Annotated in this window: 110 protein-coding genes (1 of these 110 running past the window's edge); 32 read left to right on the top strand and 78 right to left on the bottom strand. The window is 69.4% G+C overall.

Translation table 11 applies throughout. The features are described from left to right. Positions 1-370: 370 nt before the first annotated feature. The 11 genes from QRN19_RS14940 to QRN19_RS14990 form a co-directional block, all read right to left on the bottom strand. Positions 371-1,837 carry a hypothetical protein gene (locus tag QRN19_RS14940; RefSeq protein ID WP_285027886.1) on the bottom strand — a complete coding sequence of 489 codons (1,467 nt, stop codon included), beginning with the start codon at positions 1,835-1,837 and terminating at the stop codon, positions 371-373. Beyond that, positions 1,827-2,645 (bottom strand): TIGR03943 family putative permease subunit, encoded by an 819-nt coding sequence (locus tag QRN19_RS14945; RefSeq protein ID WP_285027887.1) that lies wholly within the window; start codon positions 2,643-2,645, stop codon positions 1,827-1,829. Before QRN19_RS14945 ends, QRN19_RS14940 begins: the two co-directional genes overlap by 11 nt. Further along, positions 2,638-3,726, bottom strand: a complete 1,089-nt coding sequence (locus QRN19_RS14950; RefSeq protein WP_502928268.1) for a permease — start codon at positions 3,724-3,726, stop codon at positions 2,638-2,640. Before QRN19_RS14950 ends, QRN19_RS14945 begins: the two co-directional genes overlap by 8 nt. A gap of 7 nt (positions 3,727-3,733) precedes the next feature. Next, entirely contained in the window at positions 3,734-4,135 is a 402-nt protein-coding gene (locus QRN19_RS14955; RefSeq protein WP_079704165.1) for a Fur family transcriptional regulator, read from the bottom strand. Positions 4,136-4,227: 92 nt separating this feature from the next. After that, on the bottom strand, positions 4,228-5,127 hold the full coding sequence (locus tag QRN19_RS14960; RefSeq protein WP_085511689.1) for a metal ABC transporter permease: 900 nt from the start codon (positions 5,125-5,127) through the stop codon (positions 4,228-4,230). After that, positions 5,124-5,978, bottom strand: coding sequence for a metal ABC transporter ATP-binding protein (locus QRN19_RS14965; RefSeq protein WP_285027892.1), 855 nt, complete (start codon positions 5,976-5,978; stop codon positions 5,124-5,126). The genes QRN19_RS14960 and QRN19_RS14965 overlap by 4 nt, the downstream gene beginning before the upstream one ends. Beyond that, complete coding sequence (locus QRN19_RS14970) at positions 5,975-6,964, bottom strand: metal ABC transporter solute-binding protein, Zn/Mn family (protein WP_285027894.1); 990 nt, start codon at positions 6,962-6,964, stop codon at positions 5,975-5,977. The genes QRN19_RS14965 and QRN19_RS14970 overlap by 4 nt, the downstream gene beginning before the upstream one ends. 136 nt (positions 6,965-7,100) lie before the next feature. After that, positions 7,101-8,474: a dihydrolipoamide acetyltransferase family protein gene (locus tag QRN19_RS14975; protein WP_285027896.1), complete on the bottom strand. Its 1,374-nt coding sequence runs from the start codon at positions 8,472-8,474 to the stop codon at positions 7,101-7,103. A 26-nt stretch (positions 8,475-8,500) separates the two neighbouring features. Beyond that, positions 8,501-9,481: an alpha-ketoacid dehydrogenase subunit beta gene (locus tag QRN19_RS14980; protein WP_285027898.1), complete on the bottom strand. Its 981-nt coding sequence runs from the start codon at positions 9,479-9,481 to the stop codon at positions 8,501-8,503. Next, positions 9,478-10,617, bottom strand: a complete 1,140-nt coding sequence (locus QRN19_RS14985; protein ID WP_086472326.1) for a thiamine pyrophosphate-dependent dehydrogenase E1 component subunit alpha — start codon at positions 10,615-10,617, stop codon at positions 9,478-9,480. Before QRN19_RS14985 ends, QRN19_RS14980 begins: the two co-directional genes overlap by 4 nt. Further along, positions 10,614-11,765, bottom strand: a complete 1,152-nt coding sequence (locus QRN19_RS14990) for a histidinol-phosphate transaminase (protein WP_285027901.1) — start codon at positions 11,763-11,765, stop codon at positions 10,614-10,616. Before QRN19_RS14990 ends, QRN19_RS14985 begins: the two co-directional genes overlap by 4 nt. A gap of 100 nt (positions 11,766-11,865) precedes the next feature. Here QRN19_RS14990 and QRN19_RS14995 point away from each other — a divergent pair, with 100 nt between their 5' ends. Next, positions 11,866-12,258 carry a phage holin family protein gene (locus QRN19_RS14995; protein WP_191939856.1) on the top strand — a complete coding sequence of 131 codons (393 nt, stop codon included), beginning with the start codon at positions 11,866-11,868 and terminating at the stop codon, positions 12,256-12,258. A 29-nt stretch (positions 12,259-12,287) separates the two neighbouring features. Here QRN19_RS14995 and QRN19_RS15000 read toward each other — a convergent pair whose 3' ends face one another. Continuing rightward, on the bottom strand, positions 12,288-13,742 hold the full coding sequence (locus QRN19_RS15000; protein ID WP_285027905.1) for a hypothetical protein: 1,455 nt from the start codon (positions 13,740-13,742) through the stop codon (positions 12,288-12,290). After that, positions 13,739-14,047, bottom strand: coding sequence for a hypothetical protein (locus tag QRN19_RS15005; RefSeq protein ID WP_285027906.1), 309 nt, complete (start codon positions 14,045-14,047; stop codon positions 13,739-13,741). The genes QRN19_RS15000 and QRN19_RS15005 overlap by 4 nt, the downstream gene beginning before the upstream one ends. Positions 14,048-14,223: 176 nt before the next feature. Between QRN19_RS15005 and QRN19_RS15010 the strand changes: the two genes are divergently transcribed. Both QRN19_RS15010 and purB read left to right on the top strand, forming a co-directional pair. Next, complete coding sequence (locus QRN19_RS15010) at positions 14,224-14,751, top strand: low molecular weight protein-tyrosine-phosphatase (protein ID WP_285027908.1); 528 nt, start codon at positions 14,224-14,226, stop codon at positions 14,749-14,751. Beyond that, positions 14,748-16,130, top strand: a complete 1,383-nt coding sequence (purB, locus tag QRN19_RS15015; protein WP_285027910.1) for an adenylosuccinate lyase — start codon at positions 14,748-14,750, stop codon at positions 16,128-16,130. Before QRN19_RS15010 ends, purB begins: the two co-directional genes overlap by 4 nt. A gap of 76 nt (positions 16,131-16,206) precedes the next feature. Here the strand turns inward: purB and QRN19_RS15020 are convergent, their stop codons facing one another. The 3 genes from QRN19_RS15020 to QRN19_RS15030 all read right to left on the bottom strand — a co-directional run bounded on the left by QRN19_RS15020 (position 16,207) and on the right by QRN19_RS15030 (position 18,255). Beyond that, positions 16,207-16,473, bottom strand: a complete 267-nt coding sequence (locus tag QRN19_RS15020) for a hypothetical protein (protein WP_056010480.1) — start codon at positions 16,471-16,473, stop codon at positions 16,207-16,209. Further along, on the bottom strand, positions 16,470-17,129 hold the full coding sequence (locus QRN19_RS15025; protein WP_285027912.1) for a hypothetical protein: 660 nt from the start codon (positions 17,127-17,129) through the stop codon (positions 16,470-16,472). The genes QRN19_RS15020 and QRN19_RS15025 overlap by 4 nt, the downstream gene beginning before the upstream one ends. Before the next feature lie 70 nt (positions 17,130-17,199). After that, positions 17,200-18,255, bottom strand: coding sequence for an NAD(P)H-dependent flavin oxidoreductase (locus QRN19_RS15030; protein WP_285027914.1), 1,056 nt, complete (start codon positions 18,253-18,255; stop codon positions 17,200-17,202). 124 nt (positions 18,256-18,379) lie between these two features. On the opposite strand from QRN19_RS15030, the gene QRN19_RS15035 reads away from it, so the two are divergent. The 5 genes from QRN19_RS15035 to QRN19_RS15055 all read left to right on the top strand — a co-directional run bounded on the left by QRN19_RS15035 (position 18,380) and on the right by QRN19_RS15055 (position 24,291). Then, on the top strand, positions 18,380-19,159 hold the full coding sequence (locus QRN19_RS15035) for a carbon-nitrogen hydrolase family protein (RefSeq protein ID WP_285027916.1): 780 nt from the start codon (positions 18,380-18,382) through the stop codon (positions 19,157-19,159). Between the two features lie 61 nt (positions 19,160-19,220). Then, a complete protein-coding gene (locus QRN19_RS15040) occupies positions 19,221-20,687 on the top strand; it encodes an APC family permease (protein ID WP_285027919.1) in 1,467 nt (488 codons plus the stop codon). A 41-nt stretch (positions 20,688-20,728) separates the two neighbouring features. Continuing rightward, entirely contained in the window at positions 20,729-21,469 is a 741-nt protein-coding gene (locus tag QRN19_RS15045; RefSeq protein ID WP_285027921.1) for a FadR/GntR family transcriptional regulator, read from the top strand. A gap of 88 nt (positions 21,470-21,557) precedes the next feature. Next, positions 21,558-22,502, top strand: coding sequence for a putative endonuclease domain-containing protein (locus QRN19_RS15050; RefSeq protein ID WP_285027924.1), 945 nt, complete (start codon positions 21,558-21,560; stop codon positions 22,500-22,502). A gap of 124 nt (positions 22,503-22,626) precedes the next feature. Next, positions 22,627-24,291, top strand: coding sequence for a MinD/ParA family ATP-binding protein (locus QRN19_RS15055; RefSeq protein WP_285027926.1), 1,665 nt, complete (start codon positions 22,627-22,629; stop codon positions 24,289-24,291). A 203-nt stretch (positions 24,292-24,494) separates the two neighbouring features. Here QRN19_RS15055 and QRN19_RS15060 read toward each other — a convergent pair whose 3' ends face one another. From QRN19_RS15060 to QRN19_RS15075, 4 genes are all read right to left on the bottom strand, one after another. Beyond that, entirely contained in the window at positions 24,495-25,634 is a 1,140-nt protein-coding gene (locus tag QRN19_RS15060; protein ID WP_285027928.1) for an FAD binding domain-containing protein, read from the bottom strand. A gap of 119 nt (positions 25,635-25,753) precedes the next feature. Continuing rightward, on the bottom strand, positions 25,754-26,080 hold the full coding sequence (locus tag QRN19_RS15065) for a transcriptional regulator (RefSeq protein WP_285027929.1): 327 nt from the start codon (positions 26,078-26,080) through the stop codon (positions 25,754-25,756). Then, the gene (locus tag QRN19_RS15070) at positions 26,073-26,516 is read right to left on the bottom strand and encodes a hypothetical protein (protein WP_285027932.1); all 444 of its coding nucleotides are present in this window, start codon (positions 26,514-26,516) and stop codon (positions 26,073-26,075) included. Before QRN19_RS15070 ends, QRN19_RS15065 begins: the two co-directional genes overlap by 8 nt. A 98-nt stretch (positions 26,517-26,614) precedes the next feature. Further along, the gene (locus QRN19_RS15075) at positions 26,615-26,929 is read right to left on the bottom strand and encodes an ArsR/SmtB family transcription factor (protein ID WP_285027934.1); all 315 of its coding nucleotides are present in this window, start codon (positions 26,927-26,929) and stop codon (positions 26,615-26,617) included. Positions 26,930-27,014: 85 nt separating this feature from the next. On the opposite strand from QRN19_RS15075, the gene QRN19_RS15080 reads away from it, so the two are divergent. After that, on the top strand, positions 27,015-28,064 hold the full coding sequence (locus QRN19_RS15080) for an SDR family oxidoreductase (protein WP_285027935.1): 1,050 nt from the start codon (positions 27,015-27,017) through the stop codon (positions 28,062-28,064). Between the two features lie 13 nt (positions 28,065-28,077). Here QRN19_RS15080 and bla read toward each other — a convergent pair whose 3' ends face one another. Both bla and QRN19_RS15090 read right to left on the bottom strand, forming a co-directional pair. After that, the gene (gene bla, locus QRN19_RS15085) at positions 28,078-29,016 is read right to left on the bottom strand and encodes a class A beta-lactamase (protein ID WP_285027938.1); all 939 of its coding nucleotides are present in this window, start codon (positions 29,014-29,016) and stop codon (positions 28,078-28,080) included. Further along, positions 29,013-29,417 carry an SRPBCC family protein gene (locus QRN19_RS15090; RefSeq protein WP_285027940.1) on the bottom strand — a complete coding sequence of 135 codons (405 nt, stop codon included), beginning with the start codon at positions 29,415-29,417 and terminating at the stop codon, positions 29,013-29,015. Before QRN19_RS15090 ends, bla begins: the two co-directional genes overlap by 4 nt. Before the next feature lie 124 nt (positions 29,418-29,541). Between QRN19_RS15090 and QRN19_RS15095 the strand changes: the two genes are divergently transcribed. After that, positions 29,542-30,612 carry a S41 family peptidase gene (locus QRN19_RS15095; RefSeq protein ID WP_285027941.1) on the top strand — a complete coding sequence of 357 codons (1,071 nt, stop codon included), beginning with the start codon at positions 29,542-29,544 and terminating at the stop codon, positions 30,610-30,612. Positions 30,613-30,693: 81 nt separating this feature from the next. Here QRN19_RS15095 and QRN19_RS15100 read toward each other — a convergent pair whose 3' ends face one another. The 7 genes from QRN19_RS15100 to QRN19_RS15130 all read right to left on the bottom strand — a co-directional run bounded on the left by QRN19_RS15100 (position 30,694) and on the right by QRN19_RS15130 (position 34,931). Further along, complete coding sequence (locus tag QRN19_RS15100) at positions 30,694-31,458, bottom strand: YidC/Oxa1 family membrane protein insertase (RefSeq protein WP_285027942.1); 765 nt, start codon at positions 31,456-31,458, stop codon at positions 30,694-30,696. 62 nt (positions 31,459-31,520) lie between these two features. Beyond that, on the bottom strand, positions 31,521-31,835 hold the full coding sequence (locus tag QRN19_RS15105) for a DUF6412 domain-containing protein (RefSeq protein WP_138945628.1): 315 nt from the start codon (positions 31,833-31,835) through the stop codon (positions 31,521-31,523). An 86-nt stretch (positions 31,836-31,921) separates the two neighbouring features. Further along, positions 31,922-32,380 (bottom strand): NUDIX hydrolase, encoded by a 459-nt coding sequence (locus QRN19_RS15110; RefSeq protein WP_285027945.1) that lies wholly within the window; start codon positions 32,378-32,380, stop codon positions 31,922-31,924. Positions 32,381-32,448: 68 nt separating this feature from the next. Next, positions 32,449-33,036 (bottom strand): NUDIX hydrolase, encoded by a 588-nt coding sequence (locus QRN19_RS15115; RefSeq protein ID WP_285027946.1) that lies wholly within the window; start codon positions 33,034-33,036, stop codon positions 32,449-32,451. A 41-nt stretch (positions 33,037-33,077) separates the two neighbouring features. Beyond that, positions 33,078-33,461 (bottom strand): cupin domain-containing protein, encoded by a 384-nt coding sequence (locus tag QRN19_RS15120; RefSeq protein ID WP_071262105.1) that lies wholly within the window; start codon positions 33,459-33,461, stop codon positions 33,078-33,080. A 73-nt stretch (positions 33,462-33,534) separates the two neighbouring features. Continuing rightward, positions 33,535-33,906: a GntR family transcriptional regulator gene (locus QRN19_RS15125; protein WP_285027950.1), complete on the bottom strand. Its 372-nt coding sequence runs from the start codon at positions 33,904-33,906 to the stop codon at positions 33,535-33,537. Beyond that, positions 33,903-34,931: a hypothetical protein gene (locus tag QRN19_RS15130; RefSeq protein ID WP_285027951.1), complete on the bottom strand. Its 1,029-nt coding sequence runs from the start codon at positions 34,929-34,931 to the stop codon at positions 33,903-33,905. The genes QRN19_RS15125 and QRN19_RS15130 overlap by 4 nt, the downstream gene beginning before the upstream one ends. Positions 34,932-35,280: 349 nt before the next feature. On the opposite strand from QRN19_RS15130, the gene QRN19_RS15135 reads away from it, so the two are divergent. Both QRN19_RS15135 and QRN19_RS15140 read left to right on the top strand, forming a co-directional pair. Next, entirely contained in the window at positions 35,281-35,754 is a 474-nt protein-coding gene (locus tag QRN19_RS15135) for a GNAT family N-acetyltransferase (RefSeq protein WP_285027952.1), read from the top strand. Positions 35,755-35,897: 143 nt separating this feature from the next. After that, a complete protein-coding gene (locus QRN19_RS15140; protein ID WP_285027954.1) occupies positions 35,898-36,407 on the top strand; it encodes a hypothetical protein in 510 nt (169 codons plus the stop codon). Here QRN19_RS15140 and QRN19_RS15145 read toward each other — a convergent pair. Beyond that, positions 36,362-36,766: a VOC family protein gene (locus QRN19_RS15145; RefSeq protein ID WP_285027956.1), complete on the bottom strand. Its 405-nt coding sequence runs from the start codon at positions 36,764-36,766 to the stop codon at positions 36,362-36,364. The genes QRN19_RS15140 and QRN19_RS15145 overlap by 46 nt on opposite strands. 53 nt (positions 36,767-36,819) lie before the next feature. Beyond that, positions 36,820-37,308 carry a MarR family winged helix-turn-helix transcriptional regulator gene (locus QRN19_RS15150; RefSeq protein ID WP_285027958.1) on the bottom strand — a complete coding sequence of 163 codons (489 nt, stop codon included), beginning with the start codon at positions 37,306-37,308 and terminating at the stop codon, positions 36,820-36,822. Between the two features lie 96 nt (positions 37,309-37,404). Here QRN19_RS15150 and QRN19_RS15155 point away from each other — a divergent pair, with 96 nt between their 5' ends. Then, positions 37,405-38,196: an SDR family NAD(P)-dependent oxidoreductase gene (locus QRN19_RS15155; RefSeq protein WP_285027961.1), complete on the top strand. Its 792-nt coding sequence runs from the start codon at positions 37,405-37,407 to the stop codon at positions 38,194-38,196. A gap of 30 nt (positions 38,197-38,226) precedes the next feature. On the opposite strand, the gene QRN19_RS15160 is transcribed toward QRN19_RS15155, so the two are convergent. Both QRN19_RS15160 and QRN19_RS15165 read right to left on the bottom strand, forming a co-directional pair. Beyond that, the gene (locus tag QRN19_RS15160; RefSeq protein ID WP_285027963.1) at positions 38,227-38,853 is read right to left on the bottom strand and encodes a hypothetical protein; all 627 of its coding nucleotides are present in this window, start codon (positions 38,851-38,853) and stop codon (positions 38,227-38,229) included. A 44-nt stretch (positions 38,854-38,897) separates the two neighbouring features. Continuing rightward, a complete protein-coding gene (locus QRN19_RS15165) occupies positions 38,898-39,554 on the bottom strand; it encodes a hypothetical protein (RefSeq protein WP_285027966.1) in 657 nt (218 codons plus the stop codon). 127 nt (positions 39,555-39,681) lie between these two features. Here QRN19_RS15165 and QRN19_RS15170 point away from each other — a divergent pair, with 127 nt between their 5' ends. Next, positions 39,682-40,287: a TetR/AcrR family transcriptional regulator gene (locus QRN19_RS15170; RefSeq protein WP_285027968.1), complete on the top strand. Its 606-nt coding sequence runs from the start codon at positions 39,682-39,684 to the stop codon at positions 40,285-40,287. A 69-nt stretch (positions 40,288-40,356) separates the two neighbouring features. Here QRN19_RS15170 and QRN19_RS15175 read toward each other — a convergent pair whose 3' ends face one another. Next, positions 40,357-41,247, bottom strand: coding sequence for a MurR/RpiR family transcriptional regulator (locus QRN19_RS15175; RefSeq protein WP_285027969.1), 891 nt, complete (start codon positions 41,245-41,247; stop codon positions 40,357-40,359). Between the two features lie 202 nt (positions 41,248-41,449). Between QRN19_RS15175 and QRN19_RS15180 the strand changes: the two genes are divergently transcribed. From QRN19_RS15180 to QRN19_RS15200, 5 genes are all read left to right on the top strand, one after another. Further along, complete coding sequence (locus QRN19_RS15180) at positions 41,450-42,772, top strand: MFS transporter (RefSeq protein WP_285027972.1); 1,323 nt, start codon at positions 41,450-41,452, stop codon at positions 42,770-42,772. Continuing rightward, the gene (locus QRN19_RS15185; protein WP_285027975.1) at positions 42,769-43,932 is read left to right on the top strand and encodes an anhydro-N-acetylmuramic acid kinase; all 1,164 of its coding nucleotides are present in this window, start codon (positions 42,769-42,771) and stop codon (positions 43,930-43,932) included. Before QRN19_RS15180 ends, QRN19_RS15185 begins: the two co-directional genes overlap by 4 nt. A 66-nt stretch (positions 43,933-43,998) precedes the next feature. Next, the gene (gene murQ / locus QRN19_RS15190) at positions 43,999-44,916 is read left to right on the top strand and encodes an N-acetylmuramic acid 6-phosphate etherase (RefSeq protein ID WP_285027977.1); all 918 of its coding nucleotides are present in this window, start codon (positions 43,999-44,001) and stop codon (positions 44,914-44,916) included. A 19-nt stretch (positions 44,917-44,935) separates the two neighbouring features. Further along, complete coding sequence (gene nagB / locus QRN19_RS15195) at positions 44,936-45,721, top strand: glucosamine-6-phosphate deaminase (protein ID WP_285027978.1); 786 nt, start codon at positions 44,936-44,938, stop codon at positions 45,719-45,721. A 118-nt stretch (positions 45,722-45,839) separates the two neighbouring features. Continuing rightward, complete coding sequence (locus QRN19_RS15200; protein WP_285027980.1) at positions 45,840-48,689, top strand: FAD-binding and (Fe-S)-binding domain-containing protein; 2,850 nt, start codon at positions 45,840-45,842, stop codon at positions 48,687-48,689. Positions 48,690-48,945: 256 nt separating this feature from the next. On the opposite strand, the gene QRN19_RS15205 is transcribed toward QRN19_RS15200, so the two are convergent. Further along, entirely contained in the window at positions 48,946-49,818 is an 873-nt protein-coding gene (locus tag QRN19_RS15205) for an oxidoreductase (RefSeq protein ID WP_285027981.1), read from the bottom strand. A 109-nt stretch (positions 49,819-49,927) separates the two neighbouring features. On the opposite strand from QRN19_RS15205, the gene QRN19_RS15210 reads away from it, so the two are divergent. Beyond that, complete coding sequence (locus QRN19_RS15210; RefSeq protein ID WP_285027982.1) at positions 49,928-50,350, top strand: winged helix-turn-helix transcriptional regulator; 423 nt, start codon at positions 49,928-49,930, stop codon at positions 50,348-50,350. Between the two features lie 11 nt (positions 50,351-50,361). Here QRN19_RS15210 and QRN19_RS15215 read toward each other — a convergent pair whose 3' ends face one another. The 7 genes from QRN19_RS15215 to QRN19_RS15245 all read right to left on the bottom strand — a co-directional run bounded on the left by QRN19_RS15215 (position 50,362) and on the right by QRN19_RS15245 (position 58,196). Further along, a complete protein-coding gene (locus QRN19_RS15215; protein WP_285027984.1) occupies positions 50,362-51,423 on the bottom strand; it encodes an SIS domain-containing protein in 1,062 nt (353 codons plus the stop codon). Then, entirely contained in the window at positions 51,420-52,433 is a 1,014-nt protein-coding gene (locus tag QRN19_RS15220) for an N-acetylglucosamine kinase (protein WP_285027987.1), read from the bottom strand. The genes QRN19_RS15215 and QRN19_RS15220 overlap by 4 nt, the downstream gene beginning before the upstream one ends. After that, on the bottom strand, positions 52,421-53,680 hold the full coding sequence (locus QRN19_RS15225) for a 6-phospho-beta-glucosidase (protein WP_285027989.1): 1,260 nt from the start codon (positions 53,678-53,680) through the stop codon (positions 52,421-52,423). Before QRN19_RS15225 ends, QRN19_RS15220 begins: the two co-directional genes overlap by 13 nt. Continuing rightward, positions 53,677-54,579: a carbohydrate ABC transporter permease gene (locus QRN19_RS15230; protein WP_285027990.1), complete on the bottom strand. Its 903-nt coding sequence runs from the start codon at positions 54,577-54,579 to the stop codon at positions 53,677-53,679. The genes QRN19_RS15225 and QRN19_RS15230 overlap by 4 nt, the downstream gene beginning before the upstream one ends. A gap of 3 nt (positions 54,580-54,582) precedes the next feature. Beyond that, positions 54,583-55,602 (bottom strand): carbohydrate ABC transporter permease, encoded by a 1,020-nt coding sequence (locus QRN19_RS15235; protein WP_285027991.1) that lies wholly within the window; start codon positions 55,600-55,602, stop codon positions 54,583-54,585. Next, the gene (locus QRN19_RS15240; protein ID WP_285027993.1) at positions 55,599-56,924 is read right to left on the bottom strand and encodes an ABC transporter substrate-binding protein; all 1,326 of its coding nucleotides are present in this window, start codon (positions 56,922-56,924) and stop codon (positions 55,599-55,601) included. Before QRN19_RS15240 ends, QRN19_RS15235 begins: the two co-directional genes overlap by 4 nt. A gap of 96 nt (positions 56,925-57,020) precedes the next feature. Beyond that, positions 57,021-58,196 carry an ROK family transcriptional regulator gene (locus QRN19_RS15245; protein WP_285027995.1) on the bottom strand — a complete coding sequence of 392 codons (1,176 nt, stop codon included), beginning with the start codon at positions 58,194-58,196 and terminating at the stop codon, positions 57,021-57,023. On the opposite strand from QRN19_RS15245, the gene QRN19_RS15250 reads away from it, so the two are divergent. Next, positions 58,195-58,965: a GNAT family N-acetyltransferase gene (locus QRN19_RS15250; RefSeq protein WP_285027998.1), complete on the top strand. Its 771-nt coding sequence runs from the start codon at positions 58,195-58,197 to the stop codon at positions 58,963-58,965. The two genes, QRN19_RS15245 and QRN19_RS15250, sit on opposite strands and share 2 nt — an antisense overlap. A gap of 284 nt (positions 58,966-59,249) precedes the next feature. Continuing rightward, entirely contained in the window at positions 59,250-60,119 is an 870-nt protein-coding gene (locus QRN19_RS15255) for a hypothetical protein (RefSeq protein ID WP_285028000.1), read from the top strand. Positions 60,120-60,646: 527 nt separating this feature from the next. Here QRN19_RS15255 and QRN19_RS15260 read toward each other — a convergent pair. The 10 genes from QRN19_RS15260 to dnaK all read right to left on the bottom strand — a co-directional run bounded on the left by QRN19_RS15260 (position 60,647) and on the right by dnaK (position 70,604). Beyond that, positions 60,647-60,865, bottom strand: coding sequence for an alpha/beta fold hydrolase (locus QRN19_RS15260; RefSeq protein ID WP_285028001.1), 219 nt, complete (start codon positions 60,863-60,865; stop codon positions 60,647-60,649). A gap of 437 nt (positions 60,866-61,302) precedes the next feature. Then, on the bottom strand, positions 61,303-61,878 hold the full coding sequence (locus tag QRN19_RS15265) for an NADPH-dependent F420 reductase (protein ID WP_285028004.1): 576 nt from the start codon (positions 61,876-61,878) through the stop codon (positions 61,303-61,305). A gap of 58 nt (positions 61,879-61,936) precedes the next feature. Then, complete coding sequence (locus QRN19_RS15270) at positions 61,937-63,472, bottom strand: FAD-dependent oxidoreductase (RefSeq protein ID WP_285028005.1); 1,536 nt, start codon at positions 63,470-63,472, stop codon at positions 61,937-61,939. Between the two features lie 110 nt (positions 63,473-63,582). Further along, a complete protein-coding gene (locus QRN19_RS15275) occupies positions 63,583-63,846 on the bottom strand; it encodes a UBP-type zinc finger domain-containing protein (protein WP_285028008.1) in 264 nt (87 codons plus the stop codon). Beyond that, complete coding sequence (locus QRN19_RS15280) at positions 63,843-64,301, bottom strand: thioredoxin family protein (RefSeq protein ID WP_285028010.1); 459 nt, start codon at positions 64,299-64,301, stop codon at positions 63,843-63,845. The genes QRN19_RS15275 and QRN19_RS15280 overlap by 4 nt, the downstream gene beginning before the upstream one ends. Then, positions 64,298-66,940, bottom strand: coding sequence for an ATP-dependent chaperone ClpB (gene clpB / locus QRN19_RS15285; RefSeq protein ID WP_285028012.1), 2,643 nt, complete (start codon positions 66,938-66,940; stop codon positions 64,298-64,300). The genes QRN19_RS15280 and clpB overlap by 4 nt, the downstream gene beginning before the upstream one ends. Then, positions 66,931-67,248, bottom strand: coding sequence for a chaperone modulator CbpM (locus QRN19_RS15290; RefSeq protein WP_285028014.1), 318 nt, complete (start codon positions 67,246-67,248; stop codon positions 66,931-66,933). The genes clpB and QRN19_RS15290 overlap by 10 nt, the downstream gene beginning before the upstream one ends. Then, positions 67,245-68,192 carry a DnaJ C-terminal domain-containing protein gene (locus QRN19_RS15295; RefSeq protein WP_285028016.1) on the bottom strand — a complete coding sequence of 316 codons (948 nt, stop codon included), beginning with the start codon at positions 68,190-68,192 and terminating at the stop codon, positions 67,245-67,247. Before QRN19_RS15295 ends, QRN19_RS15290 begins: the two co-directional genes overlap by 4 nt. 4 nt (positions 68,193-68,196) lie before the next feature. Beyond that, on the bottom strand, positions 68,197-68,718 hold the full coding sequence (locus QRN19_RS15300) for a nucleotide exchange factor GrpE (protein WP_285028018.1): 522 nt from the start codon (positions 68,716-68,718) through the stop codon (positions 68,197-68,199). Positions 68,719-68,729: 11 nt separating this feature from the next. Beyond that, entirely contained in the window at positions 68,730-70,604 is a 1,875-nt protein-coding gene (dnaK, locus tag QRN19_RS15305) for a molecular chaperone DnaK (protein WP_285028020.1), read from the bottom strand. A gap of 190 nt (positions 70,605-70,794) precedes the next feature. Between dnaK and QRN19_RS15310 the strand changes: the two genes are divergently transcribed. Both QRN19_RS15310 and QRN19_RS15315 read left to right on the top strand, forming a co-directional pair. Further along, positions 70,795-72,474 carry a PucR family transcriptional regulator gene (locus tag QRN19_RS15310; protein ID WP_285028021.1) on the top strand — a complete coding sequence of 560 codons (1,680 nt, stop codon included), beginning with the start codon at positions 70,795-70,797 and terminating at the stop codon, positions 72,472-72,474. 38 nt (positions 72,475-72,512) lie between these two features. Next, positions 72,513-74,951, top strand: a complete 2,439-nt coding sequence (locus QRN19_RS15315) for a tetratricopeptide repeat-containing protein (protein ID WP_285028022.1) — start codon at positions 72,513-72,515, stop codon at positions 74,949-74,951. A 673-nt stretch (positions 74,952-75,624) separates the two neighbouring features. Here QRN19_RS15315 and dnaB read toward each other — a convergent pair. The 5 genes from dnaB to rpsF form a co-directional block, all read right to left on the bottom strand. Further along, positions 75,625-76,998: a replicative DNA helicase gene (gene dnaB / locus QRN19_RS15320; protein WP_369808454.1), complete on the bottom strand. Its 1,374-nt coding sequence runs from the start codon at positions 76,996-76,998 to the stop codon at positions 75,625-75,627. Positions 76,999-77,573: 575 nt separating this feature from the next. Then, positions 77,574-78,026: a 50S ribosomal protein L9 gene (rplI, locus tag QRN19_RS15325; RefSeq protein ID WP_056010352.1), complete on the bottom strand. Its 453-nt coding sequence runs from the start codon at positions 78,024-78,026 to the stop codon at positions 77,574-77,576. 12 nt (positions 78,027-78,038) lie between these two features. Next, positions 78,039-78,302, bottom strand: a complete 264-nt coding sequence (gene rpsR, locus QRN19_RS15330) for a 30S ribosomal protein S18 (RefSeq protein WP_056010351.1) — start codon at positions 78,300-78,302, stop codon at positions 78,039-78,041. A gap of 65 nt (positions 78,303-78,367) precedes the next feature. Beyond that, positions 78,368-78,889 (bottom strand): single-stranded DNA-binding protein, encoded by a 522-nt coding sequence (locus tag QRN19_RS15335; RefSeq protein WP_064295656.1) that lies wholly within the window; start codon positions 78,887-78,889, stop codon positions 78,368-78,370. Between the two features lie 5 nt (positions 78,890-78,894). After that, positions 78,895-79,302: a 30S ribosomal protein S6 gene (gene rpsF / locus QRN19_RS15340; protein WP_228506624.1), complete on the bottom strand. Its 408-nt coding sequence runs from the start codon at positions 79,300-79,302 to the stop codon at positions 78,895-78,897. A 204-nt stretch (positions 79,303-79,506) separates the two neighbouring features. Between rpsF and QRN19_RS15345 the strand changes: the two genes are divergently transcribed. Further along, positions 79,507-80,814: a heparan-alpha-glucosaminide N-acetyltransferase domain-containing protein gene (locus tag QRN19_RS15345; RefSeq protein WP_285028025.1), complete on the top strand. Its 1,308-nt coding sequence runs from the start codon at positions 79,507-79,509 to the stop codon at positions 80,812-80,814. After that, entirely contained in the window at positions 80,811-81,914 is a 1,104-nt protein-coding gene (locus tag QRN19_RS15350) for a hypothetical protein (protein WP_285028026.1), read from the top strand. Before QRN19_RS15345 ends, QRN19_RS15350 begins: the two co-directional genes overlap by 4 nt. A 79-nt stretch (positions 81,915-81,993) precedes the next feature. Here the strand turns inward: QRN19_RS15350 and QRN19_RS15355 are convergent, their stop codons facing one another. Further along, positions 81,994-83,712 carry a bifunctional 3'-5' exonuclease/DNA polymerase gene (locus QRN19_RS15355; protein WP_502928273.1) on the bottom strand — a complete coding sequence of 573 codons (1,719 nt, stop codon included), beginning with the start codon at positions 83,710-83,712 and terminating at the stop codon, positions 81,994-81,996. Positions 83,713-83,828: 116 nt separating this feature from the next. Further along, entirely contained in the window at positions 83,829-84,059 is a 231-nt protein-coding gene (locus QRN19_RS15360) for a hypothetical protein (RefSeq protein ID WP_285028027.1), read from the bottom strand. A 263-nt stretch (positions 84,060-84,322) separates the two neighbouring features. Here QRN19_RS15360 and QRN19_RS15365 point away from each other — a divergent pair, with 263 nt between their 5' ends. Next, the gene (locus QRN19_RS15365) at positions 84,323-84,637 is read left to right on the top strand and encodes a YbjQ family protein (RefSeq protein WP_064294105.1); all 315 of its coding nucleotides are present in this window, start codon (positions 84,323-84,325) and stop codon (positions 84,635-84,637) included. A 75-nt stretch (positions 84,638-84,712) separates the two neighbouring features. Here the strand turns inward: QRN19_RS15365 and QRN19_RS15370 are convergent, their stop codons facing one another. The 4 genes from QRN19_RS15370 to QRN19_RS15385 all read right to left on the bottom strand — a co-directional run bounded on the left by QRN19_RS15370 (position 84,713) and on the right by QRN19_RS15385 (position 90,387). Beyond that, positions 84,713-86,434, bottom strand: coding sequence for a dipeptide ABC transporter ATP-binding protein (locus QRN19_RS15370; RefSeq protein ID WP_079704269.1), 1,722 nt, complete (start codon positions 86,432-86,434; stop codon positions 84,713-84,715). After that, complete coding sequence (locus QRN19_RS15375; RefSeq protein WP_285028028.1) at positions 86,431-87,555, bottom strand: ABC transporter permease; 1,125 nt, start codon at positions 87,553-87,555, stop codon at positions 86,431-86,433. The genes QRN19_RS15370 and QRN19_RS15375 overlap by 4 nt, the downstream gene beginning before the upstream one ends. Before the next feature lie 2 nt (positions 87,556-87,557). Then, positions 87,558-88,631, bottom strand: a complete 1,074-nt coding sequence (locus tag QRN19_RS15380) for an ABC transporter permease (RefSeq protein ID WP_175116577.1) — start codon at positions 88,629-88,631, stop codon at positions 87,558-87,560. 124 nt (positions 88,632-88,755) lie between these two features. Continuing rightward, positions 88,756-90,387 carry an ABC transporter substrate-binding protein gene (locus QRN19_RS15385; protein ID WP_285028029.1) on the bottom strand — a complete coding sequence of 544 codons (1,632 nt, stop codon included), beginning with the start codon at positions 90,385-90,387 and terminating at the stop codon, positions 88,756-88,758. 305 nt (positions 90,388-90,692) lie between these two features. On the opposite strand from QRN19_RS15385, the gene QRN19_RS15390 reads away from it, so the two are divergent. From QRN19_RS15390 to QRN19_RS15400, 3 genes are read left to right on the top strand one after another with little or no spacing between them, the layout of a single operon-like run. Next, positions 90,693-91,982 (top strand): pyridoxal phosphate-dependent aminotransferase, encoded by a 1,290-nt coding sequence (locus QRN19_RS15390; RefSeq protein ID WP_285028030.1) that lies wholly within the window; start codon positions 90,693-90,695, stop codon positions 91,980-91,982. Then, positions 91,979-92,431 carry a RidA family protein gene (locus tag QRN19_RS15395; protein ID WP_285028031.1) on the top strand — a complete coding sequence of 151 codons (453 nt, stop codon included), beginning with the start codon at positions 91,979-91,981 and terminating at the stop codon, positions 92,429-92,431. Before QRN19_RS15390 ends, QRN19_RS15395 begins: the two co-directional genes overlap by 4 nt. A gap of 40 nt (positions 92,432-92,471) precedes the next feature. Continuing rightward, positions 92,472-92,777 (top strand): hypothetical protein, encoded by a 306-nt coding sequence (locus tag QRN19_RS15400; RefSeq protein ID WP_285028032.1) that lies wholly within the window; start codon positions 92,472-92,474, stop codon positions 92,775-92,777. Positions 92,778-92,791: 14 nt separating this feature from the next. Here QRN19_RS15400 and QRN19_RS15405 read toward each other — a convergent pair whose 3' ends face one another. The 11 genes from QRN19_RS15405 to QRN19_RS15455 form a co-directional block, all read right to left on the bottom strand. Continuing rightward, positions 92,792-93,811 carry a D-2-hydroxyacid dehydrogenase gene (locus QRN19_RS15405; RefSeq protein ID WP_285028033.1) on the bottom strand — a complete coding sequence of 340 codons (1,020 nt, stop codon included), beginning with the start codon at positions 93,809-93,811 and terminating at the stop codon, positions 92,792-92,794. A gap of 72 nt (positions 93,812-93,883) precedes the next feature. Then, positions 93,884-94,768, bottom strand: coding sequence for a DUF4438 family protein (locus QRN19_RS15410; RefSeq protein ID WP_285028035.1), 885 nt, complete (start codon positions 94,766-94,768; stop codon positions 93,884-93,886). Next, complete coding sequence (locus tag QRN19_RS15415) at positions 94,765-95,679, bottom strand: DUF4438 family protein (protein ID WP_285028037.1); 915 nt, start codon at positions 95,677-95,679, stop codon at positions 94,765-94,767. Before QRN19_RS15415 ends, QRN19_RS15410 begins: the two co-directional genes overlap by 4 nt. Next, positions 95,676-97,115 carry a metallopeptidase TldD-related protein gene (locus QRN19_RS15420; protein ID WP_285028039.1) on the bottom strand — a complete coding sequence of 480 codons (1,440 nt, stop codon included), beginning with the start codon at positions 97,113-97,115 and terminating at the stop codon, positions 95,676-95,678. Before QRN19_RS15420 ends, QRN19_RS15415 begins: the two co-directional genes overlap by 4 nt. Next, positions 97,112-98,638, bottom strand: a complete 1,527-nt coding sequence (locus QRN19_RS15425; RefSeq protein WP_285028041.1) for a TldD/PmbA family protein — start codon at positions 98,636-98,638, stop codon at positions 97,112-97,114. Before QRN19_RS15425 ends, QRN19_RS15420 begins: the two co-directional genes overlap by 4 nt. Continuing rightward, positions 98,635-99,795: a Gfo/Idh/MocA family protein gene (locus QRN19_RS15430; RefSeq protein WP_285028043.1), complete on the bottom strand. Its 1,161-nt coding sequence runs from the start codon at positions 99,793-99,795 to the stop codon at positions 98,635-98,637. The genes QRN19_RS15425 and QRN19_RS15430 overlap by 4 nt, the downstream gene beginning before the upstream one ends. A 72-nt stretch (positions 99,796-99,867) precedes the next feature. Beyond that, positions 99,868-100,803, bottom strand: coding sequence for an ABC transporter permease (locus QRN19_RS15435; protein ID WP_285028045.1), 936 nt, complete (start codon positions 100,801-100,803; stop codon positions 99,868-99,870). Positions 100,804-100,806: 3 nt separating this feature from the next. Next, the gene (locus QRN19_RS15440; protein ID WP_285028048.1) at positions 100,807-101,739 is read right to left on the bottom strand and encodes an ABC transporter permease; all 933 of its coding nucleotides are present in this window, start codon (positions 101,737-101,739) and stop codon (positions 100,807-100,809) included. After that, positions 101,736-102,803, bottom strand: a complete 1,068-nt coding sequence (locus tag QRN19_RS15445; protein ID WP_285028050.1) for an ABC transporter ATP-binding protein — start codon at positions 102,801-102,803, stop codon at positions 101,736-101,738. Before QRN19_RS15445 ends, QRN19_RS15440 begins: the two co-directional genes overlap by 4 nt. After that, positions 102,800-103,813 (bottom strand): ABC transporter ATP-binding protein, encoded by a 1,014-nt coding sequence (locus tag QRN19_RS15450; protein ID WP_285028054.1) that lies wholly within the window; start codon positions 103,811-103,813, stop codon positions 102,800-102,802. Before QRN19_RS15450 ends, QRN19_RS15445 begins: the two co-directional genes overlap by 4 nt. A gap of 131 nt (positions 103,814-103,944) precedes the next feature. Beyond that, complete coding sequence (locus QRN19_RS15455) at positions 103,945-105,570, bottom strand: ABC transporter substrate-binding protein (RefSeq protein WP_285028057.1); 1,626 nt, start codon at positions 105,568-105,570, stop codon at positions 103,945-103,947. A gap of 143 nt (positions 105,571-105,713) precedes the next feature. Between QRN19_RS15455 and QRN19_RS15460 the strand changes: the two genes are divergently transcribed. Beyond that, entirely contained in the window at positions 105,714-106,412 is a 699-nt protein-coding gene (locus QRN19_RS15460; RefSeq protein ID WP_285028060.1) for a GntR family transcriptional regulator, read from the top strand. A gap of 41 nt (positions 106,413-106,453) precedes the next feature. On the opposite strand, the gene QRN19_RS15465 is transcribed toward QRN19_RS15460, so the two are convergent. Then, positions 106,454-107,770, bottom strand: coding sequence for an ABC transporter substrate-binding protein (locus QRN19_RS15465; RefSeq protein WP_285028064.1), 1,317 nt, complete (start codon positions 107,768-107,770; stop codon positions 106,454-106,456). Between the two features lie 129 nt (positions 107,771-107,899). After that, on the bottom strand, positions 107,900-109,351 hold the full coding sequence (locus tag QRN19_RS15470; RefSeq protein ID WP_285028065.1) for a CCA tRNA nucleotidyltransferase: 1,452 nt from the start codon (positions 109,349-109,351) through the stop codon (positions 107,900-107,902). 188 nt (positions 109,352-109,539) lie between these two features. On the opposite strand from QRN19_RS15470, the gene QRN19_RS15475 reads away from it, so the two are divergent. Continuing rightward, the gene (locus tag QRN19_RS15475) at positions 109,540-111,180 is read left to right on the top strand and encodes a stealth family protein (protein ID WP_285028066.1); all 1,641 of its coding nucleotides are present in this window, start codon (positions 109,540-109,542) and stop codon (positions 111,178-111,180) included. 164 nt (positions 111,181-111,344) lie between these two features. On the opposite strand, the gene QRN19_RS15480 is transcribed toward QRN19_RS15475, so the two are convergent. Together QRN19_RS15480 and QRN19_RS15485 are read right to left on the bottom strand one after the other, a co-directional pair. Further along, on the bottom strand, positions 111,345-112,424 hold the full coding sequence (locus tag QRN19_RS15480; protein WP_285028067.1) for an SDR family oxidoreductase: 1,080 nt from the start codon (positions 112,422-112,424) through the stop codon (positions 111,345-111,347). 167 nt (positions 112,425-112,591) lie between these two features. Next, on the bottom strand, positions 112,592-112,874 hold the 3' end of the coding sequence (locus QRN19_RS15485; protein ID WP_285028069.1) for a phosphodiesterase. It continues 656 nt past the right edge of the window; only the last 283 of its 939 coding nucleotides appear in the window; its start codon lies beyond the right edge, outside the window; the stop codon is at positions 112,592-112,594.

The raw sequence follows: 112,874 nt of genomic DNA on the forward strand, positions 1-112,874 counted from the left end.
GATCGGATGCTCCTGCCTTTGGCCATCACGACCGCCCTGCAGGGCAACTTCTCTATCTTACATCTTCCCGGCTTGTTGTCAACTCGGCGTTTCAGCTGCTCTGCGAACAGAGTCATGCTGAGCACGAGTGACACCAGGAGGAGGTCATCCAACCGAGACTTGAAACGGTAACATCGAAATGTTCTCGCTTTTGGCTGGGGATTGTCCCCGCTTGAGGCCGAGAAGCTCTTCCGCTTCCCGCACCTTTGGGGTGACGAGTGATTACTCTACGTGTGTCTCGGGATCGTGGCAAATTCCGCTTGCATCCCGGGCGTGTCGCCCGGAATCGCGCGGTTTTCGCCGAGGCGGTCCCGAACGGGCCGGCTCTGGGTCACTGCGCGACACCCGTGCCGGCGCACCAGGACAGGTCGAAACCGGCCTGCGTCCCGACCACCTTGCCGGTGCGGGCGTCGACGACCTCGATCTCGGGACCGTTGGGCATCGGCGCGTTGGCGTATCCGTCGAAGCCGGCCTTCGCGAAGTCGGGGACCACGACGACCGCGACGTACTCCGCGTTCGGGCTCGCGCACAGTGACCAGATGACGGCACCTGCGTCAGGTCGATAGAGCTCGGCGGTCGCGCCGTCCTTGATCGCCAGTACCCGCTGCTCCGTGGTGCCGGCGGCGCGGTCGTAGTCGGCGTAGATCCTGGCCGACAGGGACTCGGACAGTGCGACGAGTTGTCCGGGGATCTCGGTGGGTGCCACCGAGGGCAGGACGAACGGTTCACTCTTCCCCGTCGCGAGGTCGAGCACGACCACACCGTCGACCTGCTCGATGACGACCTTGGTGGTCCCCGGGATGTAGCTGGAGATGAGGGACGCTCGGCCGAGCAGCACCGGATCGGTCGTCGCAGCGGGATCGAGCAGCTCGAGTGAGTTGTCCACCGTGCGGACGAGCATCGAGGAGGTCCGGGGCACGAACGACCACTCCGCCGCCTGGACCGCAGCCCCGTCGATCCCACCGACCCGCGCGGCCGCCGTGGGTTTCCCCTCCCGCAGTTCGAACGAGTACAGCGTGAGGTTGTCGCCGCCATCGCGGCCGAACGACTGTTCCGTGAACAGGAACCCCACCCGGCTCTGCGCGGGAGCGGTCTGCAAGGAGGTGATCATGCCGCCCATCGGGAGGGCCACCTCCTGGGTACTCCCGTCGGTCGTGTCCACCACCACGATGCGACCGAGCCCGCTCGTCTCCTGCTCCACGACGATCAGGGAGTCACCGATCGTCGCGAACTCCTGGATCTTCGCCGCTTCGTACGCGGTCTCGGATTCGCCACCGCCGATCGACAGGCGCACGATCCGGTCGTCCGGCTTCGTCGCAGCCGAGCCGCCGTCCTTGACCGGACTCCTCACGAGAGAGAACCCCTCGACGGGCGGCGTCGAGAACGACGTCGTGAGCGTGGCCGCCGGCCCGCCACCCGGTGCGGTGACCCCGTCGACCGTGATCCGGTAGTCCGTCGCGTAGGCGAGCGGCTCGGGGAACACCAGCGTGATGCCGCCGGCCCCGGTACTGACGTCGAAGTCGGCTGCCGGCTCGATCCGCACCCGGTCCGACCCGAGATCCGCGATCGGTTGGTTCACCGCCAGGACGACCCGCTGGCCCCAGGACTCCACGAGTCCGGTCGGATCGACCACCGTGCGGACGAGCTTCGGGCCCTGGGTCAGCCCCACGACCGCCGCGCCGCCCCCGATGACGACGAGCGCGATCAGCACGATCGCGACCAGGCGGCCGAACCCGCTCCGCTCGGCGGCGGCCGCCGTCACCCGGCCTCGTGCAGCATCCCGGCGATCAGTAGTCATACGGGTCCGCCGGCTCCTCGACCGTGTCGACCTTCGCCGTCCCGACCACCAACGGCAGATGCGAGGCGTCGCCCGCGGTGAGCGCGCCCGAGACCTCGACCCAGTCGCCGGGCTTGAGCCGTTGCTCCCAACCGTCGAGCTGGACGGGCACGCCGACCGGTTGTGCGTCAACGGCGCAGCAGTTCACGACGAACCGCGAGACGTAGAAGACGTCGGCCGCATCCGGATCGGCGATCACGAAGCCGACCCCGGTGAAGGCACGCCCCTCGAGGTCGGCGGGACGCGTCGTCTGACGCAACAGCGTCGCCCAGTCCTTGATGCCGAAGGTGCTGAAGTCCGGGTTCGAGGTGAGCACTGTCTGGGCGTCCTGTCCCTGGACCTCACCCGCGAGCGTGCCGGAGTTCACCGCGCGCTGGTCGGCCGTCGCGACCGAGAGGGTCGACGGCGGGAGCACCACCATCGCGCCGACCACCGCGAGACTGCCCACCACGGAGGCGAGCTGCAGCGCCGTTCGCCCACGACGCTTCGGCACCTCCTCGACGTCCACATGGACGAGGACGCTGACGATGCCGAGCGCGACCGCGATGAGCGCCATGATGACGGTGAACACGAAGTAGCGCGGGTGGATGTAGAGCCCGAGGCGATCGGTCAGCGCGAGCCAGAGGATGCACACCGCGGCGGTGACGAGCAACAGCACGCCCCACCATCGCTGCCGGAGACGCTCGAGCAGCGGGATGCGACGACCGTCGACCGTCGACGTCGCGGCGTGCCGGTGGTCGTGTTCGTGGGTGGCGTTCTGATCAGGCAAGGGCGTTCACTCCGAATCCGAGGGCCGCCGAGAACAGCACGGCGACCGCGGTGATGATCACGAGGGTCCTGGTCGTGTAGGTGGTGCGCATGAGCGCGAGCATCTTGACGTCGACGACGGGGCCGAGGACGAGGAAGGCGACGATCGAGCCGGGCATGAACGTCGAGCCGAAGGACAGCACGAAGAAGGCGTCGACGTTCGAGCAGATCGAGACGATCACGGCGAGCGTCATCATCGCGAGCACCGACCAGACGGGGTTCGCGCCGAGGGTGACGAGCACCTCGCGTGGCACGAGCACCTGCACGGCACCGGCCACGGCCGACCCGATGAGCAGCGCCGGCATGATCGCGCGCGCCTCCGCGACGAACTGCTGGAGGCTGCGCTCAACCTTCGTGTGCTCGTGTCCGTGCTGCTCGGTCACCTCGCAGCTGGCCTGGAACGTCGGTGTGAGCAGCGAGCCGGGATCGGGGTGCTTGCTGAAGAGCCACCCGATGAGGTTCGCGAGCAGGAATCCGCCGACGAGCCGGGCGACGAGGATCCCGCCGTCCCAGCCGAAGGCCTGATGCGTCGTGACGATGACGATCGGGTTGAGGATCGGCGCCGCGAGCAGGAAGGTGATCGACTCCGGCACCGTGAACCCGCGCACGATGAGCCCGCGGGCGAGCGGGACGTTCCCGCACTCGCAGACCGGCAGGAACATGCCGAGCAGTGAGATGCACGCTCGACGGAGGATCGGCTGCGTCGGCAGCCCCCGCTCGAGCCAGCCGTCGGGAAGCCAGATCTGCACGAGGATCGACAGCACGATGCCGAGCACGACGAACGGCAGCGACTCCACCACCACGCTGAGCGTCAGCGTCACGAAGTCGCGGACCGCGGTGGGCGGGGTGAGCGCCTCACCGAGCGGCATGAGCGCCCGGAGCACGAAGAGCCCGACCACCACGAGCAGTGCGACACCGATCAGGAGCGGCGTCCGCAGGTTCCGTGGATCACGCCCTTCGGTGCGACCCCAGTGCTCCGCGCCGTCGTCGTCGGGCGCGGTCCAGTCGTCATCGACCCCGAGGGTGCCGGTCGTCCTGCTCACTCCGGCCTCACGCGCGCTGGGCCGCCGCCGAGCAGTTCTCGCAGAGCCCGAAGACGTCGACGACGTGCTTCGCCTCGGTGAACCCGTGCTGCGACGCGACCGAGCGCGCCCAGGCTTCGACCTCGTCGGCCTCGATCTCGATGGTGAGACCACAGTTGCGGCAGATGAGGTGGTGATGGTGGGTGCCCGGCGTGCAGGCGCGGTAGAGGTTCTCGCCCTCAGGCGACTGCAGGGAGTCCGCTTCGCCCTCGACCGCGAGGTCGGAGAGGGCGCGGTACACGGTCGCGAGCCCGATCGGTGAACCGGTGTCGCGGAGTTCGGCGTGCAGGCCCTGGGCGCTGATGAATCCGTCGTTGCCGCCGAGGGCCTCGCGGACAGCTTCTCGCTGCCAGGTGTTGCGCTTCGCCACGGGTGCTCCTGCCTGTCGCTTCAAGGGTACCCGGGAACCGCTCGGAGGAGGCTCCGAAGCAGCTCCACGCGGACGCGGTGCACGGTCCAGGATCATCGTGCGACCTGGGCGTGCCGCGTCTCGCCGACGGGTGCCCGACGACCACGTCTCCCGGACGCGGTGCGCGGCCCGACGATGCGGCAGACGAGGTAGATGAGGAAGGAGATCGTCGTGATGTACGGGCTGATCGGGAGTGATCCACCGATGGCGAGCAGGATGCCGCCGACCGCCGAGACGAAGCCGAAGAGCATGCTTAGCACCGGGACGAGTACGGGCGACGACGACACCCGGAGCGCCGCGGCCGCGGGCGTCACGAGCAGTGCGAGGACGAGTAGCGCACCGATGATCTGCACCGACACCGCGACCGTGAGCCCGAGCAGCACCATGAAGGCGAGCGAGACGAACCGACTCGGCACACCGCGCGCTGCGGCGACGTCCGGGTCGAGGCTGTCGAAGCTGAGCGGCCGCCAGAGGAGCAGGAGCGCGACCAGCACGACGATGCTGATGACGATGAGCAGGCCGAGCTGCGGGTCGTCGACCGAGACGATCTGCCCGGTGAGGAGCCCGAACTTGTTGGCACTCCGTCCCGGATAGAGCGCGAGGAAGAGGATGCCGAGGCCGAGGCCGAACGGCATGAGCACCCCGATGATCGAGTTGCGGTCGCGCGCCTTCGAGCCGAGCAGGCCGATGAGGATCGCGGCGACGAGGGACCCCGCGAGGGACCCGACGACGACGTTGGCCCCGAACAGCAGCGCACCGGCGGCGCCGGCGAAGGACAGCTCGCTGATCCCGTGCACCGCGAACGCCATGTCCCGCTGCATGACGAACACGCCGATGAGGCCGCCGACGATGCCCAGGACCGCGCCGGCGATGATCGAGTTCTGCACGAGTTCGAGCAGGGCGCCGTAGTCCTGGAAGTTGAACAGGCGTCCCCAGAGGTCGTCGGTGTTCATGCGCCGACCCCCACCGCACCGGTGTGCGGATCGTCGTGGTGATGGTGGTGGGTCTCGCTGTCGGGGATGCCGACCACGACGACCCGGCCGTGGCTGCGGAGCACGTCGACGGGCGTGCCGTAGAGCTCGGACAGCACCTCGCTGCGGAGCACCTCGTCGGGGGTGCCCTCCCGGAACCGGCCGCCCGCGAGATACAGGATGCGGTCGACCATGGGGAGCACCGGGTTCACGTCGTGGGTGACGAAGACCACCGCCGTGTCGTGCTCACGTCGGCGACGGTCGATGAGTTCGCTGACCCCACGCTGATGCTGGAGGTCGAGGCTGAGCAGCGGCTCGTCGCAGAGCAGGAGGATCGGGTCGTCCGCGAGCGCCTGGGCGACGCGGAGTCGCTGCTGTTCACCGCCGGACAGGGTGCCGACTGCGCCGTCGGCGTAGGCGGTCGCGCCGACGGAGGCGATCAGCTCGTCGACCCGACGCTTTGTCGCCGCAGTGCGGATGGGAAGTCCGAACCGGTGGCCGTCGACGCCGAGGGCGACGAGATCGCGACCGCGCATCGGCGTGCCGGCCGGGATGAGCTTCTGCTGCGGGATGTAGCCGATGCGGCGGTCGCCTCGGTGCACCGGTCCCCCGGCGACCTTGATGGTCCCGCGGTCGAGCTGCTGCTGCCCGAGGATGGTGCGCAGCAGGCTCGTCTTGCCGGAGCCGTTCGGGCCGAGCACGGCGAGGAACTCCCCCGGTCGCACCGAGAGGTCGAGGCCGTCCCAAAGCGTTCGTCCGCCGAAACCGAGCTCGGCCCCGGCGAGCGCGAGGACGTCGACGGGGCCTGAGCCATTGGTCGGACCGCTGGTCATCGATCCAGGGCGTCCGCCACGGCGTCGACGTTCTCGGTCATCCACGAGAGGTAGTCCTTGCCGTCCGGGAGGGTCTCGGTGAATGACAGCACCGGCACGCCTGCGTTCTCCGCGGCGGTCTTGACCTGCTCGGTCTCGCCGCCACTCGTCTGCTCATTGTAGGCAAGCAGCGCGACCGATCCGCCGCCGAAGAGGTCGAGCGTCTCCTTGAGGACGGTCGGTGACACGTCGGTGCCCTCCTCGATCGCCTCGCTGAACGCCTCTGGGGTGCGGTTCACGAGTCCGGCGCCCTCGAGCAGGTAGAGCGGGACGGGCTCGGTGATGGCGACACCCTCGCCGTCGTGTGCGGTCTTGATCGCGGCCTGGGCCGTCTCGATCGTGCCGAGGGACTCGGTGAACGCCTTCGCGTTCGCGGTGTACGTGGCTGCGTTCGCGCTGTCGAGTTCGCCGAGCTCCTTGGCCAGCTCGTCGGCGAGCTTCGCCATCGTCGGGAGGCTGTACCAGACGTGCTCGTTGAAGCCCTCGATGTGGTCGTGGCCGTCGTCCTCGGCGTGCGCGTCTCCGGTGTGCGCCTCCTCCGTGTGCTCCTCGTCGGCGTGGTCGTCGTCCGGGGCGAGCCCCGACAGGTCGACGACGTTGACGACCTCGACGGACTCGTTCTTGGCGGCATCGAGGAGCGTGTCGACGAACGGGTCGTAGCCGCCACCGTTCTCGATGACGAGGTCGGCGTTCTTGATGGAGAGCTGGTCCTGCGTGCTCGCCTCGTAGGAATGCGGGTCCTGGGCGGCGGACGAGATGAGCGAGGTCACCTCGACGTCCTTGCCGCCGATCTTCGAGGCGATGTCGCCGTACACGTTCGTGGAGGCGACGATGTTGATCTTGCCGTCGTCGGCCGCGCTCGACGCGGTGCCGCCGGAGCAGCCCGCGAGGACGAGGGCGGCTGCCGGGACGATGGCCAAGGTCGGAAGCAGGGTGCGAGCGCGCATTGATGAACCTTCTCGATCGGGGTGAGAGCACCAACGGTACGCCTATTGATACTGATTCTCAAAATCGCCCTTCGACAGGCTCAGGGGCCGAAGGGGAGGCCCAGGGACCGAAGCGAAGGTTCAGCGGCCCCAGTACTCAGTCGAGCAGCAGCGCCGGCTCCTCGATGATCGACGCGACGTCCGCCAGGAAGCGGCTCGCGACGTCGCCGTCCACCACGCGGTGGTCGAACGAGGCGCCGAGCGTCGTCACGAAGCGGCTACGCACCTCGCCGTCGACGACCCACGGCTTCTGCTTGATCGTGCCGAGCGCGACGATGCCGACCTCGCCCGGGTTGAGGATCGGGGTGCCGGTGTCCATGCCGAAGACACCGATGTTCGTCACCGTGATCGTGCCGTTCTGCTGGTCGGCCGGCGGCGTCTTGCCATCGCGGGCCGTGAGCGTGAGGGTCTCGAGGGCGCGCGCCAGCTCGAGCAGGCTCATCGCCTGTGCCTCCTTGACGTTCGGGACGATGAGTCCGCGCGGGGTCGCGGCGGCCACACCGAGGTTCACGTAGTGGCGGACGATGATCTCCTGGTCCGTCCACTCGCTGTTGACCGTGGGGTTCCGGCGGACCGCCCAGATCATCGCCTTGGCCATGATGAGCAGCGGCGAGACCTTGACGCCGGCGAAGTCCGTCGAGTTCTTCAGTCGCTTGACGAACTCCATCGTGCGCGTCGCGTCGACGTCGACGAAGAGCGAGACGTGCGGCGCGGTGAACGCACTGCGGGTCATGGCCGTCGCGATGGCCTTGCGGACGCCCTTGACCGGGATGCGCTCCTCCCGCTCGTCGGCCCACTCCGGTGTCTCGATGTTGCGGAACACGCTCGCCTGGCTGGCTTCGCGGATGACGTCGTCGCGGGTGATCTCCCCCGCGAGCCCGGTGCCCTCGATGGCCGTGAGGTCGACCTCGAGGTCTTTCGCGAGCTTCCGGATCGGCGGCTTGGCGATGACCGGCAGCGCGGATGCGGCGGGGATGCTCGACGGCGGCTGGCGGCGCACGGGCGGCTGCGGGGTGACGGCCGGGCTCGCCGGCTCGACGACCGGCGTCGCGCCACGGCCGCGGCGACGACTCGAGGTGCTGCCGGCGCTGCCGTAGCCGACGAGCACGGCGCCTGGGCGCGGCTCTTCGGCGGGAGAGACGCTCGCCGCGGTGTCGGCGGCCAGCGTGGCCTCCTCCGACTCGACAACCGACGGTGCGGGCGTGGGCGGCTCGGCGGTCGCTGCTCCACCACCGGTGCTCACGCTGATGATGGGCGTCCCGACGTCGACGGTCTGGCCCTCCTCGACGAGCAGGGCGCCGACGGTCCCGGCGAACGGCGACGGGAGTTCGACGAGCGATTTCGCGGTCTCGATCTCGACCAGCACCTGGTTGACCGAGACGGCGTCGCCCGGCGCGACCTTCCATGCGACGATCTCGGCCTCGGTCAGGCCTTCGCCGACGTCCGGCAGTTCGAACTGGAGATCACTCATCGTGGTTCCTCGTCTTCCTTCGGTGTTCAGTACGCCAGCGAGCGATCGACGGCCTCGAGGATGCGGTCGGCATCCGGGAGGTAGACGCCTTCGAGCTTCGCCGGCGGGAACGGGGTGTCGAACCCGGACACCCGCAGAACGGGGGCCTCGAGTGAGTAGAAGGCTCGCTCGGTGACGGTCGCCGCGATCTCCGAGCCGACGCTCGTGAAGCCGGGCGCCTCCTGCACGTAGACGAGGCGGCCGGTCCGGCGGACGGATTCGACGAGCGGGGCGTAGTCGATGGGCGACAACGAGCGCATGTCGACGACCTCGACGCTCGTGCCCTCGGTGGCGGCCAGTTCAGCCGCCTGCAGCATGACGCTGACGATCGCGCCGTGTCCGGCGAGGGTGACCTCCGTGCCGGTGCGGACGACGCGGCTGCCGTGCAGCGGTGCGGCCGAGCCGTCGAGGTCGACCTCGCCCTTCGGCCAGTAGCGGCTCTTCGGCTCGAGGAAGACGACCGGGTCGTTCGAGGCGATGGCCTCCTGGATCATCCAGTAGGCGTCGTTCGGGGTCGACGGACTGACCACGCGGAGGCCGGCCGTGTGGGCGAAGTACGCCTCGGGGCTCTCCTGGTGGTGCTCGACCGCGCCGATGTGTCCGCCGTAGGGGATCCGGATGACGACGGGCATCTGCAGCTTGCCCTCATGCCGGTTGGTGAGCTTCGCGAGCTGCGTCGTGATCTGGTTGAACGCCGGGAACACGAAGCCGTCGAACTGGATCTCGCACACCGGACGGTAGCCGCGCATGGCGAGACCGATCGCGGTGCCGACGATGCCGGACTCCGCGAGCGGGGTGTCGAGGACGCGGTCACCACCGAACTCGGCGTGCAGGCCCTCGGTGACGCGGAAGACGCCGCCGAGCGGGCCGATGTCCTCGCCCATCAGCAGGACCTTGTCGTCTTCGGTCATCGCCTTGCGCAGGCCGGCGTTCAGCGCCTTGGCCATCGGCATGGTGGTCGTCGTCATGCGTTGCCTCCTTCGAGCGAGGCCTCGTAGCGTTCGAGCCAGGCCTGCTGCTCCACCATGAGCGGGTGCGGTTCGGAGTAGACGCCCTCGAACATGAGCTCGGGGCCCGGGGCCTCGAGTGCGAGCGTGCGCACGCGGGTGTCCTCGGCGAGCGCCGCAGCCTCCTCGTCGACCTCGGCGAAGAACGCGTCCGAGGCGCCGAGCCCCTGGAGGTACGTCTTGAACCGGACGATCGGATCGCGGGCGATCCAGGACTGGAGTTCGTCGTCGGTGCGGTACTTGGTCGGGTCGTCGCTCGTGGTGTGCGCGCCGACGCGATAGGTCATCGCCTCGATGAGGCTCGGGCCGTGGCCGGCGCGGGCGTCGTCGAGGTGCTTCGCCGCCGTCGCGTAGCTCGCGAGCACGTCGTTGCCGTCGATGCGGACGCTGTCGAGGCCGAAGCCGGCGGCGCGCTGGTAGAGCGGCTCGCGGGCCTGGCGGGAGACGGGGACGGAGATGGCCCACTGGTTGTTCTGCAGGAAGAACACCTGCGGCGTCTGGTAGCTGGCGGCGTAGATGTACGCCTCGTTCGCGTCACCCTCGGAGCTCGAGCCGTCGCCGAAGTAGACGAGCACGGCCGTGTCGCGGTCGGGGTCGCCGGTGCCGACGGCCTTGTCGAAGTTCAGGCCCATCGCGTAGCCGGTCGCGTGCAGGGTCTGAGCGGCGAGCACGAGGGTGTACAGGTGCATGTTGCCGTTCGACGGATCTGCCGGGTCCCAGCCGCCGTGCGTGTTACCGCGCATGAGGCGGACGATGTCGATGGGGTCGACGCCGCGGATCATCGCGACGACGTGTTCGCGGTAGGAGGGGAAGATGTGGTCCTGGGCTCGCGCCGCACGGGCCGAACCGACCTGCGCCGCCTCCTGCCCGTGACTCGGCGGCCACAGCGCCATCTGGCCCTGACGCTGCAGGTTCGTCGCCTCGATGTCGAAGGCGCGGACGTTCGCCATGTCGCGGTAGAACTGCTGCAGGTCGGTCTCGGTCAGGCGATCGAGGAACGGCTGATAGCGCTCCGCGTGTTCGTTCGGCGCGAAGGTGCCGGCCGCGTCGATGAACTGGACGCTGGGCACGGTGGGGTCGTCTCCGGAACGGCTCATCGTGAGCGCACTCCCTCTCGTGTCGGGTGGTCGGCCGGCAGTCCGGCGAGGATCTCTGCTGCGGCGGCGAGGAGCGGTTCGATCGACTCGGCTTCACCGATCGAGATGCGGACGCCGTCGCCGGGGAAGGCGCGGCCGACGATGCCGTGCGCGAGGAAGGTCTCGTTCGCCGCGGCCGTCTGCTCGCCGAGGCCGAACCAGACGAAGTTGCCCTGAGCGGCGGGGATGAACCAGCCCTGTTCACGGAGTGCGGCGGCGAGGTCGTCGCGTCGTGCGGTGATGACCGCGACGCGCGCTCGGATGTCCTCGGCGTTCGCGAGTCCGGCGATGGCCGCCTGCTGGGCGGGCGCGGTGCTGGAGAGCGGGATGGCCGCGTTGCGGGCACCGTCGAGGACGAGCTCGTGGCCGATGGCCCAGCCGACGCGGAGGCCGGCGAGACCGTAGGCCTTCGAGAAGGTGCGGAGCACGACGAGGTTCGGGTACTCGTCGAGGAGCGGGATGCCGTTGACGGCGTCATCGTCCGTGACGAACTCACGGTAGGCCTCGTCGAGGAGGACGAGCACGTCGGACGGCACGGAGCGGAGGAAGGCGAGGAAGGCGTCGCGCTCGACGACCGGACCCGTGGGGTTGTTCGGCGTGCAGACGATGACGACGCGGGTGCGGTCGGTGACGGCCGCGGACATCGCCCCGAGGTCGTGGGAGCCGTCGGGCCGGTTGGGCACGCGCACGGACGTCGCCCCGGCGACGGTCACGAGACCCGGGTAGGCCTCGAAGGAGCGCCAGGCGAAGACGACCTCGTCTCCCGGACCGGCGGTCGCGGTGATGAACTGGCTGAGGAGCGCGACCGAGCCCGCCCCGATGTGGATGCGTTCCGGCGTGACCCCGTTGGCTTCGGCGAGCGCCGTGCGCAACGCGAGTGCGGCGCCGTCGGGGTAGCGGTGGGAGTTCGCGGCCGTGTCGGTGATGGCCGAGAGGACGGCGTCGAGCGGCGGGAACGGGACCTCGTTGCTGGAGAGCTTGAAGGCGTCGGGTGCGGCCGGCTTACCCTGGCGGTAGGGCGGCAGATCTGCGATCTCCGGACGGAGACGGACCGGGCTCCGGCCCGGCTGAGCGGCCGGCTGGGCGGTGGTTGGCAGGTTGTCACTCACTCGACGAGTCTAGGCCGCGAAGGATACCTGCGTCGGAATGCAGTGCGCCGGTCCGAATCGGCCCTTTGCCCGTCGTGGCAGGGGTGGGAGGATTACCGTCATGGGACGTTTTCTGCTGAACCTGATCGTCAACGGCTTCGCCATCTGGGTCACGACCCTCATCGTCGCGGGAGTGAACGTGACGCCGTACGCGCCCGGCGGCACGCTGGAGACGATCCTGACCTTCGCGCTCGTCGCGCTCATCTTCGCGGTCGTGAACACCATCATCGGCTCGGTCATCAAGGTGCTCGCGTTCCCCCTCTACATCCTCACGCTCGGGCTCATCGGGCTCCTCATCAACGGGCTCCTCCTCCTCATCACCGCAGGCATCAGCGGTTGGTTCGGCTTCGGCCTGACCGTCGACGGCTTCTGGTGGGGCGTCCTCGGGGCGATCGTCATCTCGATCGTGAACTGGCTGCTCGGCATCGTCATCCGCCCGAAGACCAAGGACTGACCGGCGCGAAGAACTCCTCCGATTGCGGTTCACTCCACTCGATCCGCTCGGTACTGCGACGTCTCGCCGTCACCGGCGAGCTCGGAGAGCGGCTTGACGACTTCCTGGAGGCGCGGATCCGACGACGCGTCGGCGAGCCGCGCCGTGTCCCAGTAGTTCTCGAGCCGGTGGGCCGGCAGCGGGTCGTCGCCGCTCGGCGGAGGCGCACCGTCGAACAGCGACCGGCTGACGACCGTTCCTCCATCAGGCTGGCCCTGACGGCGCCCTGACAGCGCTGGGATGACGTCCTCCGTGTGCTCGAAGTGCGCTCGCGGCACGTCTTCGTCGAAGACGATCGTGTTGACCGGCGCCCCGAAGGTGACGAGCGATGAGTCGTAGTCACCGCTGGCTGCGATGGCTGCCGCGACGATCCCACCCTGCGAGTACCCGACGTGCAGCACCGATGCTCCTTTCGGGACACCTGCGAGTTCCATGGCGTCGAGGGTCGCCCTCGTGCTGTCGGCGGCGAGACCCGGGAGGGCTGAAGCGGCCACGGCGTCCAGATTGCTCTGGTTGTCCCACGGCTCCGATCCGGTGTTCGGAAGACCCGTGTCGATCGTGCCGCCCGACCACACGATCCACTGCTCCGACCCGGTGGCGTCGACATGCCGCTCGACCCGGATCTGGGGGCTCCCCTCCCCTCCGTGCGGCATCCGTCGGGCCAGCTCCTCGTACGTTGTCGGCGGGGAGACGCGGTCGTCCTCGCCGTCCGCCCGAGGGACGGGAGAGGTCCGCACCCCGGAGGTCGTCAGGACGCCGGTCGCATCGGCAGTGCGCGCCACGACCAAGGCGGCGAGCGCGACACCCGGCACCCCGTCGGCCGTTGCCATCATGGAGAGGATGCCGGCGGGGAGCCCCCCGGCCCCGACCAACCACTCATCCGCCGACGAGACGATGCGACGCACCGCATCCGCGAAGAGCGGTGTGGCCATGAGGTCACGCAAGCCCCGTTCGGCGGCGGCGTCGAACTGCTCGCCTGCCCCTTCCGACACCGCGCCGACGACCGCGCGGACGACGGATCCGAGCAGCAGCACGGCTCCGATGCCGACGGCGCCGGGCGCCCAGGACACAGGAGACGCGCCCAGCGCCCAGGCGTTGGCGCCATCGGTCAGCTCGAAGAGGGACGCGACCGTGCGCTCGATGTCGCCGTACGCCTCAGCCGACAGGAGGAGTCGTTCTCCGAGGTGAGTCGCCTCGCCCCCGGCTTGCCTGAGCAGGGCTGCTGCCCGCGCGGCGGCCTCCCGGCCCGCCTCTCCGTCGAGCTGTGGGACCAGGAGCGGTCCGGTCGGCGCATGGGAGGCGTCCATGCGACCCACGGCGTCAAGCCGCCCTGCCCATTCCTCGCATGAGGCGCCGAGCGAAACCAGGGTGCGCGCGAGGTTCAGATGGCCGTCCGTCGCGATAGCGACCACCCCTCCACCACGGAGCACGAGGTCGTCGCTCACCGGAGGCTCCCAGCCGATATGGTCCCAGCGGCTCCGAGCGATCTCCGAAGCGCCTCGTCGAGCGCCGACGCTGCTTCACGCAACCGCCCGACGAGGTCGTCCGCCGCCCAGGAGAACTCCATCGCCGCCGGCCCTGCCCAGTCCAATCCGGATCGCCCGTGCATGAAGTCCGTGATGCCGGTGCTCAGCGCGCTCAGGACGGCGTCGACGCACTGCGCCCGCGACTGAAGTGCCGCGAGGGCCTCCTCCGCAGTCCATTCCGACGGGGAATCCATCGCAAACGGGTCGTAGTACTCCAACGTCATGTCCCCTCGCCCTCCGCCCGCCCACCGCCGGCATCACGCTCGACTCTGCCCAACGGGCGGAGCGGTCACGCCAGCACACCGTGCTGATGTGGAGGAAGCCGACCGGAGTGGAGCTGTGGAGTGGAGTCAGCTGGGAACGGTTCGACGGCTCGGGTGCGGTCGGCCAGAATAGATGCATGAACACCCTCGGGGAGGCCGACCCCGGCACGACCCCGTTCCGCGTGTGCTTCGTCTGCGCGGGCAACATCTGTCGATCCCCGATGGCCGAGAGCGTCTTCACCGACCTCGTCGCGGCCGCCGGACTGGAACGGGTCGTGGAGGTCTCCTCCGCCGGCACCGGTGACTGGCACGTCGGCGAGCACGCCGACCACCGCACGGTCACCGCGCTGCGAGCGCACGGCCACGACGCCACCGCCCACCGGGCCAAGCAGTTCGACCCCGATCGCTTCGACAGGTACGACCTCGTCGTCGCCCTCGACCGCAGTCACGAACGCATCCTGCGAGCCTGGGCAGGCAACGACGCCGACCGTTCCAAGGTGCACCTGCTCCTGAGCTTCGACAGCACCTCCGGGACCCGCGACGTCCCCGACCCCTATTACTCGGACGCCCAGATGTTCGAGACCGTCCTCGGCATGATCGACCATGCCTGCAGATCCCTCTTCCACCAGCTCGAACCAGCACTGACCCAGGGAGCCACCCCATGACCGAATTCCCCGCCCAGCCGCTCAGCCCGCTCGACGGTCGCTACCGCCCCGCCGTGACGGCGCTCGGAGAGTACCTCTCGGAGGCCGGCCTGAACCGCGCCCGTGTGCAGGTCGAGGTCGAGTGGCTCGTCTACCTCACCGAGCACTCGATGTTCGGCTCCTCCCCGCTCACCCCGGCGGAGATCGAGCAGCTCCGCGCGCTCTACCTCGACTTCGGCCAGGCCGACATCGACTGGCTGGCCGAGAAGGAGGCCGTCACGCGTCACGATGTGAAGGCCGTCGAGTACCTCGTGCGCCACCGCCTGTCCGAGCTCGGGCTCGACCGTATCGCCGAACTCACCCACATCGCCTGCACGAGCGAGGACATCAACAACCTCTCCTACGCGCTCACCGTGTCGCAGGCGGTCCGCGCCATCTGGCTGCCGAAGCTGCGCCTCGTCCTCGACTCCCTGCGCACCAAGGCCGTCGACTTCCGGGCCGTCCCGATGCTCGCCCGCACGCACGGCCAGCCGGCGACGCCCACCACGATGGGCCGCGAGCTCGCCGTTACGGTCTACCGACTCGAGCGCATCGCCCTCCAGATCGAGGCGAACGAGTACCTCGGCAAGTTCTCCGGCGCGACCGGCACCTTCGCCGCCCATGTCGTCGCCGACCCCGACGCGGACTGGCCCGCCATCTCGCGTGAGTTCGTCGAGGGACTCGGGCTCGACTGGAACCCGCTGACGACGCAGATCGAGTCGCACGACTGGCAGGCCGAGCTCTACGGCAAGATCTCCCACGCCAACCGCGTGCTGCACAACCTCGCCACGGACATGTGGACGTACATCTCCATCGGCTACTTCCGACAGATCCCGGTCGCGGGCGCCACCGGCTCGTCGACCATGCCCCACAAGGTCAACCCGATCCGCTTCGAGAACGCCGAGGCCAACCTGGAGCTGTCGAGCGCGATCCTCGACTCCCTCGCCGCCACCCTCGTCACCTCACGACTCCAGCGCGACCTCACCGACTCGAGCGCCCAGCGCAACATCGGTGTCGGGTTCGGCCACTCGCTGCTCGCCCTCGACAACATCCTCGGCGGCCTCGGAAAGATCGACCTCGCGGAGGACGTGCTTGCCGCGGACCTCGACCACAACTGGGAGGTGCTCGCGGAGGCGATCCAGACGGTCATCCGCGCCGAGGTGACCGCGGGCCGCTCGAGCATCGAGGACCCCTACGCGCTGCTCAAGGAGCTCACGCGCGGCAAGCGTCTCGGCCAGGCGGAGCTCGTCGAGTTCGTCTCCCGACTCGACATCGGCGACGCCGCGAAGCAGCGCCTGCTCGAGCTCACCCCGGCGACGTACCTCGGGCTCTCCGACGACCTGGTGGACTACCTGCCGTAGCCGGACGGTGCTCGTTCGCCCAGGAATGGGCGAACGAGTACCGGGTCGCCCAAGAATGGGCGAATGAAGCCGAAGGTCAGTGGCCGGAGGGGCGCGGCGGACGCTTGTCGTCGCCGTCCTGCTCGTCGAGGTCGAGCTTCTCCTGGAAGTCGGGCTTCACGGCGAGCGCCAGCATCGCGAGGACGACGAGCGAGGCGATGAACGCGATGCCCAGGCCGATGAGCGACAGGACGATCTCGCGGGTCGACATCAGGACGACGACGCCGGTGAAGACCCCCATGACGCCCGAGAGCACGAGGAGTTCTATCGGGCGCAGGACGTCGTCGCGGTTGGGCTTGCTCATGATGCGGCTCCCGCCGTGCCGGTGGTGTCGTCGGTGACTGCGCCGGCGACCGGGCGTTTGCCCGCCCACCGCAGCGACAGTCCGCCGATGACGAGGTAGACGCCGACGATCGCGGCGTATGCCCCGACGAGGCCGACGACGACGATGTCCGCACGGAGGACACCTTCGACACCTCCCGGGGCGGCGAATCGCTGCTCGAGTCCGGGCGGGACGAGGAGCGTCGCGATGGCGAGCAGCACCGTGAAGGCACCGACCGCGGTCCAGTCCTTCGCCGCGGCGAGGCGTCCGCGCCAGCGGATCCCGCTGTACAGTTCGAGGAATCCGGTGAGGGCCGCCCACAGGGTGACGACGTAGAGGAAGATGCTCAGCCCGCCGCCGCTCACGAGCAGGGAGAAGACGCCGGTCACGACGCCGATGATGCCCTGACCGAGGAAGAAGGCGCGCGTCACGGTGTCGGAGAAGTTCGGGAAGGCGAAGGCGCCGACGATCGCGCCGGACAGCAGCGTGAAGACCCCGAAGACCACGAGGCCGAACTGCGAGGAGTGGCCCTGCGTGAAGGTGACGACCCCCGCCGTGGCGAGCGCGATCACCGCACGCAGGATCGGGACCATCCAGTACCGATCGTGCTTGGCGCCGTCGAACGGAATGCTGGGCACGGTGAACGTCTCATCTCTTGCAGGAAGTCCCCTCCAGCTTACGCGGTCCGGCGGGCGACGCGGACCGGGGTCAGGGTGCCCTGGGTGGGACCGACAGGCCCGCGGCGAGTTCCGCGAAGACGGACTCGGCATCGGCCCGATCCCGGGTCAGCAGTGACGCCTGCCCAGTCCAGAAGCCCTGGAGGTCCGCGACGCCCCGCTCGGAGGCGACGGTGCGGAACCGCCCGGTCAGCCAGTTCTGGACCGGGAACGGGGCGACGATCCCCGACGCCTCGATCTGGCGCAACACCCGGTTCGGGACACCCCGGCCGAGCCTGCCGCTCATCGCGCGCGTGAGGACGGTGCCGTCGGCGGGCGTCGAGACGATGGCCGCCCGATGCTCGGCCGTCGCAGCGGAGACGCTCGTGCGGAGGAAGGCGGTCCCGACCTGCACACCGGCGGCGCCGAGCGCCCGTGCGGCGGCGACACCACGTCGGTCGGCGATACCGCCGGCGGCGATCACCGGGACCTCCAAGGCGTCGACGAGCTGCGGGATCAGGGCGACCAGGCCGACGAGGGAGTCCTCGGCTGCTCGCAGGAACGAGACGCGGTGACCGCCGGCTTCCATGCCCGTGCCGACGACGACGTCGACGCCGCCCTCCTGCAGGGCGAGTCCCTCGGCAACCGTGGTCGCCGTCCCGACCACGACGATGCCCCGCTCGTGCGCTGCGTCGACCACCGGCCGCGGCGGAACCCCGAAGACGAAGCTGACCACGGCGGGCCGCGCCTCCAGGACGGCCTCGATCTGCTCGTCGAAGGGCGGCACGTACCGGGCAGGGCGATCGGGCAGCTCGAGCGACAACTCGTCGAACACGGGTCGGAGCGCCTCGACCGCGGCTGCGAAGGACGCCTCGGAGTCGTCGGGCGACAGCTCGTCTCCACGCGGCAGCCACAGGTTCAGGGCAAAGGGCGCCGCGGTCCGCTCGCGGAGCGCGGTGACCGTCCGCTCGATGCGCTCGGCGTCGTAGCCGTACAGACCGAAGGAGCCGAGGCCGCCCAGCTCACTCACCGTCGCGGTGAGCTCGACGGAGGACAGACCTCCGAAGGGGCCGAGCACGATCGGGACGTCGACAGGAAGGGCACGCACGCCACCAGTATGTCCCTCGCCTCTTGCGGGCGAAACCGGATCGAAACATGATGGACATCAAACAACTCACTTTGAGCTGTTTACTGAGTGCATCGACGCACGCCCACAGAGGAGCTCCACCGCCATGACCCTGACCATCGCCGGACTGCAGCACCACGGCGTCCCCGGAGACGTCGAGGCGAACCTCGCGCTCGTCACCGACGCCGCCAGACAGGCATCGGATCGCGGCGCGGATCTGCTCGTCACCCCTGAGATGTTCGTCACCGGGTACAACCTCGGCGACCGCCTCGCCCCGCTCGCCACCCCGGAGCTGGTCGACCGGGTCGCCGCCATCGCCGGCGAGACCGGGATCGCGATCCTCGCGGGCCTCCCCGAACCGCTCCCGGGCGGCGCCGTCGCGAACGCCCTCGTCCTCATCGGTCCTGACGGGACCGAGCTGCTCCGGTACCACAAGACGCACCTGTTCGGCGAGCTCGACCGACAGCTGTTCGTGGCGGGCGACACCCTCGCGCCGACCGTCGACCTGGGCGGTGTCCGCATCGCCGTCCTCATCTGTTACGACGTCGAGTTCCCCGAGACCGTCCGCGCAGCGGCCCTCGACGGCGCCGACGTCGTGATCGTCCCCACCGCCCAGATGGAGCCGTACGCGCACATCGCCGAGCGGCTCATCCCGGTTCGCGCCTGGGAGAACCAGGTCCACCTCGTCTACGTCAACCGCGTCGGTTCCGAAGGGGACCTCACCTACGTCGGCCGCAGCAGCATCGTCGGCCCGGACGGCGTGCTCCTCGACGCACTCGACGCGGACGCCGTCGGTCTCATGATCGCCACGATCGATCCCGAGGCCACCAAGCGCGCCAGGCAGGAGAACCCCTACCTCGCCGACCGTCGCGCCGAGCTGTATTGAACGACTCCGTCCTTCCTCCCCTCCCCCTCCGAGTCCCCCGACTCCCCTGGAAAGTGACCTCATGACCGTGAACCCCATCGCCGAGCCGCGTCAGCGCCTCGACGGCCAGCTCGGTACCGGCTCCATCGTCTTCATGGTGATCGCCGCCGCCGCACCACTCACCGTGATCGGCGGCAACGTCCCCATCGCGATCGGCACCGGCAACGGCGCCGGAGCTCCGATCGGCTTCGCCCTCGCCGCCGTGATCCTCCTCGTCTTCTCCGTCGGTTTCGTCACCATGACGCCGTTCGTGCGCGAGGCCGGCGCGTTCTTCTCCTACGTGACGGCCGGACTCGGCTCGCGCCTCGGTCTCGGTTCCGCGTTCACCGCCCTCGTGGCCTACACGGCGATCCAGGTGGGCGTCTACGGCTACATGGGGTGGGCGCTCGACGACCTCGTCACCTACTTCGGCGGCCCGAGCCTGCCCTGGTGGCTGTACTCCTTCGCGACGATGGCGATCGTCGCGGTGCTCGGCTACCGGCACATCGACCTGAGCGCGAAGGTGCTGGGCATCGCGCTGACGCTCGAGATCCTCGTGGTCGTCGTGCTCGACGTCGTCATCTTCGCGACGGGCGGCGCGGACGGCATCGCGGTCGAGACCTTCGATCCCGCCAACATCTTCACCGGCGGGATCGGCGTCGCCGTGCTCTTCGCCCTCACCGGCTTCATCGGATTCGAGGCGACCGCGGTCTTCCGGGACGAGGCGCGCAACCCGGAACGCACCATCCCGCGAGCCACGTACCTGGCCGTCGTCATCATCGGCGTGTTCTACGCCATCTCCTGCTGGGCGCTCGTGACGGGCGTCGGCGCCGGGAACGCCGTCGCCGTCGCCCAGCAGACGCTCGCCGGCGAGGGCAACCTCCTGCTCGACACGACGACGACCTACCTCGGCCCGATCATGCGCGACGTCGTCCAAGTGCTGCTCATCACGAGCCTGTTCGCCTGCGTGCTGTCGTTCCACAACGTCATCGCGCGCTACCAGTTCACGCTGGCGCAGAAGTCGGTGCTGCCCGCCCGCCTCGGCCGACGCCACCCCGCACACCACTCCCCGTCGACCTCCTCGATCGTGCAGACGGTGACGGCGGCCATCGTCCTCGCCGCGCTCGCCCTCGGCGGCCTCGACCCGCTCGTCGGGGTCTTCGGATCCATGGCCGGTGTGGCGACCGTCGGGATGGTGCTGCTCATGCTGACGACCTCGATCGCCGTCCTCGTGTTCTTCGCGCGCCGGCCCGAGCTGGTCGCCGGTCGCACGTGGGGTGCGCGGGTGTTCCCGATCCTCGCGGTGGTCGGACTCGCGTTCGCACTGTGGCTCGTGCTGTCGAACTTCACGCTCGTCACGGGCGGGAGCGTCGCCGTGAGTGTCGTGCTCGCCCTCATCCCCGTGGTCGCCATGCTGATCGGTATCGTGTTAGGGAAGCGGTTCCCCCTGGACACCGAGCCGGACGGCGCGGTGAGCGAGGCGACCGCCGACCAGCCGACGGCCGGCTGAACCAGGGTCGCGAAGTCGATCAGCGACGAGACGAGGGTGCCATGGATCTGGGTTCGCCCTCACTCGGAGCGATCCGCCGGACGACCGCCGTCGACACCGTCCGCGCACGCATCTCGCTGGCGTTGGAGCTCGGGATGCTGGTGCCCGGCCAACGGCTCCCGGCACCCGAGGAAGCGGCTCGAGCGTTCGGGGTCAGCGAGATGTCGGTGCGGCGCGCCTATCGGGCGCTGAGCGACGAGGGCGTCGTCGTCCGGCGACAGGGCAACACGGGTGGCACGTTCATCGCGGACGCCCCTGCGGTGGGCACCGTGCCCGAGATCGCCGCCTACCGCGAGGACGCCGTCCACGTGCACGCGCTCATCGACCAGCGCGCGACGCTCGAAGCCGGGCTCGCAGCACTGGCTGCCGCTGCACCGGAGGCATCCTCCCTGCGTCGACTCGACGACCTCGTGACGACCATGCGGACCGAGCCGGACTGGAGCCGATTCCGCGAGGCCGATGCGGCGTTCCACGCCGAGCTGGCGGTGTCGGCATGCGTGTCGGGCGCGGCCGACCTCCACGACCGCGTGTCCCGCGAGCTGTACTCCTACTTCATCCCCTACCGGATCGAGTACCTGCGCGCGTCGAACGAAGAGCATGCTCTGCTCGTCGCCGCGCTCCGTGACGGCGATGCGGCAGCAGCGAGTCGCCTCGCCTTCGACCACGTCGCGGAGCTCCACCGCTCGATGTACGTCGGCCTCGCGGGCGCTGGATCCACCGAGAGTGCGCAATCCGCTCCCTGAACAGCGTTGAGCCGACCGAATGCGCGCTCTCGATGGGGGCTGTGGATGACGGGAGCGAGCGTCGGCGCGCGATCGGGAGGATGGAGCGGTGCCTCGCCATCGTCCGCTCCCACCACGGATTGTTGGCACGGCGTTCGCGGTCGGCGACCGCGCGCTGCACGGTGAGACGAACGGAAGACTGCGCGGCAGTGATCTCGACGCACCGTTCTGGGGAGTGCGTTCGGTCGACGTCGACCTGACGAACGTCTTCGGCCGCTGTGCTGCGTTCGCCCCTCGACTCCGACCGGGGTGGGTCTTCAGCCATCTCACTGCGGCGGAACTCCTGGATGCCCCGCTTCCGAACTCCTGCGCGCACGACACGGACCTCCACATCGGCGCGCTCCACGGAGTGCAGCCGGCGCGTGGCCGAGGCATCGTCGGTCACCGGCTTGCCGAGGCGACCCGCACGACACAGGTCCGAGGCTTCACCCTCACCGCCCCGGCCGACACGTTCGCGCTCCTGGCGACGATGCTCGAGCTGCCTGACCTCGTCGCTGTCGGTGACTTCCTCGTATCCGGATCGCGAGTTCGCGGCGGATCTCGTCGCAACATCCACGCGACGATCGACGAGCTCGCTGCCGCCGTGACCGCCTACGGCTCCCGTCGGTCGGCTCGGCTCCTCCGCAATGCCCTTCCACTCGTGCGTGTGGGCGTCGATTCGCGTCCTGAGACGCACCTGCGCCTCGCGCTCATCGAGGCGGGCCTTCCGGAGCCGAGCGTCAACCCACCCGTGCGGGTGGACGGAGGCACTGCGGTACTCCATCCGGATCTCGCCGAACCGTGCCTCCGCATCGCCTATGAATACGAAGGCGATCTGCACCGCACCGACCAACAACGGTTCAGGAACGACATCGTTCGCCGCGAGCGGTTCGAGGCGGCCGGATGGCGGGTCGTCCGCGTCACAGCGCACGACCTCTTCGTCGACCGCGCGTCATTCATCACTCGAGTCCGGCGCCTACGAAGGCTCGTCGAGAGTGCCCATTCCGCTCGCTGATGCCGCCTGGTAGCGCAGAATGCGCACTCTCGGCGAGCCGTCAAGGCTGGGGGCGGAAATCCGACATGCGCCGTACTAAGGCATAGTGGGGACGGGTTCACCCCCGCCGCGAAGGAGTGAGAGCATGATCGACAAGGCCTCGATACAGGACTTCCCGCCGATGACGGCATCGCTGCTGGCGGACAATTCCGGCGTGTTCCGCGTCGGCACCGCCGAGCAGTACCTGACCGCCACCGACGAGGGAACGGCCCGCCGCCAGCTCGTCGAACTGATGCAGGCGGAGGCCCGGAAGTCGGGTCGACCGATCCGCGTGACGGTGACCGACCCCACGAGCGTCACCGTGCTCCTCGTCGGTGTCGACGGCGAACTGCAGGAGGAACCGCAATCCGCAGCGCCCGCGCGCACCGCGCAACGGACCACGCCACCGCCCGCAGCCGCGCAACGGGTGCCGCTCATCCAGGCGCCGCCGTCCACGCCCTCGCAGCCGGCACCCGCGCGTCCGGCTCCGGCTCAGCCGCAGACACCGCCCCGTGCCGCGCCCGTCCAGCCGTCGACACCTGCGCCGGTCCCGGCACAGCCCACGCCGCCAGCCTCCGCGAACCCGCAGGCGACCGCGACGCCGCAGCCCGTCCCCGCGCAACGCCCGACCGTGCAGCAGCCCACCTTCGGCACACCGCCGTTCCAGCCGGTCTCGAACCAGCCGAACGCTCAGCAGGCAGTGTCGGCGCAGCAGCCACCGGTGTCGGCGCAGCAGGCGCCGGCCCAGCGGGCGGTCCCGGCCCAGCCATCGGTGCAGGCACCGCCGACCGCACCCGCGCAGCAGCAACCCCCGGTCCCACAGCAGCAGGTTCCGGGCCAGCCGACCGCACCGGCTCGTCGTGATCTGCGCGATGCGCCCTCGTTCCTCGCGCCGCCCACGATCGGACCCGCGCAGCACGGGCTCGCCGGCCTGCTCAACAAACTCGGCTTCTCGGTGCCGCCGTCCGCGAGCGAGCGCGCCGAACGGGACGACGTCCACGCCGTGTCACGCCACTTCCCGAGGCGTCGCACCATCTCGGTCGCGAATCAGAAGGGCGGCGCCAACAAGACGCCGACCGTCGTCAACCTGTCGTCCGTCTTCGCCCGGTACGGCGGCGGCGGTGTCGCGGCGTGGGACAACAACGAGACCATGGGCACGCTCGGCTGGCGGACCGAGCAGGGCGGGCACGACTCGACCGTCCTCGACCTCCTCGCCGCGGCGGGCGACCTCCTCTCCCCCGGCGCCGAGCGAGCCGACCTGTCGCGGTTCGTCCACCACCAGCCCGGCGACAAGTACGAGGTGCTGCGATCCGCGGCGGACGGCGAGCACGTGGTGACCGCCGACGAGGTCGACCTCGTCCATCGCGTCCTCGCGAAGTACTACCGCCTGATCGTCATGGACTCGGGCAACTCGGCCGGCGCCCCCAACTGGCGGCGCATGGTGGAGCTGACCGACCAGCTCGTCATCCCGACCACGACGGTCGAGGACAAGAAGGAGGGCGCGCGACTCACCCTCACCGCCGTCAGCCGCGTGAGCGAGCGCGGTGCTGAACTCGCGCGCAACGCCGTCGTCATCGTCTCCGAGGCCGAGGCGAAGGACACGTCGATCGCAAACGCGTACGCCGAGGACTTCCGGCCGTACGTGCGCGACGTGGTCGTCGTCCCCTTCGATCCCGCGTTGAAGAACGGCGTCATCCGTCACGATGCCCTGCGGTCGGGCACGCAGCGGGCGTGGCTCGCAGCGGCTGCCGCGGTGTCCCGCGGACTCTGACCGGGCCATGACGCAGGGAGGATCGGAGACCGAGATCATGCGGGCGGCCGCGCTCGGCGACTACCTCAGGGCTCGTCGAGGACTGGTCCGACCGGAGGACGTGGGGTTCGTCCCGGAGGACGGGCGGGTCCGGACGGCGGGACGTCCGGCTGGATGTACTGCTCGACGTCGTCCATGGTGTTCTCCTCCTGATGAGTGTGCGGTCAGAGCTGCAGGGAACGAGCGATGCGACGGCCGTAGTCGCTGATCGCTCGCGCGATCGGGAGCCGCTCGGCCTCGTACTGCGAGAGTGCCGCGTCGACACCGAGCCCCAGGTCCAGGGCCGCGGCGAGCGCGAGTGCATCGCCGGCCGCTTTGGCGGCTCCCCTGGCGGTGTGCGGGCGGACCACGGCTGCAGCGTCTCCGAGAAGCGCGATGCGACCGCTCGTCATGCGCGGCGGCACGTAGTCGTAGATCGCCTGCATGAATGGGCGCGGCTCGGCTGCCACCGCTGCGGCGAACGGCGGTGGGAGGAGTCGCTCCGCCTCGGCGAGGAGTCGTTCGCGGAGCTCGCTCGGCAGGTCGCCGGGCGCGGTCGAGGAGCTCCCGGCCGGGCGGTGCGTCAGCCGCATGAGGTCGGCGACTTCGTGCTCGGACATGCTGCGGTACCAGACCCAGCTGTAGCGGCGTGCGCCGGGCTCGGTCTCCCCGTCCGCGCCGGGGACGAGGTACCCGAGCATGTGCACCCCGGGACCGGAGTAGAAGGCGAAACGTCCGAGCAAGGTGCGTGCGGCGGCGGCTGGGAGCTCGGCTTCGGGGATGAGGCCGCGCCAGGTGATGTACCCGGCGTACCGGTTGCGGTCGTCTTCGGGGGCGACGGCATGCCTGATGACGGAACGGAGTCCGTCGGCGCCGACGACGAGGTCGAACTCGTGCAGCTCCCCCGTCGCCGTCTCGACGGTGGCACCCTCGTCGCGGTCGTGCACGGTGGCGACTGCCTGTCCGAGCCGGTACCCCTCGGGCGGTACGAGGCTGCGGAAGACCGAGTAGGTGTGGTCCCAGGAGACTTGGATCTGCGGTGTGGGGTCGGTCGTCAGGACCCGGCCGTCTCGAGCGAGCGTGATGCGATCGGTGGCGACCACGCCGACGCGGGCCTCGGCGTCACGGCCAACCGCGTGCAGCAGGTCGTTGAGCTCCTGCTGGGCGACGAGCCCCGCGCCGCGGCGTTCGAGCCCGGTCCTGGACCGCTCGAAGACCGTCACGCGATGTCCGCGACGCGTGAGGAGGGAAGCCGCGAACAGGCCACCGAGGGAGCCGCCCACGATCCCGATCGACAGACGCTCTCCAGCAGGTGTCGCTCGCATCGCGCCCCCTTCCGACGGTCTGCTTCCACCGTAGGTCGGGCGGGTCACGCCTCGTTGCGACGTCCGTCGGAAGTCCGGTGCCGAGCCATGAGCGCCGCTCGCCACTGGAAGACCCCGCGTCACCGACGCGCCCGCTGCACGATGGCGTCGAGGGCGTCGAGGTAGGACTCGAAGGCGACCCGGCCCTCCGTCGTGAGGGCGATACGGCGTCCGCGTCGGTCCGTGTCGCTCTTCCCGATCTCGATCACCCCGGCGTCGGCGAGCGCCGAGAGGTGCTTGGACAGCGCCGACTTGCTCACACCGGTGATGCGCAGGAGCGAGGCGAAGTCGGTGTACTCGGCGGGCGCGAGTGCGGACAGCAGGGCGAGTCGGGCAGGCTCATGGAAGAGCGGGTTCAGCGCCTGGCGGCTGACCGCGGCATCCTCGGCTCCGTGGTCGTCAGGCATCGCGCGACCCCGACCATCCGCCGAGCGGCGTGGAGCCGTTCGCGAGGCGCACCAGCGCGGGAAGGCAGGCGGCGAACACGACGACAGCTGCGACGACCGCGGACACCGTGTTCGGTGCGGAGACACCTGCGGAGCGGGCGATCCACTGGGTCACGACGTAGACCACGGCGACCGCCACACCGCTCGCGGTGAGCAGCAGTACACCGGTCTGGTCCGACCAGTCGAGGCGGAGCTTCACCGGGCGCGCGAGGGACAGGGCGACGAACCCGATGGCGACGAGTCCGAGCAGCCAGACCATGTCGAGGTCGACGACGACCCCGAGCGCGATGATGAGTACCGCGGTGAGGATGGCGGTGGTGAGCGCTCCCTGGCGGGCGGAGCGGCGCGAGGCGTCTCGTGCCTGATTCAAGCGGTCCTGTGCGTCTTCATGATCCATGATCGACCTCCAGTCGTTGCGTCTGAAGGAACTATCACAGTGTTTTTCCAAAGGAAACAACCATCGGGCGCGACGCTTGCCATCGCGCCCGGCCGTTCTTAGACGACGAGCGTCACGTGCCGACCGAGCGCTTCGATCGCGGCCTCGTCGCGCTGGTAGTGCGACCACTGGCCGATCCGCGTGCACGTCACGAGGCCGGCGCGCTGGAGCGTGGCCATGAACTGCGAGGCGGTCGATTGTGACACCTCGGCCCTCGCCTGGATGTGCTTGAGGCACACCCCGACCTCGGCCGCCGGCTGATCCTGCGGCGGGAACGACTCGGGATCCTTGAGCCAGCCCAGGATCGCCAGACGGGTCGGGTGGCCGAGCGCCTTGAAGACGGCCACCAGGTCCAAGTCGTCAGCATTCGTCATGGGTTGATGATATCGCAATATCGCGATTCCACGATGTTGTGCCATGCTGTTCATCGGTAAATCACGATCTAACGATGGAGAAGTCATGACGAATAAGACGGCACTGGTGGTCGGAGCCCGCGGGGTGATCGGCGGGAACCTCATCACCCACCTCGAAGGGCTCGGGTGGGACGTGATCGGGCTGTCGCGCCGCGGCGGTACCGATCGGGGATCCGTCAGGCACCTCGCGGTGGACCTCCTCGACCGCGACGCGACCAGCCACCAGCTGAAGGGCCTGTCGGAGGTGACGCACCTGTTCTACGCCGCCTACCAGGACCGCCCCAGCTGGGCAGAGCTCGTCGCACCGAACCTCGCGATGCTCACGAACGTCGTCGACGCCGTCGAACCCATCGCGCCGGGCCTCGAACACATCAGTCTGATGCAGGGCTACAAGGTCTACGGTGCACACCTGGGGCCCTTCGCGACACCCGCGAAGGAATCCGACCCGCCGCACATGCCGCCGGAGTTCAACGTCGACCAGCAGCAGTTCCTCGAACGCCGGCAGCGCGGCGCCACCTGGTCGTGGTCGGCGTTGCGACCGTCGGTCGTCGCCGGGATCGGCCTGGGCAACCCGATGAACCTGGCGATGGTCATCGCCGTCTACGCGTCCATGAGCAAGGAACTCGGCATCCCGCTGCGCTTCCCCGGCAAGCCCGGCGCGTACACGAGCCTGATCGAGATGACGGACGCCGACCTCCTCGCGAAGGCCACCGTGTGGGCGGCGACCACCGAGCATGCCCGCAACGAGGCGTTCAACATCACGAACGGCGACGTGTTCCGGTGGTCGTCGATGTGGCCGAAGATCGCCGCCTTCTTCGACCTCGACGTCGCGCCGCCACTCGAGATGAGCCTCGTCGAGGTGATGGCCGACAAGGAGGCCCTATGGAAGGCGATGGTCGAGCGGCACGGCCTCGCGCCCACCAGCTACGCAGAGGTGTCGTCGTGGGCGTTCGGCGACTTCGTCTTCGCATGGGACTACGACGTCATCGCCGACACCTCGAAGTCCCGCCGAGCCGGGTTCCACGAGTACGTCGAGACCGAGGCGATGTTCCTCCGGATCTTCCAGGACCTGCGGGAGCAGCGACTGATCCCGTAACGGCAGGCCCCGGCTACTGTTCGAAGGCGGCGAGCGCGACGCTCGCCGCCTCCGCGACCAACGCGTCGTCGTACTCGGCGTCCGGGTCGAGTGTGTTCGTGAGGATGGTCAGGACGATCGGGTCACCGCCCGGCCGGTCGATGATCGCGACGTCGTTCCGGATCCCACCTGCACCCCCGGACTTGTCGGCCACCTGCCATCCCGCTGGAGCGCCGGCCCGGATCAGGGTGTCGCCCGTCGCGTTGCCGCTCATCCAGGCGAGGAGCGTCGCCCGGTCGGCCGGCTCCAGGTAGGAGCCGTCGACGAGGCGGGTCAGGTCGTCGGTGAACGCGGCAGGGGTGGTGGTGTCATCGGTGCTGCCCGGTTCGATCACGTTCAACAGCGGCTCGGCGTTGACGACCTCGGTCACCTCATCGCCGAGCGTGACGAGGGCGGCGTCCAGCGCGGCCGGCCCACCGATCCGCGCGAGGACGAGGTTGAGGGCCGTGTTATCGCTCCGCCGGACGGCGGCCTCGGCGAGCTGCGACAGGGTCAGGCCGGTCTCGACCTGTTCACTCGTCACCGGCGAATAGCCGGCCGCCTCGACCTCCTCGGCCGACCACGTGACGATGTCGTCACGCGCCGAGCCGCGCACCTCATGGAGGAAGACGGCTGCGGCGAGCGCCTTGATCGTCGAGGCGTACCCGAAGCGCTCGTCCGCGCGGTAGGACAACCGGGCACCGGTCCCGGTGTCGACGGCGCTGATGCCGACTCGCGCGCTGAACTCAGCCTCCAAGGCTTGGAACTCGACGGACCGGTCGGGCATCGACGTGGACGGGGCCGACGGTGGGGCCGAGACCGGGGAACTCGGTGACATCGACGGGGACGGATTAGCGGAGGCGCACCCCACGAGCCCGAGCACCAGCCCACCGGCCAGGGCGACGGCGACGACGCCACCGGTGCTCCGCGTCATCGAACGCCGGCCCGCCCAGCCACCTGGTGATCAAGGCGCTCGAGGTCCGCCGCGACCATCGCGACGTCACGCGCGAACTGGTCGTCGTCCAGCTCGATCTGTCGCACGGTGAACACCACCTCGGCACCCTCCGGGTGGGCCAGCACGCGGACCGGGTTGGTCACGACCGTCCCGGACGGCAAGGTGACGTCGTGGTCGAGCACGCCGAACCGGTTCCGCTCGACGAACCGGACCTCCACCCGACCCATCGGCGACTCGACGAACAGCGCGTCACCCTCGCGGACCACCGCGGCCTGCGCGAGACCGGCCGCCCACCGTGGGAGGTTGTCGACGTCCGATGCGTACTCGTAGACGGCATCCGGCGAGGCGCTGATGACCCGGCTGACGTGGTGACTTCTCATGGACGGCATCCTGCCACCTCGGAGCGGGAGCCATCTGGTGCGTCCCGCCCGCGGATGATGCTCCGCGAGCGGGATCCTCCTGCGGGCTGACGATTCGAGTGTCGACGGTTCGTAGCCTGGAGGCATGCCCGGCATCACCCGCAGTCGACCGCCCTTGCCATCACCGGCCCCCATGGAGCAGCGACGTCGTCGGCGTCGGCGCGCCCGCATCGCGGCCGTCGTCACGGCATCATTCATCGCGCTGGTGGTCGGCGGCGCCGTCGTCGCCGCGCCGCTCCTGCGGTCGTACGGGATCTACCTCGTCCCGCCGTCGCCGCAGACGTACGCGGAGGTCGCGCTCGACGCCATGCGGCAGGGTGTCGAGGCGACACCGGACCGCTACGGCGAGGTGCGGGCACGGGCCATGGCCTCCGTCGCGGACGCCTCCGACTACGCCGACACCTACGGGCCGCTCGCGGAGGCGGCGACCGAGTTGGGCGGTCCGCACACCACCTTCAACGATCCTGCGGCCGCGGCGGAGCTGTTCGGCCCGTCGTCGGGGTCCGAGGCCGGGAACGAACCGCCCACCGTCACGACCGCCGACGGTGTGACGACCATCCGGCTCCCGACGCTCATCGGTGGCGGCTCCGGAAGCGACTCTTTCGGCCAGCGATACATCGACACGGTCGTCGACGCGATCGCCGCCGCCGCGCCCCACACGTCGGCGTGGGTGGTCGATCTGCGGGACAACCATGGCGGCAACGTGTGGCCGATGTTGGCCGCCGTGGCACCCCTGCTCGACGACGGGACCGTCGAGACCTTCGAGTCCGTCGACGGGTCGACGGTCGTCTCGGTGTCGGGCGGCGCCGTCTCGTCCGACGGCAACCGACAGAGCGCGGCGACGAAGCCGCAGCCGAAGGTGGACGGGCCGATCGCCGTGGTCATCGACGGGATGACCGGCAGCTCCGCTGAGGCGGTCGCGATCGCCTTCATCGGGCAGTCGGACGTGCACGTGTTCGGGCAACCGAGCTACGGCTTCAGCACGGCCAACCAGCCGGTCCGCCTCTACGACGGTGCGGTCGTCAATCTGACCGTGGCCGTCGACGCCGATCGCACGGGCAAGCGTTACGGCGTCCCGATCGAGCCCGACACCGCCGTCGAGGACTTCACGCAGCTCCCCGCGGCCATCAACATGTGGCTCGCCGACCGCGACTGAACGATCCGCCCACCGAGAGTGCCCGTTCTGCTCGCCGAACTGCTCCGAAAGCGCAGAACGAGCACTCTCGGCCGAGCGCACTCAGACCGCGGGCGCGTACGGGTCGCGGAGCACGCGTCGGAGCACCGCCCGCTCCGCGACCGTCCACAGTGCGCTCGTCGCGAGGTAGACGGCGGCTGCGAACGGGACGATCGCCGCGAAGCCGACCGACAGGAACGGGAGCCAGCGCATGACGGGACCGATCGCGGCGGCGGGAACGGGCGTCCGCGCCTCCGCAGATTCCTGAGGGAGCGCCGTCCATCGCGCACTCGCCCGTCGCGTCAGCTCGATCGCCAGCCCGAGCAGCGCCAAGACGACGAGGAACGGCCAGACGGCGGTGACCGTGGCGCCGATCAGCTGGAACAGGTTCGAGCCGAGCGGGACACCCCCGACCACTGCGGAGAGCAGCGCGTTGGCATGACCGGCGATGTCCTGATGGACGAACAGCGCGTACACCGCCGAGACGACCGGTGCCTGCGCGAGCAGCGGCAGGCAACCCGCGACCGGCGAGGTGCCGTGGCGCTGGTAGAGCTCGATGATCGCGCGGTTCAGTTCCTCGGGGCGGCCGGCGTAGCGCTTCCGGAGGGCCGCGAGCTCAGGGGCGAGACGGCGCCTCGTGCGTTCGGCGCGCACCTGCGAGACGCCGACCGGGAGCAGGAGCAGGCGCACGAAAACGGTGAGGACGACGATGGCGAGCAGCGGTGCGCACGAGCCGGCAAGCGGTTCGAGGGCGGTGCCGGTCGCTGCGACGAAGCCGGCGAGGCCGTCGAGGATGGCGGAGACGATTGGGATGGTGGAGAAGTCCATGGGTGGGTCCTTCGATCGAGAACGGGAGAGGATCGTTCGACCGCCACGGACCACCGGGGGCGCTACTGCACGCTGAACCCGGCCGTTCTGACGGTCACGATCGCGCTTCCGGGCGCCCGAGACCGGACGTGCCCCGGTGCGTCGGGGTTGTTGTGCGTGACCAGCACGCGCAGGTTCTCGACCTCGCGCAGCTCGACCGGGCCGGTACGTGGCCGGAGCGTCACGCGCACCTGCAGGATGACGGCGATGAGGACAGCCGCCGCGGAAACGGCCCCGATGAACCCGAACACCATGAGGGCCGGGATCACGACGTTCCCGCTGCCCCCTGCTCCCAGCAGCGCGAACGTCCGCGCCACGAGTTCGAGCAGACCGACCATGCTCCGACGCTAGCAGCACCCTCGACGTGACAGCCGCGTCCGGGCTGGTCGACTGCGGCTTTGCGACGAGGCGTTGAACGGTCGACTCAGTCCACCAACGGGTACCAGTGTCGGTCGCGCAGCTGATGCTCGTCATCGTCGAGACGCACCCACGTGCCGTCAGTGATCGGGGCCACGTCCGAAGCCCACACGCCGAAGTGGGCGACCGGTGCCGGCCAGTCGTATCCGTCGGCCGGTGCCTCCACGACGTTGCGCACGGCGCCGATGAACCGAAGGCCAATGGCCTCGCCGGTGATGCGCTGCGCCAGTGCGCATACGGTCACTGTGCCGTCGACGTCATCGGATGCAGCCTCGAGCATTGGCAGATCGAGCCGCCCTGTGCCCTGCCTCGGCACACAGAACACCTGATCGGAGTCGCGGAGGAGCAAACGTACGACCGCCATCGGCCGGGGTGGCGTCGTCCGGCGGATCACCTCGGCCCTGCTTCCCGGGGGAAGCCACGGCGCACCATGCGTCACATGGGCGAGCGTCTCGTCTTCATTCACGCCGCGAGCGTACCCGAATCGTGCACGTGTGACCGGTGCCGCCTGCTCGAGCTCTCGGTCAGATGCGCTCAGCGAGATCGTTCCTCGCTGGCCACTCCGAGCGGCGGGAGGATGCCCTGGGCCGCCGCCACGGCTCGGGCGACGATGAGGGGCGGGTCGACGATCGTTCCGCCCGCGATCATGGCGTCGAGCTCGGACAACGGGATGCGCACGAGCCGCACCTGCTCCGCGGGATCCGACAGGTCGGCCAAGCCGGCACGGACACCTCCAGTCGAGATGAACAGGTGTGTCGGCCAGGACGCTCGCCCCGGATTCATGAAGAAGGTGTGCAGCGGTCGGAGGTCGTCCGGAACGATACCGAGCTCCTCGTCGAGCTCACGCCGGGCGGCCTCGACCGGGGCCTCGTCCGTTCGACCGGCACCGCCCGGCAGGTCGTGGATCCAGCGGTCGAGCGGGTATCGGTACTGCCAGGCGAGGAGCACGTCGTCGCCGTCGATGATCAGCGAGGCGACGGAGAAGGGGACGCTCTCGTCGACGAGATACCTCGATCGCGACCCGTCCGGCAATCGGACCTCGTGATCGACCAAGGCGACCCGACCTCGATGGACCGTCGTCCTCCCGAGCGTGGTCCAACGTGATTCATCCGGAACAGGCATCCGCCCACCCTACGGTCGCGTGCTGTCCGGCGATCATGTCGTCAGCGGAAGTCGCCCAGCTGACGCTCGACAGGCACCGTGCCCTCGACGATCACGTCACCGGTGTGGGCAGTCGTGACGGTCTCGATCAAGACGATCTCGACCTCCTCGTCGGCGATGGGATTGTGCTGCACGCCCCGCGGCACCACGAAGAACTGGCCCGGCGTGAGCACGACTTCCTCATCGTCGGGGAGCTGGATACGGAGCGTGCCCGAGACGACGAGGAACATCTCGTCTTCGTTCGCGTGGTCGTGCCAGACCAACTGGCCGAGGAGCTTCGCGACCTTCACGTATTGATCGTTGACCCGCCCGACCACTCGAGGAGTCCAATGGGCCTCGACCTGTCGGAGTTCGGCGGCGATATCGATTCCGGAGAGAGCGGTCATGCGTCCATCCTCTCCCGGCCGTCGCGCGTCGTGGCGCGGTATCACCCCTCGGTCTCGGTGCGCGCCGGCTCGGTCAGCCGTCCGGCCGGTCCGCCGTCGACGGCTCCTCCGCGCTACGGTTCGCGATCGCACGGACGATCGCCAGGACGTCCTCGACGGCCACCCCGGCCGCATCGCTCGCCTCAATGAGCGCACGCGCCCGTTCGATGACTGCTTGCGGCGCGCGCGAGGCTCCGGGGGCGACGCGGGTGCCGGCCGCGGTCCGGGTCACGACGAGACCCTCCTGTTCGAGCGCCCGATAGGCCTTCGCCGCCGTGGCTTGGGCGACCGCGAAGTCCCGAGCGGTCTGCCGCACCGTCGGGAGGCGTTCGCCGTCTCCCAGCAGCCCTGACCGGATCGCGCCGCGGAAGAGTTCGGTGATCTCGTCGGCCGACAGGTGGTTCATCGAGCCGACCCGGCGAACTCGACGTCCGCGTCGGAGCGCTTTCGTGTGGCGAGCGCCGCTCTGACGGTGTCCACCGCGATTCGGAGCGCCAGAGCGACACCGGCTCCTTGAAGGGCGTAGCCGGCGAGGTTCATCGGGCGGGCGATCGCGCTGTATCCGCCGTCGATGGACAGGCGCGTCCTCGAGACGTTCTCCGACACCCAGTACTCGTCGATCCCGACGAGCGACGTCCCCGCCGACCCCACATGCATCCAGACGGCGCCAAGTGTGGCGGTGAGGCCGGCGAGCATGAGGAGGGTGAACACCCGGGCGGTCGACTCGCGGTCCGGGCGGACACTCGGAGCGGTGGACCGGGCGAGGATCGGCCGGTTGGCGTCGGTGCGGAGCACGAGGACGAGCGTCAGTGCCGCGAGCGCGATGGCGATGACCGTGGCGAGGTGGTTCGGCCACCCCGACCCGGACACGTACCCGAACCCGTTGTTGAAGTTCGTGTAGATCGGCAGGGGCGAATAGTCGGGGACATGTCCGAAGAACTGGCCGTTCTCGGGCGCCGTCGTCGCACTGGCGATCTGCCAGGTGGCGGTCAGGAGGGCGAGCGACGCCGCGATGCCCGCGATCCACAGCGACACCCGCGGTGCGAAGGTGTTCCACGCCCGCAGCGGCGTGATCGCTCGCTCACCCGGCGCGGGCACGGGGACACGACGCAAGGCGAGCGCCGCGATCGCGATCACGAGGGTCGCCACGACGAGCGGTGCCGGTCGCCGCCACCAACCGTCGTATCCGGACGCGTCGTACACGCCGACGTTCAGAGCACTCGCGAGGGTCGCGGTGGCCACGATCGCGACGGCTCCCGCCGTCCCTGCCCAGCGGAGCACGGCGTGACGGAAGCCTCGCTCGGGCAACGAGACGATGCGACGCGGGCGCACCCAGGACAGCGCGAAGATCCCCAGGCCGAAGGTCAGCGCGTTCTCGAGGGGCAGGATCTGCTTGACCTCGAACAGCAGCGTGAGGAGTGTCGTGAGCATCGGTACCTCTCAGAACGTCGGACGGAGCGCAGCGCGCTTGTGCTGACAAGGTAGCACAAACTTGTACTGCGAATGCAGCTCAAGAGTGCACCGCGATCCCGAAAGCGCGCGTTCTGCTCGCTGGAAGGGTCTGATGCAGCAGAACGTGCACTCTGGGCGCACACCTCAGACCAGCCGGTACCGCATGGCGACCGCGCCTGAGCGGAACTCCCCCGGTCGACGAGGTCGAGCTCAATGCGCTCCCTCACGGATCGACGGCCTCCCGACGCGGGGCCCTACCTGCCAGCGAACCACGTCGACGCCCGAATGTCGCTCACGTGTGTCGGGCCACACTGCCAGACTGGCGTCGATGATCATCCGCACCGAACGAACCACCCTCGAACCGATCTCACCGGCGCTCGCGCGACGCATCGTCGAACGCGACGAGCGCGACGGTGACGACTGGCACCCGGAGTATCCCTTCGCCGATGAGCTCAGCCCGCTCCGCCATCTAGCGGAATCGACCGTCGGCGACCCGATCTTCACGATGTACCTGATCCGTGATGCCGACGGTTCGGCCGTCGGTGGACTCGGCTTCTTCGGGCCGCCCGACAGCGATGGCCGCGTCGAGTTCGGCTACGGTCTCGTTCCCGCCGCTCGCGGGGTCGGACTCGCGACGGAAGCGGTCGTCGGCGCACTGTCGTTCGCCGCAGCGCACGGCGCCGAACGGGCGGCCGCTGAGACCGACATCACGAACGTCGCATCCCAGCGGGTCCTCCTGAAGGCGGGACTCGCAGAGACCGGACGCACGGCCACGACGGTGTCGTTCGCGCGCGAGCTCTGACAGCAGATGCAAGCCATGGTCGAGGCCTGATGGCTCCGCTCGCCCGAGCGGAACGTGAGGAGACCGTCGGGGTTCCGGGGATCGACGTATGGATCCCGTGAGGACCGCGGCTCGCGCGGGTGGTGAGGCGTAGACCGGAGGTCATGACCCTCACGACGATCCTGCCCTCGCTCCGCCGCAGCATCCCGGACCCGTTCGCCCCCGACCGCTGGCCGGCACACACCCACCTCAGCACCACGGACGTGATCGTCGACGACGTTCCGATGCTGCGCCTGGTCGAGGAGTGCGGAACCCCGTGCGTCCACTCGGCGGCAGCGGTGATCCCCGGCACGGGCGGATGCCCCTCGCCCGTCGAGCAGACCTCCGTGGTCGTCATGCGCGTCGTCGCTGCGATGTTCGGCGAGGACGGCCATCACCTCACCCTCGACGCCTGCCTCTCAGACGTCGAACCGTGCTGGTCGGAACTCAGGCTGATCGGGCGAGCGTCGACGACGCACACGGTGTCGTTCCACCTCGACAGCGCGGCAGGAACCGAGCAGCGCTTGCTGCTCCCCCGCGACCTCGCGCCCGGCGACCTGCTCGCCGTGCCGTGTCGCGGTGAGGTCACTCAGGCGGTCGGCTCGGCGTCCGGCTTCATCCAGAACGGCGAATAGTGGTACCCGTCGGGGTCGTCGAACTGGCGCTGGTACATGAAGGGATAGTCGTCGATGTCGCCGATCCGTCCACCCGCGGCACCCGCGCGCTCAAGGAGCTCGTCGACCGCCTCGCGGCTCCCGAGGTCGAAGGAGACCGTGACCTTCGAGGGCGTGTCTGGTCCCCCGATCAGCTCCTCGGTTCCGCCGACGCTCGCGTACATCTCACGACTGCCGAGCATGACGTACTGCTCGGGCGCGATCTCGAAACACGACACCTGGTCGGAGGACATCGCGGCATTGCGGGTCCAGCCGAGGGCGTCGTAGAAGGCCGTCGCGCGTTCGACGCTCTCGACCGGACACGTGATGAAGAGGCTCATGCGGTCAAGCTACGCCCGGCGTGAGCACGCCCACAAGAACGTCTTTCCGAGGTTCACTCGTGCGGCGCCCATGGCACGGATGGATCGATCGTCGTCGCGATCCGCGTGCTGATCTCGGCCAGTTGCCGCACCTGCGCCTCCGTGAGCGAGCCGAAGACGAGCTCCTCGACCAGGGCGTGGTGCGCAGGCGTGGACCGAGCGACGTGCGCGTGGCCGTCGTCCGTGAGCACCGCGAGCGTGAACCGTCCATCGGTGGGATCAACCTCGCGTCGCACCCAGCCCTGCCTCTCGAGTCGCGAGATCGCGCGGGAGAGCCGGGAGAGCGTGCTGCTCGCGTACCCGGCGAGCGTACTCATCCGGAGCGTGCGGTCCGGGGCGGTGTCGAGCGCGAAGAGCAGCCCGTGCTCGTAGTGGCTCAGTCCGCTGTCGCGCTGCAGCTGGGCGTCGAGTGCCGCGGGAAGCCGCTCCACCAAAGTGGCGACGGAGGCCCAGGCCGCGAGCCGGTCGCCGCTGAGGCCGGGGCGTTCGGCGGATTCGGTCATGGGGCAAGCCTATTCGACTTGCTTGAGCAAGTGAACCGGCCTAGGGTGACTTGCCTGAGCAAGTGAATCGGCGCATCGCCGACAGAGGGAGACGACATGGACCTACAACTCCGAGGCAAGACGGCCTTCATCAGCGGATCGACCGGTGGCATCGGCGCAGCCATCGCCCGGACGCTCGCCGCGGAGGGTGCACGGGTCATCGTGAACGGGCGCTCCGAGCAGGCGGTGCAGGCTGCGGTCGCCGCGCTTCGGCGCACGCACCCCGATGCCGGCCACGACGGGATCGTCGCGGATTTCGCCGATCCCGCGTCCGTCGAGCGACTGCTCGGTGACCTCGGCGCCGTGGACATCCTCGTGAACAACGTGGGCCAGTTCGGTCTCGCGGCGTTCGAGTCGATCTCGGACGACGAGTGGTCCCACGCCCTCGAGGTCAACCTGATGAGCGGCGTCCGGCTGTCCCGGCACGCCCTGCCAGGCATGTTGGACCGCGGCTGGGGGCGCATCCTCTTCGTCGGCAGCGAGTCCGGCGTGAACATCCCCGCCGACATGATCCACTACGGCGTCACGAAGGCGGCGATGATCGCCCTCGGCAACGGACTCGCGAAGCGGACCCGCGGCACCGCCGTGACGGTCAACACGATCCTCGGCGGCCCGACCTACTCCGACGGCGTCGCAGCGACGATCGAGTCGATCGCCGCCGACCAGGCCGCACCGGTCGACGCCGTGAAGGCCTCGATCATCGGTCGCAACACCACCACCCTGCTCGAACGGTTCATCGAGCCCGGGGAGATCGCCTCGCTGGCGGCCTACCTCGCGAGCCCACTGGCGTCGGCGACGAACGGCGCGGCCCTGCGGGCGGACGGCGGAGTGCTGACCGGGATGCTCTAGCGACAGGGTGTGCCGGGCGCTCTGCGACGATCACGCCAACCACTGGCCGAGCGGGTGGACCAGGTACCGCAACGAGTAAGCCTCCCAGACCGCCCCGATGACCAGGAGGGCCAGCGCCGGCGGGGCGAGCACACCGATCCGCCGCAGCCCCTGCAGATACCCCTGGCGGTGGCGCACCACTCCGGCGGCCGCCGGCCGGACCCAGAACACGCCGTGCAGGTACACGCCGAGGAGCAGAAGGATGTACGCCTGGAGCTCGATGACGAGCGTGAGCGAGTGCGGGATGAGCGCGACCCATCCGTCGGCGGTCAGGGGCACGAGCGTTATCCCGGTCTGGACCGCCCAGAACCCGAAGGCTACGAGCCCCGCGAACGGGACGACGACGGACGGCAGGACGATGGTGAGCAGGCTCAGTCGGAGGACGTTGACCGCGAGGATCATCAGCGCGAACAGCGGCGGCGTGTCCACGAGCTGCGTGACGAGCGCGGCGGTGCCATCCTCGACCATGGCCGACTCCCGGGCACGCGTGAGGTCGGGGAAGGCGAGACCGATGAGGAAACCGACGAGCGTCAGCCCATACGCAAGGGCGTTCAGGACGAGGTAGGCACGTCGGTTCCCGCTGATGACCAGGAACGGTCGGCGTGCTGGTGCGCGCATGCTGCTCCTCGGTCGGTTCGATCGGCCGGACGGGCTCGGCGACATCAGGTCCCCGCTCCGCTGTCGAGCAGCCAGTGGTAACGGAGGCGGGAGGCTCGCTCGATCGCGCCGAGCGCTGCCCCCACCCCGAGGGCGATGTTCAGCCACGGGTCGAGGTGCAGCGGTGATTCGAAGGCGCCGAGGGTGTCGGCGATCGGCGGGATCTGCGAGATCGGCTCCGCGATCTGCAGTGCGTTCAAGCCGACGCCGACAAGCAGGAGGACGATCGACAGCGCGCCGAGGACGGAGCTCGCGACGGGGTGTCGCCGAGCGAGTTGTAGGCGTCGCCCTTCCGCTGAGCGCGGATCCGGCGCCAGCTGCCGCTCGGAGCCGTCGTCGGCGAGGAAGTGGCAACGGCGCAGACCGGATTCGCTCACCCTGACCTCGATGTGTCCGCCGCGCACGGCGAATCGCGCCGGCACCCGGGAGACCAGGTGGAGGGCGCCATCCCGGTAGAGCTTCGCCCTGACGACTCCGTCCGACGCATCACCTCCGTGACGGACATCGACCGTGTGCGCGACGGCTCGGCCGTCGGGTTCGCGGAGGGTGATGGACATCACCGACCGGGTGGTCATCTGCCACCAGCGGAACGGCTTCAACGCACTGCCATCACCGGCCTTCGCTCGGCGCGTCCCCCGACGCTCCCGCCAGCTCTGTTCCATCCGTCACGCTCCTCTCCACACCGTCCGGCGCCCGTCGGGCCACCTCGACACAGCCATCTCTAGTACAGTGTGACAATCGAGGGACACGCTAGCACGCTGTACTAGAACTGAGAAGGGCGCCCTGCACATGACCGAACCGGCAGGCTCCGATACGCGATCCAAGATCCTGATCGCCGCGGCGACGATGCTCGCCGAAGACCCGACCGCGCGGCTGAGCGTCCGTACCGTAGCGGCCAAGGCAGGCGTCAGTACCGGGTCCCTCAGGCACTTCTTCCCGACGCAGCAGGTCCTGCTCGACACCGTCATCGAAGGGCTCCAGACGCTCGACATCCCCGACGACCCCATGGCGGACGCGACGAAGGGGCCAGCCGAACGCCTGCAGGCATGCCTCCAACTCCTCCTCTCCGCCGTCGGCACCGGTGCCGGCGCGCGACAGAACTGGACCGCGCTCCACGACGCATACGTCGCATCACCCACACCCGAGGAGTCCGCCCAGACCTTCCTCGCGATGGAGCGGCTCGCCGTCAGCCGCGTAGACCGGTGGCTCGCCCGACTCCACGAGGAGGGCGCCCTCGTCGACGGCGATCGAGAGCAGCAGTCGCGTTTCCTGCTCTCGGTCGTGAACGGCCTATCACTCGAGCGCGCCTTCCCTGGCGCGCGCGCACGACTCGGGTTCGAGAGCTCGTCCCTCCGACTCGCGGTCACCGCCGTCCTGCGCGCGGACCCCTCGTAGCGACAGGCCGCCTCGTCGACGACAACGGCCGAGCTGGTCCACGAACACCGACCAGGGTCGGCGCGGACGTCACTCGGCGGAGCGACGCTCCCGCACCGCGTCGAAGGTCCGCTGCAGCGCACCGATGGACGCCTCGGAGTCGACCTGGGCGACACCGATGAAGAGGCAGTCCACGACCATCAGCTGTGCGATCCGACTACCGAGCGCTCCTGACCGGAACGCCGTCTCCCGCGCGGAGGTCTGCAGCACGATGTCCGCGCTGCTCGCCAGAGTCGACTCAGCGTGGTTGGTGATCGCGATGGTCGTCGCCCCGGAGCGGGCCGCGAGCCGGAGGTAGTCGACGGTGTCCGCGGTCGCGCCGGAGTGCGAGATCGCGACGGCGACCGCCTGCTCGTCGAGGATCGCCGCAGCGGTCCAGGCGGCATGCGGGTCGGGCCATTCGAGCGCCACCCGCCCGATCCGCGACAGCTTCCGCTGCAGGTCGACGGCGACGATGGAGCTCGCCCCGACGCCGAAGATGTCGACCCGGCGAGCGCCGGCGACCGCGGCGACCGCCCGCGTGAGAGCTGCTGTGTCGAGCGCCTGTGCGGTGTCGGCGATCGAGAGGGATTCGTTCGCGGCGACCTTCGCGACGATGTCGTCGAGGCTGTCTCCGGCCACGATGTCGGGCGATTGCACGTTCGTCCCGGCGAGCGCGAGCCGTTCGCGGAGGTTCTCCTCGGTCAGGTCGTGGCGGAAGTCCTTGAAGCGGTCGTAGCCGATCTTGCGCGTGAAGCGCACGACCGTCGTCGTCGAGGTCGAGGCCTCCTCCGCGATCTCGGCGACCGACCGCGTCGCGAAGGCGCCCGGGTCGGCGAGCAGCGATTCGGCGATCCGCCGCTCGGAGGGACGGAGTTCGTCGAGGCGGGCGCGCACCTCGGTGGACACCGCCCGTGATGTCCGGTGGACGTCGGCTCCCATCGGTGCTCCTCTCGACCGTGAACACTGTACCGTCGGCACCCACCGGCGGGATGTATGGAAATTACCATCCATCGTCAGACTGTGTATGTTTGTTGCAACGACTCGCGACCGGTGCCGTCCTCAGGTGCGGACTGACCGACACGTATAGCGGAGTACCGCGGGTACTGCCGGCATGCACGATCCAGGAACCAAGGGAGGTCCCGTGACCAGCTCCACACCACGCAGCGACGTGATCAGCAGCACCGCCCGACGCCGGGCCATCGTCGCCGGCAGCGTCGGCAACTTCATCGAGTGGTACGAGTTCGGGATCTACGGGTTCCTCGCCACGATCCTGGCCGCACAGTTCTTCAGCGACGGCCAACAGACCGGCATCGAGTCGCTCATCGCGACCTACGCGTCCTTCGCGATCGCCTTCTTCTTCCGCCCGGTCGGGGCGGCGCTCTTCGGCCGGATCGGCGACCGGATCGGCCGGAAGCCGACGCTCATCCTCGTCCTGGTCATGATGTCCGGGGCGACCGCACTCATCGGCATCCTCCCGACGTACGCGTCCATCGGCATCGCGGCGCCCATCCTGCTCACGATCGTGCGCATCCTGCAGGGCCTCTCCGCCGGCGGTGAGTTCGGTGGCGCCGTCTCGGTCATGACCGAGTTCGCCCCGGCCGGGAAGCGCGGCTTCTACGGATCGTGGCAGTCGTTCACGGTCGCGCTCGGACTCCTCGGCGGCGCCGGTACCGTCGCGCTGCTGGCGTCCCTGCTGTCCGAAGCCGACCTGGCGGCGTGGGGCTGGCGGATCGCCTTCCTGCTCGCCATCCCCCTCGGCGCGGTCGCCCTGTTCCTCCGCCTGAAGCTCGAGGAGACCCCGGAGTTCCAGAAGGTCGCCGCCGCCGACACCTCCAAGGTCGCCGAGCCGGTCGTGCGTGCGGGCGCCGCCGAGACCGCCAAGGCGATCCTCCTGGGGATCGGCCGCCTGATGGGCTGGTCCGCCGCCGGGTACACCTTCCTCGTCGTGATGCCCTCCTACCTCCAGAGCAGCCTCAACGCGTCCTTCCAGGAGGCGCTGATCTCCACGGTCCTCGCGAACGCCGGGTTCGCCGCGACGATCCTCCCGGCCGGCTGGCTGTCTGACAAGATCGGTCGGCGTTGGGTGATGCTCGCCGGCACCGGGCTCATCGTGATCCTGGCGCTGCCGCTCCTCAACGTGCTGCAGAACCCGGACCTCGGCGTCGGTGTCCACGGCCTCGCCGTGTTCGTCGCCGGAGCCGTCGTCGGCCTGATCGCAGGCCCCGGCCCCGCCATGCTCGCCGAGATGTTCCCCACCTCCGTGCGGTACACCGGCCTCGGACTGTCCTACTCGATCTCGAACGCCGTCTTCTCCGGCAGCGCCGGCCTCATCATCACCTCGCTGATCGCCTCGACCGGCAACGTCGACGTCCCGGCGTACTACGTGATGGCGACCTGCGTCGTGAGTGCGATCGCGATCGGCACCCTCCGCGGGAACGCGCACCGGGCGGAGCTGCGCAAGTGAGCCGCCCGATGCGCGTCATCGGCCTCATGTCCGGCACCTCGCACGATGCGATCGACGCCGCCGCAGCCGAGATCAGCGTCGACGGTGACACCATCGTCGTCCGCCCGCTCGGGATGATCACCGCCGGGTACGACCCGGAGCTGCGAGCTGCGATCACCGCGGCCCTGCCACCGGCGAAGACCAGTGTCGACGACGTCTGCCGGTTGGACACCCGGATCGGGCAGGCCTTCGCCGATGTCGCCGTCCGGGCCGTCGCCGAACTCCTCCAGGGGGACGCCGATCTGATCGTCTCCCACGGGCAGACGATGTTCCACTGGGTCGAGGACGGCCGGGTCGAAGGCACGCTGCAGCTCGGCCAGCCGGCATGGATCGCCGAGCGCACCGGCTGCACCGTCGTCGCCGACCTGCGTTCGCGCGACGTCGCGGCCGGCGGGCAGGGTGCACCGCTCGTCAGCATGATCGACGCGCTCTGGCTGGGCGGCGAGACCGCTGCGGCCGTCAACCTCGGCGGCATCGCCAACGCCACCATCGTGCGGCCCGGCCAGGACCCGATCGCGTTCGACAGCGGACCGGCGAACGCCCTCATCGACGCCGTCGTCGCCGAGCACACCGGCGGCGCCCGGCAGTTCGACGCCGACGGCGAGCTCGCCGCGCGTGGCACCGTCGACGAGGAGACGCTCGACCTCCTCCTGCGCGAGCCGTACTACCGGCGCCCCGCCCCGAAGTCGACGGGCAAGGAACTGTTCCACCTCGACTACCTCCGCGAGCAGCTCGACGGCCGCCCGACGCTCCCGATCGAGGACCTCGTCGCGACCCTGACCGAGCTGACCGCACGGACCGTCGCCGACGCCGTCCGCGGAGTGGAGCGCGTCATCCTCGCCGGCGGAGGGGTGCGCAATCCTCAGCTCGTCGCGCGCATCCGGGCCGCACTCCCCGAGGCCGACGTCGTCAGCAGCGACGACGCGGGCCTCCCGTCCGACGCGAAGGAGGCGCTCGCCTTCGCCATCCTCGGCTTCCTGACGGTGAACGGCCAGGCGGGATCCCTCCCCTCGGCCACCGGCGCCTCGCACGGCAGCGTCCTCGGCGCGATCGTCCCGGGACACTCACTCCCCGCGCGGACGCTCGACGGACCGCCTGGCTCGCTGCGGTTCGAAGCATGACCGTCGACAGCCCCACGGACCACCACGACGGCATCAGCCCGTCCGACCCAGAACGGAGGGCCGTTCGTGCCTGAAGCATCGAGTACTTTGGCAGCGCTCTCCACCGAGGGACGCAACCCGCGCACGGTCGACCTCGACACGCTGGACACGCTCCGGCTGCTCGAGGTGATCAACGACGAGGACCGACTCGTCGCCGACGCGGTCCGAGCGGAACTGCCGAGCATCGCGCGCGCCGTGGAACGCATCACGGAGGCTCGCCGGCAGGGTGGGCGACTCGTCTACCTCGGTGCAGGGACGAGCGGCCGGATCGGACTGCTCGACGCGGTCGAGTGCCCGCCGACCTTCGGCACCGACCCTTCCGAGGTCCTGGGGCTCATCGCCGGGGGCGAGCACGCCTTCGTCGTCGCCGTCGAGGGTGCCGAGGACGACATCGAGCTCGGCGCCTCGGAACTCATCGCGGCCGACCTCCGCCCCACGGACGTCGTCGTCGGTCTCGCGGCCAGCGGTCGCACCCCGTACGTCATCGGTGGCCTGCGCTACGCACGCCACCTGGGCGCGGGGACGATCGCCGTGTCCTGCAACCGGAACGCCCGGATCAGCGCCGAGGCGGACATCGCCATCGAGGTGATGACCGGCCCTGAGGCGCTCACCGGCTCCACCCGCCTGAAGGCCGGGACCGCGCAGAAGCTCGTGTGCAACATGCTGTCCACCGCGTCCATGGTGCGTTCGGGCAAGGTCTTCTCCAACCTCATGGTCGACGTGAAGCCGACCAACGAGAAGCTCGTCGACCGTGCGCAGCGGATCGTCGCCGACGCCACCGGTGTCGAACGGTCGATCGCCGACGCGGCCCTGGAGCAGGCCGGTGCGCACGCCAAGACCGCCGTCGTCATGCTCCTCGCCGACGTGGACGCAGCGACGGCCGCCCGGCTGCTCGAATCGCACGACGGCGACGTCCGCTCAGCCGTGGCCGCGGCGAGCGCCTGAGCAGGAACGAGAGGACACCGTGGAGATCATCATCCTTCCCGACGCCGCCGAGGTCGGTCGCGTCGCCGGCGCGAAGATCGCGTCGATCGTCGCCGGACGACCCCAGGCCGTCATCGGGCTCGCGACCGGGTCCAGCCCGCAGGGCATCTACGCGGAACTGGCGCGTCGTGTGCAGGCGGGCTCGCTGTCGTTCGCCGAGGCGCGCGGCTTCGCATTGGACGAATACGTGGGCATCCCGGCCGACCACCCCGAGTCGTACGCCAGCGTGATCGCGCGCGAGGTCGTCGCTCCGCTCGGCTTCGACCCGTCGCGCGTCCGCGTCCCGGACGGCCGCGCCGCAGACCTCGCGGCCGCTGCGAACGAGTACGACCGGGCCATCGCCGAGGCCGGCGGCATCGACGTGCAGATCCTCGGCATCGGGTCGAACGGACACATCGGGTTCAACGAGCCCACGTCGTCGTTCGCGTCGCGCACGCGCATCAAGACCCTCGCGCCGAAGACCCGTCAGGACAACGCCCGCTTCTTCGACTCGCCCGACCAGGTGCCGACCCACTGCATGACGCAGGGACTCGGGACCATCCTCGAGGCGCGGGAGCTCGTGCTGGTCGCCCAGGGCGCTGGCAAGGCCGACGCCGTCGCGGCCGCCGTCGAGGGACCGCTCAGCGCGTTCCTTCCCGGGTCGGCGCTCCAGCTGCACGAGCACGCGACCGTCGTCGTCGACGAGGCGGCGGCATCAGGGCTGCGGTTGTCGGACTACTATCGCTACACCTACGACAACCGGCCGGACTGGCAACGCTTCGAATGAATCGGCCGGGCGATGGCCGACGACGCCCCATCCTCTGAGGCGTCCGGCCACCGCAGCCGCACCCGAGCACCCCGCACCCCTGCACCCCGCTGACGCCCGCATTCGAGAAGGAAGCCTCGTGGCACACCCGACCACCGCCCCATCCCGCATCACCGAAGCCATCGGCGGAGCCGTGGGCGACCCCTCCCGGATCCGCACCCGGGCGATCGACCTGGCCGCGTACGCCGGGGATGCATCGCACTACCTGCTGACGCCCGAGGCGGTCGTCATCGCGGAGAGCGCTGCCGAGGTCGCCGCGATCCTCCGAGCGGCGACGCGGTCCGCCGCGCCCGTCACGTTCCGGTCGGGTGGCACCAGCCTGTCGGGTCAGGCCTCCGGTTCCGGCATCATCGTCGACACGAGGCAGCGGTTCAAGTCCATCGAGGTCCTCGACGACGGCAAGCGCGTCCGGGTGCAGCCGGGAGCGACAGTGGCGCAGGTCAACGCGCGACTCACGCGACTCGGCTACCGGCTCGGCCCCGACCCGGCGAGCGAGGTCGCGTGCACGATCGGCGGTGTGATCGCGAACAACTCCAGCGGTATGGCCTGCGGGATCGACGAGAACACCTATCGGACGCTGGAGTCGATGGTGTTCGTCCTCCCGTCGGGCACCATGATCGACACGGCCGATCCGACGGCCGACCGGCAGCTCCACGAAGCGGAACCGGAGCTCGCCGAGGGCATCGAGCGCCTGCAGCGCCGCGTGCGATCGAATCCGGCGTCGGTCGCATCCATCGAGCGCCAGTTCTCCCTGAAGAACACCATGGGGTACGGGATCAACGCGTTCCTGGACTTCGAATCGCCCGTGGACGTCCTGCAGCACCTCATCATCGGCTCGGAGGGCACGCTGGCCTTCGTCGCCGAGGCGACCTTCCGCACCGTCCCCGTCCTCCCGCTGGTGTCGACGGCGCTGGCCGTGTTCCCCTCCCTCGACGCGGCGACGCGCGCGCTGCCCGAGTTGGTCGCGTCCGGAGCCGCCACGCTCGAGCTCATGGACGCCACGTCCCTGACGGTCGGGCAGCGTCTCCCCGGCAGCCCGGCGGAGATCCAGGGCTTCACGCCGCAGGATCACGCGGCACTCCTCGTCGAGTACCGCTCCGAGGACGCCGTCGAACTCAGGGACCGCGCGACGGCGGGCGGTGTGCTCCTGAACGGTCTGGACGTGCACGCGCCGGTGGTGTTCTCGAGCGACGCGTCCCAGCGGTCACGCGCCTGGGCGCTCCGCAAAGGCCTCTACGCCTCGGTCGCGGGAGCGCGACCCTCCGGCACCACGGCCCTCCTCGAGGACATCGTCGTCCCGACCGCCGCCCTCGCCGACACCTGCGCGAGCCTGCAGGAGCTCTTCGTGCAGCACGCCTACCGCGACTCGGTCATCTTCGGCCACGCGAAGGACGGCAACATCCACTTCATGCTCACCGACCGGTTCGAGGGCGACGCCGCGCTCGGCCGGTTCAACGGCTTCACCGAGCAGATGGTCGACCTCGTCCTCGCGGCTGGCGGCAATCTGAAGGCCGAGCACGGCACCGGTCGCGCCATGGCACCGTACGTCCGCCGACAGTACGGCGATGAACTGTACGGGGTGATGCTCGAGCTGAAGCGGTTGGTCGACCCGGCCGGGGTGATGAACCCCGGCGTGCTGATCGACGAGGATCCCGAAGCGCACCTCCAGGGGATCAAGCTCCAGCCGACGGTCGAGGAGGAGGTCGATCGCTGCGTGGAGTGCGGGTACTGCGAACCCGTCTGCCCGAGCCGCGACCTGACGCTGACGCCGCGGCAGCGCATCGTCGTCCGCCGTGCCGAGGAGTCCGCTCGCGCTCGCGGGGACATCGCCCTCGCCGAGGAGCTCGCGGACGACTACGACTACGCCGGCGTGCAGACCTGTGCCGTCGACGGGATGTGTCAGACCGCGTGCCCGGTCCAGATCAACACGGGCGCGCTGGTCAAGCGCATCCGGCGCACGGAGGCGGCTCCGGTCGCCGCCGCGGGCTGGAAGGCGGCCGCCACCGGTTGGGGGCCGGTCACGCGGATCGGTTCGGTCGCACTCTCCGGCGCGAAGCTCCTGCCGGCTCCGGTGGTCGGTGCGGTGACCGACGTGGCCAGGGCCGTGCTCGGTACCGACACCGTGCCGAAGTACTCAGGAGATCTGCCGGGCGGAGGACGCTCGCGGAAGGCACTCGGTCGGACGGTGGGTGCCGGTGACGGTCCGACCGTCGGCATCTACGTCCCGGCGTGCGTGAACAGCATGTTCGGGGCGGCGGACGGCGGGGACGGCGTCATGGGCGCCTTCACCCGGCTGCTCGAGCGAGCAGGCCTGAGCATGATCGTCCCCGACGGCGTCGAGTCGATCTGTTGCGGCACCCCGTGGTCGTCCAAGGGGTTCGCGTCCGGTGCTGCGGTGAACGAGCAGCGCACGGTCGAACGCATCCGAGCGGCCGTCGCCGACAGCGGCCTCGTGGTCGTCAGCGACGCGTCGAGCTGCACCGAGGGCTTCGCGAAGCTCCTCAGCGAGAGCGGCGTGGTCGTCGAGGACGCGGTGGCCTTCGCCGTCCGCGAGATCCTGCCCCGGGTCGACGTCTCAGCGCAGATCGAGCAACTCGTCCTGCACCCGACCTGTTCCTCGCGCCAGATGGGCCTCGACCCGGATCTCGTGCTGATCGGCGAAGCCGTGGCCGAGCGCGTGCACGTCCCGGACGACTGGGGCTGCTGCGCGTTCGCCGGCGACCGCGGCATGCTGCACCCCGAGCTGACGGCGTCGGCTACGAAGGCCGAGGCCGCCGAGGTCGCCGCGCTGGGTGCCGACGCGCACGCCTCCTGCAACCGCACCTGCGAGCTCGGGATGACCCGCGCCACGGGCGAGGACTACCGCCACGTGCTCGAGCTGCTCGACGCCGCGTCGTCTCGCGCGGAGCGCGGGGCGAGCCTGCGATGACGAGCTGAGTCGGTGACCGGTCAAGCACCTGTCACGAGCTCGCCCGGTAATGGCACGTATGCAAGACAAGTGACACTGAGCGGCGCGCCGTGGCACCTGCAGCGGCATCGCGCCGGCTCGTCGAGGAGCTGTCGGCGCCTGCCATCTGGTGGTGGCCGCCGCGCGCACACCGCGACGTCGACGACACCCGGCCCGTGCCCACGGCGCCGAGCCGCTGAAGCGACCGGGACCGCGGGTCGGGACCCGGAGGGAGGCGTCAGGAGGCGATCCGGTCCAGCTCGGCGAGGTCCGCTTCGGCGAGCGTGAGCGCGGCGCCCGCGATGTTCTCGCGGAGATGGGCCACGGATGACGTGCCCGGGATCAGCAAGATGTTGGGTGAGCGCTGCAGCAGCCACGCCAACGCGACGGACATCGGCGAGGCGTCGAGTCGAGCTGCGACCGCGGTGAGCACGTCGGACTGCAGCGGGCTGAACCCACCAAGGGGGAAGAACGGGGTGTAAGCGATCCCTTCGCCGGCGAGTCGGTCGATGAGCGCGTCGTCCCCCCGGTTGGCCAGGTTGTACATGTTCTGCACCGACACGATCGGCGCGATCGCCTGCGCTTCCTCCACCTGCTCGGCGGTGGCGTTGCTCACGCCGAGGTGACGGATGAGTCCCTGTCGCTGCAGGTCGACCAGGGTCTCGAAAGCTTCCGTGACCGGCTCGGGAACCGGTCCGTTCGCATCACCCAGGCGGAGATGGACGAGGTCGAGGACGTCGACACCGAGCGTCTCGAGATTGTCGTCGATCTGGGCTTTGAGCTCATCGGGCTTCCGCGCTGCAGGCCAGCCGCCCTGCGCGTCACGGCGTCCGCCCGCCTTCGTCGCGATGAGCAGTTCCGCGGGATACGGGTGCAGGGCCTCGCGGATGAGTTCGTTGACGACGCGGGGGCCGTAGGTCTCCGCGGTGTCGATGTGGGTGATGCCGGCGCCGGCCGCTTCACGGAGGACAGCGATCGCCGCGTCATGGTCCTTCGGCGGGCCGACCACCCAGGGGCCGGCGAGTTGCATGGCGCCGTAGCCGAAGCGGGAGACCGTGTGGTCGCCCAGGGTCCAGGTGCCGCCGGGCAGGTGTCGGGTGTCGGTGTTCATGAGCGTGCCTTCCGATGGGGGTGGACGAAGTGCCGTCGACCACTCTGGAGGAGTTGCTACCCTTTCGGAAGGAGTTACCTGGAAGTGCGTAGATACCGAAAGCGAGACCATGGCCACCACCACAGCGGCAGATCAGCGGGCGGCGGCGAAGACGCAGTACAACGCGTTCCTCGCCGCCTGCCCGAGCCAGCAGCTCCTCGCGCAGGTGTCCGGCAAGTGGGTGGCTCTCGTGCTGTCCGCGCTCGGGAGCGGTCCGGACTGCGACGGGGAGCCGCGGCCGATGCGGTACTCCGAGCTGGCGCGGACGCTCGCGGGCGTGAGCCCGAAGATGCTGTCGCAGACCTTGAAGTCACTGGAACGCGACGGGCTCATCAGCCGAACGGCGACGGCGACCGTCCCCGTGACGGTGACCTACGACCTGACCGCCCTCGGGCTCTCACTCCACCAGACGGTCCGGCAGCTCAAGGTGTGGTCCGAACTGCACCGCGACGAGGTCTCGGCGCACCAGGCGCGGTTCGACGCCGACCGCTAGGCGGCCGGCCGCTACGTCGTCCGCGTGACCTTCAGCAGCCCGCGGGGCCGATCCGGATCGATGCCGCGGCGGAGCGCGATCGTCATCGCGAGTCGCTGCAGGGGCAGGATCTCCAGGAGCGGCATCAGCTGCTCCGGGAGTCCCGTCGGGAGCGGAACGATGAGTTCGTCCGGTCCGGCGACCTGCGGTCCGATCAGGAGCAACGACGAACCGGTGGCGCGCAGACGCTCGACCACCGGCTCGATCGCCGCACCCCCGCGACCAGGCGGGGCGATCACGATTGAGGCCACCGAAGCGTCGACCATCGCGAGTGGACCGTGCACGAGGTCTGCGCCGGAGAACCCCGCCGCCGAGACGTAGCAGGTCTCCATCAGCTTGAGCGCACCCTCGAGCGCGGTCGCGGACGCGTAACCGCGACCGGTGAGCACGAATCGGTCGCCGGTGAACCGCTGAGCGGCGCGCTCGATGACCTGCTCCACGCTCGCCGCGTCGAGCAGCGCGTCGCCGTACTCGGGCAGCTCGGCGAACCCGCCGCGGGGACTCGCCGACAGCCCGTCGAACAGCATCGCCAGCGCGAGCAGTTCCGCGGTGTAGGACTTCGTGGCCGCGACGGCCAGCTCCTCCCCCGCCCGGAGGTCGAACGCCAGCTCCGCGGCCTGCGCGAGCGGCGATGCGGACACGTTCGTGATGGCGAGGGTGAGGGCTCCCGCCTGCCGTGCCGCCTCGAGGGACTGCACGAGGTCAGGGGACCCGCCCGATTGGCTCACCGCGATCACGAGGCACCGGTTCAGCCGTGGCACGGCTCCGTAGACGGTCGTCGTCGACGGCGACCAGGATCCTGCCGGAAGTCCGCACGTGACCTCGGCGAGGTACTTGCCATACAGGGCCGCGTGGTCGCTCGTGCCACGGGCGATGAACAGGACGAACGCGGGATCGAAGCGACGGATCCGCTCCACGGTCTCGTCGACCACACCGGCCTGCGCCAGGAGTCGACGCCAGGCGGCCGGCTGCTCGCGGATCTCCCGTTCCATCGCGGCGCCCGGCACCGGTGCGAGGGTCGTCGTGCCGCTCATCGGACGGCTCCCGACGCGAGGACCGGTGCCGCGAAGCCGGATCTGAGCCGGTCCGTCGCCGCCGGTTCCACGTGGACGGCGTCCAACGCGAGCAACGCTGCACCGAGGATGGGCGGGTCGGCCGGGAACAGCAGCTCGGCGTTCGGAGCGACCTCCAGGATCCGGTGCCGGACCTGGTCCTCCAACGCCGGCAGCCGAGCCGCCAGGATGCTGCCGCCGAGGACGATCGGCACAGTCGCGGACGTCAGCCCGAGCCGACGGAGCGCGGCGATGGCGAACGAGGCGATCTCCCCGGCCAGACGCGACACGAGCTCACCGGCGACCTTGTCGCCCGCCGCGGCGGTCGCGAACACCTGCGGGCTGAGCTCGGCGAGGCGTTCCCGCGGGATCTCGCCGAAGTGCAGACGCTCGATCAGGGTGAGCACGTCCGGTTGGTGGAAGTGCTCGAGCACGATCTGCGTGAGCGCGGTGCGCGGGCCTCGCCCGTCCGCATCCCGAGCCGCGGCGGTCATCGCCGAGACACCGAGCTGGAGTCCGCCGCCCCAGTCTCCCGAGATCGGCCCGAGCGACGGGAAGCGGACGGTGCGTCCGTCATCCACGGCGACGCAGTTGATCCCGGCTCCACAGACGACGGCGACGCCGGTGCCTGCGAGCGAGGCGAGTCGCAGCAGGGCGAAGGTGTCGTTGTCCACGGTGACGGTCCGTGACCAGTTCCTGGCGACGATCGAAGCCACCATGTCCGAGCGCTCGCGGACGAGGTCCACGCCCGCGAGGAAGGCCGCCACATGCTCGATGTCGGCCGGCCCGAGGTCTCGGTCGATCGAGCGGAGGGCCTCCTGGATGAGGTCCTCGATCGCGGCCACCGCGCCCGTGGTGCCGAGCACGTGCGGGGAGTAGCCACCGCCCCGCCCCCGCGCGAGCACCGTCCCGTCCGGCGCCAGCACGACCACGTCGGTCTTGCTGTTGCCGCCGTCGACCGCGACGATGAGCCGGGAGCCTACTTCGCCCACGGGAGGAACCTCGCGTTCTCGGCGATCAGCCGATCGGCCAGTCCCTCGGCGAGCTCGTACTGTCCGATGAGCGGGTGCGCGAGCATCGCCTTCACGACGCGGTCGCGACCACCGTGCAGGGCTGCTTCGAGGGCGAGCTCCTCGTACGCCGAGACATGGGCGATGAGGCCCTCCATCGATCGGTCGACCCGCCCGATGGGCAGCGGCACCGGTCCGTCGGCACCGATGCGGGACGCGGCCTCGATGACGGCGTCGTCCGGGAGGAACGGCAGGGTGCCGTTGTTGCGGACGTTGACGACCTGGACGTCGCCGGAGTCCCGCAGCAGCGACGCGACCAGCTGGATGGCCGCAAGCGAGTAGTAGCGACCGCCACGCTCCTGCAGCTGCTGCGGCTTGGTCGTCACGGTGTCGTCCCGATAGAGGTCGAGCAGTTCGCGCTCCACACCCATCACGACCTCCGCGCGGGCCGGTTCGACCTGCTGCTGCCGGAAGACCTCGTCGTGGGCGTAGTAGTAGTGCAGGTAGTAGGAGGGGACGGCCTGCTGGATCCGCAGGTGCTCCGGGGTGATGCGGAAGACCCGCGCCAGGTCGTCGATCCGCTCGTCGAGCAACCGCGGCAGCTGGTCGACGCCGTCGACGAGCACCGCCGTCTCCCAACTCAGGTGGTTCAGGCCGACGTGCTGGAGCTGGATGCGCTCCGGAGCGACGTCGAGGATGCCGGCGAAGTTCCGCTCGAAGTTGATCGCGACGTTGCAGAGGCCGACGGCCCGGTGGCCGGCCTCGAGGAGGCCGCGGGTGACGATGCCGACCGGGTTGGTGAAGTCGACGATCCACGTCCGGTCACCGGCGAGCGCGCGGACCCGGTCGGCGATGTCGAGGACGACTGGCACCGTGCGGAGGGCTTTGGCGAAGCCGCCGGCCCCCGTGGTCTCCTGGCCGATGCATCCGCAGCCGTGCGGGAACGTCTCGTCGGACAGCCGGGTCGACTGCCCGCCGACGCGGAGCTGGATCAGCACGCCGGACGCTCCGTCGACCGCGCGGGCGAGATCGTCGGTCGCGGTGATGACCGTCGCCCTGCCTGCGGCGGCGACCATCCGTCGCGCGAACGTCGAGACCACCTCGAGGCGTTCCTCGTCCGTGTCCATGAGGGCGATCTCGTCGATGGTGAACGAGTCGGACATCTGGAGCAGTCCGTCGATCAGTTCCGGTGTGTAGGTCGACCCGCCGCCGACGACCGTCAACTTCATCCTTTGACTCCTGACAATTTGATTCCTTCGATGAATGATTTCTGGGCGAAGAAGAACAGCACGATGACCGGCACCATGACGAGGACCGTCGCCGCCATCGTGAGGTTCCACTGCACTTGATGGGTGCTCCGGAACGCCGCGAGCCCGAGCGACAGCGTCCAGTGCTCACGGTTCTCGCCCGTGTACAGCAGCGGTCCGAAGTAGTCGTTCCACGTGCGGAGGAACATGAACAGCGCCGCCGCCGCGATGCCCGGGCGTGCCATCGGGATCACGATGCGCGTGAGCACCCCGAACTCGGACGCACCGTCGAGCCGGGCCGAGTCGATGTACGACTGCGGGATGGCGACGAGGAACTGGCGGAGCAGGAAGATGCTGAAGGCGTCCCCGAACAGGTTCGGCAGGATGAGCGGCCACAGCGTCCCGGTGAGACCGGCCTTCGCCCACATCACGTACATCGGGACGGCGATCACCTGCGGAGGCAGCATCATCGCGACGATCACGAGGTAGAAGGCCCAGGTGCGCCCGCGCCACTTGAGCTTCGCCAGACCGTAGGCGATCGGCACGCTCGAGAGCAGCATCGCCACGGTGGCCGTGATCGAGTAGAACAGGCTCTGCCCGAAGTAGCCGAGCATCGGCGCCTTCTCGAAGACGTTCGCGAAGTTCTCCCAGTGCCACTCCCGCGGCCAGAGGTCCTTCGTGAGCGCCTGCTGGTCGCTCATGAAGGCGGTGAGGAGAACGAACACGATCGGTGCGATGAAGGCGATCGCGATCGCGATGGCCACCGCGTGCAGGCCGATCCAGGCGAGGACGCTCCTGGCGACGACGCGAGGGGGACGACTCCGGCGTGCCGGCGGCTGCTGCTGCTGCACCGCGTCCGGACGTTCGAGTACTGCGGTCATGGCTCAGTCCTCCTCTCCCACGCCCGAGACGCGCATGCGCCGGACGAGGATGATGGTGAAAGCGGCGGAGACGATGAACAGCACGATCGCCATGGTCGAGGCGTAGCCCATGTTGTAGGAGTGGAACCCCTGCTCGTAGAGCCACATCGGGAAGGTCAGCGTGGAGTTGTCGGGGTAGCCGAGCGAGGCCGTGTTGCCGACCGCGTCGGAGGAGCCGGAGGCCACCGCACCGGCGACGACCGCCTCGGTGAAGTACTGCAGGCCGACGATGATGGAGTTGACGACGGCGAACAGCAGGACGGGCGAGATCGACGGCAGCGTGATGTGCCAGAACCGTGTCCAGGCGCCGGCTCCGTCCAGGGCGGCCGCCTCGTAGTAGTCGGCCGGCACGTCGAGGAGGGCCGCGAGGAGGATGACCATGATCTCGCCGGACGCCCAGAGCGCCAGCACGGTCAGCGCGGGCTTCGCCAGTGCAGGGTCGTTGAACCAGAGCGGCCCGTCCACACCGAGGGCGGCGAGGACCTGGTTCACCGGCCCGGTCCCCGGGTTGAACAGGAACACGAACGCGAGGGCGGCCGCGACCGGCGGAGCGAGCGCGGGCAGGTAGAACAGGGTGCGGAACACCCCGGCGCCGCGCTTGATCTTCGTGAGGACCATGGCGGTCAGCAGTCCGAAGACCACTCGGCCCACCGTGATCGCGACGACCAGGTAGACGGTGTTCCGGATCGAGACCCAGATGAGCGGGTCCTGCGTGAACATGAAGACGTAGTTCCGCACACCGATGAAGACCGGTTCGTTGATCAGGTCGTAGCTCGTGAAGGAGTAGAACACCGTCGCGAGCAGCGGGTACGCGAAGAAGACGCCGAACCCGATGATCCAGGGCGACATGAAGGCGAGGACCGTCCAGCGGTTCCGGCGGGCCGCGGCACCCTTCCGGCGCTGCGCCGGCCGGCGCGGCGGGAGCGACGTCGACCCTGGTCGGGCCGCCGTCACCCCCGCCCCGTCGTGCATGGTGGACGTCACGGCTTCAGCGCGTCCGCGTTGGTGATCTGCTGGTCGACGTCGGCGAGGCCCTTGTCGAGGTCCGAGACACCGCCGGTCTGCCACTTCACCGCGAAGTCGCTCGCCGTCTTGAGGAAGGCTCCACCGTTGGCCGTCGGCGGCAGCGAGGAGGAGTGTTCACTCTGGAAGATCTCCAGGAAGGGGGCGAGGTTCCCCGTGAACTGGAGGTCCGGGGACTGCAGGGCGTCGAACGTCGTCGGGATGTTCTTCAACCCGTTGGCGAGTTCGACCAGCGGAGCGGTCTCGGTGGTGAGGTACTTGATGAGCTCCCACGCGGCTCCCGCGTGCTTGGCGCCCTTCGGGATGCCGATGATGTTCCCGCCGATGTCGCTCCCGCCGTAGGTGTCGGCAAGGTCGTCCGCGACCGGCAGCGGCGCGGTGCCGAAGTCGATCCCGGGGGCCTGCGACTCGACGAAGCCGGTGCGGAACTCACCGTCGAACATCATGGCGATCTGGCCGGTCTGGAAGGCGTTGTCGGCCGAGTACTTCTGACCGGCGGCGGCTGTGAACGCGGTGAGCTTGTCCTGGCCGTAGAAGTCGGTCATCTCCTGCTGCCAGGTGAAGAGGTCCGTCCAACCGGGGCTGGTCGAGAGGCTGGACTTCCCGTCCTCGTCCTGCCAGTCGGCTCCGAACTGCGGTGCCCACACGTCCAGGCGGTTGTTGTAGAACCCGATGGTGGGCACGAACCCGGCGACCTTGATCGAGCCGTCCGGGTTGAACTCGGTGAGCTTCTCCGCTGCGTCGCGGAGCTCGCTCATGGTCGTCGGCGGCTCGGTGATCCCCGCCTTCGCGAAGAGTTCCTTGTTGTAGTACAGGCCGTAGTCGTCGGCGAGGAGCGGCATGGAGCAACGGACCCCGTCGAATTCGGTGTACGACTGGACCGCCTTCGGGATCTGGTCGAGGTCCACCTTGTCGCGGTCGATGTAGCCGCCGAGGTCCTGGAACGCGCCGGAGCTGCAGTACTGTCCGAGCGCGTTGGCGTTGCTCGAGATGGCGACGTCCGGTGCGGTGCCGCCACGGATGGACTGCGAGATCTTGTCGTCGTCCTGGCTGCCCTCACTCTTGATCGTGATGTTCGGGTGCAGCTTGTGGAAGCCGTCGAGTGCTCCGTTGATGACGTCGAGCTCGGCGTCGGCGAAGCCGCTCCAGACGGTCAGCGTGATCTTCTCGTCGTCGCCGGGAGCCGGCGACACCGATGTCGACGAACCGGCGCTGCCGGAACAGGCGCTGAGGGCGAGGATCGTCGTCGCGACGACGGCGATCGTGGGCAGGACTCTTTTCATGGGTGGCTCCTGGGGGTGAGGTGGCGCAGTTCAGAGAGAGTGGTGCGGGTGGAGACAGGTGAAGCGGGTGGAACGGTCGGTGGTCGCTCGGTGCGCTCAGGAGAGGTCGAGCGTCGAACCCGAGGCGAAGAATCGCTCGCGGGCGTGCCCGAGCGCGGCTTGGACGGCGCCGGCGCGGACGGAACTGGCGTCGTCCCGGCCGGGGACGATCGAGACGGGTGGCTCGACGAGTTCGCGGAGCTCCTCCTTGACGAGCCGGCAGAGGTCGTCACCGCCCGCGACGCAGATGTCGCCGTCAAGCACGATCAACTCCGGGTCGAGGAGGCTCACCACGGCGGCGAGGCCTGCGGACAGGCGGCGGGCGACGTCACGGGGGAAGCCGTCGGGGTCGGCCGCGAAGCCGAGACCGAGCGCTTCCACCGTCCCGTCCGCTTCGATGCCGTGGGCGCGCGCGAGGTCGAGGAGCGCGGTGTCGGTCATGAGGTCGCCGAAGCGGTTGCCGACCGGTGTCGTGGCGGCGAGTGCCAGGTCGGGGACCAGCGTGAAGCCGATCTCGCCAGCGCCGAGGGTCGCACCGCGGATCAGTTCGCCCCCGACGACGACCGAGGATCCGACGCCGCGTTCGGCGACCCAGAGCAGGAGGAAGTCCTTCGTGTTCTGCGCGGCTCCCCTGGCCATCTCGTTGAGGGCCACGAGGTTCACGTCGTTCTCGATGGTCACCGGCACGTCGATCCGGCCCTCGAGCATGTGCAGGAGGTCGACGCCCTTCCAGAGCGGCACCTCGGACGCGTAGCGCAGCTGGCCGGTGAGCTGGTCGACCGCACCCGGGATCCCGATGGAGATGTGTGACAGCGCGGAGGGTTCCACACCGATCTGCGAGCAGGCGGCCTCCAGCGCCTCGAACAGCGCGGCACCCGGCTCGGAGGTCTCAGGTGTGGTGGCGAGGAAGTGCTCTGCGACCACCGAACCGTCGAGGGCGGCGATCGCGACGTCGATCCCGTTGCGGCTCACGTCGATGCCGGCGGCGTGACCGGCGTCCGCCTTGAGGCGCCAGAGCTGCGCCCGCGGCCCGGGGCCCTCAGCCCGGAGCCCGCCACGCTCGACGAGGCCAGCGCGTTCCAGGCGCGTGAGGAGCTGCGATGTGGCCGGCTTGGAGAGGCCGACGAGTGCCTCGAGCTGCGCCCGGGACACCTCCCGCTCCCGCACGAGGACGTCGAGCGCGGCTCGGTCGTTGAGCACGCGGAGCACGCTCGGACTGCCTGATGCTGCCATGACCACTCCTTCGTCGATCAATCGACTAGGAAGTTACCTATCGATTGCGACGACGATACGACAGGTGTTCCGAGTCCGTCAAGAGCGGATCCCCGAGAGCGCGCCCGGCTCGACGCCCTGGGCTTCGTCGATCGCCGCCCGGAGCGCTGCGAGCATGGTGGTTCGCGGCCGTGCCACCATGGAGACCATGAGCAGTGGCCCCCTTGTGCTTCCGAACCTCACCGGCGACCGCGTCACGCTCAGGGCGTGGCGAACCACGGATGTCGGAGTCGTCCAGGAGGCCTCCCAGGACCGGTTCATCACCGCACTGACCACCGTGCCGCAAACGTCCGGAGAGTCGGAGGCGCTCGCGTTCATCGAGCGTCAGCATGAACGACTGCGCTCACGTGAGGCGTACGTCTTCGCGATCGCCGATACGGAGGACCGGGCAGTCGGCCATATCGGGCTCTTCCACGCTGGCGAACGTTGGGCGCGAGCCAGCGTCGGGTATTGGATCGGCCCGTCGCAGCGGCGGCGCGGTTACGCGGCGGACGCGCTCGCGACACTCACGGCCTGGGCCCGCCGGCTCGACGATCTGGACCGGGTGGAGCTGTATGTGGAGCCCTGGAACGAGGGATCATGGCGCGCCGCGGAACGAGCCGGTTACGTCCGCGAAGGCCTTCTTCGCGCGTGGGAACGGGTGGACGGTTCCCCGCAAGACATGTACATGTACGCGCAGGTGACCGAGCGTGTTCAGCACGCTGAGCAGGAGGGGCGGGCGGCGCCATAACCGCTTCGGCACCCGACGTCACAGATGCTCCGTACACCGCGAGCGGGCCCCGGGAAGCTCCCGGGGCCCGCTCGCGGTACTGCGGTCGACTACGCCACGCAGGACTTCAGTCCGTAGACGGAAGCAGCCAGGCCGACGTAGGCGATGACGCCGGTGTCGGAGGTCTGGACGATGCCGTAGGCGAGGAGCGCCCATCGAGAGTGTGCATTCCGCTCGCCGATCCGTGATGAGTGAACCGAATGCGCACTCTCGGCATGGGGCAGCGACATGGTTACGCTGGCGAGATGACCGATCGCGTCCTGCGGAACAGTGACCCGGGTGATCCTGAAGCGGCCGTGCACGCCGAGCTGACGACCCGGCTGTCCGAGCTGCGACGTCAGCCGCGCCTCGATGCCGTGGTCGAGGCCTCCCGCGCGGCGGTCCTCGTGTCCGTGCCGAGGCTCCGCAGCGTCCACGCGCGTCTCACTCGGAACAGCACCGGAGACGGACGTGGAGCGTCTCGCGCACGCTGGGGCGCTCGCGACACGGCGACGGTGGCAGCGCTCCTGCTCGGACTCCTTGCGGCGGGCCTCGTCCTGCCGTCTCCCCGCAACGGCCGGCCAGCGCTCGGTGTCGACGAAGCGGCGGCGTGGGTGGGGCTGTCGGCGATCGCCTCTGCGTCGATCTTCTGGCTCCTCGAACGAGGGAGACTCACGTCGTTCCTGCTCGGTGCGCACACGCGCGGCGCGGCGCGACTGTACGTGGTGTTGGGTGTCGTGTGGACGCTGGTCTTCGCGTACATGGTGGGGAACTGGGATGAGGTCGACCGCTTCGAACCCGCCCGAGCGACCCTGGGGCTCGTGCTCCTCGGCATTGCGGTGGCCGGTATCACTGCACTCGCGGTTGTCGCGCGGCGTCGGGATCGCGTCGCCCTCGCGGATCCGGTCACCGCGGCGAAGGACGAGTGGGGCCACAGCGAAGCGGACGCTGATCCACTCCGGCAGTGGTGGGCTGCGCTCCCCAGCAAGCTCACGCCGGCCGAGCGACTCGCGGCGGATCGTTCCTATGGTGCGACGATCGACGTCTTGGAACGGGAAGGGGTCCTCCGGGCACGGGATGCACGGCGTCTTCGGCGCAAGAATGCCGCCGCGGTCTGGCGGGGTGATGCAGGATGACCGGGCTGAACCACGTCTCCGGCGCGGACAGCGTAATTCGGGGGCTGCGCATCGCCCGGCGATGAACGGTTCGATTCGCGCAGGCGGGGTAGACCGGCGCCGTTGCACGTCCAGGCCCGATGCCGCTCGGCCGCGCCGGCGCGAGCCGCCCATGAAGGATGACCCGTCTGCAGTCCGACCTGACAGCGCAGACCGGACGAGTGGACATGCCGTGGCCGAATCCGTTCAGACGGGAGACGACCAGCGCCAGCCCGAGGACCAGGAAAAGGATCCGCGCCCAGAGATCCTTCGGCGTCCGTTGTCTACCCATCCTCGGGGCCCTCCATGTCGGCCGTGCGGGCGGCCACCGCCGTGGTCGCCGTCCAGTGTGACGGGTGCGACCGCGAACGGGTCCGGCGGCCGCGGGCCAATGACCGCTTCCAGGATGGACAGCAGCGTCCACGCTGCCGCCTGACGGTCAAGCCAGCCGTCCGAGACGGACGCGCCGCCGCTGACTTTGGTCCAGGTGGAGGGACCGACCTGCCGAGCTAGGCGCTTCGCTCGGTCGTCCGGAGCCAGTCCGTGATGGTGGCGACGACGTGGTCGAGGTCGGATTCGAGGAGGAAGTGTCCGCCGTCGACGAGTTCGACGCGAGCATCGGGGGCGTCGCGGGTGAACGCCGTGGCGCCGGCGGCTGCGAAGATCTCGTCGTGACGCCCCCAGATCGCGAGCACCGGTACCTGCGACGTACGGAGCCATTCGTGCACCGCGGGTTAGAGGTCCCGGTTGGTGGCGTAGTCACGGAAGAGGGCCAGCTGCATGTCGTCCTGACCCGGTCGGGCGAGGAGCGCGAGGTCGTGCTCCCAGGCGTCGGGGTCGACGGTCGTCGGGTCCGGGACGCCGTGGTTGTACTGCCACTCGACGGCTCCCGCCCGAGGGCCGGACGGAGCGCGTCGCGCGTCTCGGTGGTCCGTTCGGCGGCGTCGGCCCGGATCGAGTCCCAGAAGCTCGGTACGAAGCCTTCCTCGTAGGCGTTGCCGTTCTGGGAGATGACCCCGACGACGGCAGCGGGGTCGTTGAGGGCCAGTCGCCAGCCGACCGGGGCGCCGTAGTCCTGTTCGACGATCCCCCTTGCAGACCCCCGGAGGTCTTACTGATCGAGCTGTTCACATCCGAAGGTTGCAATCACGCAGAGCATGTCGAACTAGCGGATCACGGCGAAACCGCCGTTCCACCCGATCTTCTCGCTCACCGCGAGCGTGAGCTGCAGGAAGCCGATCGCCTCGAGTTCGCGCGCGCGGCTCAGGGCCCCCGCGTCGAGCGCAGAGACGCCGGCGGCCCTGATCGCCTCGATCAGCGAGGTCTTGGCGTCGGGGTCGTCGCCCGCAACGAGCACGGTGGTCGGCACACCGCCGAGCTGCCTGTTCACGAGGGTGGCGGCGAAGGTGGTGTTGAACGCCTTGAGCACGTGGCTCTCGGGGAGCTCCGCCTGGATGTGGGATGCGGCGGACGCGTCGGCGGGCACCACGAGCGAGTCGAAGGTTGAGAAGTCGAGCGGGTTGGTGATGTCGACGACCGTCTTGCCTGCGAGCTGCGCACCAAAAGCGGTGAGGATGCCGTCGACCTCGGGATGGGGAACGGCGAGCACCACGATGTCTCCCGAGATGGTCGCCCCGGTCTGGCCGTGCGTGACGTAGGCGACATCGCTGCCTCCCGCGGCGAACACCCCTCCGATGGCGTTGCCCATGGAGCCCTTGCCGATGATGGTGATGCGTGTCATGACGATCCCTTGCCCTTCTGATGGTGTGTGCTTGTCGAGTCGATCGGCGCACGGCCGCTCAGGATCGGCTGCCGCCGGTCGCGATGTGATCGTGGACCATCCGCACGACGCTCGCTCCTTCGCCGATCGCCGCCGATATCCGCTTGACCGATTGGCTGCGGACGTCACCGATCGCGAAGACTCCCGCTACCGATGTCTCGAGGGCGGGCCTGCTCGCGCCGGACGGTGTCGTGCCGCTCCCCGTGATCACATAGCCGCGCTCGTCTCGCGCGACGTCCGGGCCGAGCCACGATGTGGCCGGCGACGCCCCGATGAAGACGAAGAGATTCGTCGTGGGGATCTCGGTTCGCGCACCCGAGGGCACGTGCTCGACGACGACCGACTCGAGTTCGGCTTGGCCGTTCGCCTCCACCACCACCGTCTGCAGATGCACCGTGATGCGGGGATGCTCCTCCACCTGCACGATCAAGTAGCGCGACATGCTCGCCGCGAGATCCGCCCCGCGGACGATCAGGTCCACCTGCGACGCGGTGCCGGCGAGGAAGACGGCGGCCTGCCCGGCCGAGTTGCCGCCCCCGACCACGACGACCGGCGCCGCGCCGCTCTGGCGTGCTTCGTTGACCGTGGCGGCGTAGTAGACGCTCGTGTACTCGAAGCGGTCGAGGCCCGCCACAGCGAGGCGGTTGTAGCTCACCCCGGATGCGACCACCACCGCCCGTGTGGTGACGCTCGTTCCGTCTGAGAAACGCACCACGAGCGCGCCTTCATCGACGACGAGGCTCTCGGCGACGGAGGGCGCGACCAGGGTGGCGCCGAACTTCGCGACCTGGAGGGTGGCACGCTCCGCGAGTTCCGCGCCGGAGATGCCGGAGGGGAATCCGAGGTAGTTCTCGATTCGTGCCGACAGCGCTGCCTGTCCTCCGGTCGCGACGGCGTCGGTGAGCAGAACGGAGAGTCCGTCCGAGGCGGCGTAGACCGTCGCAGCGAGACCCGCGGGGCCCGCACCGACGACGAGCACGTCGCTGCTCGCCGGAGGGAGGGCGCTCCGCACGCCGAGCGCCTGTGCGAACTCCATGACGGAGGGGTTCCGGAGCACCCGCGATCCGCCGACGATCACCACCGGCACGTCGGAGGCGCCGAGTCCCAGCCGCCGCAGGATCGCTTCGGCGCCCGGGTCGTGTTCCAGGTCGAGAAGGCGGTGCGGTACCCGGTTTCGTGCCGCGAAGTCGAGCAGCCGACGGGTGTCGGGCGAGAATGGCGATCCGATCACGCGGAGCCCTGCCCCGAACCCGATCGCCATCGACCGGCGGATCAGGTAGGCGCGTAGGATGACGTCGCCGAGCAGCGGCGCCCCGGTCACGATCCTCGTCAGCTCCTCGATCGGCACCGCGAGCGCGACGCCGTCGACCACCGCGGTGGTCGTGCTGAAGGTCGGCTGCCCTTCCAGCAACCCGATGTCGCCCACGAAACGGCCGGGGCCGTGGATGCCGACCTGCTCGCCTTCGGAGATCTCGAGCAGCCCCTCGAGCACCACGAAGAACGAGTCGGGCACGTCGCCCGCCCGCGTGAGCACCTGCCCTTCGGAGACGGGCACGAGCGATCCCACCCCCCTCAGCACCTCCAGCTGCAGAGGTGTGAGCCGGGCATACGCCCCGAGCGTGTCCGGCGTCTCCACGACGACGCGCCCCGATCCGAGGCCCGGCATCAGGCGAAGTCCTCGTCGATGTAGCACCAGCGCCAGGACTCCCCCGGCTCGAGGGAGCGGACGATGGGATGCCCGTCGTGCTGTGCGTGCGCTCGCGCGTGCCTCATCGGCGACGAGTCGCAGCATCCGACCTTGCCGCAGGTCAGACACAGCCGCAGATGCACCCACGGGGTGCCGAGGGCCACGCAGTCCTCGCAGGCGCCGGGAGTGCGGGGAGACACCGGGCGAACGAAGACGAGATGAGGATCGGGGCGGACGGTCATGAGACTCCTCCTTCTTTCGCCATCGCCTCGTCGAACCAGCGGCGCAGCACGCCGACCGGCGCCGCACCGGCCTGCCGGGCTACCTCGCCTCCGTGCAGCACGAGCAGTGTCGGCACGGCCTGGATGCCGAACCGCGACGAAAGACCGGGCGCGCGATCGACATCCACCTTCACGAGCTTCAGCTCGCCCGCTCGCTCGGTGGCCAGCTGCTCCAGGACGGGGCTGACCACGCGGCACGGACCGCACCAGCTCGCCCACATGTCGACGATCACCGGCGGATCGGCCTTCTCGGCGACCTCGGCAAAGGTGTCGTCGAGAGCGTCGACGATCCAGGGAAGGGGCTCGTGGCAGTTCCCGCAGCGCGGCCGCCCCGCGCCGGCCGTGAGCACGCGGTTCTTGTGCCGGCAGTTCGGGCACCGGATGATCGTGGTCGCCGTGGTCGCCGTGGTCGTCATGTCATCACCTCGGCCTCGGTGTCGGCCGCCGCGCGCTCCAGGTCGACCACGAGATCGCCGTCCCGCACGTCGATACGCACGGTGGAGCCCTCACCGACCGATCCGGAGAGGAGGGCCCGGCCCAGCCGCGTCTCGATGTCGTGCGAGATGTACCGCCGCAGCGGCCGCGCACCGTAGAGCGGGTCGTAGCCGCGCTCGGCGATCAGCCACCGGGCTTCGGGAGTGAGTTCGAGCGTGATCTGGCGTTCCGCGAGGCGCCGGCGGAGGTCATCCATCAGCAGCTCGACGATCGACTCGATCTGTTCCAGGCCGAGCGGCGCGAAGACGACGATGTCGTCGACGCGGTTGAGGAACTCCGGGCGGAAGCGGCCGCGCAGTTCGGCGAGCACCTGGTCGCGCACCGCGTCGGTGATGCCCCCGCCGCTGTCGCGAGCGCCGCTGAGGAGGTGGTCGGCGCCGATGTTGGAGGTCATGATCACGACGGTGTTCCGGAAGTCGACCGTGCGGCCCTGGCTGTCGGTGATGCGGCCGTCGTCGAGCACCTGCAGCAGGGTGTTGAACACGTCGGGATGCGCCTTCTCGACCTCGTCGAAGAGCACGACGCAGTACGGCCGCCTCCGCACCGCCTCCGTGAGCTGACCGCCCTCGTCGTATCCGACGTACCCGGGAGGAGCCCCGACCAGGCGGCTGACGGTGTGCCGCTCCTGGTACTCGCTCATGTCGAGACGGATCATCGCCGACTCGCTGTCGAACAGCGCGCCGGCCAGGGCCTTGGCGAGCTCGGTCTTGCCGACGCCCGTCGGCCCCAGGAAGATGAACGACCCGATCGGCCGCCGGGGGTCGCGGATGCCCGACCGGGCACGGATGATCGCATCGGCGACCAGCCTCACGGCCTCCGACTGCCCGACGACGCGCTCCTCGAGCACCTCGTCGAGCTTCAGCACCTTGTCGCGCTCGCCCTCCTGCAGACGGGCGACCGGGATGCCGGTCCAGGCGGCGACAATCTCGGCGATCTCCTCCTCGGTCACGACCTCGCGCAGCATCCGCTGCCGGCCCTGCTTCGATTGGAGCCGCGCCTCCTCGGCGGCGAGGTTGCGCTCGAGGTCGGCGAGCGTGCCGTAGCGCAGTTCCGCCGCACGGTCGAGGTCGTAGTTGCGTTCGGCCTGCTCCGCCTCACGCCGCACCCGCTCGAGTTCGCTGCGCAGCTCCTGCACCTTGCGGATGGCCTGGCGCTCGGCCTCCCACTGCGCTCGCTTCGCATCGGCATCCGCCCGCAGGTCGGCGAGCTCCCGGCGCAGCTCGTGCAGACGGAGGCGGCTCGGCTTGTCCTTCTCCTTCGCCAGCGCGGCCTCCTCGATCTCGAGGCGGGTCACCCGTCGCGTGAGCTCGTCGAGCTCGGCGGGCATCGAGTCGATCTCGGTGCGCAGCCGCGCACAGGCCTCGTCGACGAGGTCGATGGCCTTGTCGGGCAGGAACCGCTCGGTGATGTACCGATGGGAGAGGGTGGCGGCCGCGACGAGCGCGTTGTCCTGGATGCGCACGCCGTGGAAGACCTCGAGGCGCTCGCGCAGTCCGCGGAGGATCGAGATGGCGTCTTCGACACCCGGCTCCTCCACCAGCACGGTCTGGAACCGGCGCTCGAGCGCGGCGTCCTTCTCGATGTGCCGGCGGTACTCGTCGAGCGTCGTCGCGCCGATGAGGTGCAGCTCGCCGCGCGCGAGCATGGGCTTCAGCATGTTGCCCGCATCCATGGCGCCCTCGGTCGCTCCGGCACCGACGAGCGTGTGCAGCTCGTCGATGAAGAGCAGGATGCGCCCGTCCGACGACGTGACCTCGGCCAGAACCGCCTTCATCCGCTCCTCGAACTCGCCGCGGTACTTCGCACCGGCGACCAGAGCCGCGAGGTCGAGCTGGAAGACCGTCTTGTCGCGGAGCCCTTCGGGAACGTCGGTGCGCACGATCCGCTGGGCCAGACCCTCGACGATGGCGGTCTTGCCGACGCCCGGCTCCCCGATCAGCACCGGGTTGTTCTTCGTCTTGCGCGACAGGATCTGGATGACGCGACGGATCTCGTTGTCGCGGCCGATGACCGGGTCGAGGCGCCCGGCCCGGGCGTCGGCCACGAGATCGCGGCCGTACTTCTCCAGGGCCTCGTAGGTCTGCTCGGGGCTAGCGGACGTGACGTGCTGGTTGCCGCGGACGGCGGTGAGCGCGGTCAGGAAGCTCTCGCGCGTGACGCCGTCGCTCTGCAGGAGGCGCGCCGTCGCGCTTCCGGGGTCGTCGGCGAGCGCGAGCAGCAGATGCTCCACCGAGACGTAGGAGTCCTTGAGTCGATCCGCCTCCCTCTCGGCACGGTCGAGGGTCGCTGCCAGGGTCTTCGAGAGGAACACCTGGCCGGGCGTCGCCCCGGGCCCCGTGGCCCTCGGTTTGCGCTCGATCGCGCGCGTCACGTCGCCGAGCAGCACCGGCAGATCGACACCGGATGCTTCCAGCAGCCGCGGTATCAGGCCGCCCTCCTGCGTGATCAGCGCCAGCAGGAGGTGCTCGTTCTCGGTCTCCGTCTGCCCGTTCCGGCTCGCGATGCTCTGCGCCTGCTGAAGGGCTTCCTGGGATTTCTGGGTCAGCTTGTTCATCTCCATGGTGGGGTCCCCTTTCCGGAACGGATCACCCGGCGCCGGCTCTCGAGCACATCGATGCGGGCGAGAAGGTCGATGACGAGGGCGACGGCGGTGTAGTTGAGCGACAGGTCGGCGTGCAGCCGCACGATCCGCCGCACCAGTCCGGGTGCGGACGGGTCGAACCACAACCGGCCCGCGCCGTCCCAGTGCGCCGGGACGAGGCCGAGCTCGACGAACCGCGCGACGAGTTCGGGGTGGGTGCCGGAGGCGGCGGCGACCATCCCGATGTCGAGGCGGGGTGGGAGCGCCGGAAGCAGCGGGGAGCTCATGATGTGGCCCTCGGATCGTAGGCGGACTCGTGCCCGAGCTCCTCGAAGAGCTCGCGTTCACGGTCGGTGAGGTGCGGGGGGACCATGATCTTGACCTTCGCGAAGAGGTCGCCCGGCTTCCCGCCGGACTGCGGCATGCCCTGACCCTTCAGCCTCAGGCGGCGGCCGCTGGACGAGCCGGGCGGAACCCGCACGGTGAGTGGGCCGCTGGGGGCCTGGGTCGAGACGCTCGACCCGAGCGCGGCCTCCCAGGGCGAGATCGGCAGGTCCATCTCGATGTTCTTCCCGTCGAGCCGCAGGCGACGGTCGGGCCGCACGCGGAACGTGACGACGAGGTCGCCGGCCCCGCCGGCGTCTCGGCCTGCGCCCCCGCCGCCGGTCACCCGCATCCGTTGGCCGTCGAGGACGCCTGCCGGGATCTGGATGTCGAACGTCTGGCGGTCGCCGTCGGGGCCCGAGACGACGACCGTTCGGGCACCGCCACGGAAGGCCTCCTCGACGGTGAGCTCGAGGGTGGCTTCGTTGTCCATTCCCCGCGTCGAGCCGAAGACGTCGCCGAAGAGATCTCCCCAGTCGACGGAGGCGCTGCCCGGGCCGGCGCCGCCTTGAGCGCTCGACCAGGTGTATCCCGAAGGCCCGGGGCGCGCTCGGGTTCGGCCGCCACCGCCCGCCGCGCCGGCCCGCGTCTGCGAGGCGTGCTCGCGCTCGGCTCCCGCGGCGTACTGACGGAAGTCCGGGCCGAACCGGTCGTACTGCGCGCGCGAATCGGGATCGGCCAGCACGTGGTATGCCTCGCTGATCTGCTTGAACCGGTCTTCCGCGCCCGCCTCCTTGTTGACGTCGGGGTGGTACGTGCGGGCCAGTTTGCGGTAGGCGCGCTGGATCTCCTTGGCGTCGGCCGATCGCGAGACGCCGAGCAGTCGGTAGTAGTCGTCGGCCGCCACGATGTCACTCCTCGGCTGAGGTGACGACGACTCCGGCGGCCCGCAGCAGCCGATCCGGGGTTCCGAACCCGAGCCGGGCGATGACCACGACCGTTCGCGGCGGCCGGTCGTCCCGGCCTGCCACCGACACGACCTCGTGGATGCGCGGGTCGAAGGGCACCCCGACCTCGTCGATGCGGGGGTAGCCGAGGCGCTCGAGCGCGGCGATGGCCTGTTCCCGGATCGCCTGCATGCCTTCGGCCAGGCCGGCGCTCTGCCCTCGGGCGTAGGTGACCGCATCCTCGAGCCCGTCGACGACGGGGAGGAAGACGGATGCGGCCTGGGCACGCTCGGAGTCGCGGACGAATTCGATCTCCCGTGCCGCCCGCTTCCTCAGGTTGTCGAGGTCGGCGACCGCACGGCGCCAGCGGTCCTCGAGGTCGGCGAGACGAAGGTCCGGCTCGTCGGGTGCTACGGGCTGGGCCGACGCGGCACCCGCGGCGGTGTCGGTGTCGGTGTCGGTGTCGGGGCCGTCCGTGTCGTCCATGTCACGGTCCCTCAGCTTCGATCGAACTCGGCGTCGACGACGTCGTCGTCAGACTCGTCCTCGGGCTGAGCCTCGGAGGACGGCCCATTGGATGCCCGGGCGACGGACAGGGCGGCGTCCATTTGCTGCAGCTCGCTGGTCAGCTCTCGCGATTCGGATGCCGAGGCCTCCCGGCCGACGGCCTCGCGAGCCTGCCCGACCAACATCTCGGCCCGGGCGCGCTCGTGCTGGGGCACGGAATCGCCGTGCTCGGCGAGCGTGCGCTCGACCCGGTAGGCGGCGGCGTCGAGCTCGTTGCGGGCGTCGACGTCTCCGCGCAGCTGCTGGTCCTCGGCGCGATGCTGTTCGGCCTCCTGCACCATGCGCTCGATCTCGGCCTGGTCGAGGTTCGTCGTGCCGCTGATCGTGATGCCCTGCTCCGCACCGGTGTCCTTGTCGCGCGCCTTCACGTTCAGGATGCCGTTCGCGTCGATGTCGAAGGTGACCTCGACCTGGGGTTCGCCGCGCGGCGCCGGCCGGATGCCGGTCAGGGTGAACCGGCCGAGCACGCGGTTGTCGGCGGCACGCTCCCGCTCCCCCTGCAGCACGACGATCTCGACGGAGTCCTGGCTGTCCTGCGCGGTGGAGAACACCTCGCTCCGTCGCGCCGGGATGGTGGTGTTGCGCTCGATGATCGTGGTCATCAGACCGCCGCGCGTCTCGACGCCGAGCGACAGCGGGGTCACGTCGAGCAGGAGCACGTCGCTGACCTCCCCCTTCAGCACGCCCGCCTGGATGGCCGCACCGACGGCGACCACCTCGTCTGGATTGACCGTCATGTTGGGGTCTCTGCCCCCGGTGAGCCGGGTGACGAGGTTCTGCACCGCCGGGATCCTCGTCGAACCGCCGACCAGGATGACCTCGTCGATGTCGTTCTCGGTGACCTTCGCGTCGTCCATGGCCTGCCGCACCGGGCCGAGGCACCGTTCGACGAGATCGGCGGTGATGTTGTCGAAGGTCGCGCGCTTCAGCGTCGTCGTCAGGTGTTTCGGGCCGGCGGCATCCGCCGTGATGAACGGCAGACTGACCTGGGTCTGGCTCACGGTGCTGAGTTCGACCTTGGCCTTCTCGGCCGCCTCGAACAGGCGCTGGAGCGCTTGCGGGTCTTTGCGCAGGTCGATGCCCTCCACCTTCTGGAACTCGTCGGCGAGGTAGTCGACCACACGACGGTCGAAGTCGTCACCGCCGAGATGGGTGTCGCCCGCGGTCGAGCGCACCTCCACCACGCCGTCACCGACATCCAGGAGGCTCACGTCGAAGGTGCCGCCGCCGAGGTCGAACACGAGCACGGTCTCGTGCTCCTTCTTGTCCATGCCGTAGGCGAGGGCGGCCGCGGTCGGCTCGTTGATGATGCGCAGCACCTCGAGTCCGGCGATACGGCCGGCGTCCTTCGTCGCGGTGCGCTGGGCGTCGTTGAAGTAGGCGGGAACCGTGATGACCGCCTCGGTCACCTTCTCGCCGAGGAACTTGGCGGCGTCGTCGACGAGCTTGCGCAGCACGAGGGCGCTTATCTCCTCCGGCGAGTGGAGCTTGTCACGGATCATGAACCGGGCCTCGCCGTTCGGCCCCGGCGCGATATCGAAGCCGACCGCCTTGGACTCCTCGCCGATCTCGTCGAACGTGCGCCCGATGAACCTCTTGGCCGACGAGATCGTGCCCTTCGGATTCAGGATCGCCTGCCGCCGTGCGAGCTGCCCGACGAGTCGCTCGCCGGTGTCGGTGAACGCGACGACGGACGGGGTCGTGCGGGCCCCCTCAGCGTTCGGGATGACTTTCGCCTCTCCGCCTTCCCAGACCGCGATCACCGAGTTGGTCGTGCCGAGGTCGATGCCGACTGCTTTGGCCATCACAGTTCTCCTTTCGTCGAGCGGTCGGGCTCTCCGCCCGGCGGCGGGGCCGGGAGCGGTTCCGCTGAGGCCGATTGTGCGCCGTCTGGGGCGGCGGCTCTTCGCCCTGGCAGAACGAAAGAAGCGGTCGATGTCGCCCTATCGGGCCGGTGCCGAAGCGGCTAGCGTTAGCCCTGCGGAGTCCACCATCATGTGCGCACTGAGCGACCCAGACCTCGTCGTACAAGCTGACCTCGATGCCAAGGCACGGTCGGACTTGTACGGCCTCTTCAGAGCGGGTTCGAGGGCGTCTGAACAGCCGACGATCCGCCGCACCTTCCGTCTCGCGACCGCCGCCGCGAGGGCGATCTCCGGATGCACGGTCCCCGCCGTCTACACCGCCGAGCGTGGTCGTCTGGTGCGCTATTCGGGCAGAGCCAACCGCCGACTCGACGAGCTGATGGAGGCACGTGCCGGCACCAGCGGCGAGCTGGAGAGCGGTCGGGCCTGGCAGTACGCCCTGTTCTTCCGAGGCGCCGGCGAGACGATCGCGGGTGCGTTCGTGCTGCGGCTGACGGTCGAGCCCTCGAGTGAGACGCTGGTGCTGCTGAGCTCGCTGGCCGAGCCGACCAGCGCGGGGCTCGCCATGGCCGAGCTCATCGTCCGGCAACGCCGGCAGGTGCACGAGCTGCGTGAACTCGGTCTCGCCCAGGTGCAACTGAATCGCACCTTGGCGGCGAACATCCTGCGATTCGACAGCCATCAGCGCATCCGCGACACCTTGATCGCCGCTGTCGGAGCGAGGGACGGCGACGGTGAGTCACGGCTCGTCGCCGCGTTGAGCGGGCTTACGCGACGATCCGTCGTGCTCCAGGATTCCCTTGGTCATCAGCGAGCGTTCGTCAGGGCGGACGACGCCCCCGTGCCATCCAACCTGCGAGCTCTCATCCTCCGTCACCCGGCCCGCCCTTCGCCGACCGGATGGCGCCCGATGGAGATCCGCTCGGGCGAGGAGACCGTCGGCGTGATCGGGCTCTACGACCCGGATGACGACCGGACCGATGACGACCGATTCGCCGTCGAGCACGCCATGGCGATGATCGCCGTCGAGCTCGTGCACCACCGCAGCATCGCGCAGGTCGAGATCCGGCTGGGCCGCAACCTGGCCGACGATCTCGTCGTCGGCACCGATGTGGTCGATGCCCTCGCTCGCGCCGAGATGCTCCGTTTCGACCTCGGCGGCTCGCTGCGGGCGCTGCTCGTCTCATGGGAGCACACGTCGCCGAACGGCATCGACCTCGGCGCGGCGGTGGGCCACGCGCTCTCGGCGATGCGCGTTCCCACGCTTATCTCGCGCCGGCCCGACGGCGTGCTCGCGATCGTCGCCGACCGCTCAGACCTCTCGACTCTTTACGGCAGGCTGTCGTCGACGATGTTCAGCGCCCGGGGCACGATCGGGGTCGGCTCAGCGGGCCCGGTCGAAGATCTCCCGCGCTCCTTCGCCGGGGCCGGTCGGGCTGTGAAGATCAGGATCGGGTCGCGACGGCCCTACGGCGTCTCCGACTACGACCGCCTCGGCATCCTGCGCATCCTCGACATGTCGGACGACGGTGCCGAACTCGCCGGGTACCTCGATGAATGGCTCGGCCCGCTCCTGGCGCACGACCGGGAACACCACTCGGATCTCGTCCACACGCTCGCGCTGTACCTGGACTCCGGCGGCAACTACGACCGTGCGGCGGATGCGCTGACCATCCACCGCAGCACCCTTCGTTACCGGCTCGGGCGCATCCGCGAATTGAGCGGTCGCGACCTCACCGACCCGGAGCACCGGCTCAACCTGCACATCGCCGTGCGCGCCCAGGCGGCCCTGCGGGGCGGCCGGCGCTGATCAGCGCCGGCCCGATGACGCAATGAAGGAGGAACCCCGTGACATCCGACCCACGCGAGGCAGAGTTCGTCGGCGAAGGACGGCAAGCGATCGTGGCCGGCCTCCTCGACGTGTTCGATCGAGCACAGGCAGACCGGCGGCCCGTCTGGGTCTCGCTGGAGGCGCCGACCGGCTGGGGCAAGACGCGCATCGTCCGGGAGTTCTACTCTGCGCTGGCGCAGTCGCGCCAGACCGAGCCGGCGTACTGGCCATCGGCGATCGGCACCGATCATGCCAAGGTCTCGGAACGACGCAAGACCATCAACCCACCCGACTTCGAGCACGTGCCGATGAGCCGACCGGATTACGTGTGGTGGGGAATCGCCTGCGGCAGGCGCAACGGCACGGCCACCGAGTCGCTGCTGCAAGACGTCGGCGTGCTGCGCAAGCACATCGACCATCTCGAGAACGCGTGGTGGTACCGGGCGGGCTTCGTGGAGAAGTTCGCCTACCCCGCCTTCCTCGCGCTGCGTGCGAAGGTGCTCGAGGAGGGCAAGACCGCGGTCGTCGACTTCGGCGTCACGAAAGCCGCTGAGATGGTCGGGGGCGCGCTCCCGGGTTTCTCGGCGATGAGCTGGCTGATCCGCAAGGGGATGGCGGGGACGAGAGCTGCCCGGGCCCGCAGCAAGAACCTCAGGAGCGCGGAGGGGATCGTGTACCGGCCCTCCGAGGTCGACGAGGTGGAGTCGTTCCTCACCAAGATCGCCCCGCTGGTTCCCGTCGTGCTCGTCGTGGAGGACGTGCACGATGCCGATGAGCTTCTCCTCGACCTGCTCGAGCGTTTGATCCGGCGCGACGCCCCGGTGATGATCCTGACGACCGGATGGCCCGGGTTCGTCGACGCCGACCCCGGCCTCGTGCGCGTCATGCAGGGTGCGGGCGAGCGGTTGATCCGCATCGACGAGGAGTCGACGACTCTTCCGCCCCCGTTCTCACCCGATGCCTCGCTACATGCCCTGGACATTGAGGACCTCGAATCGATCGTGCACGCGCATCACGCGCAGGTCGGTGCGGCCACCCGCGACGCGCTGGTGTCCACCTACCGCAATCCGTTCGCGCTGGAGCTGGTGCTGGAGACGTACGGCGACCCCGACGACGACGTGCTCGAGATCGATCCGAGGGATCTCGAGCGGCTGTCGGGCAAGGTCGAGGACCTCTACAAGACGGCGTGGGAGCGGCTCAGCGACCCCGACCGCGAAGCGTTGACGCTGGCGACCCTGGCCATCCCCGCCATCGTCTCGGCCGACGCGGCCGCCGATCGATCGTGGGATCGGGAGATGCTGGCGACCGCGCTCGCGCAACTCGGCGACGACCGCGGCGATCCCACCTCGGGGAGGAGTGTGACCGACCGCGCCTGGGTACGCACGGTCGACGAGTTCTTCTGCCAGTTCCACGACGTGGCGCAGATGAAGCTCGCCGCCAACGACTTCGCGAAGGCGCCGCGACGGCTACGGGTGCGCCGTGCACTCATCGAGCAGGCCAAAGACCTCATCGCCGATCGCGACACTCCTGCGCATCGAGCGGCGCAGGCCGGCCGGCTGTTGCTGGCCTACAGAGCCGACCTCGACGACAGCGAGTTCGTCGATGCGAGTCGCGCGCTGCTCGGAATTCTCGCCGATCTGCACGAGGAGAACCGGGCGATCGAGCGCTTGGGCGATGACGCCCTCTCTCGACTCGACCTGCGCGACGAACGCGACCGCGAGCTGCAGTGGACCTTCGCTCAGACGCAGCGACAACTCGGCAACCCGAGGCGGGCGATCGAGCTGCTCGAAGAGCTTCTTAGCGCGGAGAAGGACGTCTACGGTCCGGACGCCTCGGAGGTTCTGGGGACTCGCCGGTCGATCGCGAGCGCCATGGCGCTCGACGGGCGACCGAAGGCCGCGGTGGAGATGCTCGAATCGGTGCTGGCTCAGCAACTGACCACACGCACTGAATCCGATGCCGACGTGCTCGACACCCGAGCAGAACTCGCCCTCGCCCTCTCGGACTCCGACCGCCCGTTGGACGCCATCCGGGTCACGGAAGACATTCTCGCCATCCAGGCGAAGACTCTGGGCAGCGACAGCGCGGACCTCATCACCACCCGCGGCCGATTGGCCTCGGCGCTCGTGGACTCGGGTCGGGCGGCTGAAGCGCTTCCTCTCTGGGAGCAGGTCGCAACCGCACTCGCCGCGAGGTCAGGCCAAGACAGTCCCGACGCACTCGCCGCGAGGTCGGGCGTGGCTCGCGCCACCGAGCACGCCCTCGGTGCGGAACAGGCGATCGGGCTGTACACCGCGCAGCTCGCCGACGAGCGCCGGCTGCTCGGCCCAGACGATCCCCGCGTGCTCATCACGCGCGAGAACCTCGCGCGATCCACCGACGACGCCGGCGACCATGCGACGACAGCGGCCCTGTACGAAGATCCCTCAGGCGACAGGCCACCAACGACCATTTGAATGTCCGTGCGATGGCGGCCGGAGGATACTCCCGGAAAGCGAAACCTTTACGAGACACCAGATTGGAGTAAGGCCATTCACCACCCTTTCCAGGAGGGCTCGTGCACGGTGCGGTGCGATATGGCGTTCAGGGACGGTCCGGTCGACGGTGCCACCGCGTGTGCGCAAGCTGGCGACTCTTCAGCCCAGACGCCTGACTGATCTCTTCCCAGGTAGGCACACCCACCGTGAGCGATCGCGCGTTCCTTACGCTTTCATCCAAGTTCGCATTGGCTATGCGGACAGCGTCGGCGCACTCGGAGATTGATCGGACCGCTATGGCGTGGTGGGCGTGGGCGAGCCAGGCCAACTGCAATTGAGGGAGGAAAGCAGCGCCAAGAGGATCTGAACTCCCCCGAGCTCGTCGTGTCAGCGGGCTGCGCCAACCACACAGGCCCGCTCATCGTCGACGGTGGACTCACGACAGTGCCCGTCATCCAGAAGACCTGATAGGCGTGAACCAGGCGGTTTCGACGCGAAGCGGGGGCCGAGACGTTGACGTCACGGCAGCCAAATCGGACTAGCCGGCGGCCAATATTGCAGGCTCGGCGATTCCGAGGGAGATGGCAAATTTGCCAAACGCCTGCCAAGTACACGTGGAATATGCCATCTTCACCTGGAACCTACAAGAGGGCTACATCCCCGGCGCCATGTCGGCGAAGCGGCTGAAGTGCCCGTGGAAGCCGACGGTGATCGTTCGCGTCGGGCCGTTCCGGTGCTTGGCGATGATGAGGTCGGCCTCGCCGGCTCGCGGGCTGTCCTTCTCGTAGGCGGACTCGCGGTGCAGGAGCACCACCATGTCGGCGTCCTGCTCGATCGAGCCCGACTCACGGAGGTCGGACAGTGCCGGCATCTTGTCGGCGCGCTGCTCCGCACCACGGTTCAGCTGCGACAGCGCGATGACGGGGACCTGGAGCTCCTTCGCCATGAGCTTCAGCGCGCGGGAGAACTCCGAGACCTCCTGCTGACGGCTCTCGACACGCTTACCGGACGTCAACAGCTGCAGGTAGTCGATGACGACCATCTTCAGCCCCACACGCTGCTTGAGTCGCCGGCACTTCGCGCGGATCTCGACGAGCGTCATGTTCGGGCTGTCGTCGATGTAGAGCGGTGCGTCGTTGATGCGGCCACGCACCTGCGCGATCTTGGTCCAGTCCTGCGAGTCGACGGTGCCCTTCCGCATGAGCTGCAGCGGCACCGACGCCTCCGCACTCATGAGACGCATCGCGATCTCGCTGCGCCCCATCTCGAGCGAGAAGAAGATCGACGGCTGGTTGTAGTGGACCGAGGCTGCGCGAGCGAAGTCGAGCGCGAGCGTGGACTTACCGATAGCGGGTCGGGCGGCGACGATGATGAGCTGGCCAGGGTGCAGACCGTTCGTCAGTTCGTCGAGCTCGCGGAAGCCCGTCGGCACGCCGGTCATGGAACCGTCGGTGTGCTTGGCGGCCTCGATCTCGTCGATCGCCGCGCTCACCGCGTCGGTCAGCGGGACGTAGTCCTCGACCTCCTGGTTGCCCGAGACGGCGTAGATCTCGGCCTGCGCGGAGTTGACCAGCTCGACGGCCTCACCCTCTGCGGCGTACCCCATCTGCACGATGCGGGTGCCAGCCTCGACGAGACGACGCAGCAGCGCGCGCTCCGCGACGATGCGGGCGTAATAGCCGGCGTTGGCCGCCGTCGGCACGAGGCTCGTGAGCGTGTGGAGGTAGTCCGCGCCACCCGCGCGAGACAGCTCGCCCGTCTTGACGAGCTCGTCGGTCACGGTGATGACGTCGGTGGGCTCACCGTGCGAGTACAGCGTCAGCAGGGCGTCGTAGATGACCTCGTGCTTGGGGATGTAGAAGTCCACACCACGGAGCGTCTCGACCACATCGGCGACCGCGTCCTTCGACAGCAGCATGCCACCGAGGGCACTCTGCTCCGCGAGGAGGTCGTGCGGAGGGACCCGCTCGTTGCCGCGCGGCTCGTCGTACGAACCGCCGCCTTCGGAGCGGTTGAGGTGAGCGATCGACAAGTGGACATCCCTTCTCGATGTTGACTCGGGTGGTGCGGGTGGTGACGACTCAGGTGTAGCAGGAGCATGCGACACGCACGGGCCCTGCAGGGCGCCCGAGGGCTACGGACGAGGGCTGCTCAGCCTGCTCGCCCGGCCGTTCCGAGACGCCGATGACTCACGATAGGGCCACTCGTCTCCACAACCAACTCTGCCTGTGGATAACTCTGTGGAGAGATCGGGGGAAACGCCGCGTGTCGTGTGCACAAGCTGTGGGAAACCCTGTGGAGAGAGAAGTTTTTCTGCCGCGCAATACGTCGCTGACCAGGAGATTCTGATTCCACAGGCTGTGTGTGGAAAGTTCTTTCGATCCTGTGTCGAACGTTGGGGAGAACGGGGGTCACCTGTGTACAACTTGCTTGACGCAGAGGGCGAAACGGGTGTAGCACACAGGTGTCGGGGCGACGCGTCACCCCTGTTCCGGGCACAGAAAAACGCGATGGCGGCAGACCTCTCGGTCCACCGCCATCGCGCTCAATACGACGTGCATGTGACGCCGGACCCGAAGGCCCGACACCGCACGGCGGGTACTACTTGGCCGCGACCACCTGAAGGGTGATCGTGGCGACGATCTCGTCGCGGAGGCTGATGGTGGCCTCGTGCTCGCCGACGTACTTGATCGGGGTGTGGATCTCGATCTTGCGCTTGTCGACCTCGCCCAGCCCGGCTTCCGCCACGGCCTTCGCGATGTCGGCAGGCTTCACGGAACCGAACAGACGGCCTTCGCCACCCGTCTTGACCGTGAGCTTGACCTTGGTTGCCTGGAGGCGAGCCTTCAGGTCCTGGGCCTCTTCGATCGTGGCGTGCTCGCGCGCAGCGCGGGCCGACTTGATCTGCTCGACCTGCTTCTCGCCACCGCGGGTCCACGGGGTCGCGAAACCCTGGGGCACGAGGAAGTTGCGAGCGTAGCCGTTCTTGACGTCGACGACGTCACCAGCGGAGCCGAGGCCGGAGACCTCGTGCGTCAGAATCACTTTCGACATGTGCGGCGCCTCCTAGCGGCCAGAGCCGGCGTAGGGCAGGAGCGCCATCTCGCGTGCGTTCTTGACCGCACGTGCGATGAGTCGCTGCTCCTGGACGTTGACACCGGTGATACGACGAGCGCGGATCTTTCCCCGCTCGGAGATGAACTTGCGAAGCGTGGCGACATCCTTGTAATCGATGACACCAACGCGGATCGCCTTCGCGGGAGCGACGTTCTTGCCGCCCTTAGCACCGCGGGCAGGCTTGCGGCGGTCGCCGCTCGACTTTCCAGCCATGGTTGTTCCTTTGCGTGTGAATGGAGTGATCGGCTAGCCGGCAGCACCGGACCGATCGAATCTGTTTAGAAGGGGGTCTCGTCGCTGTAGCTGCCCGGAGTGTTCCAGGCATCTGCACCGCCGTTGCCGCCGGAAGCTGCGGGTGCGCTCTGAGCCCAGGGCTCGTTCTGCTGCACCTGCGGAGCTCCGCCGCCGCGCTGCTGACCACCGCCGCCGCCACCCGAGGGTGCGCGGCTGATGGTCGCGGTCGCGTACCGGAGCGAAGGGCCGATCTCGTCGACTTCGAGTTCCATCGAAGTCCGCTTCTCGCCTTCCTTCGTCTCGTAGGAACGCTGCTTGAGACGCCCGGTCGCGATGACGCGGCTTCCCTTGGTGAGCGATCCGGCCACGTGCTCGGCGAATTCACGCCAGACGCTCGCGCGCAGGAACAGCGCTTCGCCGTCCTTCCATTCGTTCGTCGCGCGATCGAAGTTGCGCGGCGTGGAAGCGATGGTGAAGTTGGCGACAGCCAGGCCGTTCTGCGTGAAACGCAGTTCCGGATCGCTGGTCAGGTTGCCCACCACGGTGATGACGGTCTCGCCGGCCATGAGCCCTAGGCTTCCTTGGTCTCAGCCGCAGCCGGAGCCGCGTCTGCCTTGGGAGCCGCGGCGACAGCAGCAGCGGGCTTGGCGGCAGCCTTGCGGGCGGCCTTCTCTTCGCTGCGCTTCGTCTCGGTGGCGACCTGAGCGATGGCCTCTTCGGCACGCAGCACCTTGGTGCGCATGACGGCCTCGGAGAGCTTCAGCTGGCGGTCGAGCTCCTGCGTGGCAGTGCTCGATGCAGTGAAGTCCACGACGGCGTAGATGCCTTCGGTCTTCTTGTTGATCTCGTAAGCGAGACGACGACGGCCCCAGATGTCGACCTTGTCGATGGTTCCACCATCGTTGCGGATGACGTTGAGGAACTTGTCGAGGCTCGGTGCAACCGTGCGCTCGTCAATCTCGGGGTCGAGGATGACCATGAGTTCGTACTGATGCGTCACTAACCCACCTCCTTCGGACTCGAACGGCCACAGACTTTCTGTGGCAGGAGGGTGTAAGCATCGTTGCGATCGGGCGAGAACAGAGCGGACGCACCCGGGCAACCTTCACAGCGTACCGGACGGGAGCTCGTACCGCCACCGCGGGCCTGTCGCCGAGCCGCCACGCGTGGGATGCTGGACCCGATGAGCAGCCCAGCCAGCCGACAGCGCGCCGACCGACTGATCGGTCTCGACCTCGCGCGGTTCCTCGCGCTCATCGGCATGATGGCCACGCACGTCTGGGCCTTCGACATCGCGACCGGCGGACACACGCCGATCACGGAGGTCCTCTCCGGCAAGGCTGCCGCCCTGTTCGCCGTGCTGGCCGGGATCGGGATCGTCCTCACGAGCCGCCGCGACCTCGCCGCCGGATCCCCCGCCGCAGCGCGCCTCAACCTCTTCGGACGCGGCTTCGCCCTGCTCGTCCTCGGCCTCACCCTCGGCGTCCTGCCCGGCGGCATCTACGTGATCATCGCCTACTACGGCGTGACCTTCTGGCTCGCGATCCCGGCCGTCACGTGGCGTCCGCGCACGTTGCTGATCGTCGCGGCCGTCTGGGCGGTGGTCTGGCCGATCTGCTCGCAGGCGCTCCGCGTGCCGCTCAGTGGCGTCGACTCCCCCGAGATCGGCAGTGCGTCCTGGTTCGACGTCTCCGGCGGCGGGTTCGCCCGCGGGCTGCTCCTCACCGGGGTGTACCCGGCGCTCACCTGGATCGTCTACGTCCTCGTCGGGATGGCGGTCGGCCGGCTGCTCATGGATGCGCGGGCGAATGGGGCCCTGCGACGGTTCGCACTCCGACTCGCGGCGATCGGAATCGTCGTCGCCATCGCCGCGGATCGCCTCGCCGCCCTGCTCCTCGGTCCCGTCGGCGGCGTCCGGGGCATCGCGCGCGCCTGGACCGGCGGCCTCGAGCCCGACCCGACGACGATCACCGCGGTCGAGGACGCCCTCGCCGAAGGGATGTACGGCACGAGCCCCACGGAGTCCTTCTGGTGGCTCGTCGCCCGCGCCCCGCACTCGGGCACCACGCTCGACCTCGTCTTCACGATCGGCATCGCGGCGGTCGTCATCGGCCTGTGCCTGGCGCTCGGCACCGTCCTGAACCGCGGTTGGTCGCTCGCACTCCTGCCGGCGACCGGGGCCGGGGCCGCTCCGCTCACCGTCTACTCCGCGCACGTCTTCATGGCCTCGGTAGGCGCCTTGATCGCCGCGATCGCCGGGACGTATGCCGACACGGCGTGGCTCATCTCGAGCCCGCAGCTCTGGCTCATCCATGTCGCCGGTGCGCTCCTCCTCGGCTGGATCATCGCCCTCACCAAGCGTCGCGGCCCGCTCGAGGCCCTGGTCCACGCGGCCGGCCGGGCACTCACGGTCGTCGCGAACCGCCCTGGTCGGACGCCCGCGACGACGACGCCGGCGCCCGTACCCCACGGAACACCCGACATGCGATGACCGCTCCGACGACTCGGACCGCGACGCTGGATACGCGACCGCTCACCGAACGGATCGACCGACGGGCACTCCGCGAGTACCGCACGAGCCTCCCGGGCGAGGTGCGTCCACCACTCATGGCGGCGATCTGGCCCGCCGTCGTGCTGGCGGTGCTGCCGATCCTCTTCCTCTCCGCCTGGTGGTTCGTACTCGAAGACGGCTCGATGCCGGATGAGCCATGGGACTGGTCGGCGCTGATCCTCTTGCCCTACCTCGCACTGCCCGTCGGCATGCTCGTCCTGCTGGTCCGGACGGTCCGACGACGCAGCGGCGTCCGCCAGTACCGGCTGGACCGGTTCGCGCGGGCGAACGGCCTGAGCTACCGACCGTTCGCCATCCCGGTGGCGTTGCCCGGCCTGATCTTCACGATGGGCGGGACGAGCGTCGTCAGGGACCTGCTGTGGCGGGGTGGCAGGTCGCCGCTGTCCATCGGGAACCAGCGCACGACCATCGGCTCGGGACGGAACCGCAAGGAGCACCGCTGGGGATACGTGGCGCTCCGGCTGCCCGTGGCGCTCCCCCACATCGTCTTGGACGCCGTCGGCAACAACTCACTTCTGCACCCCCGGCTGCCGGTCACCTACGACAGGGACCAGCGGCTGTCGCTCGAGGGCGACTTCGACCGCCACTTCGCGCTGTACTGCCCGCGCGGATACGAGACGGACGCCCTCTACCTCTTCACACCCGACATCATGGCGAGGTTCATCGACACCGTCGCCGAGCTCGATGTCGAGATCGTCGACGACCATCTCTTCCTCTACTCGCCCAAGGACCTCTCGACGCTCGATCCCGAGGTGTGGGCCTGGCTGATCTCGGTCGTCGACATCCTGTCCGAGCGCATCGCGCAATGGGAGCGCTGGCAGGATCGCCGACTGGAACCGGTCGACGCGGCGTCGATGGCGCCTTCGTTCCCACTGATCCGTCCACCACGAGGAGTGGCACGGCAGGGACGGCGCCTGTCCCGTCGGACGGAATGGTGGTGGCTCATCGGTCTGGCCCTCGGCGTCTACGGCTGGTACCTCATCATCACCGACGCCGTCCGGGCGATCACCGGCGGCTGAACCTCCCATCCCAGCCCGCGAACTGTCACTACGGAACAGTGCGGGCCGCTCACACCCGCATCAACTGACAGTTCGCGGGCTACTTGGCGTCGGCGTAGGAGGTGACGACGGCGGTGGTGACCGGGAACTCGACCGGCGCGGTGCCGAAGATCAGGCGACCGGCCTCGGCCGCCGCCTCGCGCACGAGGGCGACGACCCGCTCGATCTGGTGCTCGGGGCAGTGGACGACGATCTCGTCGTGGAGGAAGAAGACGAGGTGGGCCGACTCGGTGAGCGCGGCCGCCGGACCGACCGACTCTGCGGCGAGCGCCTGCAGCCGCGTCCGGAGGCCGGCCATCCAGCACAGCGCCCATTCGGCGGCGGTGCCCTGCACCACGAAGTTGCGGGTGAAGCGACCCCAGCTGCGCGCCTCCATGCGGGCGCGCTGGGTCGCGGCGGCATTCGCCCCCTCCATCGATGCGGCCGACTGGATCTCCCGCCAGGTCTCGCCGGGTAGCGGTGAGGTGCGGCCGAGCCGGGTGCTGACCCGTTCCCCGCGCTCCCCGGCACGGGCGGCGGCCTCGACGAACTCGATCGCCCGCGGGAACGCCCTCGTGAGCCGGGGCAGGAGGCGCCCGCTCTCCCCCGTCGTCGCGCCGTACATGGCACCGAGCATCGCGATCTTCGCGTGTGGTCTGGTGTCGACCGCGCCGACGTCGACCATGCCCTGGTAGAGGTCGACGCCGCGTCCGGCATCGGCCATCGCGCGGTCGCCGGACATCGCGGTGAGGATGCGTGGCTCGAGCTGCGCGGCGTCGGCGACGACGAAACGCCAGCCCTCGTCCGCGAGGACGGCACCGCGGACCTGGTGCGGAAGCTGGAGGGCACCGCCACCGTCGGACGCCCAGCGGCCCGTGACGACCCCGCCGGGCACGTACGTGGGGCGGAAGCGTCCGTCCTTCACCCAGGTCTCGACCCACATCCAGCCGTTTGCGGTGAGGAGTCGGGACAGCTTCTTGTACCGGAGCAGCGGTTCGATGACGGGGTGCTCGATCTCCTGCAGCTCCCACTGCCGGGTGGACGTCGCGTTGATGCCGGCACGCTGGAGCGCCTTGAGGAGCTCGCCAGGTGACTCGGGGCTGAGCTCCTGTACCCCGAGGGCGGCCTTGACCTCCTCGAGGACCGCGGCCAGCTTCGCCGGTCGGACGCCGGGTGGCACCTTGGGACCGAGGGCGTCGGCGAGGATGCGGTCGTGGGCCTCGGCGTCCCACGGGAGACCGGCGAAGGTCATCTCCGCGGCGATGAGGGCTCCGGCGGACTCGGCGGCGAGGAGGAGTCCGAGCTGCGAGCGCCCCTGCGGTGTCGCGCCCTCGACGGCGTCTCGCTGGAGGGTGAACTCGGCGACGGGATCGCGGTCGCCGCCCGGGAGGTCGAGGTCGAAAAGCGTCCCGACCGCCTCAGCACGCTGGGCGACGCGTGGGTCGAGGACCTCGTCCCACGGGCCGGCCGGAGCCGTCGCGAGGGCGGAGTCGGCGGTGAAGGCGGCATTGCGGAGGAGGTTGTGTGAGAGCCGGAGGTCGACGCAGCGGGCGACCCGGACACCCGCGGCGAGGAGCGCCGGGTACCAGAGCGTGGTGTCGTCCCAGACCCAGCGCGGCGGATTCGGCTCGGCTTCGAGACGCCGGACGAAGGCCGCGAGGTCGGCGCGCGGGATGGTGGTCTCGGAGACCGGAGGTGGTTCGCCGGACGGAATGGGGCGGTCCTCGAGGTGCACGACGCGCACGCGGGCGCCGTCGAGCTGCTGGAGGACGATGTGCACCACCCCAGTCTGCCGTCACCCGCCGACCTCGCCCGACGCGCGCACTCGCTGGAGACACGAGACCCGGACGGAATCACGCGTTCCGTCCGGGTCTCGTGCAGGTAGCTCTCGGGCGTTCAGCGTCTCCGGCCGCGGGCCAGGTTCACCCGCGTCATGACCAGGTACGCCGCGAGAAGCAGCTCGGCGAAACAGAGCGCCATGCCGAAATACTCCGCGATACCGAACCCTGCCCGGATGCCGATGACGATCGTCATCACAGCACCGACGATCGATCCCGCGGTGAAGCCCTGGCGAATCTGGAGCGACTGTGGGCCGTGCGTGGTGATCAGCGATTCGGGGTTCGACATACAGATATATTAGCTTGCCCTCGTGTTGGCCGCCTCGACAGCCTTGGCGCACGATGTCGGGGGCCCTGAGCCCCTCGAAGGGTGAGGCGCCACGGTGCTTGCACTTCGACAAGCTCAGTGACCGGGGAAGGCTCAGCGACCGGGGGAAGGTCAGCGACCGGGGGAAGGTCGGTGACCCGGGAAAGGTCGGTGACCGGGGTACGGCCCTGGAGACCGGGACATCCCCCCTATGGGGGCGGGCGCAGCGGTGCCAGACTGCGAGCATGCTGATCTCGACGATGAACGATGTCCCCGGCCGCCAGGTCACCGAGGTGCTGGGCGAGGTGACCGGACTCACGGTCCGTGCACGCAACGCCGGCGTGCAGCTCGGCGCCAACTTCAAGGCGCTCCTGGGCGGTGAGCTCTCCGGGCTCACCAAGCAGCTCGCTGAGAGCCGCGAGGAGGCGAAGCAGCGACTCATCGAGGCGGCCACCGCCCTCGGCGCCGACGCGGTGCTCGCGATGCGGTTCGACGCGGCCGAGGTCGGCCAGAACTACCAGGAGGTCGTCGCCTACGGCACCGCCGTCAAGCTCGGCTGAGCACGGGCCTGAACCGACGCGGTCCCTGAGCTGTCGAAGGGCGCACTTCGACAGCTCAGGGACCGGGGGTGAGGGTCAGGCGCGGAGGCGCTTGAGCTCCTCGCGACGGACGGCCTGCTCGGCCGGGTCTGGCACGGGGAGCGACGCGAGGAGACGACGCGTGTAGACGTCGCTCGGCGCACCGAGCACCGCCGAACCGGGCCCCTCCTCGACGATGTCGCCGCGGTACAGCACCACGATGCGATCGGCGAGGATGTCGACGACGGCGAGGTCGTGGCTGATGAACAGCGACGCGAACCCGAACTCGCGCTGCAGCTCGGCGAAGAGCTCCAGCACACGGGCCTGGACCGACACGTCGAGTGCCGAGGTCGGTTCGTCGGCGACCAGCAGGGCCGGTTCGAGCGCCAACGCCCGCGCGAGCGAAGCGCGCTGCCGCTGCCCACCGGAGAGCTCGTGCGGGAAGCGGTCGCCGAACGCCTTCGGCAGCTGCACCGCTTCGAGCAGCTCGTCCACCCGGCGTCGGGCCGCCCGTGCATCGCCGAAGCGGCCGTGGACGATGAGCGGTTCGGCCACGCACTCCGCGATCGTGAGCAGCGGGTTGAAGCTCGTCGCCGGGTCCTGGAACACGAACCCGATCTCACGACGCTTCGGAGCGAACTCGCGCTCCTTCACCCGGTTCATCTCCACACCGAGCACCGACAGCGAGCCGCCGGTCACCTTGGTGAGCCCGGCGATCGCGCGGCCGATCGTGGTCTTGCCCGACCCCGACTCCCCAACCAGGCCGAGGACCTCGCCCGCATGGATCGTGAAGTCGACACCCTTGACCGCCCGGAACCCGGCACGGCCGAAACGACCCGGGTACTCGATCTCGAGGCCCTTCGCGACCACAACTGGCTCACCGAGCTGCAACTGCTTGCCGCGCTCGACCTCGGCTGGCGCGGAGCTCTTGCCGCGGCCGACGTGCGGCACCGACGACAGGAGCTTCTTCGTGTACTCGGCTTTCGGTGAGGAGAACAGCTCCTGGACGGGAGCCTCCTCGACGATGTCGCCCTGGTACATGACCACGACGCGGTCGGCGAGGTCGGCGACGACGCCCATGTTGTGGGTGATGAGGACGATGGCCGTGCCGAACTCGTCGCGGCACCGACGCAGGAGGTCGAGGATCTCCGCCTGCACCGTGACGTCGAGCGCGGTCGTCGGCTCGTCGGCCACGATGAGACCGGGGTCGAGCACGAGCGCCATCGCGATGACGATGCGCTGCTTCTGCCCGCCGGAGAACTGGTGCGGGAAGTAGTCGACCCGCTCCTCCGGCTCCGGGATGCCGACGCGACGCAGGATGTCGATGGCCTTGGCCCGGGCCTCGGCTTTCGTGTACGACCCGTGCGCGCGGAGACCTTCGGCGATCTGCCAGCCCACCTTGTAGACGGGGTTGAGGGCCGTCGACGGTTCCTGGAACACCATCGCCGCGTCGCTGCCGCGGATGGACCGCAGCTGCTCCGCCGACGCCGTGACGACGTCCTGCTCGGTCGAACCGTCGCGAGAGCGCAGGACGACGGCACCCGAGGCGGTCGCCGTCTCCGGGAGCAGACCAAGGATGGTCTTGGCCGTGACCGTCTTGCCCGAGCCGGACTCGCCGACGATCGCGACGATCTCGCGCGGTGCGACCGACAGCGAGATGTCGTTGATCGCCTTCACGGCGCCGGCGTCGGTCGAGAACGAGACCCCGAGGTCGCGGATGCTGACGATGTCCTTGGTGCCGAGGTCGCGTGGACCGGTGGTCGGCGTCGACTGGCTCATGAGCGCTCGTCCTCTCTTCGGTTCTCCAGATCGCTGTCCGCCGCGGCGTCGCTCACGGCTCCCAGCGACTCGGCGTCCATCATCCCGGCGCCACCGGGGCTGTCGGGCGTGCCTCCGGTGGTCGTGATGCTCGACGTCGCAGCGACCGATCCACTCGACGCGCCGACCCGACGACGGCTGCGCAGACGCGGGTCGGACAGGTCGTTGAGGCTCTCACCGACGAGCGTGATGCCGAGCACGACGAGCACGATCGCGAGGCCGGGGAACAGCGCGGTCCACCAGATGCCGCTCGTGACGTCGGAGACGGACCGGTTGAGGTCGTAGCCCCACTCGGCGGCAGCGGTCGGCTCGATGCCGAAGCCGAGGAAGCCGAGCCCCGCGAGCGTGAGGATGGCCTCGGAGGCGTTGAGGGTGATGATGAGCGGCAGCGTCCGCGTCGCGTTCCGCAACACGTGCCGGAACATGATGCGGGAGCTCGACGCACCGATGACCTTCGCCGACTCGACGAACGCCTCGCTCTTGATGCGCACGACCTCGGAGCGGATCACCCGGAAGTACTGCGGGATGAAGACCACGGTGATCGAGATCGCTGCGGCGAGGATGCCGCCCCAGAGACTCGACTGGCCACGGCTGATGACGATCGACATGACGATCGCGAGCAGCAGTGACGGGAACGCGTAGACCGCGTCGCACACCACGACGAGCACGCGGTCGAGCCAGCCGCCGAAGTACCCGGCGACGAGGCCGAGCAGCACGCCCGCGAAGATCGACAGGATGATCGCTGCCACGATGACGAACAGCGCGGTCTGGGCACCCCAGAGCACGCGGGACAGGACGTCGTACCCGCCGACGGTCGTCCCGAGGAGGTTCGTCGCGTTCGGCGCCTGCTGCGTACCGAACGAACCGTCGTCGCCGCGCAGCTGATTGAACCGGTAGGGCGCGACGAGCGGGGCGAGGATCGCGATGAGCACGAACACACCCGTGACGACGAGACCGATGACGAGCATCGCCCGCTGCAGCCCGACGGACTGGCGGAACTGCTTGACGACGGGCAGGCGGTCGCGCAGCGGACGCTTCGCGGGCGCGGTGTGCACGGCGGTGGTGGCTGTCGGAGCACTCATGCTCAGTACCTCACCCTCGGGTCGATGATCGCCGCGATGATGTCGACGATGAAGTTGGTCAGGGCGACGATGACGGCCAGCAGCGCGACGATCCCCTGGACGGCGACGAAGTCACGTGCCTTGAGGTACTCGCTCAGCATGAAGCCGAGGCCCTTCCATTCGAACGTCGTCTCGGTGAGGACCGCGCCCGCGAGGAGGAGCGCGATCTGCAGGCCGATGACCGTGATGATCGGGATGAGCGCCGGACGGTAGGCGTGCTTCGTCACGAGCCGGAACTCGCTGACGCCGCGCGACCGGGCCGCGTCGACGTAGCCGGAACCGAGCGTGCCGATGACGTTGGTGCGGACCAGCCGCAGGAAGACGCCGGCCGTCAGCAGGCCGAGGGCGATCGCCGGGAGCACCGCATGGGCGAGGACGTCACTGATCGCCGTCGGGTCGCCGAGGCGGATCGCGTCGATCAGGTAGATGCCGGACGGGTTGGAGATCGTCTGGAGCGTCAGCTCGGTGCCGGTGCTGGCTCGACCGGCGACCGGGAGGATTCCGAGCCACACGGAGAAGATGAGCTTGAGCAGCAGGCCGGCGAAGAACACGGGGGTCGCGTAGCTGAGGATCGCGAAGACGCGCAGGCCCGCGTCCTGCCAGCGGTCGCGGCGCGCGGCGGCGAGCATACCGAGCGGGATGCCGACGATGAACGCGACGATGAGGGCGTAGATCGCGAGCTCGAGCGTCGCGGAGCCGTACGTGAGGAGGACCTCGATGACCGGCCGGTTGTCGGAGATCGTCGTGCCGAAGTTGCCGACCGCGATCTGTCCGAGGAACTCGACGTACTGGACGAAGAGCGGCCGGTCGTAGCCGGCCGCGCTGATGCGTTCGGCGAGCTGATCGGCCGGGAGTCGGCCTCCGAGCGCCGCCGTGATCGGGTCACCGGTCAGGCGCATCAGGAAGAAGACCATGGTGACGAGGATGAACACCGTCGGGATGATCAACAGGAAGCGGATGACGAGGTACCGCCAGAGTCCGCCACCTCCGGAACGTCTGGCCGCCTTGGGGGGTGGGGTTGCGACAGCTGCCGTCATTGCAGTGGATCCTCCTCGATCACCGACTCGGTAGAGCCCGGACAGACGATCGGGGCGGCTCTGTGGAGCCACCCCGATCGCGACGTCCGACTCACTGTAGTCGGATATCAGTTGGTCAGGCTACTCAGCCCTTGGTGATGGGTGCGTAGCGGAACTTGAACGACGCGTCGAGGACGGTGCCGGAGATGTCCTTGCCGACGACCGCGACCTGGGCGCCCTGGAGCAGCGGGATGGTCGACAGGTCGGCCGCCTCCGCGTCCTGGATCTGCTCGATGAGCTTGGTGCGTGCGTCCGCGTCCGTCGTGGAGCGCTGCTGGTTGATCAGGTCGTTGACGGCCGGGTTGTCGTAGTGGTTCGCGAGGAAGTTGTCCGTGGCGAAGAACGGCGTCAGGTAGTTGTCCGCGTCGGAGTAGTCCGGGAACCAACCCAGCTGGTAGGCAGGGTAGACGTCCGTGGTGCGGTCCTTCGAGTACTGCACCCACTCGGTCTGCTGCAGGTTGACGGTGAACAGGCCGTCGGCCTCCAGCTGGTCCTTGATGAGCGCGTACTCGTCGCCGGAGCCGGAACCGTAGTGGTCACCGTTGTACTGGAGGTTGAGCGCGACCGGAACGGTCACACCGGCTGCCTCGAGCGTCTCCTTGGCCTTCGCGGCATCCGGGCCGCCGTCGCCGTCGCCGTAGAGGCCCTTGAGGGACTCGGTGGCGCCGGTCAAGCCGGCGGGCACGTAGGAGTAGAGCGGGGTGTACGTGTCCTTGTAGACGTCCTTCGCGATCGCTGCGCGGTCGATCAGGTCGGCAGCGGCCTGGCGGACGGCGAGCGCCTTCGCCGGGTCGGCGTCAGCGGTGGTGGCACCGTAGGGCATCGTGTCGAAGTTGAAGACGAAGTAGCGGATCTCGCCACCGGGGCCGTCGACGACCTTGACGTTCTTGTCCTTCTTCAGGTCTTCGATGTCGGTCGCCGAGAGGCTGCGCGACGCGACGTCGATGTTGCCCTGCTTGACGTCGAGCTTCAGGTTGGATTCGTCGGTGTAGTACTTCACGTTGACGGTGTCGTTCTTCGCCTCGCCGAGGAGGCCCTGGTAGTCGGCGTACTTCTTGTACGAGATGAGCTCGTTGAACTTGTAGCTGTCGATCGTGTACTGGCCGGCGAAGGCCTTGCCCTTGACGATGTCGTTGTCGGGCGTGACCTCGGTGGCGGAGAAGACGTCCTCGTCGACGATCGGGCCGACGGGGCTCGAGAGCACCTGCGGGAAGGTCTGGTCGTTCTCGGTCTTCAGCGTGAAGACGACGGTGAGGTCGTCGGGCGCGTCGGTCTTCTCGAGGTTGCTGAGGAGCGACGACGGGCCGTTGTCATCGGCGATGGCCAGCTGGCGATCGAAGCTGAACTTCACGTCCGAGGAGGTGAGGTCGTTGCCGTTCGCCCACTTGAGGCCCTTCTTGAGCTTCACCGTGTACTCGGTCGGCGAGGTGAACTCGGCCGACTCGGCGATGTCGGGCTCGACGTCGGGGCTGTTGTACGGCGTGTTCAGGAGGAACGGGAAGACCTGGTTCATGACGGCGAAGGAGCCGTTGTCGTAGGATCCGGCCGGGTCGAGCGTCGTGACCTTGTCGGTCGTACCGATGACGATCGTGCCGCTGGCACCGCTGCTGGAACCGCCATCGTTGCCGGCGGCGCAGCCGGCGAGGGCGAGAGCGGTGATGGACAGACCCGCGAGCGCGACGGCGCTCTTCCGGAATCCACTACGTGGGGATGACATTGATGTCGACCTCATTTTCTGTGTGTGAGAGACGGCACGGCTGTGTGCAGGTTCTTCGCACGTGCTTGTAGAGGATTACAGCACGCTCCGAACAAATCCCTCAAACCCAGGGGCCTTCCGGTGCTGATTCGTTACGAGCACGAAACGTGCGCGTGCGGAAGCCCCGACGCAAGGACCGGGCGTTTCCGCCCGATCCGACGAGCGTCGGCTTCTGACGCGGATCATGGATCACCGGTTGTCGATAGTATACAGTCTACAGATGACAGGTCCGGATGAGGCGGACCTCACTGTTCTGAGGAGCTCGTATGTCTGTGCACCCGCCTGCGGCCACCACCGCCCAGCTCGGCGACGACACGCCAACCGCTCCCGGCCTGCGTCCGGCGCAGAGCGCGCGCGTGGCTCGAACGCATCTCACCTATCGCGAGGCCGCTCCCGGGCTCTCCGTCCGCGAAGCCGACCTCTCCCTCCGCCTTGACGGCGGAGGCCACGGCCTGCTGGACACGACCCACTTCGACACCGTGCGCTTCCCACCGCCGGCCTGGGCGGACGAGGCCATCCGCGAGGCGGTCGCCACCGGTGCGTGGGCGTACACGCCGTACCGCGGCGACCCGGGCGTCCTGGCCGAGCTCGCCACGGCGATCGGCGGCTTCCTCGGCAGCCACGTCGGTGCCGACAACCTCGCCCTGACGCCCGGCACGCAGGGGGCGCTGTTCACGACGCTGTCGTCGATCATCGACGAGGGCGACCTCGTCCTCCTCGCCGACCCCGACTACCTGTTCTGCGAGCGGATCCTCGCCTTCCTCGGAGCGCGGGTCGAGCGCATCCCACTCGTCTTGGACGGCGAGCACCCGAGCCTCGACCTCGACGCGGTGGAGCAGTTCCTCCCCGAGCAGCCGAAGCTGCTCATGTTCTCCCACCCGAACAACCCCACCGGCGCCGTCTACCCCGCGACGATGATCTCCCGGGTCGCCGAACTCGCCGTCGCCGGCGGTTTCCGCGTCCTGGTCGACGAGCTGTACAGCCGACTCCTCTACACGGACACCCCGTTCCCGCACCTGCGCTCCGAGCCCGGCATGGCCGACCGCACCATCACCCTCCTCGGTCCGTCGAAGACCGAGTCCATGAGCGGTTTCCGCATCGGCGTCGTCGTCGCGCCGGAGGACGTGATCGCGTCGGTCGAGCAGACCCTCGCCATGACCTCGCTCCGCGCGCCCGCCTACGCGCAGCGCATGCTCGCCCGGTGGCTCGTCGACGACGACGACTTCCTCCGTGAGCGCATCGCCGACCTCGAGGCGATCAAGCGGACCACGGTCGAGACCCTCTCCCGCGTACCGGGGTTGCGGATGAGCCCCCAGGACGGCACGGCCTACCTGTTCCTCGACGTCTCCGCGTTCGGGGTGTCCGACGTCGAGGTCGCCGGCGCCCTGCAGCGCGAGGCGCAGGTCGTCGTCTCACCCGGCTACCAGTTCGGTCCGTCCGGCACCGGGCACTTCCGGATCTGCTACGCCCGCGACGAGACCCAGTGGGCCGCCGCGCTCGACCGCATGGTCGTGTGCCTGACCGGACTCGCGACCGCAGCCGGCATCCACGCGTGACGGACGAGGCAGCCCGCGACGCGGGACTCCGTCCGGCCGGCGCCTACTCGGTCGCGAGGCTCGTCGGCGAGCTGGTCCACACCGCCGGCATGACCCCACGGGTCGACGGCGCGCTCGTGGCGACCGGCCGGATCGGTCGCGAACTCGACGACGCCCAGGCGCTGGCCGCCACCCGGATCGCGACCGAGCGCGCCCTCGCCGCGGCGGCGAGCGCCGTTCCCGAGGGTGCCATCCTCACCGAGGTGATCTCCCTGACCGTCTACCTCGCGGTGGCCGACGGTTTCGTCCGGCTGAGTGAGATCGCCGACGCGGCGAGCGCCGTGGTCGTCGAACGGTTCCCCGACGCCTCACTGCCCGTCCGCGCCGCCCTCGGGGTCGCCGCGCTTCCCGGCGATGCACCCGTCGAGATCCAGCTCGTCGCGCGGTGCACCGGCGGGCCGATCACCTGAGCAGCGCCCAGCGGTCGACGCGTGTGGTCTGATGGTGGTCATGGCCGTCTCATTCAGCTTCACCGTCGGGGTCGACGAGCCCCATCACGTCACCGTGCGGGTCGCCGGGATCCGGAACCGGGTGACGATCGAGGTCGACGGGTGGCTGGCGGCCGACAGCGGGGGCAATCTGGGGCGCATCATGCCGAACGTCTTCGACGTCGAGGTCGGGGTGCAGGAACGACACATGGTGTCGGTTCGGGTGATCATCCAGGAACCGATCGACGGTGGCGCACGCTACATCGACGTGTTCATCGACGGCCGCTTCGCCGCGCGGCACGACTGGCGGGCGATCCGCGAGTCGTGATCGTGGCCGAGCGGTCAGTAGCCCCGGTCGGCGTCGAAGCGGTTGAGCAGCGGCTCCCCCGCGCGGTACCGGGCGAGGTTCTCGATGAAGAGCGCGGTGAGCGTCGCGTTCTCGCTCTCCACCGTGGACGCGGAGTGCGGTGAGATGAGCACGTTGTCGAGGTCCCAGAGGGGCGAGTCGGCGGGCAGGGGCTCCTCGCGGAACACGTCGAGGGCGGCACCGCCGAGTCGACCCGAGCGGAGGGCCTCGATGAGGGCGTCCTCGTCGATCACCTGACCGCGCGAGATGTTGACGACGGCTGCCCCCTCGGGGAGGAGTGCGATCCGGTCCGCACTGATGAGGTTCTCGGTCTCGGGGGTGAGCGCCGTGCAGAGCACCAGCACGTCCGTGGTCGGCAGCACCTCGTCGAGCCGGTCGACATCGCTCAGCTCGACGCCCTCCGGCAGCTCGTAGCTCCCGCCCACGCGACCCACCGCGGTCACGCGGGCACCGATCGCGTCGAAGGTCCGGACCACGTTCGAGCCCATCCCGCCGACGCCGACGACCGTGACGCGCATGCCGGCGAGCTGCCTCGTGGTGTACCGCTCGAACCGGTGCTCGCGCTGCTGACGCTGCAGGTACGGCAGGCCCTTCACGACGAAGAGCGCGCCGGTCAGGGCGAACTCGGCGAGCGGCACGGCGTGCACGCCACCGGCCGTCGTCGCGACGATGCCGCTCCGGTCGAGACCCGTGCGACGCATGAACGCGCCGATGCCCGCACTCGTGGCCTGGATCCATTTCAGGTTCGGTGCCCGCTGCGGCAGGGCAGCCGGATCCTGCCAGTCGAAGTCGAACGCCACCTCGGCCCGCGCGAGCATGTCCTCCCACTGCTGCTGCTCAGCGGCGGAGAGCCGGGGCGTCGGACCGTGGTGGTCGGCCACGTACTGCGGGACGCCGATGAGCGACGGGTCGTAGAGCACCTCGACGTCCGGGTGCGAGGCGCGGATCGCCTCGACGTGCTCGGGTTCGAGGTGGCTGGCGATGAGAATCTGCATGATGGTCCATCCTGCCGCGGGCGCGGCGATGCGTCGGTCGTGGCGCGGTGCGTCGCGCGTTCCTTCGGTCGGTCAGTCGGTCGGCCAGGGCGCGACCGCCGCGAGCCGCTCCGCCGTGAGCGCAGGCCGGACACCGCCTGCCTCCTCGCTGACGGTCCGGGGCTGGAGGACCGACCGTGGACCGCAGGCGATCGGGACGAATCCGGGACCGTGACCGGGCATGGGCGAGCCGCCGTGGACGATGATCCCCACGGTGATCCAGTCCCGCCGGTACCCCATGTTGTGGCGGACGTCGAGGTGCTCGACCGCGAACAGGTCCCCGAGCCGCATGTCGATCCCGGCGAGTTCGGGCGATTCCGGCACCACGGCGAGGTCGACGTCCCACTGGTGCGCGGGTCGGCCGATACCGTTGCCGGCCACCTTGCCCGGCAGCACCCCGACCACGTCGAAGCCCGCGACACCGTCCTCGACGCGCAGCGGAAGCGCGTCGAGGAGGGCGGGGTCGATGTTCAGCAGGACGATCTCCTCGGGCAGGTCCTCGCGGCGCAGGCCCTGACCCATGGCGTGCACCGCGATCCGGTCCCCGGGCAGCAGGGCGGCCATCGTCTCGTCGTCGAAGGAGACGATGACCCGGCCCGCCTCACCGCGCTTGCCGACGACGGACCCCGTCGCCCCGGTCGCCGCACCGGACCGGACGGTCGCGCGGTTCCCGATGCAGGCGAAGGACGTCAGTCCGAAGCGCGACCCGGCGTCCGGGTGCACGAGCGTGACCCCGGGTGCGACGTGGTCGGTGTCTGAGGCGAAGACCGAGTCTCCCAGGTGCACGCCGAGGACGACCCCGCCGTCGCCGATCGGCACGTAGGGGTGTCCGTCGCGGTCGATCCGGTAGGACACCATGGGGGTGAGGCCGGCGTGCTCGACGAAGCCGAGCAGGTTGTTGGCGATGATCGAGCTCATGCGGCCGTCTCCGTCGTGGTCGTAGTCGTGGTCGTGGTCGTCGCTCGGCCCATGCCGGCGAGCGCGGTGCCGAGGTTGGCGGCGCGGTCGTCGACGACCGTGAACGCCGACACCGGTCCCGACAGCAGGGTCGACGGGCCGGGACCGTGCCCGAAGAGGCGGCACTCGCCGGTGGAGATGACCCCGATCGTGATCCAGCCGGGCCGGTAGCCGCGTCCGTAGGAGTGGTCCTGGTCCTCGAGGACGACGATGTCGCCGATGCGGAGGGACTCGAGGCCGAGCGACAGGTCCTCGCTGAGGCCCGGGTAGGCGCCCATGAGGTCGGTGTTGGCGAACTCGGAGAGCATGCCGCCACCGGCGCCGGCCGCCTCGGCCGGGACGCGCATGGCCACGCCGACCTCGAGCGTGCCGTCGGCCGCCGTCGAGAACGGCAGGTGCGGCAGGAGCCGCGGGTCCAGGTTCTTCACCCGGACGTCCGGGTGGTCGAGGAGGCGCAGGCCCTGACCGCGGGCCTCGACGCTCACGGCGTCGCCGGTCGTCACCTGGCGGAGCGCCCCGTCGGCGAAGTCGGCGAGGACGTAGGCGTGCTGGCCGATGACGACACCCTCGGCTCCTGCCGCCGCCCCCGAGCGCACCGTCACGATGTTGCCCACGCAGCTGAGGAACTGCAGTGCGGCGTTCGCCTCGGCGCCCGCGTGCCGGATCGACAGGCCGGGTTCGAGGTGGTCGCTTGCATGCCCCGTTGCGGCCTCACCGACGTGCGCACCCATCGTCACCCCGCCCATGCCGGGCAGGATGAAGGGGTGGCCGTCGGGGTCGACCCGGTAGCCGTGACGGTCGGCCTGGGGCGGCCAGACCTCTCCGGTGAGGATCTGCGTGACCAGGCGGTCCTCGTTGGTCCTGAGGCTCATGCCGTCGCTCCCTTCGGGGCCGGGGCTGTGCCGAGGGCGAAGCCGCGGATGCGGAGTGGTGGCGCGGTCGCGGCACCGTTGAACACGTTCATGAGCGGCTGGCTCAGCGAGACCGATCCGACGCCGTCGACCCGCGCGAGACTGTCGAGCACGCTCACCGTGAAGCGCTGCGACTCGACCGGCCGCGTGATGCGACCGTTCTCGATGAGGAAGCACGCGTCGCGCGTGACCCCCGTGATCGTGGAGCGGACCGGATCGACGGTGCGCGTGTACCAGAAGCGCTGCAGGTACACCCCGCGTTCGACGCCCGCGATGAGGTCGAGCTCGGTCGTGTCGGCTGCACGGAGGATGACGTTCATCGGGATCGCATGGGGCGCCTCCTCCCGGGCGATGTGGAAGTTTCCGGTCGATGCCGTCCCGAGCGCGAAGGCGGTCTCCCGGTCGGTGACGACCTCCGCGACCCGGCCGTGGTCGAGGAACGGGACGTCGCGCTTCGTGGTGCCCTGGAAGTCGAACGGGAACGGCAGTCCGAGGTCGGCCGTCGCGTCGTCGTGCACCGAGACGAGCGACGAGGCCGCCTGTTCACCGGCGCGGGTCGCGGGGGTGCCGAACCCGGACGCCAGCGCCCCGCCGGTGAAGCCGAAAGCGCCGAAGAAGTCGAGGAACTCTCCGGCGGCGAGCGCCCCGAGCACGACGTCGTACTCGCCGGGGGCGAGCGGGGCGCGACCCCGGGTGGCGGACGCCTCGGAGAGCGTCCGCTCGACGGACTCCGCCGCCAGCAGGCGGTCCGACGACCGGGAGAGGTCCTTCCAGTGCGAGGATCCGTCGTCGATGCGGACGGTGAGGGAACCCTGCGCCTCGGTCGCCGCGGCGTACCGGGAGGTCCCGCGCTCGCGGTCGTGGAAGGCGACCTCCGTGACCGCGCGGCCGAACATGCCTGCGGCCACACCACCGGCGCGGTCGGCCTCCGTCATCGCGCGATCGGCGAGGGCGACGTGTTCACCGACGTCCCAGGCCGCCGTGTCCTCGCCCCAGAGCAGGGCGCCGGACGCGGTGCGTCCCGACACGACGGGTTCGTCGACCGGGCCGGGCTCGGCTCGTGGCGGTGCGGCTGGGAGCCCTCGCTCGGCCTGCTCCCGCGCGGCGGTGCTCGCGTTCGCGACCGCCCGGCCGATCCCGGCGATCGAACTGGCAGCGGCGAGCGACGCCCGCCCGTCCACCTCGGCGCGGACCATGATCTGCACCTCGTCGATGGCCTGACTCTGGTGCACCCGACGACCGGCGAAGCGGGTGAAGTCCCCTCGTCGACCGGTGAGGAACGCCTCGATCCGGTCCGCCGGGGCGTCGCGCAGGGCCGCCTCGAGCGCCTCGGCGGCTCGCTCGCCGCCGACGACGGGCCCGAAGGCGGTGGTGGTCGTGCTGTCGGTGTCGCTCATCGGTCCACTCCGATCCGGAGGTTCCGCACGAGCGTCGGCGAGGCGCCGTGCCCGAGGAAGCCCCATTGCTTGGGTTCGCCCTTGCCGCAGGGCATGCCGAAGGCCTTGAACTCCTCGGGTCCCGCGACCGCCTCGACGGACTGCCAGAACTCGGGCGTCGTGCCGCCGTACGAGAAGCCACGCAGCAGGCGACCCCGCCGACCGTTCTTCACCTCGTACGCCACCTCGGTGCCGAACTGGAAGTTGTGTCGCCGCTCGTCGATCGACCAGCTGCGGTTGTCGTCGATGTAGTAGCCGTCTCCGAGACGCTCCTGCAGTTCCTCGGTCGACCCGCTGCCGGGTTCGAGGAACACGTTCGTCGCGAAGCACACGGGCGTGTACCCCCAGCCGTCGGAGCGGGCGGCGCCGATCGACGGCACCCCGATCCGGGCGGCCGAGTCCCGCGTCGAGAGGAAGTTGCGGATGATCCCCTCCGAGATGAGCGGCTGGCGGGACGCCGGGACGCCCTCGTCGTCGAACGCGAAGGAGCCTCGGGTGCCGGGCACCGTCGGGTCGGAGGTGATGTTCACCGCCTCGGAGCCGTATCGGAGCGAGCCGACCGCGTCGGGCCCGATGAACGAGGTGCCCGCGTAGTTCGCCTCGTCGCCGAGGATGCGGTCGAGCTCGAGGGCGTGACCCGTGGACTCGTGGATCTGGAGGGCCATCTGCGCCGGGCCGACGATGACGTCGGCCGTGCCCTGCGGCGCGAGCGGCGCCGTCAACAGCTCGACGGCCTCCCGCCCGATCCGATCGGCCTCCTCGACCATCCGGAGGCCTTCGACGTACTCCCACCCCGCCTGCGCGGTGTTGCCGTGGAAGGAGTTCGGGAAGGAACGCCGTTGCATCGTGCCGTGGCCGACCGCGTTCACGAGCGCCATCGCCCCGCTCTCGATGAGGTGCTGGTGCTGCATCGAGCCCTCCGTGTTGGCGAAGTGCCGGTGCTGTCGCTTCGCGTTCAGGCCGGCCTGGGCCATCACCACCTCGACGGGCGCGCTCGCGGCGCTCAGGATGTCGCCGAGCAGCGCCTGCCGGGTCGACGCCGACACCGCGAAGGGGTCGAGCACGACGTCGGTCGCGTACCGGCCGCTCACCGCCGGCATCGGCGGCAGTTCCGTGCGGTACGCGTCGGAGACCCGATCGGCGTTGCGCGCATTGGCGAGCGCGCGATGAGCCGCGAGCGTGAGGTCGTCGGCGTCGTCGATCGGAACGGAGGCGAACCCCCAGCTGCCGTTGAAGAGCACACGCACGCCGACACCGAGGTTGTGCTCGATCCGCTCGTCGAGTCCGGACTCGAGCGTCGAGTACAGGCGCACCTCCTCGGCCTCGATGAGCCGGGCGTCGGCGTAGCTCACGCCCGGGACGTCGACCGCTGCGAGCACCCTGGTGAGCATCGTCGCCGCCGCCTGATCGTCGGCGAGTTCGCCCCAGGCGTGGGCCGCCGCGTCGACCGCTGCGAGCGGCACGACCGTCTCGGCGTCCGTCACGCGCGGGCCGCCTCGGCGTCGTTCGCATCCGACGGGGCGAGCGCGAGCGGGAAGTCGCACCAGGCGCGCGTGCGGAACGACAGCTCGAACGCGTTGATCGTCTCCTGGACGAGCGCGCCCTGGTCGAAGTTGCCCTGGTTGAAGTCCTCGCCGGACAGGATCTCGGTGGCGAAGTCCTTGCAGAGGTTCGAGTAGAAGAGGAACGGCCAGGGCTCGGTGGACGCCCCACCCTCGGGGAAGAACTCCTGCGGGATCTCGAGCTCCTCGAACTCGACCTGGTCCTTCTTCGCGACCTTGATCGTCTGGCAGATGCCGGCCTCCTCGACCAGGCGGACGATGATCGCACCCTCCGAGCCGTAGATGCGGGCCTCGATGCCGGGGAAGTTGCCGACGGTGACGTAGGACGACTGGATGGACGCCAGGCGACCCTGCTCGAACTCGGCGATCCACATGTCGCCGTCGTCGATGTTCATGCGCTGCATGGCACCGGTGTCGCGGACCATCCGCTCAGGGACGAAGTTGCGCATCGTGCCGACGACGCTCGTCATGGGCGCGTCGAGCCACCAGTGCATGATGTCGATGATCGGAGCACCGTACCCCTCGATGGAGGAGACGGCGATCACCTCGGGGTCGGCGTCAGGGTCCACCTGGCGCAGCGGGGTCTTCGGGTCGATCCACTGGCTGTTCTGCTCGTAGCCGTTGAAGATGTAGGGCTCGCCGATGAAGCCCTGGTCGATGAGGTGCTTCGCGTACTGGATCGCGGGGGCGAAGCGGAAGGTGAAACCGAGCTTCGTCTTGACGCCACGCTCGGCGGCGAGCGCCGCGGCACGACGGGTCTCGGTGTAGTCGCTGTTGACGGGCTTCTCACACAGCACGTGCTTGCCCGCCGCGATGGCCGCCATGGAGATCTCGAAGTGCATGGCGTTGCCGGTCGCGACGTCGATGACGTCGATGTCGGGGTCGTCGATCAGTTCCCGGTAGTCGGTCACCGCACGCTCGATCCCGAACTCCGCGGCCGCCGAGGCGAGCGCCTCCTCGTCGATCTCGGCCAACGCGACGACCTCGACGCGCGGGTCGCGCTGCCAGCCGGGGATGTGGGAGCGGACGGCCCAGCGGCCGGCACCGACGACGGCGACTCGGAGCTTGCGATCGGACATGGTGGTTCTCCTTCTGCGGGTGCCGGCATCGTGCGATGCGCGGACGGTGGTGGGATCGGTCGGAGGTTCAGGTCACGCGCGCTGGAGGCGGACGCGTGGGTCGATGACGGAGTAGAGGAGGTCGACGATGAAGTTGACGACCACGATGAACAGGGCCGAGAACAGCACCGTGCCGACGATCATCGGGGTGTCGAGGTTGGAGATCGCGTCGAAGGCGAGCCGGCCGATGCCGTTCAGTCCGAACACGGTCTCGACGATCACGACGCCGCCGAGGAAGTAGCCGAAGTCGAGCCCGATCATCGTGACGAGCGGGATGGCGACGTGCCGGAAGCAGTGGCGCCACAGGATGGTGCGCTCCGGCATGCCCTTCGCCCGGGCCATGCGGACGAACGGCGAGTCGAGCGTCTCGATCATGTTGGTGCGCGTCATGCGGGCGTACCAGGCGCCGCCGCCCGAGCCGAGCGTGAAGGTCGGCAGCACGAGGTACCAGATGATCGGATCGCCGAGCCCGTTGAGCGGGAACAGGCCCCAGCTGAACGCGAAGTAGTAGATGAGGAGCAGGCCGAGCCAGAACGACGGTGCCGAGAGGCCGATGAGGGAGACGAAGGTCACCGTGCGGTCGACCCAGCCACCGCGACGGTAGGCCGCGTAGATGCCGGCCGGGACCCCGAGGACGATCTGCCAGATGAGCCCGCCGATGGCCACGAGGACCGTCGTGGGCAGCGCGGAGACGATCCGCTCGAACACGCTCGTCTCGCGCAGGACGTAGGAGGTGCCGAGGTCACCGCTTAGGAGCCGCCCGATGAAGCCGAGGTACTGCTCCCACAGCGGCGCGTCGAGGCCGAGCTGCGCACGGATGGACGCGATCGTCTCGGCGCTCGCGTTCGGACCAGCGAGCGTGGCCGCAGGGTCCGCAGGCACGGCGTAGACGAGGAGGAACGCGAGGCTGACCACCCCGAAGAGGACGAGGGCCATCTGCCCGAGTCGTCGTGCAAGCCACCAGAACACGGTCTACCTCGCCATCGGTGCTGCTGAGTCGAGCATCTCGGACAACCAGTCGCCGACCAGGTTGAACGCCATTACCGTGACGATGAGGCAGATGCCGGGGATGAAGAGCATCCAGGGGGCGATCTGGAAGTAGGTGCTGCCGTCGGAGATCATCTGGCCCCAGGACGCCTGCGGGATCGGGACGCCGATGCCGAGGAAGGACAGGGCGCTCTCGATGAGGATCGAGGACGCGACACCGAGGGTCGCGTAGACGATGATCGCCGGCAGCAGGTGAGGGATGATGTGCTTCCACATGATCCGCAGGTGCCCGACCCCGAGCGTCCGGGTCGCGATGACGAACTCCCGGTGCTTCAGTGAGATGACCATCCCGCGGATGATCCGCGCGAGCGTCGTCCAGTAGATGAGGGCGATGACGATGATGACGTTCGTCGTGCTCCGGGTCGTGACCGCGATGAGGGCGGTGCACAGCAGCAGGATCGGGAACGAGATCACGACGTCGGTGATCCGCATGAGCACGGCCTCGACGATGCCGCCGAAGTACCCGGCGATGACGCCGACCGTCACCCCCACGATGGTCGCGAGCCCGTTGGCGACGATGCCGATCACGAGCGACACCTGCGTCCCGGAGATGAGGCGGGAGAGCACGTCGCGACCGAGCGCGTCGGTGCCGAGCAGGAAGCCCGGCGTGCCGGGCGGGAGCGGCTGGCCCTGTGGTCCGAGCCCGATGTCGTTGTAGGTCTGCAGGGGGTCGTGCGGGGTGATGAGTGGTGCCAGCACCGCGATCAGCGCGATGAGGAGGAGCACGACGAGCGAGACGAGGGCCGCGGGGTCGCGACGGAGACTGCGCAGCACCTCGCGGGCGCGCATGGGTCGGTCGTCGTCGGTCGCCGCCAGGTCGACACCCTGGCCGATGACGGGTGGGAGGGCTTCGCTCATGCGTCGGCTCCGATCCGGGAGGGCTCCGGCACCAGCACCGGGTCCGCGAAGTGGCAGGCGGCGGCCTGACCGGAGGCCGTCGTCCGCAGGGGCGGCGCCACCGTGCCGCAGACCTCCTGGGCCATGGGGCACCGCGGGTGGAAGCTGCACCCGCTCGGCGGGTTCGCGGCGCTCGGCGGTTCACCCGTCAGGCGGACCCGTGGGAGGCGGGTCGAGCGGTCGCGGACGATCGGCTCCGGCACCGCCGAGAGCAGCGCCCTCGTGTACGGGTGCTGCGGGTTGTCGAAGATCTCGTCCCGCGTCCCGATCTCGACGAGGCGTCCGAGGTACATGATGCCGACGTGGTCGGCCATGAAGCGGAGTGTGGACAGGTCGTGCGAGATGAAGAGGTAGGCGAGGCCGAGGTCCTCCTGCAGGTCCTTGAGCAGGTTGAGCACCTGCGCCCGCACCGAGACGTCGAGGGCTGAGACGGCCTCGTCGCAGAGGATGAGGCGGGGGTCGACGCAGAGCGCGCGGGCGATCGACACGCGTTGGCGCTGGCCGCCAGACAGCTCGCGCGGTCGCCGTTCGATGAAGCTGCGCGACAGGCCGACCTGGTCGAGGATGCCCTCGACCGCCCGCCGGGGATCGGTCGGCTTGGTGGTGCGGAGCGAGATCGCCTCCAGGAGCGTCTCCCCCACCTTCATGCGCGGGTCGAGCGAATCGTACGGGTCCTGGAAGATCATCTGCATCGTGCGCCGGTACTCGGCGAGCCGACGACCGCGCAGCGCCCCGACGTCCTCACCGTTCAAGCGCATGCTGCCGCCGGACGCCTGGTTGATGCCCATGAGCGTCCTGGCGATGGTGCTCTTGCCGGAGCCCGACTCGCCGGCGATGCCGAGGGTCTCACCGGCCCGCAGCTCGAAACTGACGCCCTGGACGGCGGGCACCCGGGAGGCGCGTCGGCCGATGCCGCCTGAGCGCCGGAAGGTGACCTCGAGGTCCTGCACCTGCAACAGGGCCTCCCCGGCCCGCGACCGGCTGCTCGGACCGTTGACGAGGTCCGATCCGTCGAGCCGGCTCATGCGGCCGACTCCTGCTCGACGGCGAACGCCTCGGGGGCGACGACGCCGCACGCGACCCGTTGACCGGTCCCGCCGAGCGGCGCCTGGACGAGCGCCGGGTCGTTGGTCAGACACGTGTCGACGGCGGCCGGACAGCGCGGGGCGAACGCACAGCCGGTCGGCCGACGGCCGGCGGTGGGCGGCGCCCCGGAGATGGTGCGCAGCCGTGGCGGGATCGGCTCGGAGAGCTTGAGGATCGAGCCGAGGAGCGCGTGGGTGTACGGGTGCTGCGGGTCGCCGACGATCTGCTCGGCGGTGCCCTGCTCGACGATGCGGCCGGCGTACATCACGAGGATGCGGTCACAGAAACTGGAGATGACGCCGAGGTCGTGGCTGATCAGGATCACGCCCGTGTCCTGCTCCGAGACCATGTCGTCGAGCAGGTCGAGCACCTGGGCCTGCACGGTCACGTCGAGTGCCGTGGTCGGCTCGTCCGCGATCAGGAGCTTCGGCGAACAGGCGGTGGCGATGGCGATGCAGACGCGCTGCCGCATCCCGCCGGAGAAGGCGCCCGGGAAGTCGTTCATGCGAGCCTCGGCGTCAGGGATGCCGACCCGTCGCAGCAGGTCGACGGCGCGTGCCCGGGCGGCGACACGCCCCATGCCGAGGTGCGTCTCGAGCGACTCGGTGATCTGCCGACCGACCCGCATGAGCGGGTTGAGGCTCGACATCGGGTCCTGGAAGACCATGGCCACCTGCGAGCCGCGCCACTGCTGCAACGCGCGGTCGGAGTACGCGAGGACGTCCTCGCCCCCGAACCGCACTGAGCCACCGGCGATGACCCCGGGGTCCGACACGAGCCGCATGACGGCCTGGGAGGTGAGGGACTTGCCGGAACCCGACTCCCCGACGATGCCGACGCGCTCACCGGCCGAGACCTGGAACGAGACGCCGTCGACGGCGTGGAAGGGGTCCCCCGAGGAGGTCGGGAAGTCGACCACGAGGTTGGAGACGTCGAGCAGCGCACTCATGTCGCGTCCTTTCGGTGGGGGCGCCGCGGGTGGTCCGTCGAGGGGACCACCCGCGGGTCGGGTGCCGGAGTTCCGTGGTGCGGTGATGCGGGTGGCGCGTCGGTGCGCCGGGTGGGGTGGACCGGCTGCGGTTACCGCTTGGCGGTGCCGTCCGACTTCCAGTACTCGGCCATGTCCCAGCCCCAGATCGGCTGCGGGAAGTACCCCTCGATGCCGGTGCTGTGGAGCTCGGTCTTGGTGCCGAAGTACAGCGGCACGATCGGGTTGTCCGCGAGCATGAGCTTCGACGCCTCCTCGTACTTCGCGGTGGCCGCGTCCGGGTCGGTCTCGGCGAGCGCCTGGGCGACCAGCTCGTCCATCTCCGGGTTGCAGTAGTACGCGTAGTTGTGGCCCTGTGGGACCGCCGACGCGCACGACATGAGTGCCTGCAGGAAGTCCGAACCCTCCGGGTAGTCGGCCACCCAGAACGTCAGGGCGAGCGGTGCCTTGCCGGCTCCAGCCAACTCACTGAAGGTGTTCGGGGCGAGCGTCTGCAGGTTCACGTCGATCCCGATGGCCTTGAGGTCCTGCTGCATCTGCGGCGCAAGGGCCGAGAAGGGCGGGACGTTCCAGGCGTACATGTCGGTCGAGATGCCGTCGGCGAAGCCCGCCTCCGCGAGCAGCTCCTTGGCCTTCTCGACGTCCTGCTCGTGGGTCATCTCGTCGCCCGTGTAGCCGAGGACCTTCGGCGGGATGAACTCGGTGGCCGCCGAGCCCTGACCGTTGACGAGCTTGAGCAGCGCCTTCCGGTCGAAGGCGAGGGAGACGGCCTCACGGACCTTCGGGTTGTCGAAGGGAGCCGTGTTGACGTTCATCGTGAGGTAGTAGGTGCTCGGCTTCTCGATCTCGACGAGCTGGTCCTTGAGCTTCGGGTCCGAGGTGACCTGGATGAACTTCGCGGGCGGGATCGGGCTGCCCATCAGGTCGATGTCACCCTTCTGCAGCATGAGGACCTGGTTGTCGGGGTCGACGCCGAGGATCATGCGGATGTGGTCGGCGTACGGACGCGGGGAGTCCCAGTAGTCGGGGTTGCGATCGAGCGTGATCTCCTTGCCCGCGCTGAAGGTGTTCAGCGTGAACGGCCCGGAGCCGATGGGCTCGGTCGCGACGGTGCCGCCGCTGCCCTCGGGGATGATCGAGCCGGCGGGCATGGCGAGGATGTACTTGAACGAGGAGTTGGGCGTCGTCAGCGAGATCTTCAGGGTCTGATCGTCGACGACCTCGATGCCGCTCGGGAGTCCGGTCGGGTTCGCGGCGTACTCCTCGGCGCCGGCGATGCCGCGCCAGAACTCGGCGAGGCCCGCCTTCGTGGCGGGGTCGAGGACGCGTGCGTAGGAGTAGGCGACGTCCTTGGCTGTGAGCGGGTCGCCGTTGCTGAAGGTGAGTCCCTCCTTGAGCTTCATCGTGTAGGTGAGGCCGTCGTCGCTCACCTCCGGGAAGGACTCGGCCGCCTGGAGCTTCAGCTCACTGGTGTCGCGGTCGTAGTCGTACATGCGGTCGAACATCATCCGCATCATGTTCCAACACGTCGCGCCCGTGCAGACGGCCGGGTCGAAGGTCTCGGGGTCGGATGCGGCGGCGGTCGTGATCGTGCCGCCGTACTTGGGGTCGCCGCCTGCGGCGGAGGTGCTGCCGCCGCCCGCACCGCCGGCGCTACACGCCGTCAGGGCGACCGCGAGCGCTGCACCGAGCAGCGCGCCTCGCAGTGTCTTCTTCACTGAGTACTCCTGTCAGGGTTGTGCCGGACCTCCTGAGGAAGCGAGCCGCCGACGGAACGTTCATGTGCTGTTGGTGGACGATATCACAGACTGCACACTGTCGACAATCGACAAGAAGGAATGTGTTGAGCTAGGATTCGGGCATGGAAACTCTCGAACGAACCGGGTTGACAGGGGCCGCGGTCAACGAGCTGCGGGAGGCGATCCTGGAGGGTCGCCTCGTCCAAGGGGAACGCCTGAGCGAGGTGAACCTCTCGACGACGCTCGGAGTCAGTCGCGCGCCGGTCCGGGAAGCACTGCTCCACCTCGAGCAGGAGGGCCTCGTCGTGTCACTGCCCTACAAGGGCGCGTCGGTGGTCACGCTGTCGCCTCAGGACTTCCTCGAGCTGTCCACGCTGCGGACCGCGCTCGAACGACTCGCCTGGTCGCGCGCGATCGAGCGTGCCGGTGACGACGAGGTGGCCGCCATGCGCGCCATCATCGAGGAGATGCGGGTCGCGGTCGAGACGGATCAGAAGGCCAAGCTCGTCCGACTCGACATCGACTTCCACGACCAGGTCTTCCTCCTCGCGGACCATTCGCGGCTCTACACCGCCTGGCAGGCGATCAAGTGGCAGGTCGCGCTCTTCCTCCTCACGCGACGCGTGAAAGTGGACGATTACCACAGCATCATCGTGCAGGAGCACACCGAGCTCCTCGACCTGCTCCACGAACGGCGGACGGCAGCCATCGACGAGACGATCGAGCGGCACATCGGCTCCGGATACGGTCGCGTCAGCGAGCGGCTCGCCGGAGACGCTCGTGCCGCCCACGATTCCGGGCCGGCCGTCGCCACCTCGTGAGCCCCGACTGACCGCCGAGTGCCCGGGTCGTCGTCGGCGACTCAGTCGTTGATGGCGGCGTTGGCCGCCTCCTGCGCCTTCTTGAGACCGTCGGCCACCGGCGTCGTGCCGGCGAAGATCTCCTTGAAGATCGGGTCGTAGGCGGCGAGTCCCTTCGCGTACCCGGCACCCGTCGGCGGCGCGATGGTCTTCGCGTCGTCGGCGATCACGTCGAAGAAGGGCTGCACGTCGACGTCCTGACCCTTCCAGTAGTCGAAGTACTGCTTCTGAGCCGCGGTCACGGCGGGGACCGCCGAGCCGGACGCACCGACGGGTGCGTTGCCCTCGGCGCTACCCAGCCAGGCGAGCACCTTCTTCACCTGGTCGGGGTGCTTCGTGGCCGCGTTGCCCGCTGCGGCGATCCCGTTCGTGACGCTGACCTTGCCCGCAGGGCCGGCCGGGAGCTCTGCGACACCCCAGCGGAAGTCGGCGCCGTCGTGCACGGCCTTCAGGCTGTAGAGCCCCGACTGGAACATGGCGACCTTGCCCTGGAGGAAGGCGTCGCGGGCGAAGTCGCCGTCGGCGTTCGTGGAGGCGGCCGGCGGGGCGACCTTGGCGCCGTTGATCGCGTTGACGAGGTAGCTCACGGACTCGCTCGTCTTCGGGTCGTTGAACGCGAAGTCGTCGCCGTCCTGGTACTTGCCGCCGTTCGAGCCGATGAACGGCAGGAGCACGGCCTGCAGGTCGTACCCGAGGCCGGTGCCGTAGGTGGCGGGCGCCGCCGGGTTGAAGCCGGGCTGGTCGGCCGAGACCCCGGCCGCGTCCTTCGTCAGCTTCTTCGCCAAGGGCAGGAAGGTGTCCTTCGTCGCGTCGGGCGACCAGGTCGCGTCCTCGAGGTCGGCGGGTTTCACGCCGGCCGCGTCGAGGAGGTCGGCGTTGTAGTAGACCGCGATGCCGGCGTCGGACAGCTGCGGGACGGCCCAGAGCTTGTCGTTCCTCGTGAACTGGCTGACCACGCTCGGCGCCCAGTCCTTCGAGGCGTCCTTGCCGAGCGTCTGCCCGACGTCGAGGACGCTCCCGCTGTCCGCGTATCCGGCGAGGTAGGAGTTGTTCAACCAGAAGACATCGGGAGCGGTGTCCGCCGCGACGTCGGTACGGAGCTTCGTCCAGTAGTCCGCCCATTCGACGACGTCGACGCGGACGCGGATGTCGGGGTTCTCGCGCTCGAAGGCGGCGAACGAGGTCTCGTAGGCGTCGGCGACGGCGGAATCCCAGACGCGCACGGTGACGGTCGTGCGCTCCGTGGATCCGGCGGAGCAACCGCTCAGCATCAGGGCGGAGGCGGCCGCGATCGCGAGGGCGGCGTGGCGCTTGAGCATGAGAATCCTTCGTTCCGTGAACCTCAGGGAGGCTAGCAGTTCAGTCTGAACGCCCGCGAGCTGTCAGAAACGGTCAGTGCGACGCCGTCTGATTGTGCGTTTGTGACAGTTCGCGGGCAGGTGGGGCGGTCACCGGGAGGACCACCAGTCGAGGAGGCGGCGGGTGGCCTCCTCCTCGCCGAGCGGGCCCTCGTCGAGGCGCAGCTCCAGCAACCAGCGGTACGCCTCGCCGACCTCGCGACCGGGTGCGATGCCGAGCACCTCCTGGATGCGGTTGCCGTCGAGGTCGGGCCGGACGGACTCGAGCTCCTCCTGCTCCTGGAGCTCGACGATGCGCTGCTCGAGGTCGTCGTAGGCGAAGCCGAGGCGGTCGGCCTTGCGCCGGTTGCGGGTCGTCACGTCGGCGCGGACCAGCATGTGCAGCCGCTCGAGCAGCGGACCGGCGTCGCGGACGTAGCGTCGCACCGCGGAGTCGGCCCACACACCCTCGGAGTAGCCGAAGAACCGCATGTGCAGTTCGACGAGCCGCGCGACGCTCTTGATCGTGTCGCCGTCGTAGCGGAGTGCGGTGAGGCGCTTCTTCGCCAGCTTCGCTCCCACGAGGTCGTGGTGGTAGAAGGTGACGGCGGCGCCGGGGCCGGTCTTCTTCGTCGCCGGCTTGCCGATGTCGTGGAGCAGCGCCGCCCAACGCAGGACGAGGTCGGGCGCCTCGCCGGGGTGCCGCGAGTGCTCGTAGCCGATCGCCTGCTCGAGCACGGTGAGCGAGTGCTGGTAGACGTCCTTGTGGTGGTGGTGCTCGTCGGGCTCCAGCCGGAGGGCGGGCAGCTCGGGCAGCACGAGCTCGGCGATGCCGGTGTCGACGAGGAGTTCGAGGCCCGCACGCGGGTGGTCGGTCGCGAGCAGCTTGCCGAGCTCGGCCTGGATGCGCTCGGGGCTCACGATGGAGATGGTCTCGCGACGCTCCTCCATGGCCTCGATCACGTCGTCGGTGGGCCGGAAGCCGAGCTGCGAGGCGAACCGCGCGGCCCGGAGCATGCGCAGCGGGTCGTCGCCGAAGGAGACCTCGGGCGAGCTCGGCGTCCGCAGCAGGTGGGCGACGAGGTCCTCGACGCCGCCGGACGGGTCGACGAGGGTGATCTCGGGGATGCGGAGCGCCATCGAGTTGACGGTGAAGTCGCGCCGGCGCAGATCGTCTTCGAGGGTGTCGCCGAACGCGACGACCGGCTTGCGGGTCACGCCGTCGTAGGCGTCGGCCCGATAGGTGGTGATCTCGACCGTGTCGGCGTGCTCGACGCCGTCGTCGTCGGTGACGGTGACCTTCGCGCCGATCGTCCCGAAGTCGCGGCCGACGTCCCACCAGGCGCTCGCCATCGGCTTGAGGACCGCGAGGATCTGGTCGGGCGAGGCGTTCGACGTGAAGTCGAGGTCGCTCACGGTGCGACCGAGCATCGCATCGCGAACCGGTCCACCGACGAGGGCCAGTTCGTACCCGGCTTCGGCGAACGCCGACGCCACCCGAGCGACCACGGGCGACGAGGCCAGGTCCTGCAGGCGCACCAAGGATTCCGCCACGCTCACCATGGGGTCAATCGTACCCGGACGCCGCCTGCGACCCCGTCGCAGTCAAGCCGCGAGCGGTCCCGGGCGACGGCCGTACAATAACGAGGAACCCACTCCCCAGCAGACCAGAGGCGGACACGATCACGAACGAACTCGACGACCAGCGGCCAACCGTCGGCACTCAGGCACCGACGGCCTTCACCAGTACCGTGAAGGACCCGATTCCGCCGGAACTCCCGTTCACCACCGCCCCTGAGCTCGTCCTCGTCACCGGTGGCTCACGATCCCAGCGCTTCGACCGCCCCGACGTCGTGCAGCGCAAGGGCGTCTACACCCTCATCAACGGTCACCTGACCCCGCAGCAGTCGATGGTCGAGGACCTCCTCGCCGTCGCCGACGTGCTCGACGCGGCCGAGATCGAGTACCTCCTCATCCGGGGCGAGCACGACCGCCCCGTGATCGTCGTCGACCGCTCCCTGCGCAAGCGCCTGCAGACCGCACTCGCGGAGGCGTTCGCCGATGAGCCCTTCTACAGCGTGCCGCTCAAGGCACGCATGTCGTCGGTGAAGCCGGCCGGTGATCCGCACCTCCTCGCCGACGGCCTGCTCACCGGCGCCCGCAAGGCGGAGGTGTTCCGGCTGTACCGACCGCGCATCGAACCACTCGGCCGCCTCCGCTACGGCATGGAGACCGCGCTGCAGCTCGAACTCTGGCGCTTCGGCGACGAGGAGATCACCGCGCCCGTGGAGAACGTCCTCATGCGGACGTACATGCCGCGGACGGAGGCCGTCGAGACGACCGTCGAACGCTACGGCCGCAGCTGGCGGACGCTCGAGCACATGTTCGGCGCGCTCGCGAGCGACGTCACCTTCGACATCGACCTCGTCTTCTCGTGGGTGGACGGCTCCTCCGAGGAGTTCCAGCGCGCCCGCGCCAAGCGGATGCAGAGCTACGTCGTCGGCGACGGCGACGACTCCGACGCCCGCTTCCGCCAGATCAACGAGCTCAAGTACGCCCTCCGCAGCGTGCACACCTTCGCCCCGTGGATCCGGCGCATCTTCATCGCGACCGACTCCCCCGCGCCCGAATGGCTGGCCGAGCACCCGAAGGTCACCATCGTGCGCAGCGAGGAGTTCTTCCGCGACCTCGACGCCCTGCCGACGCACAACTCCATGGCCGTCGAGAGCCAGCTCCACCGCATCGAGGGGCTGTCGGAGCACTTCCTCTACTCCAACGACGACATGTTCCTCGGCCGACCGATCAGCCCCGAGCTGTTCTTCTCGCCGGGCGGCATCAGCAAGTTCGTCGAGGCGACCACCCGCATCGGCCTCGGGGCGAACGACCCCTCCCGCAGCGGCTTCGAGAACGCGGCCCGCGTGAACCGTCGGCTCCTGCACGAGCGCTTCGGACGCGTCACCACCCGTCACCTCGAGCACTGCGCCGCGCCCCTCCGCCGGAGCATCATGGCGGAGATGGAGCAGGAGTTCGCCGAGGAGTTCCGCGCGACCGCCCACAGCGCCTTCCGTGCGGCCGACAACATCTCGGTGACGAACTCGTTCTACCACTACTACGGCCTCATGACGGGTCGCGCGGTGCAGCAGACCCAGGCGAAGGTCCGCTACATCGAGACGACGCTGAAGCAGTCGCTCGGGCAGATGGAGCGACTCCTCAAGCGACGCGACCAGGACATGTTCTGCCTGAACGACGGCAGCCGCCCGGAGATCTCGGTGGAGCAGCGCACCACCGCGGTGATCGACTTCCTCGAGCGGTACTTCCCGTTCCCGGCACCGTGGGAGCGCGAGGCTGCCGTGCCGACCGCGCTGGAGGTCGAGCCCGCCAAGCTCAGCTGACCGCCCTTCGTTCCCCGAGGACGTCACCCGGTCACTGAGCTTGTCGAAGTGCGGCCCTTCGACAAGCTCAGGGACCGGGACGGTCGCCACCGTTCGACAAGCTCAGGGACCGGGATGGGCGCTCGGGGGCCGGACGGGCCCTCAGGGCCTGGAGGCCGGGGTACTCAGGGGACGATGCGCTCCTCGCGGAGGCGGTCGAAGATCGCGGTGAATGCATCGAGCGTCCGGCGATAGCCGGTGAAGCCGGCGAGTCGGCTCTTGCTCATGTCGGTGACGACCTCGATGTCCCGGCCGAGGTCGCCGTCGGTGTGCCACCACGACGCCACGCGCGAGAGGTCGGCCTCGACGAGACCGTGTTCGGCCACCAGCTCGGCCCAGGTGCCCTCGATTCCCGCCATCTGCTGTTCGAGCGGGCGCGGCGCGGTGTCGAAGCCCTCGGGCTCGACGCCGAGGTGAGCCGCCAGTCGGGGCCACATCCAGCGCCAGCGGAAGACGTCGCCGTTGACGATGTTGAACGCCTCGTCCGCACCGGCCGGTGAGGTCGCCGCCCAGAGCATCTGCTCGGCGAGGAGGCCGGCGTCGGTCATGTCGGTGAGGCCGTTCCACTGGGTCTCAGAACCGGGGAACACGAACGGTCGGTCGAGCCGTTTGCAGAGCGCCGCCTGCACCGCGAGCGTGGACGCCATGTTCATCGCGTTGCCGACCGCGTGCCCGATCACGGTGTGGGAACGGTGCACCGACCAGGTGAACCCCGCTCGCGCGGCCGCGGCGAAGAGCTCGTCCTCCTGCTCGTAGTAGAAGTTGGGCGTGTCCAGCCGGTCCTCGTCCTCGTGGAACGGGGTGTCGGGCATCTCGCCCGCCGCATAGGCCTCGAACGGGCCGAGGTAGTGCTTCAAGCCGGTGACCAGGGCGACGTGCTGAACGGGCTCGGCGGAGAGGGCGGCCAGGAGGTCGCGCACCATGCCGCCGTTGACGCGGATGTTCTCGGCCTCGGTGTCCTGGCGCGACCAAGCGGTGAAGAACACGTGGGTGACGCCGGTGCCGCCGAGCGCGCGCGCGAGGTCGTCCGCGTCCCGGAGGTCGGCCGCGACGTGTTCGACCTGCGGGTGGGCCGCCGGCGCGCGGCGAGCGAGGGCGAGGATCCGCCAGCCGCCGTCCTCGAGGAGCTGCGACACGATCGCGGAACCGGTGATGCCGCTGGCGCCGACGACGAGTGCGGTGCGGGGTGCTTCTGGGGAGGTCATCCGTCCACGATAGGCGCGTCGGACCAGCGAGGCTCCCGGAACGGCGGACCCGCCGGGCTGCGGTACCCTGCCGGCTGCCGCCCTTCGACAAGCTCAGGAACCGGAAGGGGAGCTCAGGGACCGGAGGGGGAGTTCAGGGACCGGGGCTGCCTCAGGGACGACGGTCGCTAGACCAGGACGCCGATCGGCATCGTCAGCGGCGGCTCCGGCTGCACGGGCACCGTGTCGGACACGGGCAGCTCGATGCCGTCGCGAGCGAGGAGGCGCGCACTCTCCTCTGCGTCGATGTAGTGCAGCGGCGGGGTCTCCCCCAGCGGCACCACCGAGTGCAGGACCGTCTTGCCGTAGACGTGGACGAGGTTGAAGGCCCGCGCGCCGTCGCGACCACGGGTCCCGCCGACGGGCACGTTGAGGTCCTGCGTGTAGCAGGTGGCCGACGCTACGGAGACG

Origin of the sequence: Plantibacter sp. ME-Dv--P-122b (assembly GCF_030209375.1) — a bacterium.
Lineage (GTDB): Bacteria > Actinomycetota > Actinomycetes > Actinomycetales > Microbacteriaceae > Plantibacter.

Excerpts from the sequence above, each read along its gene's own strand:
- QRN19_RS15405 (WP_285028033.1), bottom strand. The coding sequence starts at position 93,811 with ATGCAGATTCTCATCGCCAGCCACCTCGAACCCGAGCACGTCGAGGCG.
- QRN19_RS15265 (WP_285028004.1), bottom strand. The coding sequence starts at position 61,878 with ATGACACGCATCACCATCATCGGCAAGGGCTCCATGGGCAACGCCATC.
- QRN19_RS15450 (WP_285028054.1), bottom strand. The coding sequence starts at position 103,813 with ATGAGTGCGCTGCTCGACGTCTCCAACCTCGTGGTCGACTTCCCGACC.
- dnaK (WP_285028020.1), bottom strand. The coding sequence starts at position 70,604 with ATGGCCAAAGCAGTCGGCATCGACCTCGGCACGACCAACTCGGTGATC.
- QRN19_RS15140 (WP_285027954.1), top strand. The coding sequence starts at position 35,898 with ATGACCCTCACGACGATCCTGCCCTCGCTCCGCCGCAGCATCCCGGAC.
- QRN19_RS15115 (WP_285027946.1), bottom strand. The coding sequence starts at position 33,036 with ATGCCTGTTCCGGATGAATCACGTTGGACCACGCTCGGGAGGACGACG.
- QRN19_RS15415 (WP_285028037.1), bottom strand. The coding sequence starts at position 95,679 with ATGAGCCTCAGGACCAACGAGGACCGCCTGGTCACGCAGATCCTCACC.
- QRN19_RS15210 (WP_285027982.1), top strand. The coding sequence starts at position 49,928 with ATGGCCACCACCACAGCGGCAGATCAGCGGGCGGCGGCGAAGACGCAG.
- QRN19_RS15225 (WP_285027989.1), bottom strand. The coding sequence starts at position 53,680 with ATGAAGTTGACGGTCGTCGGCGGCGGGTCGACCTACACACCGGAACTG.
- QRN19_RS15040 (WP_285027919.1), top strand. The coding sequence starts at position 19,221 with ATGACCGTGAACCCCATCGCCGAGCCGCGTCAGCGCCTCGACGGCCAG.
- QRN19_RS15055 (WP_285027926.1), top strand. The coding sequence starts at position 22,627 with ATGATCGACAAGGCCTCGATACAGGACTTCCCGCCGATGACGGCATCG.
- bla (WP_285027938.1), bottom strand. The coding sequence starts at position 29,016 with ATGACGCGGAGCACCGGTGGCGTCGTCGCCGTCGCCCTGGCCGGTGGG.
- QRN19_RS15020 (WP_056010480.1), bottom strand. The coding sequence starts at position 16,473 with ATGAGCAAGCCCAACCGCGACGACGTCCTGCGCCCGATAGAACTCCTC.
- QRN19_RS15170 (WP_285027968.1), top strand. The coding sequence starts at position 39,682 with ATGACCGAACCGGCAGGCTCCGATACGCGATCCAAGATCCTGATCGCC.
- QRN19_RS15470 (WP_285028065.1), bottom strand. The coding sequence starts at position 109,351 with ATGGTGAGCGTGGCGGAATCCTTGGTGCGCCTGCAGGACCTGGCCTCG.
- QRN19_RS15275 (WP_285028008.1), bottom strand. The coding sequence starts at position 63,846 with ATGACCGTCCGCCCCGATCCTCATCTCGTCTTCGTTCGCCCGGTGTCT.
- QRN19_RS15155 (WP_285027961.1), top strand. The coding sequence starts at position 37,405 with ATGGACCTACAACTCCGAGGCAAGACGGCCTTCATCAGCGGATCGACC.
- QRN19_RS15105 (WP_138945628.1), bottom strand. The coding sequence starts at position 31,835 with ATGGTCGGTCTGCTCGAACTCGTGGCGCGGACGTTCGCGCTGCTGGGA.
- QRN19_RS15300 (WP_285028018.1), bottom strand. The coding sequence starts at position 68,718 with ATGGACGACACGGACGGCCCCGACACCGACACCGACACCGACACCGCC.
- QRN19_RS15250 (WP_285027998.1), top strand. The coding sequence starts at position 58,195 with ATGACCACTCCTTCGTCGATCAATCGACTAGGAAGTTACCTATCGATT.
- rpsR (WP_056010351.1), bottom strand. The coding sequence starts at position 78,302 with ATGGCTGGAAAGTCGAGCGGCGACCGCCGCAAGCCTGCCCGCGGTGCT.
- QRN19_RS15345 (WP_285028025.1), top strand. The coding sequence starts at position 79,507 with ATGAGCAGCCCAGCCAGCCGACAGCGCGCCGACCGACTGATCGGTCTC.
- rpsF (WP_228506624.1), bottom strand. The coding sequence starts at position 79,302 with ATGGTCATCCTCGACCCCGAGATTGACGAGCGCACGGTTGCACCGAGC.
- QRN19_RS14980 (WP_285027898.1), bottom strand. The coding sequence starts at position 9,481 with ATGACGACGACCACCATGCCGATGGCCAAGGCGCTGAACGCCGGCCTG.
- purB (WP_285027910.1), top strand. The coding sequence starts at position 14,748 with ATGACCGAATTCCCCGCCCAGCCGCTCAGCCCGCTCGACGGTCGCTAC.
- QRN19_RS15080 (WP_285027935.1), top strand. The coding sequence starts at position 27,015 with ATGACGAATAAGACGGCACTGGTGGTCGGAGCCCGCGGGGTGATCGGC.
- QRN19_RS14940 (WP_285027886.1), bottom strand. The coding sequence starts at position 1,837 with ATGACTACTGATCGCCGGGATGCTGCACGAGGCCGGGTGACGGCGGCC.
- QRN19_RS15440 (WP_285028048.1), bottom strand. The coding sequence starts at position 101,739 with ATGAGCGAAGCCCTCCCACCCGTCATCGGCCAGGGTGTCGACCTGGCG.
- QRN19_RS15390 (WP_285028030.1), top strand. The coding sequence starts at position 90,693 with ATGTCTGTGCACCCGCCTGCGGCCACCACCGCCCAGCTCGGCGACGAC.
- QRN19_RS15130 (WP_285027951.1), bottom strand. The coding sequence starts at position 34,931 with ATGCTCACGACACTCCTCACGCTGCTGTTCGAGGTCAAGCAGATCCTG.
- QRN19_RS15365 (WP_064294105.1), top strand. The coding sequence starts at position 84,323 with ATGCTGATCTCGACGATGAACGATGTCCCCGGCCGCCAGGTCACCGAG.
- QRN19_RS15215 (WP_285027984.1), bottom strand. The coding sequence starts at position 51,423 with ATGAGCGGCACGACGACCCTCGCACCGGTGCCGGGCGCCGCGATGGAA.
- rplI (WP_056010352.1), bottom strand. The coding sequence starts at position 78,026 with ATGTCGAAAGTGATTCTGACGCACGAGGTCTCCGGCCTCGGCTCCGCT.
- QRN19_RS15135 (WP_285027952.1), top strand. The coding sequence starts at position 35,281 with ATGATCATCCGCACCGAACGAACCACCCTCGAACCGATCTCACCGGCG.
- QRN19_RS15090 (WP_285027940.1), bottom strand. The coding sequence starts at position 29,417 with ATGAGAAGTCACCACGTCAGCCGGGTCATCAGCGCCTCGCCGGATGCC.
- QRN19_RS15380 (WP_175116577.1), bottom strand. The coding sequence starts at position 88,631 with ATGACGGCAGCTGTCGCAACCCCACCCCCCAAGGCGGCCAGACGTTCC.
- QRN19_RS15480 (WP_285028067.1), bottom strand. The coding sequence starts at position 112,424 with ATGACCTCCCCAGAAGCACCCCGCACCGCACTCGTCGTCGGCGCCAGC.
- QRN19_RS15150 (WP_285027958.1), bottom strand. The coding sequence starts at position 37,308 with ATGACCGAATCCGCCGAACGCCCCGGCCTCAGCGGCGACCGGCTCGCG.
- QRN19_RS15145 (WP_285027956.1), bottom strand. The coding sequence starts at position 36,766 with ATGAGCCTCTTCATCACGTGTCCGGTCGAGAGCGTCGAACGCGCGACG.
- QRN19_RS15385 (WP_285028029.1), bottom strand. The coding sequence starts at position 90,387 with ATGTCATCCCCACGTAGTGGATTCCGGAAGAGCGCCGTCGCGCTCGCG.
- QRN19_RS15005 (WP_285027906.1), bottom strand. The coding sequence starts at position 14,047 with ATGACGTTGGAGTACTACGACCCGTTTGCGATGGATTCCCCGTCGGAA.
- QRN19_RS15360 (WP_285028027.1), bottom strand. The coding sequence starts at position 84,059 with ATGTCGAACCCCGAATCGCTGATCACCACGCACGGCCCACAGTCGCTC.
- QRN19_RS14985 (WP_086472326.1), bottom strand. The coding sequence starts at position 10,617 with ATGAGCCGTTCCGGAGACGACCCCACCGTGCCCAGCGTCCAGTTCATC.
- QRN19_RS15240 (WP_285027993.1), bottom strand. The coding sequence starts at position 56,924 with ATGAAAAGAGTCCTGCCCACGATCGCCGTCGTCGCGACGACGATCCTC.
- QRN19_RS15070 (WP_285027932.1), bottom strand. The coding sequence starts at position 26,516 with ATGGATCATGAAGACGCACAGGACCGCTTGAATCAGGCACGAGACGCC.
- QRN19_RS15310 (WP_285028021.1), top strand. The coding sequence starts at position 70,795 with ATGTGCGCACTGAGCGACCCAGACCTCGTCGTACAAGCTGACCTCGAT.
- QRN19_RS15350 (WP_285028026.1), top strand. The coding sequence starts at position 80,811 with ATGACCGCTCCGACGACTCGGACCGCGACGCTGGATACGCGACCGCTC.
- QRN19_RS14970 (WP_285027894.1), bottom strand. The coding sequence starts at position 6,964 with ATGCGCGCTCGCACCCTGCTTCCGACCTTGGCCATCGTCCCGGCAGCC.
- QRN19_RS15095 (WP_285027941.1), top strand. The coding sequence starts at position 29,542 with ATGCCCGGCATCACCCGCAGTCGACCGCCCTTGCCATCACCGGCCCCC.
- QRN19_RS15160 (WP_285027963.1), bottom strand. The coding sequence starts at position 38,853 with ATGCGCGCACCAGCACGCCGACCGTTCCTGGTCATCAGCGGGAACCGA.
- QRN19_RS15460 (WP_285028060.1), top strand. The coding sequence starts at position 105,714 with ATGGAAACTCTCGAACGAACCGGGTTGACAGGGGCCGCGGTCAACGAG.
- QRN19_RS15100 (WP_285027942.1), bottom strand. The coding sequence starts at position 31,458 with ATGGACTTCTCCACCATCCCAATCGTCTCCGCCATCCTCGACGGCCTC.
- QRN19_RS15255 (WP_285028000.1), top strand. The coding sequence starts at position 59,250 with ATGACCGATCGCGTCCTGCGGAACAGTGACCCGGGTGATCCTGAAGCG.
- QRN19_RS15465 (WP_285028064.1), bottom strand. The coding sequence starts at position 107,770 with ATGCTCAAGCGCCACGCCGCCCTCGCGATCGCGGCCGCCTCCGCCCTG.
- QRN19_RS15035 (WP_285027916.1), top strand. The coding sequence starts at position 18,380 with ATGACCCTGACCATCGCCGGACTGCAGCACCACGGCGTCCCCGGAGAC.
- QRN19_RS15290 (WP_285028014.1), bottom strand. The coding sequence starts at position 67,248 with ATGAGCTCCCCGCTGCTTCCGGCGCTCCCACCCCGCCTCGACATCGGG.
- QRN19_RS15420 (WP_285028039.1), bottom strand. The coding sequence starts at position 97,115 with ATGAGCGACACCGACAGCACGACCACCACCGCCTTCGGGCCCGTCGTC.
- QRN19_RS15060 (WP_285027928.1), bottom strand. The coding sequence starts at position 25,634 with ATGCGAGCGACACCTGCTGGAGAGCGTCTGTCGATCGGGATCGTGGGC.
- QRN19_RS15230 (WP_285027990.1), bottom strand. The coding sequence starts at position 54,579 with ATGACCGCAGTACTCGAACGTCCGGACGCGGTGCAGCAGCAGCAGCCG.
- QRN19_RS15245 (WP_285027995.1), bottom strand. The coding sequence starts at position 58,196 with ATGGCAGCATCAGGCAGTCCGAGCGTGCTCCGCGTGCTCAACGACCGA.
- QRN19_RS15375 (WP_285028028.1), bottom strand. The coding sequence starts at position 87,555 with ATGAGTGCTCCGACAGCCACCACCGCCGTGCACACCGCGCCCGCGAAG.
- QRN19_RS14995 (WP_191939856.1), top strand. The coding sequence starts at position 11,866 with ATGGGACGTTTTCTGCTGAACCTGATCGTCAACGGCTTCGCCATCTGG.
- clpB (WP_285028012.1), bottom strand. The coding sequence starts at position 66,940 with ATGGAGATGAACAAGCTGACCCAGAAATCCCAGGAAGCCCTTCAGCAG.
- QRN19_RS15430 (WP_285028043.1), bottom strand. The coding sequence starts at position 99,795 with ATGTCCGATCGCAAGCTCCGAGTCGCCGTCGTCGGTGCCGGCCGCTGG.
- QRN19_RS15045 (WP_285027921.1), top strand. The coding sequence starts at position 20,729 with ATGGATCTGGGTTCGCCCTCACTCGGAGCGATCCGCCGGACGACCGCC.
- QRN19_RS15165 (WP_285027966.1), bottom strand. The coding sequence starts at position 39,554 with ATGGAACAGAGCTGGCGGGAGCGTCGGGGGACGCGCCGAGCGAAGGCC.
- QRN19_RS15125 (WP_285027950.1), bottom strand. The coding sequence starts at position 33,906 with ATGAACCACCTGTCGGCCGACGAGATCACCGAACTCTTCCGCGGCGCG.
- QRN19_RS15205 (WP_285027981.1), bottom strand. The coding sequence starts at position 49,818 with ATGAACACCGACACCCGACACCTGCCCGGCGGCACCTGGACCCTGGGC.
- QRN19_RS15120 (WP_071262105.1), bottom strand. The coding sequence starts at position 33,461 with ATGACCGCTCTCTCCGGAATCGATATCGCCGCCGAACTCCGACAGGTC.
- QRN19_RS14975 (WP_285027896.1), bottom strand. The coding sequence starts at position 8,474 with ATGAGTGATCTCCAGTTCGAACTGCCGGACGTCGGCGAAGGCCTGACC.
- QRN19_RS15075 (WP_285027934.1), bottom strand. The coding sequence starts at position 26,929 with ATGACGAATGCTGACGACTTGGACCTGGTGGCCGTCTTCAAGGCGCTC.
- QRN19_RS15010 (WP_285027908.1), top strand. The coding sequence starts at position 14,224 with ATGAACACCCTCGGGGAGGCCGACCCCGGCACGACCCCGTTCCGCGTG.
- QRN19_RS14960 (WP_085511689.1), bottom strand. The coding sequence starts at position 5,127 with ATGAACACCGACGACCTCTGGGGACGCCTGTTCAACTTCCAGGACTAC.
- QRN19_RS15280 (WP_285028010.1), bottom strand. The coding sequence starts at position 64,301 with ATGACGACCACGGCGACCACGGCGACCACGATCATCCGGTGCCCGAAC.
- QRN19_RS15065 (WP_285027929.1), bottom strand. The coding sequence starts at position 26,080 with ATGCCTGACGACCACGGAGCCGAGGATGCCGCGGTCAGCCGCCAGGCG.
- QRN19_RS15370 (WP_079704269.1), bottom strand. The coding sequence starts at position 86,434 with ATGAGCCAGTCGACGCCGACCACCGGTCCACGCGACCTCGGCACCAAG.
- QRN19_RS15400 (WP_285028032.1), top strand. The coding sequence starts at position 92,472 with ATGGCCGTCTCATTCAGCTTCACCGTCGGGGTCGACGAGCCCCATCAC.
- QRN19_RS15445 (WP_285028050.1), bottom strand. The coding sequence starts at position 102,803 with ATGAGCCGGCTCGACGGATCGGACCTCGTCAACGGTCCGAGCAGCCGG.
- QRN19_RS15410 (WP_285028035.1), bottom strand. The coding sequence starts at position 94,768 with ATGAGCTCGATCATCGCCAACAACCTGCTCGGCTTCGTCGAGCACGCC.
- QRN19_RS14965 (WP_285027892.1), bottom strand. The coding sequence starts at position 5,978 with ATGACCAGCGGTCCGACCAATGGCTCAGGCCCCGTCGACGTCCTCGCG.
- QRN19_RS15335 (WP_064295656.1), bottom strand. The coding sequence starts at position 78,889 with ATGGCCGGCGAGACCGTCATCACCGTGGTGGGCAACCTGACCAGCGAT.
- QRN19_RS15175 (WP_285027969.1), bottom strand. The coding sequence starts at position 41,247 with ATGGGAGCCGACGTCCACCGGACATCACGGGCGGTGTCCACCGAGGTG.